General features: G+C 35.9%; 120 protein-coding genes, 3 riboswitches and 1 other annotated feature (2 of these 124 only partly in view). Of the genes, 37 read left to right on the top strand and 83 right to left on the bottom strand.

Annotated features, from left to right (window positions below; translation table 11 throughout):
- The 10 genes from MKZ17_RS02875 to mutY all read right to left on the bottom strand — a co-directional run.
- Positions 1-766, bottom strand: partial view of an ABC transporter permease gene (locus tag MKZ17_RS02875; RefSeq protein ID WP_340722309.1) — the 5' portion only. Its footprint begins 122 nt before the window's first position; only the first 766 of its 888 coding nucleotides appear in the window; it begins with the start codon at positions 764-766; its stop codon lies off the left edge, out of view.
- An 18-nt stretch (positions 767-784) separates the two neighbouring features.
- On the bottom strand, positions 785-1,789 hold the full coding sequence (locus MKZ17_RS02870; RefSeq protein WP_340722308.1) for an ABC transporter permease: 1,005 nt from the start codon (positions 1,787-1,789) through the stop codon (positions 785-787).
- A 77-nt stretch (positions 1,790-1,866) separates the two neighbouring features.
- The gene (locus MKZ17_RS02865) at positions 1,867-3,504 is read right to left on the bottom strand and encodes an ABC transporter substrate-binding protein (protein ID WP_445326894.1); all 1,638 of its coding nucleotides are present in this window, start codon (positions 3,502-3,504) and stop codon (positions 1,867-1,869) included.
- Positions 3,505-3,535: 31 nt separating this feature from the next.
- Positions 3,536-4,516 (bottom strand): ABC transporter ATP-binding protein, encoded by a 981-nt coding sequence (locus MKZ17_RS02860; RefSeq protein WP_340722307.1) that lies wholly within the window; start codon positions 4,514-4,516, stop codon positions 3,536-3,538.
- Positions 4,491-5,507 (bottom strand): ABC transporter ATP-binding protein, encoded by a 1,017-nt coding sequence (locus MKZ17_RS02855; RefSeq protein WP_340722306.1) that lies wholly within the window; start codon positions 5,505-5,507, stop codon positions 4,491-4,493. The genes MKZ17_RS02860 and MKZ17_RS02855 overlap by 26 nt, the downstream gene beginning before the upstream one ends.
- 317 nt (positions 5,508-5,824) lie before the next feature.
- Positions 5,825-7,570, bottom strand: coding sequence for an ABC transporter ATP-binding protein (locus MKZ17_RS02850; protein ID WP_340722305.1), 1,746 nt, complete (start codon positions 7,568-7,570; stop codon positions 5,825-5,827).
- Between the two features lie 149 nt (positions 7,571-7,719).
- The gene (gene ntdP / locus MKZ17_RS02845; protein ID WP_340722304.1) at positions 7,720-8,271 is read right to left on the bottom strand and encodes a nucleoside tri-diphosphate phosphatase; all 552 of its coding nucleotides are present in this window, start codon (positions 8,269-8,271) and stop codon (positions 7,720-7,722) included.
- 181 nt (positions 8,272-8,452) lie between these two features.
- A complete protein-coding gene (locus tag MKZ17_RS02840) occupies positions 8,453-8,653 on the bottom strand; it encodes a hypothetical protein (RefSeq protein ID WP_340722303.1) in 201 nt (66 codons plus the stop codon).
- Positions 8,619-8,741, bottom strand: coding sequence for a hypothetical protein (locus MKZ17_RS02835; RefSeq protein WP_340722302.1), 123 nt, complete (start codon positions 8,739-8,741; stop codon positions 8,619-8,621). Before MKZ17_RS02835 ends, MKZ17_RS02840 begins: the two co-directional genes overlap by 35 nt.
- Positions 8,742-9,800 (bottom strand): A/G-specific adenine glycosylase, encoded by a 1,059-nt coding sequence (mutY, locus tag MKZ17_RS02830; protein ID WP_340722301.1) that lies wholly within the window; start codon positions 9,798-9,800, stop codon positions 8,742-8,744.
- Between the two features lie 116 nt (positions 9,801-9,916).
- On the opposite strand from mutY, the gene MKZ17_RS02825 reads away from it, so the two are divergent.
- Entirely contained in the window at positions 9,917-10,906 is a 990-nt protein-coding gene (locus tag MKZ17_RS02825) for a metal-dependent hydrolase (protein ID WP_340722300.1), read from the top strand.
- A gap of 50 nt (positions 10,907-10,956) precedes the next feature.
- Here the strand turns inward: MKZ17_RS02825 and MKZ17_RS02820 are convergent, their stop codons facing one another.
- Genes MKZ17_RS02820 through recX form a run of 3 tightly spaced genes read right to left on the bottom strand, consistent with a single transcriptional unit; the run spans position 10,957 to position 12,359 of the window.
- On the bottom strand, positions 10,957-11,217 hold the full coding sequence (locus MKZ17_RS02820; RefSeq protein WP_445326935.1) for a YfhJ family protein: 261 nt from the start codon (positions 11,215-11,217) through the stop codon (positions 10,957-10,959).
- Positions 11,218-11,227: 10 nt separating this feature from the next.
- Positions 11,228-11,557: a YfhH family protein gene (locus tag MKZ17_RS02815; protein WP_340722298.1), complete on the bottom strand. Its 330-nt coding sequence runs from the start codon at positions 11,555-11,557 to the stop codon at positions 11,228-11,230.
- Positions 11,550-12,359, bottom strand: a complete 810-nt coding sequence (recX, locus tag MKZ17_RS02810) for a recombination regulator RecX (protein ID WP_340722297.1) — start codon at positions 12,357-12,359, stop codon at positions 11,550-11,552. Before recX ends, MKZ17_RS02815 begins: the two co-directional genes overlap by 8 nt.
- Positions 12,360-12,462: 103 nt before the next feature.
- Here recX and MKZ17_RS02805 point away from each other — a divergent pair, with 103 nt between their 5' ends.
- From MKZ17_RS02805 to MKZ17_RS02785, 5 genes are all read left to right on the top strand, one after another.
- Positions 12,463-13,371, top strand: coding sequence for a TIGR01777 family oxidoreductase (locus tag MKZ17_RS02805; protein WP_340722296.1), 909 nt, complete (start codon positions 12,463-12,465; stop codon positions 13,369-13,371).
- A 47-nt stretch (positions 13,372-13,418) separates the two neighbouring features.
- Entirely contained in the window at positions 13,419-14,207 is a 789-nt protein-coding gene (locus MKZ17_RS02800) for a polysaccharide deacetylase family protein (protein WP_340722295.1), read from the top strand.
- A 148-nt stretch (positions 14,208-14,355) separates the two neighbouring features.
- Entirely contained in the window at positions 14,356-15,714 is a 1,359-nt protein-coding gene (gene rlmD / locus MKZ17_RS02795; protein WP_445326934.1) for a 23S rRNA (uracil(1939)-C(5))-methyltransferase RlmD, read from the top strand.
- 172 nt (positions 15,715-15,886) lie between these two features.
- Entirely contained in the window at positions 15,887-16,612 is a 726-nt protein-coding gene (locus tag MKZ17_RS02790) for a ZIP family metal transporter (protein ID WP_340722293.1), read from the top strand.
- A 127-nt stretch (positions 16,613-16,739) separates the two neighbouring features.
- Positions 16,740-17,027: a hypothetical protein gene (locus MKZ17_RS02785; RefSeq protein WP_340722292.1), complete on the top strand. Its 288-nt coding sequence runs from the start codon at positions 16,740-16,742 to the stop codon at positions 17,025-17,027.
- A gap of 97 nt (positions 17,028-17,124) precedes the next feature.
- Here MKZ17_RS02785 and MKZ17_RS02780 read toward each other — a convergent pair whose 3' ends face one another.
- A complete protein-coding gene (locus tag MKZ17_RS02780; RefSeq protein WP_340722291.1) occupies positions 17,125-18,318 on the bottom strand; it encodes a M14 family metallopeptidase in 1,194 nt (397 codons plus the stop codon).
- 200 nt (positions 18,319-18,518) lie between these two features.
- Here MKZ17_RS02780 and MKZ17_RS02775 point away from each other — a divergent pair, with 200 nt between their 5' ends.
- From MKZ17_RS02775 to MKZ17_RS02765, 3 genes are all read left to right on the top strand, one after another.
- Positions 18,519-18,965, top strand: a complete 447-nt coding sequence (locus MKZ17_RS02775; protein WP_340722290.1) for an AraC family transcriptional regulator — start codon at positions 18,519-18,521, stop codon at positions 18,963-18,965.
- Positions 18,966-19,114: 149 nt separating this feature from the next.
- Positions 19,115-19,654 carry a sigma-70 family RNA polymerase sigma factor gene (locus MKZ17_RS02770; protein ID WP_340722289.1) on the top strand — a complete coding sequence of 180 codons (540 nt, stop codon included), beginning with the start codon at positions 19,115-19,117 and terminating at the stop codon, positions 19,652-19,654.
- A gap of 5 nt (positions 19,655-19,659) precedes the next feature.
- Positions 19,660-20,766 carry a DUF4179 domain-containing protein gene (locus tag MKZ17_RS02765; protein WP_340722288.1) on the top strand — a complete coding sequence of 369 codons (1,107 nt, stop codon included), beginning with the start codon at positions 19,660-19,662 and terminating at the stop codon, positions 20,764-20,766.
- 67 nt (positions 20,767-20,833) lie between these two features.
- On the opposite strand, the gene MKZ17_RS02760 is transcribed toward MKZ17_RS02765, so the two are convergent.
- On the bottom strand, positions 20,834-20,992 hold the full coding sequence (locus tag MKZ17_RS02760; RefSeq protein WP_340722287.1) for a hypothetical protein: 159 nt from the start codon (positions 20,990-20,992) through the stop codon (positions 20,834-20,836).
- Positions 20,993-21,290: 298 nt separating this feature from the next.
- Here MKZ17_RS02760 and MKZ17_RS02755 point away from each other — a divergent pair, with 298 nt between their 5' ends.
- The 3 genes from MKZ17_RS02755 (at position 21,291) to MKZ17_RS02745 (ending at position 24,218) form a co-directional block, all read left to right on the top strand.
- Positions 21,291-22,682, top strand: coding sequence for a hypothetical protein (locus MKZ17_RS02755; RefSeq protein WP_340722286.1), 1,392 nt, complete (start codon positions 21,291-21,293; stop codon positions 22,680-22,682).
- Positions 22,683-22,846: 164 nt separating this feature from the next.
- Positions 22,847-23,899 carry a 2,3-butanediol dehydrogenase gene (locus MKZ17_RS02750; RefSeq protein WP_340722285.1) on the top strand — a complete coding sequence of 351 codons (1,053 nt, stop codon included), beginning with the start codon at positions 22,847-22,849 and terminating at the stop codon, positions 23,897-23,899.
- An 82-nt stretch (positions 23,900-23,981) separates the two neighbouring features.
- A complete protein-coding gene (locus tag MKZ17_RS02745) occupies positions 23,982-24,218 on the top strand; it encodes a carboxypeptidase (protein WP_340722284.1) in 237 nt (78 codons plus the stop codon).
- Between the two features lie 52 nt (positions 24,219-24,270).
- On the opposite strand, the gene MKZ17_RS02740 is transcribed toward MKZ17_RS02745, so the two are convergent.
- Entirely contained in the window at positions 24,271-25,431 is a 1,161-nt protein-coding gene (locus tag MKZ17_RS02740; protein ID WP_340722283.1) for an MFS transporter, read from the bottom strand.
- Positions 25,432-25,954: 523 nt separating this feature from the next.
- Between MKZ17_RS02740 and MKZ17_RS02735 the strand changes: the two genes are divergently transcribed.
- On the top strand, positions 25,955-26,143 hold the full coding sequence (locus MKZ17_RS02735; RefSeq protein ID WP_445326893.1) for an SE1561 family protein: 189 nt from the start codon (positions 25,955-25,957) through the stop codon (positions 26,141-26,143).
- 257 nt (positions 26,144-26,400) lie between these two features.
- On the top strand, positions 26,401-27,942 hold the full coding sequence (locus MKZ17_RS02730; protein WP_340722282.1) for a fumarate hydratase: 1,542 nt from the start codon (positions 26,401-26,403) through the stop codon (positions 27,940-27,942).
- A 479-nt stretch (positions 27,943-28,421) separates the two neighbouring features.
- On the opposite strand, the gene MKZ17_RS02725 is transcribed toward MKZ17_RS02730, so the two are convergent.
- Positions 28,422-29,804 carry an L-cystine transporter gene (locus MKZ17_RS02725; RefSeq protein ID WP_340722281.1) on the bottom strand — a complete coding sequence of 461 codons (1,383 nt, stop codon included), beginning with the start codon at positions 29,802-29,804 and terminating at the stop codon, positions 28,422-28,424.
- A gap of 208 nt (positions 29,805-30,012) precedes the next feature.
- Here MKZ17_RS02725 and MKZ17_RS02720 point away from each other — a divergent pair, with 208 nt between their 5' ends.
- Positions 30,013-31,917 (top strand): heavy metal translocating P-type ATPase, encoded by a 1,905-nt coding sequence (locus MKZ17_RS02720; protein ID WP_340722280.1) that lies wholly within the window; start codon positions 30,013-30,015, stop codon positions 31,915-31,917.
- A 63-nt stretch (positions 31,918-31,980) separates the two neighbouring features.
- On the opposite strand, the gene MKZ17_RS02715 is transcribed toward MKZ17_RS02720, so the two are convergent.
- The gene (locus MKZ17_RS02715; RefSeq protein ID WP_340722279.1) at positions 31,981-33,327 is read right to left on the bottom strand and encodes a GntP family permease; all 1,347 of its coding nucleotides are present in this window, start codon (positions 33,325-33,327) and stop codon (positions 31,981-31,983) included.
- Positions 33,328-33,341: 14 nt separating this feature from the next.
- Complete coding sequence (locus tag MKZ17_RS02710; RefSeq protein ID WP_340722278.1) at positions 33,342-34,466, bottom strand: glycerate kinase; 1,125 nt, start codon at positions 34,464-34,466, stop codon at positions 33,342-33,344.
- A gap of 143 nt (positions 34,467-34,609) precedes the next feature.
- On the opposite strand from MKZ17_RS02710, the gene MKZ17_RS02705 reads away from it, so the two are divergent.
- The gene (locus tag MKZ17_RS02705; RefSeq protein ID WP_340722277.1) at positions 34,610-35,692 is read left to right on the top strand and encodes a CdaR family transcriptional regulator; all 1,083 of its coding nucleotides are present in this window, start codon (positions 34,610-34,612) and stop codon (positions 35,690-35,692) included.
- 94 nt (positions 35,693-35,786) lie between these two features.
- Here the strand turns inward: MKZ17_RS02705 and MKZ17_RS02700 are convergent.
- From MKZ17_RS02700 to MKZ17_RS02690, 3 genes are all read right to left on the bottom strand, one after another.
- Positions 35,787-37,117 (bottom strand): IS3 family transposase gene (locus tag MKZ17_RS02700; protein WP_340722276.1). Its coding sequence is split into 2 segments (ribosomal slippage): positions 35,787-36,742 and positions 36,742-37,117, totalling 1,332 coding nucleotides; the frame shifts between segments, so codons are not numbered across the junction.
- Positions 37,118-37,260: 143 nt separating this feature from the next.
- Complete coding sequence (locus MKZ17_RS02695) at positions 37,261-38,196, bottom strand: YihY/virulence factor BrkB family protein (protein WP_340722275.1); 936 nt, start codon at positions 38,194-38,196, stop codon at positions 37,261-37,263.
- 22 nt (positions 38,197-38,218) lie between these two features.
- A complete protein-coding gene (locus MKZ17_RS02690) occupies positions 38,219-38,548 on the bottom strand; it encodes a YtxH domain-containing protein (RefSeq protein WP_340722274.1) in 330 nt (109 codons plus the stop codon).
- A gap of 182 nt (positions 38,549-38,730) precedes the next feature.
- Here MKZ17_RS02690 and MKZ17_RS02685 point away from each other — a divergent pair, with 182 nt between their 5' ends.
- Complete coding sequence (locus MKZ17_RS02685; protein WP_340722273.1) at positions 38,731-38,952, top strand: DUF1128 domain-containing protein; 222 nt, start codon at positions 38,731-38,733, stop codon at positions 38,950-38,952.
- Between the two features lie 71 nt (positions 38,953-39,023).
- Here MKZ17_RS02685 and MKZ17_RS02680 read toward each other — a convergent pair whose 3' ends face one another.
- The 4 genes from MKZ17_RS02680 to motA all read right to left on the bottom strand — a co-directional run bounded on the left by MKZ17_RS02680 (position 39,024) and on the right by motA (position 42,667).
- Positions 39,024-39,932, bottom strand: a complete 909-nt coding sequence (locus MKZ17_RS02680) for a pseudouridine-5'-phosphate glycosidase (protein WP_340722272.1) — start codon at positions 39,930-39,932, stop codon at positions 39,024-39,026.
- Positions 39,932-41,020, bottom strand: coding sequence for a carbohydrate kinase (locus MKZ17_RS02675; protein ID WP_340722271.1), 1,089 nt, complete (start codon positions 41,018-41,020; stop codon positions 39,932-39,934). Before MKZ17_RS02675 ends, MKZ17_RS02680 begins: the two co-directional genes overlap by 1 nt.
- 98 nt (positions 41,021-41,118) lie before the next feature.
- On the bottom strand, positions 41,119-41,883 hold the full coding sequence (gene motB, locus MKZ17_RS02670) for a flagellar motor protein MotB (protein ID WP_340722269.1): 765 nt from the start codon (positions 41,881-41,883) through the stop codon (positions 41,119-41,121).
- Positions 41,867-42,667 (bottom strand): flagellar motor stator protein MotA, encoded by an 801-nt coding sequence (gene motA / locus MKZ17_RS02665; RefSeq protein WP_340722268.1) that lies wholly within the window; start codon positions 42,665-42,667, stop codon positions 41,867-41,869. The genes motB and motA overlap by 17 nt, the downstream gene beginning before the upstream one ends.
- A 188-nt stretch (positions 42,668-42,855) precedes the next feature.
- Between motA and MKZ17_RS02660 the strand changes: the two genes are divergently transcribed.
- The 3 genes from MKZ17_RS02660 (at position 42,856) to MKZ17_RS02650 (ending at position 45,152) form a co-directional block, all read left to right on the top strand.
- Positions 42,856-44,091 (top strand): aminopeptidase, encoded by a 1,236-nt coding sequence (locus tag MKZ17_RS02660; protein WP_340722267.1) that lies wholly within the window; start codon positions 42,856-42,858, stop codon positions 44,089-44,091.
- A gap of 139 nt (positions 44,092-44,230) precedes the next feature.
- Positions 44,231-44,431, top strand: a complete 201-nt coding sequence (locus tag MKZ17_RS02655) for a hypothetical protein (RefSeq protein WP_340722266.1) — start codon at positions 44,231-44,233, stop codon at positions 44,429-44,431.
- A gap of 160 nt (positions 44,432-44,591) precedes the next feature.
- A complete protein-coding gene (locus tag MKZ17_RS02650) occupies positions 44,592-45,152 on the top strand; it encodes a beta-class carbonic anhydrase (RefSeq protein ID WP_340722265.1) in 561 nt (186 codons plus the stop codon).
- 34 nt (positions 45,153-45,186) lie between these two features.
- Here MKZ17_RS02650 and MKZ17_RS02645 read toward each other — a convergent pair whose 3' ends face one another.
- The 4 genes from MKZ17_RS02645 to thiT form a co-directional block, all read right to left on the bottom strand.
- Positions 45,187-45,750 carry a GNAT family N-acetyltransferase gene (locus MKZ17_RS02645; protein WP_340722264.1) on the bottom strand — a complete coding sequence of 188 codons (564 nt, stop codon included), beginning with the start codon at positions 45,748-45,750 and terminating at the stop codon, positions 45,187-45,189.
- Positions 45,751-45,835: 85 nt separating this feature from the next.
- The gene (locus MKZ17_RS02640; RefSeq protein ID WP_340722263.1) at positions 45,836-46,669 is read right to left on the bottom strand and encodes a polyphosphate kinase 2 family protein; all 834 of its coding nucleotides are present in this window, start codon (positions 46,667-46,669) and stop codon (positions 45,836-45,838) included.
- Between the two features lie 164 nt (positions 46,670-46,833).
- Positions 46,834-47,586, bottom strand: a complete 753-nt coding sequence (gene map, locus MKZ17_RS02635) for a type I methionyl aminopeptidase (protein WP_340722262.1) — start codon at positions 47,584-47,586, stop codon at positions 46,834-46,836.
- 257 nt (positions 47,587-47,843) lie between these two features.
- On the bottom strand, positions 47,844-48,407 hold the full coding sequence (gene thiT, locus MKZ17_RS02630) for an energy-coupled thiamine transporter ThiT (protein WP_340722261.1): 564 nt from the start codon (positions 48,405-48,407) through the stop codon (positions 47,844-47,846).
- A 95-nt stretch (positions 48,408-48,502) separates the two neighbouring features.
- Positions 48,503-48,609, bottom strand: a riboswitch (TPP riboswitch).
- 128 nt (positions 48,610-48,737) lie between these two features.
- Between thiT and MKZ17_RS02625 the strand changes: the two genes are divergently transcribed.
- Complete coding sequence (locus MKZ17_RS02625; protein ID WP_340722260.1) at positions 48,738-49,061, top strand: DUF4870 domain-containing protein; 324 nt, start codon at positions 48,738-48,740, stop codon at positions 49,059-49,061.
- A gap of 66 nt (positions 49,062-49,127) precedes the next feature.
- Positions 49,128-49,256 (top strand): hypothetical protein, encoded by a 129-nt coding sequence (locus MKZ17_RS02620; protein WP_340722259.1) that lies wholly within the window; start codon positions 49,128-49,130, stop codon positions 49,254-49,256.
- Positions 49,257-49,456: 200 nt separating this feature from the next.
- On the opposite strand, the gene MKZ17_RS02615 is transcribed toward MKZ17_RS02620, so the two are convergent.
- The 6 genes from MKZ17_RS02615 to nikC all read right to left on the bottom strand — a co-directional run bounded on the left by MKZ17_RS02615 (position 49,457) and on the right by nikC (position 57,646).
- Positions 49,457-52,510 carry an SMC family ATPase gene (locus MKZ17_RS02615; protein WP_340722258.1) on the bottom strand — a complete coding sequence of 1,018 codons (3,054 nt, stop codon included), beginning with the start codon at positions 52,508-52,510 and terminating at the stop codon, positions 49,457-49,459.
- Positions 52,497-53,675, bottom strand: coding sequence for an exonuclease SbcCD subunit D (locus tag MKZ17_RS02610; protein ID WP_340722257.1), 1,179 nt, complete (start codon positions 53,673-53,675; stop codon positions 52,497-52,499). Before MKZ17_RS02610 ends, MKZ17_RS02615 begins: the two co-directional genes overlap by 14 nt.
- Positions 53,676-53,788: 113 nt before the next feature.
- Positions 53,789-54,802, bottom strand: a complete 1,014-nt coding sequence (locus MKZ17_RS02605) for an ABC transporter ATP-binding protein (protein WP_340722256.1) — start codon at positions 54,800-54,802, stop codon at positions 53,789-53,791.
- Positions 54,774-55,811 (bottom strand): ABC transporter ATP-binding protein, encoded by a 1,038-nt coding sequence (locus MKZ17_RS02600; protein ID WP_340722255.1) that lies wholly within the window; start codon positions 55,809-55,811, stop codon positions 54,774-54,776. The genes MKZ17_RS02605 and MKZ17_RS02600 overlap by 29 nt, the downstream gene beginning before the upstream one ends.
- Positions 55,812-55,836: 25 nt before the next feature.
- A complete protein-coding gene (locus MKZ17_RS02595) occupies positions 55,837-56,793 on the bottom strand; it encodes an ABC transporter permease (protein WP_340722254.1) in 957 nt (318 codons plus the stop codon).
- A gap of 13 nt (positions 56,794-56,806) precedes the next feature.
- Complete coding sequence (gene nikC / locus MKZ17_RS02590; protein WP_340725488.1) at positions 56,807-57,646, bottom strand: nickel transporter permease; 840 nt, start codon at positions 57,644-57,646, stop codon at positions 56,807-56,809.
- A 449-nt stretch (positions 57,647-58,095) separates the two neighbouring features.
- Between nikC and MKZ17_RS02585 the strand changes: the two genes are divergently transcribed.
- A complete protein-coding gene (locus MKZ17_RS02585; protein WP_340722253.1) occupies positions 58,096-59,736 on the top strand; it encodes a glutathione ABC transporter substrate-binding protein in 1,641 nt (546 codons plus the stop codon).
- A 108-nt stretch (positions 59,737-59,844) separates the two neighbouring features.
- Here the strand turns inward: MKZ17_RS02585 and MKZ17_RS02580 are convergent, their stop codons facing one another.
- The 5 genes from MKZ17_RS02580 to MKZ17_RS02560 all read right to left on the bottom strand — a co-directional run bounded on the left by MKZ17_RS02580 (position 59,845) and on the right by MKZ17_RS02560 (position 65,726).
- Entirely contained in the window at positions 59,845-60,720 is an 876-nt protein-coding gene (locus MKZ17_RS02580; protein WP_340722252.1) for an SGNH/GDSL hydrolase family protein, read from the bottom strand.
- A gap of 27 nt (positions 60,721-60,747) precedes the next feature.
- Positions 60,748-61,977 carry an aminopeptidase gene (locus MKZ17_RS02575; RefSeq protein ID WP_340722251.1) on the bottom strand — a complete coding sequence of 410 codons (1,230 nt, stop codon included), beginning with the start codon at positions 61,975-61,977 and terminating at the stop codon, positions 60,748-60,750.
- 1 nt (position 61,978) lies between these two features.
- On the bottom strand, positions 61,979-63,220 hold the full coding sequence (locus MKZ17_RS02570; protein WP_340722250.1) for a DEAD/DEAH box helicase: 1,242 nt from the start codon (positions 63,218-63,220) through the stop codon (positions 61,979-61,981).
- A 154-nt stretch (positions 63,221-63,374) separates the two neighbouring features.
- Positions 63,375-64,556 (bottom strand): acetyl-CoA C-acetyltransferase, encoded by a 1,182-nt coding sequence (locus tag MKZ17_RS02565; RefSeq protein WP_340722249.1) that lies wholly within the window; start codon positions 64,554-64,556, stop codon positions 63,375-63,377.
- A gap of 27 nt (positions 64,557-64,583) precedes the next feature.
- Positions 64,584-65,726, bottom strand: a complete 1,143-nt coding sequence (locus MKZ17_RS02560) for an acyl-CoA dehydrogenase family protein (protein WP_340722248.1) — start codon at positions 65,724-65,726, stop codon at positions 64,584-64,586.
- A 260-nt stretch (positions 65,727-65,986) separates the two neighbouring features.
- Between MKZ17_RS02560 and MKZ17_RS02555 the strand changes: the two genes are divergently transcribed.
- Complete coding sequence (locus MKZ17_RS02555; RefSeq protein WP_340722247.1) at positions 65,987-66,568, top strand: metallophosphoesterase family protein; 582 nt, start codon at positions 65,987-65,989, stop codon at positions 66,566-66,568.
- A gap of 75 nt (positions 66,569-66,643) precedes the next feature.
- On the opposite strand, the gene MKZ17_RS02550 is transcribed toward MKZ17_RS02555, so the two are convergent.
- From MKZ17_RS02550 to MKZ17_RS02525, 6 genes are all read right to left on the bottom strand, one after another.
- Positions 66,644-67,540, bottom strand: coding sequence for a radical SAM/SPASM domain-containing protein (locus tag MKZ17_RS02550; protein ID WP_340722246.1), 897 nt, complete (start codon positions 67,538-67,540; stop codon positions 66,644-66,646).
- Between the two features lie 137 nt (positions 67,541-67,677).
- Complete coding sequence (locus MKZ17_RS02545) at positions 67,678-68,175, bottom strand: YehS family protein (protein WP_340722245.1); 498 nt, start codon at positions 68,173-68,175, stop codon at positions 67,678-67,680.
- A gap of 74 nt (positions 68,176-68,249) precedes the next feature.
- Positions 68,250-69,800: a catalase gene (locus MKZ17_RS02540; RefSeq protein WP_340722244.1), complete on the bottom strand. Its 1,551-nt coding sequence runs from the start codon at positions 69,798-69,800 to the stop codon at positions 68,250-68,252.
- 124 nt (positions 69,801-69,924) lie between these two features.
- The gene (locus MKZ17_RS02535; RefSeq protein WP_340722243.1) at positions 69,925-71,415 is read right to left on the bottom strand and encodes a class I adenylate-forming enzyme family protein; all 1,491 of its coding nucleotides are present in this window, start codon (positions 71,413-71,415) and stop codon (positions 69,925-69,927) included.
- A gap of 614 nt (positions 71,416-72,029) precedes the next feature.
- Complete coding sequence (locus MKZ17_RS02530; protein WP_340722242.1) at positions 72,030-72,182, bottom strand: YpzG family protein; 153 nt, start codon at positions 72,180-72,182, stop codon at positions 72,030-72,032.
- A gap of 89 nt (positions 72,183-72,271) precedes the next feature.
- Entirely contained in the window at positions 72,272-72,538 is a 267-nt protein-coding gene (locus MKZ17_RS02525) for an alpha/beta-type small acid-soluble spore protein (protein WP_340722241.1), read from the bottom strand.
- 182 nt (positions 72,539-72,720) lie between these two features.
- Here MKZ17_RS02525 and MKZ17_RS02520 point away from each other — a divergent pair, with 182 nt between their 5' ends.
- Complete coding sequence (locus MKZ17_RS02520) at positions 72,721-72,873, top strand: hypothetical protein (RefSeq protein ID WP_340722240.1); 153 nt, start codon at positions 72,721-72,723, stop codon at positions 72,871-72,873.
- Between the two features lie 57 nt (positions 72,874-72,930).
- Here the strand turns inward: MKZ17_RS02520 and MKZ17_RS02515 are convergent, their stop codons facing one another.
- Positions 72,931-73,158, bottom strand: a complete 228-nt coding sequence (locus tag MKZ17_RS02515) for a small acid-soluble spore protein Tlp (protein ID WP_340722239.1) — start codon at positions 73,156-73,158, stop codon at positions 72,931-72,933.
- A 201-nt stretch (positions 73,159-73,359) separates the two neighbouring features.
- On the opposite strand from MKZ17_RS02515, the gene MKZ17_RS02510 reads away from it, so the two are divergent.
- Together MKZ17_RS02510 and MKZ17_RS02505 are read left to right on the top strand one after the other, a co-directional pair.
- The gene (locus MKZ17_RS02510) at positions 73,360-73,503 is read left to right on the top strand and encodes a YjcZ family sporulation protein (RefSeq protein WP_340722238.1); all 144 of its coding nucleotides are present in this window, start codon (positions 73,360-73,362) and stop codon (positions 73,501-73,503) included.
- Positions 73,504-73,811: 308 nt separating this feature from the next.
- Entirely contained in the window at positions 73,812-74,051 is a 240-nt protein-coding gene (locus MKZ17_RS02505) for a DUF1540 domain-containing protein (RefSeq protein ID WP_340722237.1), read from the top strand.
- Between the two features lie 118 nt (positions 74,052-74,169).
- On the opposite strand, the gene MKZ17_RS02500 is transcribed toward MKZ17_RS02505, so the two are convergent.
- The 6 genes from MKZ17_RS02500 to MKZ17_RS02475 form a co-directional block, all read right to left on the bottom strand.
- A complete protein-coding gene (locus tag MKZ17_RS02500) occupies positions 74,170-74,805 on the bottom strand; it encodes a DUF6944 family repetitive protein (protein WP_340722236.1) in 636 nt (211 codons plus the stop codon).
- Between the two features lie 185 nt (positions 74,806-74,990).
- Complete coding sequence (locus tag MKZ17_RS02495) at positions 74,991-76,235, bottom strand: MFS transporter (protein WP_340725487.1); 1,245 nt, start codon at positions 76,233-76,235, stop codon at positions 74,991-74,993.
- A gap of 53 nt (positions 76,236-76,288) precedes the next feature.
- Positions 76,289-76,861, bottom strand: coding sequence for a DUF4256 domain-containing protein (locus MKZ17_RS02490; protein WP_340722235.1), 573 nt, complete (start codon positions 76,859-76,861; stop codon positions 76,289-76,291).
- Positions 76,862-77,246: 385 nt separating this feature from the next.
- Entirely contained in the window at positions 77,247-77,486 is a 240-nt protein-coding gene (locus MKZ17_RS02485; RefSeq protein WP_340725590.1) for a hypothetical protein, read from the bottom strand.
- A gap of 299 nt (positions 77,487-77,785) precedes the next feature.
- Complete coding sequence (locus MKZ17_RS02480) at positions 77,786-78,784, bottom strand: HAAS signaling domain-containing protein (protein WP_340722234.1); 999 nt, start codon at positions 78,782-78,784, stop codon at positions 77,786-77,788.
- Positions 78,771-79,118 carry a PadR family transcriptional regulator gene (locus tag MKZ17_RS02475; RefSeq protein ID WP_340722233.1) on the bottom strand — a complete coding sequence of 116 codons (348 nt, stop codon included), beginning with the start codon at positions 79,116-79,118 and terminating at the stop codon, positions 78,771-78,773. The genes MKZ17_RS02480 and MKZ17_RS02475 overlap by 14 nt, the downstream gene beginning before the upstream one ends.
- A 311-nt stretch (positions 79,119-79,429) precedes the next feature.
- Here MKZ17_RS02475 and MKZ17_RS02470 point away from each other — a divergent pair, with 311 nt between their 5' ends.
- Complete coding sequence (locus MKZ17_RS02470) at positions 79,430-80,077, top strand: cupin domain-containing protein (RefSeq protein ID WP_340722232.1); 648 nt, start codon at positions 79,430-79,432, stop codon at positions 80,075-80,077.
- 79 nt (positions 80,078-80,156) lie between these two features.
- On the opposite strand, the gene MKZ17_RS02465 is transcribed toward MKZ17_RS02470, so the two are convergent.
- Genes MKZ17_RS02465 through MKZ17_RS02455 form a run of 3 tightly spaced genes read right to left on the bottom strand, consistent with a single transcriptional unit; the run spans position 80,157 to position 82,386 of the window.
- On the bottom strand, positions 80,157-81,248 hold the full coding sequence (locus tag MKZ17_RS02465; RefSeq protein WP_340722231.1) for a methyl-accepting chemotaxis protein: 1,092 nt from the start codon (positions 81,246-81,248) through the stop codon (positions 80,157-80,159).
- A 42-nt stretch (positions 81,249-81,290) separates the two neighbouring features.
- Positions 81,291-82,001, bottom strand: coding sequence for a hypothetical protein (locus tag MKZ17_RS02460; RefSeq protein ID WP_340722230.1), 711 nt, complete (start codon positions 81,999-82,001; stop codon positions 81,291-81,293).
- A gap of 25 nt (positions 82,002-82,026) precedes the next feature.
- Entirely contained in the window at positions 82,027-82,386 is a 360-nt protein-coding gene (locus MKZ17_RS02455) for a hypothetical protein (RefSeq protein WP_340722229.1), read from the bottom strand.
- A gap of 102 nt (positions 82,387-82,488) precedes the next feature.
- Positions 82,489-82,574: riboswitch (cyclic di-GMP riboswitch) on the bottom strand.
- Positions 82,575-83,094: 520 nt separating this feature from the next.
- Positions 83,095-83,313 (top strand) — a binding site (T-box leader).
- Between the two features lie 42 nt (positions 83,314-83,355).
- Between MKZ17_RS02455 and argS the strand changes: the two genes are divergently transcribed.
- Complete coding sequence (gene argS, locus MKZ17_RS02450; RefSeq protein ID WP_340722228.1) at positions 83,356-85,032, top strand: arginine--tRNA ligase; 1,677 nt, start codon at positions 83,356-83,358, stop codon at positions 85,030-85,032.
- 88 nt (positions 85,033-85,120) lie between these two features.
- Here argS and MKZ17_RS02445 read toward each other — a convergent pair whose 3' ends face one another.
- Genes MKZ17_RS02445 through MKZ17_RS02425 form a run of 5 tightly spaced genes read right to left on the bottom strand, consistent with a single transcriptional unit; the run spans position 85,121 to position 87,606 of the window.
- Positions 85,121-85,573 (bottom strand): GNAT family N-acetyltransferase, encoded by a 453-nt coding sequence (locus tag MKZ17_RS02445; protein WP_340722227.1) that lies wholly within the window; start codon positions 85,571-85,573, stop codon positions 85,121-85,123.
- 24 nt (positions 85,574-85,597) lie between these two features.
- Positions 85,598-86,002 carry an NUDIX hydrolase gene (locus MKZ17_RS02440; RefSeq protein ID WP_340722226.1) on the bottom strand — a complete coding sequence of 135 codons (405 nt, stop codon included), beginning with the start codon at positions 86,000-86,002 and terminating at the stop codon, positions 85,598-85,600.
- Between the two features lie 10 nt (positions 86,003-86,012).
- Positions 86,013-86,459: an NUDIX hydrolase gene (locus MKZ17_RS02435; protein WP_340722225.1), complete on the bottom strand. Its 447-nt coding sequence runs from the start codon at positions 86,457-86,459 to the stop codon at positions 86,013-86,015.
- 28 nt (positions 86,460-86,487) lie between these two features.
- Positions 86,488-87,105: an HAD family hydrolase gene (locus MKZ17_RS02430; protein WP_340722224.1), complete on the bottom strand. Its 618-nt coding sequence runs from the start codon at positions 87,103-87,105 to the stop codon at positions 86,488-86,490.
- Positions 87,106-87,129: 24 nt separating this feature from the next.
- Positions 87,130-87,606 carry a GNAT family N-acetyltransferase gene (locus tag MKZ17_RS02425; RefSeq protein WP_340722223.1) on the bottom strand — a complete coding sequence of 159 codons (477 nt, stop codon included), beginning with the start codon at positions 87,604-87,606 and terminating at the stop codon, positions 87,130-87,132.
- Positions 87,607-87,729: 123 nt separating this feature from the next.
- Here MKZ17_RS02425 and MKZ17_RS02420 point away from each other — a divergent pair, with 123 nt between their 5' ends.
- On the top strand, positions 87,730-88,080 hold the full coding sequence (locus MKZ17_RS02420) for a VOC family protein (RefSeq protein ID WP_340722222.1): 351 nt from the start codon (positions 87,730-87,732) through the stop codon (positions 88,078-88,080).
- An 86-nt stretch (positions 88,081-88,166) separates the two neighbouring features.
- Here MKZ17_RS02420 and MKZ17_RS02415 read toward each other — a convergent pair whose 3' ends face one another.
- From MKZ17_RS02415 to MKZ17_RS02395, 5 genes are all read right to left on the bottom strand, one after another.
- Entirely contained in the window at positions 88,167-89,009 is an 843-nt protein-coding gene (locus MKZ17_RS02415) for a copper amine oxidase N-terminal domain-containing protein (protein ID WP_340722221.1), read from the bottom strand.
- A gap of 44 nt (positions 89,010-89,053) precedes the next feature.
- Positions 89,054-90,682, bottom strand: a complete 1,629-nt coding sequence (locus MKZ17_RS02410) for a hypothetical protein (protein ID WP_340722220.1) — start codon at positions 90,680-90,682, stop codon at positions 89,054-89,056.
- Positions 90,682-91,464: an ABC transporter ATP-binding protein gene (locus MKZ17_RS02405; protein WP_340722219.1), complete on the bottom strand. Its 783-nt coding sequence runs from the start codon at positions 91,462-91,464 to the stop codon at positions 90,682-90,684. The genes MKZ17_RS02410 and MKZ17_RS02405 overlap by 1 nt, the downstream gene beginning before the upstream one ends.
- Positions 91,465-91,681: 217 nt before the next feature.
- Positions 91,682-91,897, bottom strand: coding sequence for a hypothetical protein (locus MKZ17_RS02400; protein ID WP_340722218.1), 216 nt, complete (start codon positions 91,895-91,897; stop codon positions 91,682-91,684).
- Between the two features lie 17 nt (positions 91,898-91,914).
- Positions 91,915-92,091, bottom strand: coding sequence for a DUF2642 domain-containing protein (locus MKZ17_RS02395; RefSeq protein WP_340722217.1), 177 nt, complete (start codon positions 92,089-92,091; stop codon positions 91,915-91,917).
- 155 nt (positions 92,092-92,246) lie between these two features.
- Here MKZ17_RS02395 and MKZ17_RS02390 point away from each other — a divergent pair, with 155 nt between their 5' ends.
- Genes MKZ17_RS02390 through MKZ17_RS02380 form a run of 3 tightly spaced genes read left to right on the top strand, consistent with a single transcriptional unit; the run spans position 92,247 to position 95,144 of the window.
- Entirely contained in the window at positions 92,247-92,951 is a 705-nt protein-coding gene (locus MKZ17_RS02390) for a glycosyltransferase family 2 protein (RefSeq protein WP_340722216.1), read from the top strand.
- Entirely contained in the window at positions 92,944-94,089 is a 1,146-nt protein-coding gene (locus MKZ17_RS02385) for a glycosyltransferase (protein WP_340722215.1), read from the top strand. The genes MKZ17_RS02390 and MKZ17_RS02385 overlap by 8 nt, the downstream gene beginning before the upstream one ends.
- Positions 94,086-95,144 carry a polysaccharide pyruvyl transferase family protein gene (locus MKZ17_RS02380; RefSeq protein WP_340722214.1) on the top strand — a complete coding sequence of 353 codons (1,059 nt, stop codon included), beginning with the start codon at positions 94,086-94,088 and terminating at the stop codon, positions 95,142-95,144. Before MKZ17_RS02385 ends, MKZ17_RS02380 begins: the two co-directional genes overlap by 4 nt.
- A 125-nt stretch (positions 95,145-95,269) precedes the next feature.
- Here MKZ17_RS02380 and MKZ17_RS02375 read toward each other — a convergent pair whose 3' ends face one another.
- Positions 95,270-97,222: an LTA synthase family protein gene (locus tag MKZ17_RS02375; RefSeq protein WP_340722213.1), complete on the bottom strand. Its 1,953-nt coding sequence runs from the start codon at positions 97,220-97,222 to the stop codon at positions 95,270-95,272.
- Between the two features lie 311 nt (positions 97,223-97,533).
- Complete coding sequence (locus MKZ17_RS02370; protein ID WP_340722212.1) at positions 97,534-99,099, bottom strand: alkaline phosphatase family protein; 1,566 nt, start codon at positions 99,097-99,099, stop codon at positions 97,534-97,536.
- 139 nt (positions 99,100-99,238) lie between these two features.
- Here MKZ17_RS02370 and MKZ17_RS02365 point away from each other — a divergent pair, with 139 nt between their 5' ends.
- On the top strand, positions 99,239-99,835 hold the full coding sequence (locus MKZ17_RS02365) for a YitT family protein (protein ID WP_340722211.1): 597 nt from the start codon (positions 99,239-99,241) through the stop codon (positions 99,833-99,835).
- A 430-nt stretch (positions 99,836-100,265) separates the two neighbouring features.
- Positions 100,266-101,255, top strand: a complete 990-nt coding sequence (locus tag MKZ17_RS02360) for a hypothetical protein (RefSeq protein WP_340722210.1) — start codon at positions 100,266-100,268, stop codon at positions 101,253-101,255.
- Between the two features lie 56 nt (positions 101,256-101,311).
- Here MKZ17_RS02360 and MKZ17_RS02355 read toward each other — a convergent pair whose 3' ends face one another.
- The 6 genes from MKZ17_RS02355 to MKZ17_RS02330 all read right to left on the bottom strand — a co-directional run bounded on the left by MKZ17_RS02355 (position 101,312) and on the right by MKZ17_RS02330 (position 106,606).
- Positions 101,312-101,455 (bottom strand): hypothetical protein, encoded by a 144-nt coding sequence (locus MKZ17_RS02355; protein ID WP_340722209.1) that lies wholly within the window; start codon positions 101,453-101,455, stop codon positions 101,312-101,314.
- 757 nt (positions 101,456-102,212) lie between these two features.
- A complete protein-coding gene (locus tag MKZ17_RS02350; RefSeq protein ID WP_340722208.1) occupies positions 102,213-102,371 on the bottom strand; it encodes a hypothetical protein in 159 nt (52 codons plus the stop codon).
- 43 nt (positions 102,372-102,414) lie between these two features.
- A complete protein-coding gene (locus tag MKZ17_RS02345) occupies positions 102,415-103,386 on the bottom strand; it encodes a tRNA dihydrouridine synthase (RefSeq protein WP_340722207.1) in 972 nt (323 codons plus the stop codon).
- 292 nt (positions 103,387-103,678) lie between these two features.
- Entirely contained in the window at positions 103,679-104,524 is an 846-nt protein-coding gene (locus tag MKZ17_RS02340; RefSeq protein ID WP_340722206.1) for a methyl-accepting chemotaxis protein, read from the bottom strand.
- Positions 104,525-104,546: 22 nt separating this feature from the next.
- Entirely contained in the window at positions 104,547-106,001 is a 1,455-nt protein-coding gene (locus tag MKZ17_RS02335) for an aldehyde dehydrogenase family protein (protein WP_340722205.1), read from the bottom strand.
- 278 nt (positions 106,002-106,279) lie between these two features.
- On the bottom strand, positions 106,280-106,606 hold the full coding sequence (locus tag MKZ17_RS02330; RefSeq protein WP_340722204.1) for an antibiotic biosynthesis monooxygenase family protein: 327 nt from the start codon (positions 106,604-106,606) through the stop codon (positions 106,280-106,282).
- 253 nt (positions 106,607-106,859) lie between these two features.
- Here MKZ17_RS02330 and splB point away from each other — a divergent pair, with 253 nt between their 5' ends.
- Entirely contained in the window at positions 106,860-107,888 is a 1,029-nt protein-coding gene (gene splB / locus MKZ17_RS02325; RefSeq protein ID WP_340722203.1) for a spore photoproduct lyase, read from the top strand.
- Between the two features lie 115 nt (positions 107,889-108,003).
- Here the strand turns inward: splB and MKZ17_RS02320 are convergent, their stop codons facing one another.
- The 4 genes from MKZ17_RS02320 to MKZ17_RS02305 all read right to left on the bottom strand — a co-directional run bounded on the left by MKZ17_RS02320 (position 108,004) and on the right by MKZ17_RS02305 (position 111,756).
- Entirely contained in the window at positions 108,004-108,855 is an 852-nt protein-coding gene (locus MKZ17_RS02320) for a malate synthase (protein ID WP_340722202.1), read from the bottom strand.
- Between the two features lie 405 nt (positions 108,856-109,260).
- Entirely contained in the window at positions 109,261-109,776 is a 516-nt protein-coding gene (locus MKZ17_RS02315; RefSeq protein ID WP_340722201.1) for a GNAT family N-acetyltransferase, read from the bottom strand.
- 144 nt (positions 109,777-109,920) lie between these two features.
- Positions 109,921-110,772 (bottom strand): DegV family protein, encoded by an 852-nt coding sequence (locus tag MKZ17_RS02310; protein WP_340722200.1) that lies wholly within the window; start codon positions 110,770-110,772, stop codon positions 109,921-109,923.
- A gap of 129 nt (positions 110,773-110,901) precedes the next feature.
- Entirely contained in the window at positions 110,902-111,756 is an 855-nt protein-coding gene (locus tag MKZ17_RS02305; RefSeq protein WP_340722199.1) for a dimethylarginine dimethylaminohydrolase family protein, read from the bottom strand.
- 162 nt (positions 111,757-111,918) lie between these two features.
- Between MKZ17_RS02305 and MKZ17_RS02300 the strand changes: the two genes are divergently transcribed.
- Positions 111,919-112,653: a YqcI/YcgG family protein gene (locus tag MKZ17_RS02300; RefSeq protein ID WP_340722198.1), complete on the top strand. Its 735-nt coding sequence runs from the start codon at positions 111,919-111,921 to the stop codon at positions 112,651-112,653.
- Between the two features lie 163 nt (positions 112,654-112,816).
- Here MKZ17_RS02300 and MKZ17_RS02295 read toward each other — a convergent pair whose 3' ends face one another.
- The 4 genes from MKZ17_RS02295 to MKZ17_RS02280 form a co-directional block, all read right to left on the bottom strand.
- Entirely contained in the window at positions 112,817-113,521 is a 705-nt protein-coding gene (locus tag MKZ17_RS02295; RefSeq protein ID WP_340722197.1) for a thiamine phosphate synthase, read from the bottom strand.
- A 1-nt stretch (position 113,522) separates the two neighbouring features.
- A complete protein-coding gene (locus MKZ17_RS02290; RefSeq protein WP_340722196.1) occupies positions 113,523-113,822 on the bottom strand; it encodes an MTH1187 family thiamine-binding protein in 300 nt (99 codons plus the stop codon).
- Between the two features lie 3 nt (positions 113,823-113,825).
- Entirely contained in the window at positions 113,826-114,662 is an 837-nt protein-coding gene (thiM, locus tag MKZ17_RS02285) for a hydroxyethylthiazole kinase (RefSeq protein WP_340722195.1), read from the bottom strand.
- A gap of 154 nt (positions 114,663-114,816) precedes the next feature.
- A riboswitch (TPP riboswitch) is annotated at positions 114,817-114,916 on the bottom strand.
- Positions 114,917-115,193: 277 nt separating this feature from the next.
- Positions 115,194-115,343 carry the 3' end of an SDR family oxidoreductase gene (locus MKZ17_RS02280; RefSeq protein WP_340722194.1) on the bottom strand. It continues 633 nt past the right edge of the window, so the window shows 150 of its 783 coding nt (coding positions 634-783); the start codon falls outside the window, past its right edge — the gene reads right to left on this strand; its stop codon occupies positions 115,194-115,196.

The raw sequence follows: 115,343 nt of genomic DNA, 5'->3' as shown, positions 1-115,343 counted from the left end.
ACATACGTGCATCAGCTAACATTTTGCCCCATTCTGGCTGAGGTGCTTCAGCGCCTAAACCTAAGAAACCTAGTGCTGCTGCCTCAATAATCGCCGTTGCAATAGAAAGCGTACCTTGTACTATTACCGGTGTCATCGAATTTGGTAATATATGCTTCCATAAAATTCGCGTATTTTTCATACCAATCGCTCTCGCTGCATGAATGTATTCTTCTTCTTTTATACTTAATACCCGAGAACGAATAAGTCGGCCGAAACTAGGAATATTGATAATGGCAATAGCAATTAATGCATTTTGTAAAGATGGGCCTAAAATCGATACAACCGCAATCGCTAGTAATATACTAGGGAAAGCTAACATAATATCGAAAATCCTCGATATTATTGTATCCACTAATCGTCCGTAATACCCTGCAATTATCCCTAAAAAACTACCGACTACCGCAGAAATTAAAACCGCAGATAAGCCAACCGTCAAAGAAAGTCGTGCCCCATGTAAAATTCTCGAAAGTACATCGCGACCTAGATCATCTGTTCCAAACCAAAATTCAGCGGACGGAGGCTGTAAGCGAAGGGTTAAATTTTGATCATTTATGCCTTGCGGAGCAATAGATGGACCGATAATTGCTAGTAGAACAAAAAATAAAACAATTCCACTTCCAACTAAGGCTGACTTATTCTTTTTAAAGCTTGACCATGCTTCTAGCCATGGTCCTCTCACCTTTTCCTCTTGTATTACTAGTTTTTCCGTTACAATTTCAGTCATTCTTAGGGCGCCTCCTTCCTAATTGTATTTAATGCGGGAATCAATTACTGTATAAAGAATGTCGACGACCAAATTAATCATGACAAATAAAAATGCTACAATTAAAATTCCTGACTGAATTACTGGATAATCACGGAAGCCAATTGCTTCATATATATAGCGTCCGACGCCTGGCCAGCTAAAAATCGTTTCAGTTAATATTGCACCGCCAAGCAACATGCCTGTTTGTAAACCAATCACAGTTAATACTGGAATTAACGCATTTTTTAGTGCGTGTTTATAGATTACGATAAACATTCTTTGTCCTTTTGCACGTGCTGTACGTACAAAATCCGAGCGCATAACCTCAAGCATCGATGCACGGGTAATGCGAGCGATAATTGCTGTAGGAATTGTAGCAAGTGCCAAACCTGGTAAAATTAAATGCTTTAACACGACAATAAATTGATCAAAGCGACCTTGTAGTAAAGTATCTATTAAATAAAAATTCGTAATAGCCATAACGGGATCTCGCACTTCTTCGCGCCCTGAAGTTGGAAGCCATCCTAGCTGTATACCAAAAGCCCACTGCTCCATTAAGCCCAACCAGAAGATTGGCATTGATACTCCAATTAGTGCAATTACCATTGCCAAATAATCAAACCAGGAATTTTGGAACCAAGCAGAAATGATACCCGCATTGACACCGATAAAGATTGCTAATAGCATTGCGAAAAATGCAAGCTCAAATGTAGCTGCTAAATAAGGCCATACTTCTGCAGAGATTGGTTGCCTCGTTCTAAGTGATTCACCTAAATCACCTGTAAAAATCCCCTTTAGGTATTCTATATATTGTACATACCAAGGATTATCAAGCCCTAGTTTTTGTCGAAGAGCAGCAATCGCTTCAGCTGTAGCTTGCTGGCCTAAAATAACTTGCGCTGGATCCCCTGGAATTGCACGAATAATTAAAAAAACGATAAATGACATTCCCAGCAATACAGGTATTAAATGTAATAAACGTTTGCCAATGTAGTGAAGCATTATCTTCACCCCTTTTACGATTGAATGTGTAAGTAATAAGAAAAGGGAGAGGCGTGTTACCTCCCCCTTCTTTTTTATTATTCTATTGAAACATTATCTAATTTGTCAGAGCCAGTTGGGTGTGGTAAGAATCCTTTCACACCAGCTTTTGCAGCAAGTAGTGGTGTTGAGTGTGCAAGTGGTACCCAAGGCGCATCCTCATGAATGATTTCTTGAGCTTTTTTGTATAAATCATTACGTACATTCTCATCCGTCTCAGATTGTGCCTTAATTAATAAGTCATGCACCTCATCATTTGAGTAATACGCATAGTTATTACTTCCAATATTGTCCTTATCTAATAATGTGTAGATGAAGTTATCTGCATCTCCATTATCACCAGTCCATCCAAGCATGAATGCATCTGCTTCACCGTCTTTTGCCTTATCTAAATACGTCGCCCATTCAAATGTTACAATTTTAGATGGGATTCCAACATCCTCTAGGTTTTTCTGAATAACTTCAGCAACCTTTGCTCCGTCTGGCATATATGGACGAGGAACTGGCATTGCCCATAGTTCAATTTCTTTTCCATCATAACCAGCTTCCGCTAATAAAGCTTTCGCTTTTTCTGGATCATATGGGTATGGAGAAATTGCATCGTTATAGCCACTAATTGATGGTGGCATCGGGTTTGCTGCTACTTCCGCACGTCCCTCAAAAAATGCATCTACAATTGCCTGTTTATTAATTGCATAATTGACAGCTTGTCGAACTAATTTATTATCAAATGGTGCACGCGTGTTTGTTAAACCTAAATAACCAATATTCATAGATGGACGCTCAATTAACTGTAATTCTGAATTTCCTTCAACTGTTTTACCGTCAGATGGGTTAACCCCGTCTGCCAAGTCGATATGACCAGCTATTAATTCATTTAATCGAGCTGAGTTATCTGGAATTGAACGGAAGATTACTTTATCTAATTTCGGTAACCCTTCTTCCCAGTAATCTTCAAACTTTTCAATTGTAATTGAATCATTACGTTTCCATTCAGTAAATTTGAATGGTCCTGTTCCTACAGGATTATCACCAAATTTATCCCCAGCAGCTTCAAATGCTGTTGGCGATCCGATACCGAATGGACTCATCGCCAAGTTTTTAAGGAATGGTGCTTGTGGACGAGATAATTTGAAGATTACTGTGTAATCCCCTTCTGAGGTAACCTCTGAAATAATATCTTCACCCTCTGCTTTAAACATCGAATTGAAGTAATAGAAGTCTTCCTCTTTACCACCTTTCCAACGATCTACATTCTTAATAACTGCTTCCGCATTAAAGTCCGTGCCATCGTGGAATTTAACACCCTCTTGTAATTGGAATGTATACGTTAGACCATCATCCGATACAGTCCATTCCTTCGCTAAGCCTGGATGTATTGTTGTATCCTGCTCTCCGAAATTTAATAGTGTTTCAAAGAGGTTTTGTGTAACTTTAAAAGATTCTCCATCCGTAACGATACCTGGATCAAGTGATACTGAATCTGCACCACGTCCAAATACTAAAACTTGAGGTGTTGAAGAACTTGAATCGTCTGTATTTTCAGTTGTTGGTGTGCCTGTATCTGTTTCTGTCTCTCCAGATGAATTGGCATCGTCAGATCCACATGCAGCTAAAAATAGCGCCATTGTTAAAAGCATAACTAGACTTAATAATTTCAAATACCCTTTCTTCAATAAAATACCCCCTAGAAATGATGTTCTATTATCATTGTTGCGTTCCACTATATAAATGACACGCAACAGAATGACCAATTTTAACTTCCCTTAATACCGGAACGTCTTGTTTACAACGCTCCATTGCAAGAGGACAACGCGTATGGAATGCACAGCCTAGTGGTGGATTTGATGGGCTTGGAATATCCCCCTTCAAAATTATTTGCTCACGTTCAAATTGTGGGTCCGGAATTGGTACGGCGGACAATAAAGCTTGTGTATATGGATGTAGCGGTTCATTATAAAGCGATTCACTTTCAGAAAGCTCTACTAATCTACCTAAATACATCACACCAACCCGATCACTAATATGGCGAACAACACCTAAATCATGAGCAATAAAGATATAAGTAAGCTTTAAATCTTCCTGCAATTTTTGCATTAAATTTAACACTTGTGCTTGAATTGATACATCCAGTGCTGATACAGGTTCATCTGCAATAATTAGCTTTGGATTTGTCATGAGTGCTCGCGCAATACCAATCCTTTGACGCTGACCGCCGCTAAATTGGTGTGGATATCGCTTTGCATGATAAGCATTTAATCCTACAATTTCCAGATATTCATGTACTTTCTGTTTGCGCTCTGCTGCATTCCCAATCCCATGAACGATAAGGGGTTCTTCAAGTATTTTCCCAACGGTGTGTCTTGGGTTTAACGAAGCATACGGATCTTGAAATACCATTTGAATATCACGCCGTGCTTTACGCATTTCTTCTGAATTTAACTTCGTCAACTCGACTCCATTAAAAATCACTGTTCCTTCAGTTGGCTCATGAAGTCGCATGATCGCACGACCTGTAGTTGATTTACCACAGCCTGATTCGCCTACTATCCCCAGTGTTTCCCCCTCATACAATTCAAAGGAAACGTCATCAACCGCCTTTACATCGCCGACATGACGAGCAAACATACCATGCCGGATTGGAAAGAACTTTTTTAAATTTTCAACTTTCAATAACACTTTCGACATTCGGAACCCCTCCTTCTACATCAAGTAGGAAACATCTAGCTTTATGAGTTTCGGATGTTCCGTAAAGTGATGGGTTTTCCATCATGCAACGTTCATGAGCAAATTCACAACGCGGCGCAAATCGACATCCACTTGCGATCGATCCTGGTTTTGGAACATTTCCAGGGATCGAATACAATGAATCCTTTTTATGGCGCATATCAGGTACGGATTGTATTAAACCTTTCGTATACGGGTGTTGTGGGTTTTTAAAAATTTCGTTTACCGGTGCTTCTTCCACAATCTGACCTGCGTACATTACAATTACTCGTTCGCATGTTTCAGCGACTACGCCAAGGTCATGGGTAATGAGAAGTACAGCTGTATGAAGTCGTTCGTTTAAATCACGCATTAATTTAAGAATTTGCGCTTGAATCGTTACATCTAGCGCAGTTGTGGGCTCATCCGCTATGAGCAGTTTAGGATCGCATACTAATGCCATTGCAATCATGACACGTTGTCGCATTCCTCCTGATAATTGATGGGGGTATTCTTTAATAAGCTCCTCTGCTCGTGGCAGTCCAACTAACTTCATCATTTCAATCGCTTTCTTTGTTGCCTGCTTTTTAGACCACTTCGGATTATGGATTAAAATTGCTTCAATTAGTTGATTTCCAATCGTAAATAGGGGATTAAGGGATGTCATAGGTTCTTGAAAAATCATTGCGATTTCTTTCCCACGAATTTTTCGCATTTGCTTCTCTTTATACTTTGAGATATCTTGCCCTTTTAATAATATTTCGCCATTTGTAATCTTTCCAGGTGGACTCGGAACTAGCCCCATAATCGATAATGATGTCACACTTTTTCCACAGCCCGATTCCCCTACAATCGCAAGTACCTCGCCCTCATAAACCGAGAAGCTAATACGGTCTACAGCTGCTATGTTTCCGCCATCCGTAAAAAAAGTCGTTTCAAGATTCTTCACTTCTAGAATTGCTTGCCGGTTCACACGACCACCTCAATTATCTGAAAATTAAAAGTATTTTAACATATGATATTACAACGAATATTAATTTACAACATTATTCTATTATATGTATTCAATTTGTATTTTAAGTCTACTTTTTCTACATTATTCGACTCTACCATTTATAAGTTTACTAATAAAAAAGAGGCTGCATGAAAAGTTTATAACTTCTCACACAGCCTTTTGTATACTAGATATTTGTATCAATACATTTATTCTTTTGTTGACTAAAATAAGAAATTTAACAGTCTCAATATATAGACACTGTATGGAAACCGACTTTCCTAATAATCTTTACTTTAATCAAGCTTTTGTACTTGGAATAAATTATAGTAGACCGCTTTATTTTGCATTAACTGCTCATGATTTCCACTCTCAACAACCTCACCATGTTCAATAACAAAAATTTTATCTGCATGTGTGATTGTGGATAAACGGTGTGCAATGACAATTGTCGTACGATTATGGGCTAATCGATCGAGTGACTCTTGAATTAACGCTTCGCTTTCTAAATCGAGTGCTGATGTCGCTTCATCTAGCACTAAAATCGGTGGATTTTTTAAAAATACTCGAGCAATTGCAACCCGTTGCTTTTGTCCACCTGAAAGTTTGACACCGCGCTCCCCTACCTTCGTATTGTAGCCATCTGGTAAGTTCATAATAAAGTCATGGGCATTTGCTGCCTTTGCAGCCGCAATAATTTCTTCATCCGTCGCATTCGGGTTCCCCATTATAATATTTTGCTTCACGGAATCACTAAATAAAATATTATCTTGTAGCACAATCCCTATTTGTGATCGTAGAGATTGAATAGTGACATCCTTAACATTAACGTCATCAATTTTCACTGCACCACTTGTTACATCATAAAAACGAGGAATTAAGCTGACAATTGTCGATTTACCCCCACCACTCATACCGACAAAGGCCACTGTTTGTCCAGGCTCAATCGTAAAGTCAACATTATTTAAAATCGCTTTGCCCTCTGCATCGTATTTGAATATTACATGCTCAAATTGAAGCTTCCCTTGTGCAGTAGGCAATTCAAGTGCAGCTACCTTATTTTGCACGTCATATTTCTCATCCATGAGCTCAAACATACGGTCCATCGATGCAATGGATTGCGTTAACATTGTTGATGAGCTTACTAATCGGCGAAGTGGTCCGTATAATCGTTCAATATACGCATAAAACGCTACCATCACCCCGATTGTTAAGTCATCATTTAAAAATTGATGCCCTGCAAAACCTATGACAATAAGCGGGGCCATATCTGTTATCGTATTGACGACTGCAAAAGATTTTGCATTCCAACGTGAATGTGCTAAAGCTTTATTTAAAAACTCGCCATTCGTTTCATCGAAAATTTGCTGTTCATGTTTTTCTAATGTGAAACTTTTAATAATACTCATTCCAGCTACTCGCTCATGCAAGTAACTTTGTACACCTGCTAGTGCTTGTGAACGATCTTTCGTTAGGCTACGTAGCTTGCCAAAGAAAAATTTCACACTAATCGCATAGAACGGCAGGGCAAAAAGCGAAACAATTGTTAGCTTTACATCCATCGAGAACATAATCCCTATTACAATCAAAATTGTTACAAGGTCTAACCATAAGTTCATGAGACCTGTCATAACAAAGTTTTTCGTTTGCTCTACATCATTAATAACTCGCGAAATAACCTCTCCAGCGCGGGTATTCGCATAATACTTTAAACTTAATTTTTGTAAGTGCCCGTACAATTCTTTACGTATATCAAATAGAATATTATTACTTAAATTTTGCGCAAAATATTGGCGATAATATTCAATTGGCGGACGAATTATAAAGAATAAAACGAGTGCAATACCAATCCAAGTAAAGAGCTGATTCATCTTTTCATCTTTTGTCAGATCATTATTTAATAACACATCATCTAAAACAACTTGTAATAGCCACGGTAAAAATAGCGGAATCGCAAATTTTACTATCCCAATAATAATGGTTAAAAATAATAAAAATTTATATGGTTTAACGAAACGCATATAACGTTTAATACTGTCCAATGCAAAAACACTTCCCCTATAGTTAATTTTGCAACAGCAACAATGATATCATAAATTGTCATTATTTGAGGAACGGTTTGCTTGAGAGCAAGAAATACTCTAAAACAAAAAACACAGGCAAACGCATTCTTTACGTTTGCCTGTGCTTATCATTCTTCTTTATTCGCTTGAATTTCACTGAGTAGCTCATAACGGTTTGTCCATGATTGAATAAAGTCGGGTGCAAATGGACCGCGTCGTTGCTCGATCCAGCTAACTAATGTTTTCACATTACGTTTTAAAATTTTATCAATCACTTCTGGATAATTCATCTCTAACCTGTGCTGCTCATATTCATCTTCATCTAATAACGCGTGACTCATATCCGGGAATACTTTAACATCCAAATCATAATCAATGTACTTTAAGCAGTTATTGTCAAATACAAAGGGAGAGCTGATGTTGCAATAATAGTAAACGCCGTCTTCTCTCAACATACAAATAATGTTAAACCAATGTTCTGCATGGAAATAACAAATTGATGGCTCCCGTGTCAACCAAGTTCGCCCATCTGACTCTGTAACAAGTGTTTTTTCATTTGCACCAATAATTATATTTTTGGTTGCTTTTAAAACCATTGTTTCTTGCCAGACACGGTGGATACTACCATTATGCTTGTAACTATGTATTTGTATCGTTTCTCCTTCAATCGGTAATGCCATTTGAAGCCCCACCTTTTCGTCATAGCTAATAATTCTAGCGGTCTTTATTGTATTATAACAATGCTTTGACAAAACTTGTAGTTCCAATACTATAATTTTCAAATTTATGCGTAAAATAACCGCAACTTATTGATGACAAGAAAAAAGCACATTCAGTGAATGTACTTTTAACTATTTTTGATTAAAATTTGTTGTTACGTTTTGCAAATTGCATATTGTTTTGCTCTTGCTCACGTTTTTGTTTTTGTTTTTGTTGTTCTACTTGATTGAAGTTTTGTTCTTGTCCGAACTCTTCAAGGTTGTTTTGCTTCTGGTTGTTTTGGAATTGGTTATTTTGGTTATTTTGATTATTTTGTTTTTGATTGTTGTTTTGACGTTTCATCAATATCACCTCCACGTTCATTATTGTGGTCGGTTATCGATGAAGTATGCATTGAAAATGAATCAATAATTTCTAAAGTCTCTTTCAATTATACTAATTTTCTCCAAATTTTCAACATCGGAACGGGCATCGGTATTTCAGCAATTTGTTCTTTTGTGTAAAAGGCTACGTCATTGCATAATGTTTCTGGCATAGTCTCTACATCGACTAAATGACTTTCAATCTGCCACGTTAAATGGGTGAAAATATGCTTAAAATTAATAATCGGAACCGCTAATGCTTGATTTAACTTCATACCGTATTGTTGCTCTACTTGGTCAAGGCTATTTTCATCTTCTTTTCGTTCAACCATTACAAATTGCCACATATTTGCTAGCAATCCTTCTGATGGTCTTTTTTCCATTAAGTATCGGCCTTCCTTGTCTCGGACAACAAACACATCTAGGTCTATTTTTTTTGTTTTCACTTTTTTGGATTTCACTGGTAAGCTCGCTGGATCACCCTCATGGAAGGCTGTACAATAATCACGGACAGGGCAAAGTAAACATTTTGGCGAGGTTGGCGTACAAATCAAGGCACCAAGCTCCATTAAACCCTGATTAAAGGCAGATGTATTATTTGGATCTATTAGTTCTGTAACAGCATGCTCAAAAATTTTCTTTGTTTTTGGTAAAGCAATATCCGCATCAATATTTAATACACGACTAAGTACACGCATTACATTACCATCCACAGCATGCTCAGGTTTCCCATATGCGATGCTTAAAATTGCACCTGCTGTATATGGACCAACACCTTTAAGCTTGGAAATATCGACACGATTGTCTGGTACTTTTCCTCCATACACTTCAACGACTTCGCGCACACCTGCTTGTAAATTACGTGCTCGTGAATAATAGCCAAGACCTTCCCACATTTTTAATAATTCTTCTTCATTTGCATATGCTAAGCTTTCGGAAGTCGGATATTTTTCAATAAAGCGATTATAATACGGAATAACCGTATCAACTCTTGTTTGTTGCAGCATTACTTCAGATACCCAAATTTTATAGGGCTCTTTAGTATGACGCCACGGGAGATCTCTTTGCTCCTCTATAAACCAATTCACTAAAGATTGGCGAAATTGTTTCGTAAATTGATAATTCACAATGTCCTCCAAATAGTCGATTTTATTTCCTTAAAAAAGGGTATATTATAATGGTAACAATCATTGTTAAATATTTCCGTTGTTTAACGGTTCCACTAACGAGGGGATGATTTTAGATGGACTCAGGCACACATTTCGTTATGGGAATTGCTTTAGGAGGATTAGCTCTTGCTGATCCTGTCGTAGCAAGTCATCCAGTCACCTTTACTGCTGTCATAGCAGGTACAATCATTGGATCACAAGCACCCGATGTCGATACTATTTTAAAACTTCGTAATAATGCTATATATATTCGCCACCATCGTGGGATTACTCATTCTATTCCCGCCGTCATTTTGTGGCCATTATTAATAGTTGGTTTTTTATCATTCATCTTACCTAATGCAAACTTATTCCACGTTTGGCTGTGGACTCAGCTTGCAGTATTTATACATGTCTTTGTCGACATTTTTAACGCATACGGAACACAAGCATTGCGCCCTTTCTCGAAAAAATGGGTTGCACTTGGTGTCATCAATACCTTTGATCCGCTTATTTTTGGTATGCACTGCATAGGGATTTTATTTTGGGCATTCGGCGCTAATCCAGTGCTTATCTTTAGCATCATGTATATTGTTATTTTCTTTTATTATCTTTTACGATTTGCGTTACAAAAGGCGATCAAATCAGCTGTCCATAATGAATTACAAGATGAAGAATTTGTCATTGTCGCACCAACGATGCGTTTCTTTCACTGGAAAATTGCCGCTAAGTCAAAAACTCACTTTTATGTTGGCCGTGCCTATAGAAGAACGGTCAACATATATGACAAATTTGAAATAGAGCCAATCCCAAAAACAGAATTTGTTGAGAAGGCAATGAAGGACCCAAATCTTGATGCATTTTTATCATTTTCCCCACTTCATCGTTGGGAAATTTCTGAACTTGAAAATGGCTTAACAGAGCTACGCTTAATCGATTTGCGCTATCGAAGTAATGATCGCTATCCATTCGTTGCGGTCGCGCATTTAAACGATGAATTAGAAATCGTTAATTCGTATACAGGCTGGATATTTACTGAAGAAAAGCTACAAAAAAAGCTACAAATTGGAGCTGGCAATGAATAAACATAAGGAGCTGTTCTATAGGTTTCAGCCTATGGAACAGCTCTTTTTCCTTAATTCATAGTATCTTCACTATCATTTAATAAATGTGCATATTTCGGGTTTTTAGCTGCAAATAAATGTAGCTGGTTGCCATAACTCTCAATTAGTTGGCCAACTAACTTTCCTGTGTACTCTGAACCACGGTAATCAGCGCCGGCCTTTGCTGAAGTTGCCTCAAAATCACTGCAAAGCAATTCAACCCATACACGTGCACGGTTTGCTGACATTTCAGGATTTTTTTCTAATAGCTGCTGCGTGAGCTTTTCATACATTTGCTCCACTTTACTTCCCTTCCTTCATTGGACGTAAAATTGATACTGGTAATGCTTCTTCAAAACGTTCACTGCCTAAACGATGTCCCCAAGCAAAGCGTCCCTTCAAATAATCTACCTGAAAAAACTCACCTGGCGAACCTGTAATACGATACATTTCACCTGGAATAATTGTATCTAAATCTACTAAATAAGCTTCTGCCATTAATGCTTTACGTTCATACACAGCGTATTCATTAACGATGCCTAGCTGCTCTGCTTTTCTTGCTTTTTCACGTAAGTTGGCGATTTCTTGACGTAGCTCCTGCTCTGTCATTTGGTTATAAGTCATTTCATTCATATTGTTCTTGCTCCTTTTGCTCAATAAATTCATTAATTATTTCTATCGGAAAGCCCTTTTGATAAAGTGCTTGCTTTACTTTTTGATGAAGTTCAAAGCCGGTAAATTTCGAGGAATATTTCCGCCAAATTTTTTCACCTTGCTGGTCGATTAAAGCTGTCCATTCATCTTCCTCACGCTTGAGCTCGATCTGCTCTAATATTTCTGTAACTACTGTATAAGTATATCCTTTACGTAGTAGTATCTCTTGGATTTTTTGCTTTACTTGTACAGGCGTTTTATTTTGGTTAGAGCGTATTGCTTTTTCTGCTAATTCTAACGCAAGTTTCAACTGTTCTTCATGGCTAAACGTTGAGAGTACCTGATTCTGTATTCCTTTATCAATACCTTTTTGTATTAAATCTTGACGGATTGCAGCTGGACCTTTTTTAACAGTACGCTTTCTCGTTTCGAGCAATGCTTTTGAAAAGCTTTCATCATTTAAAAAGCTTAGCTTTGTTAACTTATGAATCGCCTCTTGCACAACTGCTTCCCCATGCCCTGCCTGTAGTAATTTTCTTCTCACTTCATGCTCACTACGCATTTGGAAACTTAAAAAATTCAATCCTTTATTAAATGCTTTTGCAATTTCATCTTCATATTGTATTTCATCTATTTCAAACTGCTCAAGTACTTTGCCTTTTTGTAAACCAAATTTAATGAGCGTACTTTCATCTACCGCAAAGGCGTACTTTTCATTTAGGAAAATATTGTAGCGTTCCGCGTTATTTTTTTGACGTGTAATTTTTGTAACAACTTGCATAAGTACACCTCACTTTTAATTATGTACTTTTTAGTATACATCTTTTTACTTCGACTTTCATTGAACGGTATACTAGTATTAAAGGCAGAAATGGGGTGTTTTTATGAAAATTGCCATTGCTGGTGGAACTGGTATGGTTGGACATAAATTTAGCAAGCTTTTATTAGCAAATAATCATGAAGTCATTGTATTAACTCGTGGCGCTAGTCGTCAGGAAAACAATATTCACTATGTTCAGTGGCTAACAAAAGACGCGAAGCCAGAGCTTCACTTAGAAAATATTGATGCTTTTGTTAACTTAGCCGGCGTTTCCCTAAATGATGGACGTTGGACTAAAAATCAAAAAAACAATATTTACTCAAGTCGAATGGAATCAACTGCAGAAGTTTTGCGCATTTTATCTGTATTACCGAAAAAGCCTCATGTATTAATTAATGCTAGTGCAGTGGGTATTTATCCGATTTCTGAGACTACTATTTATACGGAACAGTCATCTGAAATAGCAGATGATTTTTTAGGCACTGTTGTAAAGCATTGGGAAGAACTCGCGTCACAAGCTGAACAACTTGGTATTCGCACATGTATTGCTCGCTTTGGTGTTATATTAGCAAAAGATGAAGGTGCATTACCGCTTATGGCACTCCCTTATCAGCTAGGGGTTGGAGGAACTGTTGGTTCTGGTCGTCAATGGCTGAGTTGGGTTCATATTGATGATGTTGTCCGCGCATTACTTTTTTTGATCGAGCATTCTGATTTATCAGGGCCTATTAACATCACGACACCTAATGTGAAACGAATGAAGGATTTTGGTAAAGCAATTGGCGCTGCTTTAAATCGGCCACATTGGTTGCCTGTTCCGAGCATTGCTTTAAAACTTGCTCTCGGTGAAAAAAGTGTGCTCGTTTTAGAAGGTCAGCATGTAGTCCCCGAAAAATTATTAAATGCTCATTTTGAATTTCAATTTGTTTCCGTGCAAGATGCCGTTGAGCACTTATATCGGAAAAGCGAATAAAAAACTTTAACTAACGCAACCTAACGAAAAAGGAGGTTGCTTTTTTTATGTACAAACAGCATGTATTTGGAATTTTCATTATTATAATGGCAACTTTTGTTTCGTTTATGACTGTTGCCCGTGCAGAAGAATTTCATTGGGGCTTTAAACCAAGTCGTGGTGGAGAACCTGTCGAAATTGGAGAACCTTTAGAAAGCTTACTGGACAAGTACGGTGCCATTTATAAAGGAAATGCAGATCAAAAAATCGTCTATTTAACCTTCGACAATGGATATGAAAATGGCTTTACCGAGAGTATTTTAAATACATTACGGGAGGAAAAAGCGCCAGCAACTTTTTTCTTAACAGGGCATTATTTAACTAGTGCAACGGATTTAGTTAAGACGATGATTAAAGATGGGCATATTATTGGCAATCACTCGTACGGTCACCCTAATATGGCCAAACTATCCGAACAGGAAATGGTTAAAGAATGGCAGCAGTTCGATTCGAAGCTTAAAGAACTAACCGGTGTAGAACGTACTTACTACGCTCGGCCCCCAGAAGGAACCTTCAATGAACAAGTTTTAAAGGTCGGAAACGACAATGGCTATCGCCACCTTTTTTGGTCAATAGCTTTCAAAGATTGGTTAAAGGATGAGCGAAGAGGTTATGAGTATGCATACAATGCTCTAATGAATCAACTACATCCAGGAGCAATAATCTTAATGCATACTGTCGCTCAGGATAATGCAGAGGCATTACCTAAATTTATTCAAGAAGCTAAAAAACAAGGCTATACTTTCGGCTCAATTGATGATTTAGTTTTAGAATATGAAGGCGTACCCTTTCGTTAATTACTAACTCCAAAATCCGTATTCTTTCATTTCCTTCTATTGTCCGTTATAATTAAGGGATGAAGAAAAATTGTTCAACTCGCACTAGCTATTATTAGTGCGAGTTGATGTATTTAAAGGACGTGTAAATTTGAGCGAAGTAGTAAAAATGGAAGTTGGGCAAAAGTTCCCACTAACGATAAAACGGCTTGGAATTAACGGTGAGGGTGTTGGCTTTTATAAACGCAATGTCGTATTCGTAAAAGGCGCCATTCCTGGAGAAGAAGTAACAGTAAAATTAACTAAGGTTGACCGTAAATTTGCCGAAGCAGAAATTTTAAATATAAGAAAAGAAAGCGAATACCGCCAAGTAGCACCTTGCCCAGTATATGATGAATGTGGTGGCTGCCAATTACAGCACATGAGTTATGAAGCACAGCTTCTGCATAAGCGAGATATTGTAGTACAAGCATTAGAAAAATATGCAAAAGATATTGCCGCAACAACTGAGATTCGCCCGATGCTCGGTATGGATAACCCTTGGCATTATCGCAACAAATCACAGTTCCAAGTACGTAAAGATGGCAAGCGTGTTTATGCCGGCCTATTTGCAGAGGGTACCAACAAGCTATTAAATATTAATGAATGTTTAGTGCAGCATCCTGTAACATCGAAAATTACAGTTGCTACACGAAAAGCATTACAAAAATTAAATATCACTATTTATGATGGCAAAAACTTAAATGGTTTAGTACGTACAATTGTTGTACGTACGGGAATGCGTTCAGGTGAAACGCAAGTGTGCCTTGTCACAACACGCCATGAGTTACCTCATAAAGAAGAATTGATCGAACGTATAAAAAAAATCGACCCGTCTATCGTATCGATTACACAAAATATTAATCGCGAAAAAACATCCCTAATTTTCGGTGAAGAAACTATCATATTAGATGGTAAAGAAGCGATTCATGAACAATTAGGTGAGTTTGCTTTTGATTTATCAACTCGTGCATTCTTCCAATTAAACCCGGAGCAAACCGTTCATTTATATGATGAAATTAAAAAGGCTGCCGCGCTTACTGGCAAGGAAAATGTTGTCGATGCTTATTGTGGAGTTGGAACAATTGGTATGTGGCTAGCAGAAGGAGCTCGTGAAGTGCGCGGGATGGACAATGTAGATGAGGCAATTGCCGATGCAAAATATAATGCTCGTACAAATGAAGGCTTACAGCATGTTCGCTTCTTCCCTGGTTCGGCTGATAAATGGCTATTCCGTTGGGCAAAGGAAGGCTATCGACCTGACGTTATTTCTGTAGATCCACCACGTACTGGTTTAGAGCCTGGCTTCATTAAGACGGTTCTTAAAATCAAGCCAAAGCGCCTAGTTTATACTTCTTGTAACCCGTCCACTTTAGCACGCGATTTACAAGAGCTATCAAAAGCATACAAGGTTACGTATATTCAACCTGTTGATATGTTCCCACAAACATCCCATGTTGAGTGTGTCGCACAACTTCTATTAAAATAAGGTAAATAATAGTTAGAAAGAAGGCAACATTCCATTTGATTGTTGTCTTCTCTTTCGTTTGAAACGGATTGGTTTTCGCAATTACCGCTCCATTCCCCTCTTCTAGTTTATAACGGTGCATGTTACTAGAATTTTCACATAACATGTATTAACACTATTCTGGAGGACTCAAATGCAGTATTTACCTATTATCCTTTCTTCTCTTTGTACAGGCTTAGGAGCAATACCTGTTTTGTTAATTAAAAATGTTTCTCATAAAAGAAAGGATACATTGCTTGCTTATACAGCAGGCATTATGGTTGCAGCTTCAGCATATGGTTTAATTCCATCTGCTCTAAAGCTATCTAATATGACTGTGTTAGTTATTGGGATACTGTTTGGTACATTTGTCCTTACGATATTAGAAAGTCTCATTCCACATGTTGATTTAGATCACTCACGTAAACCAGCGACTAATTCTAATGTAATCATTTTGTTTTTGTTAGCCATGTCTTTACATAACTTACCTGAAGGCTTGTCTGTCGGAATTAGTAATGCGAGCAATGAACAGGAGTTAGGAGCGCTTGTTTCCTTTGCTATCGGACTTCAAAATGTACCTGATGGATTTTTGGTAGCCTTATTTTTAGTAACACAAAATGTAAGTCGTGGTAAAGCCATTTTCTGGGCTACCTTTACTGGAATTATAGAATTGTGTGCTGGACTAATCGGAATGTTATTTGGAGAATCGTTTAATTATATTATCCCTTATGGACTTGCTTTTGCTGCTGGTTCAATGCTCTTTGTTGTTTATAAAGAATTAATTCCAGAGAGTCATGGAGATGGCAATGAAAGAGTAGCGACTTTAGCCTTCATTTTTGGCTTTCTTACAATGGTTATTCTAACGGATTGGTTTCGATAATATATCTAAAACAACAAAACTTCCTTCTTGTAGCGGCTCGAATGCTCAATGAAATGCATAGATTTTTTTACATCTAACAATACTAACATTGAATATCAAGTCTGCTACGAAAGAAGGGAAATGAATATTGGCTAAAAAGAGGTCAGGTACACCAAGTTGGAAACAGAATCATCCTAGCACATTATTATCCAATTCTGTTGGAAGGTCAGAGCGAGCTGTAAAACAAGTTATGTCTCATCCAGAAGAAATCGCAGTCGAGCATGCATTTAATTCTATTGAGCATACCGAAAATGCACTTCTCAATGCAGAAGAGCGTCAGGAGCACTTAGATATTGTGGAGCAAAATAAAACAAAACTATCTGAACTAAAAGATCAATTAGAAGAAGTACAAGATACTTTAAGAGATCCAAACTAAATCGTAATAACCCCGTAAAGTGAAAGTTAGGTGAAAAACCTAATTTTGTACAATGATCGGGGTTATTTTTTATTGATGTGAAAAACTGCCAGGTCAATTAACTCCAATATAGTGCAACTAAAAAAATTCCGAGCGCTTCTTCGTATATTTCATCAAATTGAGAAATTGGCAAGGGGTTGGTTCCGAGCCCTAGCTCTACAGTAAAACCAGGTCTTCGCCAATCTTGAATAAACCAATCCTTATATCCTGCATAACTATCTATTGTTTGAATAGGCTCATATCCGCTCACCCGTGCAAACTCGTTTACTAACGGCTCTGATTCTGGTGGTTCTAATCCTTGAAACCCCCAATAAATGACTTCACCTTGTGTATGGAATGCTAATACTCGAGCAAAGTCCCCTTCTCTTGTGAGGTCGGCCATTGCTATAGATTCCGGTTGCGATAATGGACTTTCTCCCCCATAATCACGTGGCCCTGGAGATTTTGGATTGCGTTCTCTTTCTATTTCCCACCCTGCTGGAAACTGGTCATTTAAGTCTACGCCATTAATATTTGCTTTCCAACCTGAAAAATCGTTGCTGCCATTATTCCACTCAATTAAATTTGCACGCACCGTTTCATCTGCTGGAGGACCATTTAGTACTAAATCTACCCCATCTGGATTAACCATGGGGACGACGCTTAAATACGTTTGCAGATATAATGGCAATGTATAAATTCCTCTTATCGAGCCATTATTCGTAAGCGATAATAAATAATCATTTAAAAATGTCATCACAACTGGTGTTGTAATCCACTCATTCGCATGAAATGAAGCATTAAAATGTACATGCTTTTGTCCGTTACCAATAAAAAGTCCTGGAATTTCATTACCCAATACAGAATTTCCGATCGACTCCTTCAACATAAACGGATAAATCATTCCCAAGTTGTTAATGTCCCTAATCATTGTGCTATAATCGTAATCTTGTTTTCCGTTAACTATTCTCCAAGTTACACGGATAGGTAGCAAGATTACTTGCCCAATTTGTAGCCTGTTTGGATTTAAAGTTGGATTCAGTAGAAAAATTGCATCTGGGATCATATTATTTCTTTGTGCAATCGCCCAAATAGAATCTCCAGATTGAATTGTATATTGGCTTGTTACGTACCCAGGAATTTTGATTATTTGATTAAGCGTAAGTGCTTGTGCGTTTATATTTGGATTGGAATCAATAATTAATTGAAGAGGAAGATTAAAAACTTGGCTGTAATACCAAATAGAATCCCCTACTCTAACGAAAACGTCCATATAGTTCCTCCCTTAATATTTCATCAATATAAAAGTATATGAAGCGAATAATTTCTTAAAACATCAAGTGCTTTGGAAAACAATCGTTTTTTTCCTCATCCATAAAAAACTCACTTTTCACTTCCAAGCAGGAAATTACATTCTTTTACTGAATAATTAAAATAAAAATATTTGGAACTCTAAAAAAAGGAGTAACTAACATGTCGTTTATGAAGGTAAATAAGAAATTTAAGGTGGTTGGATTAAAAGGAAATGGAGAGTATGTTAACTTTGAACATGAAGTCCCCCTGCTTGCGAAACAACTATTAAGCCGCTCAAAAGAAATTCATAATAAAACAGAGACGGAAATTGCAATCTTTGAACCTAAAAAGGATGAGCATCATAGCAGAGGTCATTATTATGTAGGATTAATTGTTACTGGAAAATTAATGAATGCACCAACAGGCATGGATTATTTAGAGGTAAACAATAGCTATATAACTATTAGGGGAAATATATCTAATTTGGAAGAACTACATTTGGATTTATTAAGTTGGGGAAATGAACAAGGCTATCAAAGAGACCTAGATTCTTATATTATCGAAACGTATCATCCTATTAGCGATGGTGTTGAAGAAGTACAAATATACTTGCCAATAGTTGAATAGTGAAGAAAACGAATTCCTTCTTGCGGGAATTCGTTTTTTGCTTAAAAAATACGAGTCATCTTAAATGTTTTTTAAATAGTTGATAGGTTTTTTACATAGAAAGCGTATTAATAGACAGGTACCGAATCGTAAATGAAGGAGGGATTGAATTGAAAATATCTGATGAAAATGTTGTACAACAAATAAAACTCAGAAACGAAAAAACCATTAGCTATCTTGTAAAAACTTATGGTGGGCTACTAAATGGAATTATTCGTAGGTATTTGAATGGGAAAGAACAGGATATAGAGGAATGCTTTGCAGATGTGTTAGTTTCGATTTGGTTCCATATTGATTCCTTTGATTCATCAAAAAATGAGTTTAAGCAATGGATTGCAGCAATTGCCAAGTATCGCGCCATTGACTATATAAGAAAATCTGAAAAAACAAAGCAGCACGTTAGTAGTAACTTTATTTTTGATGAGCGTAGTTTGAATTCACAAAATGAAAATATAAATGAATTAGATTTATCTAGTTTACTGAGTAAATTGAACGATACTGAACGTGCAATATTTGAAAAGTATTATGTACAAGGTGTACCAACTGAAGAGATTGCAACTGAATTTCAAGTTAAGCAATCTTGGGTCTACAATAAGCTTTCGAGAGGAAGAAAAAAATTAAAAAGCATATTATTGAAAGGCGAGGTGTAATGATGATGTCCATCTTTAAAGAATTAAATGAAGTAAAATTAGACGTAAATGAATTGGAAGAAATACCGATGTCACAGATTCAACAAAGACGTATTTTAAAGAATGTACACCAAAAAATTCAATCACAAAAACGAATGAAACGTAAAAAGAAGAGACATTTTTTAGCGATGACTGCTACTTTTTTAGTTACTTCAATTATTACATTAAATGTTGCTTTTCCAACCTTTGCAGAAAAACTAACTTCCATTAAAAACATATTTGAAATATTCGTGAATAATGACCGCTATATATTTGAGAATTTTGAAGAGTTTTCAACTGATATTGGGGTAACAAAAGAAAGTAACGGGGTTAGTATTACTGTAACTAACGCGGTTTATGATAAAGAATATATTACAATTGCTTATACGATAAAAAGTGAAAAAGATTTAGGTTTAAGACCTGTATTACGGGGAGATTTGGTTGTTGATGAATATGGAGACCCTTATAAAAATGGTCACAGCCAAAGCTTTATAGTTGAAAAAATAAATAACAATGAATATGCCGTCTTATCTATAAATGAAGTATTAGGTTCTAAACCAGATTCAATTCAATTTACATGGCAAGGAAAAGATATTATCGATTTAAGCAGTGTTAATCACGTATCTGGCGAGTGGTCTTTTGCATTTTCTTTAAATGCACTCGAAAGCAAGGTAACTAAATTGGATTCCAATAATGTAAAAACAACCGATACTGGTGTAGAAATAAATGGTGTAAAAATGACTGAATCACCAATTTCCACAACTATTTACCTTTCAGAAAAAGTTGATGAACGTCTCATATCAAAAGAAGAAAAAGAATTGAGAGTTGCCCTTATTGAATATTTAGTGTCCGATAATCTTGGAAACAAACATAAGTTTATTCATTATAGAGATATTGGACATAGTACGGATTTCCATGTAAATACGAGAAGCAATCCTAGAATTACGATAAGTGAGATTGATGAGGAAGCTGAATACCTCGAAATCACTCCGATTATTAACGTTTATAAAACAACGAATCCTAGTGGAGGTGCTCTTGAACCTATAATGAAGCCTTATAGCATTGAACCTATTCAAATTCCCTTAATAAAATAGGACATACTATCCTTAGTCATATATAAGAAAATGCGATTCTTTAATAAAGGAATCGCATTTTTATTACCTATTGTTCTTGTATAAACACCACTTGATCATATCCACATTCATGACAAACCATCAAATGAGGACAAATTTGATCTTTTGCTGTATTCGGATAACCATCGCCCATTTTGACAGTTTCCTCATCGTTATAATGGCCATAAACATCTAAATAGTCGGACACCTTTCCCCCATCCTTTAATCGAACTCTACATTTTGGGCATTCTCTTTCTATTTCTTCTAAAGCATTACATATTGGACAAATAGCCATGAGCACGCTCCTACTTTTTAATTTACTATCCATCTTGTACAATAAATTTTTCTAATATGCCCCTTTGTTCTAATAGCACACACATTTTTCTAATACAATAATGACCAAACTAGGCCAATTACTCGAATTCATGAAAAATATTTATTGTAATAGGCGTTCACCATCTATCTTTTCTCTCCATATCGTATACAAAAAGGAAAAGAGGTAGAGTATGGGAATCGAATTAACCGCGCTCCATTGGATATATGTTGCATTTATCGTACTCATTATTATCTTTATGGTAAGGCGTCTCGATACAACAATAATTAGTATTTTGGGGATTTTCGTCCTTTCTTTTGTTGCAACAGGAAACCTTACTGCTTCGATTAGTGGCGTCTTTAATAGCTTTATTTATGCTATTACCGAACTTTTATCTACCATTTTAATCATTTCCATTATCGTTGCGATGAGCCGTGTACTAACTAAAACGGGTATTAATGAAGTAATGATTGCACCTTTTACTAAAATTATTAAAAATCCTTCACTCGGTTTTTGGACCATTGGGCTATTAATGATGGTCATTTCTTGGTTTTTCTGGCCATCACCAGCTGTTGCACTACTAGGAGCAGTTTTATTACCAGTTGCAATACGCGCTGGACTACCCGCGCTTGGGGTGGCGATGGCAATGAACTTATTTGGTCATGGAATTGCTTTATCAAGTGATTTTGTTATTCAAGGGGCACCGAAACTGACAGCAGATGCTGCAGGAATTCCGGTAAGTGATGTAGTAACAGCTAGCATACCGCTTGTCATTACAATGGGCGTTGTAACAACAATTGTCGCCTTTTTCTTCTTAAAACGAGATATGAAGCAAGGTAAATTAGCGTTGGTCGGAACGTATGATAATGGCATTGATCAAGAAGAGACAGAAAATTTATTGTCAACGGGACAGAAAAAAATCTTTGCCCTGTTAATTCCAGTTGCCTTCTTATTAGACGTCGTGGCAATGACACTCTTCGACCTTCAAGGTGGAGACGCAACAGCTTTAATAGGTGGAACATCGGTATTTATTTTACTTCTGCTTTGCATTGTTGCCTATAAAAAGAAGGGCCTTGAACAATCAACTAACTATTTTATTAAAGGCTTCCAGTTTGGTTTTAAAGTGTTCGGACCCGTAATACCAATTGCAGCATTTTTCTATTTAGGCGATTCAGGCTTCCTCACAATTATAGGTAACCACCTACCTGATACTTCTCACGGAATCGTCAATGACCTTGGCGTTGCACTCGCTGCCTTAGTACCATTAACTACAGAAATTGCCGTTTTGACACTAACAGGTGTTGGCGCTATTACAGGGCTCGATGGCTCTGGTTTTTCAGGTATTTCATTAGTCGGCTCAATCGGTAATTTATTTGGTTCAGCTATTGGAGAAGGCACAGCAACATTAACTGCACTTGGTCAAATTGCTGCCATCTGGGTTGGTGGAGGTACACTTATTCCATGGGCACTCATTCCAGCAGCTGCTATTTGTAATGTTAGTCCATTCGAACTTGCTCGTAGAAATCTTGTCCCCGTTGTTATTGGATTAATTGTTACGACAATTGTCGCGATGATTATTATATAAATATGTTGGAAGCGTATACTGTTAAAAAATGCAATATTTATTGAAATAGTTCATAAAATCGTTAATGTTTATTTTACATTATCTTCAATAAATAATTCATTTAAATAAGATAGAATAAAAGTAACTACTACACTGTAGTTACTAACTTATTTGGAGTGATACAAATGAAAGCAGCTCGTTGGTATAAGGCAAAAGACATTCGTGTAGAACAAATTAAAGAACCACAAGTAACAGCTGGTCGCGTAAAAATCGAGGTCGCATGGACAGGGATTTGTGGTAGTGACCTTCATGAATATATTGCTGGACCAATATTTGTTCCAGTCCATGCACCACACCCAGTAAGTAAAGATGTTGCTCCTATCGTAATGGGACACGAGTTTTCAGGTACAGTTGTAGAAATTGGTGAAGGTGTTACATCCGTGCACATTGGAGATAAAGTTGTTGTCGAACCAATTCTTGCATGTGGTGAATGTAGAGCATGCAAAAAAGGAAAATATAATATTTGTAAGCATTTAGGCTTCCATGGACTATCGGGAGGTGGTGGTGGCTTCTCAGAATTTACAGTAGTTGATGAGCGCTGGGTACATAAAATGCCAGAAGGTCTAACATTAGAGCAAGGTGCTCTAGTAGAGCCAGCAGCAGTAGCCTTGCACTCTGTACGCTTAAGTAAATTAAAGGCTGGTGACAAAGCTGTTGTATTCGGGGTTGGTCCGATTGGTTTATTAGTTATCGAAGCGTTAAAAGTAGCGGGTGCCTCTGAAATTTATGCTGTAGAGCTATCTAAAGAGCGTGGGGCAAAAGCGTTAGAACTCGGGGCCACTGCAGTAATCAATCCCGCTGAAGAAGATGTTGTCGCTCGTATCCAACAGTTAACAAATGGAGGCGCAGATGTAGCCTTTGAAGTAACAGGTGTGCCTATTGTATTAAAACAAGCAATTGATTCAACTTCGTTTGAAGGCGAAACAATCATTGTTTCTATCTGGGAAAATGAAGCATCGATTCAGCCTAACAACATTGTCTTATCAGAGCGTAGCGTAAAAGGTATTATCGCATATCGTGATATTTTCCCAGCTGTTATGCACTTAATGACACAAGGCTACTTCCCTGCTGACAAACTTGTAACTAAACGTATCACACTTGATGAAGTTGTTACAGAGGGCTTCGAAACATTAGTAAACGATAAGGATCAAATTAAAATTTTGGTCTCTTCAAAATAAAAAATTTAAGTGACGAATCGTCCTATTCGGTTCGTCACTTTTTCCATTTTCGTGTAATATAGAACTGTAGGAGGTATTAATCATGAAAAATTTTCTATTAATCGCTGTAACATTCATACTTTCTTACTTAGGAATCCAATGGCTTTCTGGGCTGATTTTTACAAGTAGTTCAAGCGATGTGACTACTTCCGCAAGCTCTTTACAAGCCGCAGTTACCTTTGGTGGCGTAAACTACTTAAATGTATTTATTTACATAATTTTAGCGATGATTCTTACAGCTATCATTTTCTTCACGGTAAAAAGCAGACGTTCCATTTAAGAGAACATCTGCTTTTTGCTATTCCGAATTTACTTAAGTGGTCTTTCTTACTTTATACTGTCACTTTTGCTCTTTTTCCAAACAGCACTACAATTCCCCCAACAGCCAGTAACATGCTTGATACTAAAATCAAAAAACCATCCTGCGGGAACTTTTGTAAATAAAGCCCCCCTAAAAATGGACCACTCAAACTTCCTAAACTAAAGAAAATCCCACATAATAAATTGCCTGTTGGTAGCAATTCTTTTGGAGTTAAATCAGTCATATATGTAATCCCTAACGAAAACATTGAACCAACACTCATCCCTGCAATTAAGAAAATCAATGCGACAAGGATTTGTGAAGACTCTACCAAATTTCCAATGAAAAATAAAATACTGCCTCCAACTAAACCTGCAATTATAACTTTCCTGCGCCCGATTTTATCTCCTAATGCGCCGAGAGGAAATTGCATTGTTATCGCTCCAATCGAAAAGGCTGCTAAAATAATTGAAACAAATTCTAAATCAAACTCTTTTCGTAGAGCATACACCGGGAAAAGTGCATTTAATGACGATTCTAAAAAGCCATAAACAAATGGAGGTAAAAATGCAACCCATCCATATTTTATTGCAAGATTATAACGTGTAAATCCTGTTTCGTTTGCATCACCGACTAGCGCTTCCGGTTTTTCATTTTTCACAAAGAAAACAAGTGACCATGCTACTAGACATAATACAGAAGATACGATAAACGGTAAGCTTTCAGAAATTTTTACAAGTGGAACAAATAACGGACCAGCCGCGAAACCTAAGCCGAATGACATTCCATAAATCGACATACTTCTCCCTAATTTATGAGTTGGCGTTGTTGAAGTAATCCACGTTTGCGTAGAAAAATGTAAGGCATGATCACCAATTCCAATTAACATACGTAATACAAACCAAAACATAACACTCTTCCAAAATGGGAATAAAAATAACGAAAGGAATACGATAGCCCCACCAACAACAATAATTGGTTTGTAACCATATTTACGAAGGGGCTGCTCAATAAATGGCGAAATCAGTAAAGTTCCTATATAAAGACCTGTAGCGTTTAAGCCATTCAACGTAGAAGATACACCGTCCCCTTCAAAAATGACCGAAATTAGTGGTAATAACATTCCTTGTGAAAAACCTGAAATAGATACGATAATAACTAATATAAGGAATCTGCGTTGATTGTAACTCATAAATAATCTCCTTTTTAATTTCCGTACCATATCGTATCATAGCCCACTTTATCTTTGGTGAATTTTTTGCAAATACAAAAACCCTAGCTAACTTTATTTATAAAAGTTAACTAGGGTATCAAATTTCGCTTAATTCCATTTCGATTTGAATAAACTACTATCTCGGCAAATTCGCCGAAAACGTTTAAACTTCCTCCTTTCTTTCGTTTGCCAATCCATTGTTTTTCCGACCATCCCCCTTACTTGTTATTGAGTATTACTTTACCATACGGCTTCAATAATGTAAATATTAAAAATATACAGAATTTTAAAATAATTAATAGGCGCTAATTATTCTTTAAAATTGGAAAAGCGACAAAATACTTACCTATTTGACAACATTCCGCATGACGATTGCCCAATAATTGAAGTTACACTCATCCAACAAGTTCGCCATTAACTTTTTCCTGAAATCATAGTATAATGAAGGCATGTAAACCACAAAGGAGGGACATCCATTTTTTAGCCCGAAAAATGGCATATTATGAATCTAATTACAGACAAAGAACAACAAGTAATGTATTTAAAAGAACGTTTAGAAATCTTCCTTGAGGTATTAGACGCAATCGATCCAGAAACGACAGAATTAGAAGATATCGATAACTTAATTAAAATGATGGACGATTTAGAGCAAAAATTGGAACAATTCCAATCACGTGAAGAAATTGAATAAATTACAAAAGCAATGTTTTATTGAACATTGCTTTTTTCATTCTTTTTACAGCTTTTTCTATAAAAAGTCTTTATTTTATGTATTTCGATTCGGATTGATGTAAGCGCTCTTTTTTTTCTAAATTAAAAGAGTTATAATGTAAGATGGATTTTAGAAAGACACAACGCTTACTTAGTTGAGTAGTTGAAGTTCTTACTTATGTCGATTACACCTTATCGACGAAAAAAACACAGTATTTTTCTGGGGGGAAAAATAGAATGGCATACTTAGAAACTTTAGAAAAAAGTCTTTATTCTTTAGTAACTGAAACTTCTACGAACTTACCAAAAGACGTTCGTCGCGCAATTAAAGCTGCTAAAGAAGCAGAAAATGCTGGTACACGTGCAGCAATGTCACTAGACACTATTACTACAAATATCGTAATGGCTGAAGACAACGTATCTCCAATTTGTCAAGATACTGGTCTACCTACATTCAAAGTATATACTCCAGTTGGCGTTAACCAAATTGAAATTAAAAAAGCAATCCAATCAGCTATTGCAGCTGCAACTGGTGACGCAAAATTACGACCAAACTCTGTTGATTCATTAACTGGTAAAAACTCTGGTACAAACATCGGCGCTGGTCTTCCAGTTGTAAAGTTTGAACAGTGGGAAAACGACTATATCACAGTTAAGTTAATTCTTAAAGGTGGCGGCTGTGAAAATAAGAACATCCAATATTCTTTACCAACAGAATTAGAAGGTTTAGGCCGTGCTGGTCGTGACTTAGACGGTATCCGTAAATGTATTTTACATTCTGTATGGCAAGCACAAGGTCAAGGCTGTTCAGCTGGTTTCATCGGTGTCGGTATCGGTGGTGACCGCTCTGCTGGTTATGATCTTGCAAAAGAACAATTATTCCGTCATGTTGATGATGTGAATCCAATTGAAGACTTAGCAAAATTAGAACAATACATCGTTGAAAAATCAAATACATTCGGTGTAGGTACAATGGGCTTCGGTGGTGAAGCAACATTACTAGGCTGTAAAATTGGGGTAATGGACCGTTTACCAGCGTCATTCTTCGTATCTGTAGCGTACAACTGCTGGGCATACCGTCGTATGGCAATTGATATTAATCCAGAAACTGGTGAGATTATCAACTGGCATTATCAAGAAGGTGAAAAAATCACGTTCAAAGATGAAGAAAAAACAGCTTCTAACGATGACAACAAAGTAGTAGAGCTTGTTGCTCCAATTACAGAAGAAAAAATTCGTTCATTAAAAGTTGGGGACGTAGTAAAAATCTCTGGTCGTATGTACACTGGTCGTGACGCAATCCACCATCATTTAATCGGTGAAGGTGTAGAAGCTCCAGTAGATTTAGATGGACAAATCATCTATCACTGTGGTCCAGTAATGGCAAAAGACGAAGCTGGCAACTGGGTAGTAAAAGCTGCTGGTCCAACAACTTCAATTCGTGAGGAGCCATACCAAGGTGATATCATGAAAAAATTCGGTATTCGCGCGGTCATGGGTAAAGGCGGCATGGGTCCAAAAACATTAAAAGCATTAAACGAACACGGTGGTGTTTACTTAAACGCAATCGGTGGTGCTGCTCAGTACTACGCAGACTGTATCAAGTCAGTTGACGGCGTAGACTTAATGGAATTCGGTATTCCTGAAGCAATGTGGCACTTATCTGTTAAAGACTTCACAGCAGTTGTAACAATGGACTCTCATGGGAACTCATTACACGCTGATGTTGAGAAATCTTCTTTAGAAAAATTAGCATTGCACGCAGAGCGCGTATTCTAATATTTCTCATAACATAAAACGAGTAAAGCGACTCTCTCATATTTTTTGAGAAGAGTCGCTTTTTATAATCTATCATGTGCCCACTCCGCCCTTTTCAGCTGTATAGCTGTAGCACATTGAAATAATTTCCATTTTATTACTCAAATGATATAATTCATTATAAACTTTTTTAGTTACACTTTTTATAGGGGGATATTAATGTTACTTTTTTATTTAAAAATTTTTACCGGTGCAATATTCATTTTCTTTTCCCTACTCTTTAGCATTAAGTATCAGTATAAGCGTAGCTTTACCGTTGCAAGTATTTATACACTATACACCATTTTCATGGCACCTTATGCAACACTATATTACTTTTATATATTTATAGGCATAATGCTATGGCTCCTTGGTCTAGCGTCTTACTTTCAGCGTAGTAAATATGAATATAATCAATAAAATAAGCTGTTGGAACTAAAACTATTCCAACAGCTTATTTTTTATTGTACTAACGGAGCCTTATCCGCAGGTTCATTGTAAATCTCTGTATCTAGCTCATTTGTTGCGCGACTTGCAACAACACCTGAAACCATAGATCCACTTACATTCAATGCTGTGCGTCCCATATCGATTAATGGCTCAACCGATATTAATATACCTGCAAGGGCAATTGGTAAATCCAATGCAGATAATACGATGATGGCTGCGAACGTTGCACCACCACCAACACCAGCTACCCCAAATGAACTAATGGCAACAATTAAAATTAACGTAGCAATAAATCCTGGTGATAGTGGGTTAATCCCTACTGTTGGAGCAATCATAACAGCTAGCATCGCTGGATAAACTCCGGCACATCCGTTTTGACCAATTGATAAACCAAATGATCCAGCAAAGTTAGCGATACCATCTGGTACACCTAAACGCTTTGTTTGTGTTTGAATATTTAATGGTAAAGTACCCGCACTAGAGCGTGATGTGAAAGCGAATAATAGTGCCTCTGCTGTTTTTTTCACATATGTGACAGGGCTTAAACCAGTTAAAGCAACAATCACTAAATGTAATAAGAACATCGAGATTAATGCAACATATGAAGCTAATACGAATTTACCTAAATCCATAATTGCACCAAAATCACTTGTTGCCACTGTACGTGCCATAATTGCAAGTACCCCATATGGCGTTAAACGTAAAACGATACGCACAACTCCCATAATAAGACCGTAAAGTGCGTCTACACCTTTTTTCACATTCGTTGCAGTTTCTTCCTCTTTACGACGAAGCGTTAAATAACTAAAACCTAAAAATGCGGCAAATATTACAACACCAATTGTTGATGTTGCACGGGAACCTGTAAGGTCAGCAAATGGATTTGCCGGGAACATCGATAAAATTTGATCTGGTAAAGTGGTTACTTCTGCTGATCGTTCAACCATTGATTCTCCTCGGGCTACTTCTGCATCCCCTTGCATAATTTGTGATGCATCTAAATCAAATGCTACAGTAGCAGCAATCCCCAATCCTGCCGCAACCGCCGTAGTACCGATTAAGACTGATAAAATAATAGCAGCAGATTTACCAAATTTTTTACCAATTGTTACTTTCGTAAAGGCAGCCAATATCGAAATAAATACTAAAGGCATTGCAATCATTTGCAATAACTTCACATAACCCGTTCCGATAATGTTATACCACGGCACTGTTTCCGTAATTGTCTCTGAGCCTACCCCATATGAAAATTGTAGCCCTATCCCAAGTAAAATTCCTAAACCTAAAGCGATGAAAACACGATTAGAAAATTTTACTTGCTTTGTATTTAAAAAGTATAAAAAAGCAATTAAGCCCAGTAATACTAAAACATTGAATAAAACAAGCCAACTCATTCAAATTCCTCCTAAGTAAATTGTACATTAATATTACCTCATAATTCCTATTAGTCAAGTAGGCATTATAGACTTTATTATTATTTCCTTAATATTTACAAATCGAAACATTTAGATTATAATCATTATAAATAAAAAATAATTATAATCTAATTGAAACTAATTATCAGTTGATTCGACAATGATATTCATTATCAAGGAGGTACTTATGACAAATTCTAATCGAGAAAATTTATCATTAAATGAGAAAATAAGTGAACACAAAGAATTAATTGCAGCGCTTGTGGCGGGCTTTATTATCCTATTAGCTTGGCGAATCGAATCTTCAGGTCAAATAACTGCCGCTACTATAGCTTACTTAACAGCTTTTGTTATTGGTGGTTATGCTAAAGCAAAAGAAGGTATCCTTGACACAATTGAAAACAAATCATTAAACGTAGAAATTTTAATGATTTTAGCTGCAATAGGTTCTGCTATTATAGGATATTGGACTGAAGGTGCTATTCTTATCTTTATATTTGCACTCAGTGGAGCACTTGAAACATATGCAATGAATAAAAGCCATCGTGAAATTTCTTCTTTAATGGAGTTACAGCCTGAGGAAGCTTGGTTAGTACGTGGTGGATTTGAACCAATCAAGGTTGCCGTTAGTGAACTAAAAGTTAATGATCATATTTTAGTTAAGCCTGGTGAACTTATTCCAGCAGATGGAACGATTTTTAACGGGGTTTCAACAGTTGATGAGGCCGCTATTACCGGGGAATCAATGCCGATTACTAAAAATAGTGGAGATGAAGTGTTTGCCGGTACGGTAAATTTAAATGGCGTATTAACAATAAACGTCACAAAGCCTAACTCTGAAACACTTTTCCAAAAAATTATTACACTCGTACAATCAGCTCAAAGTGAAAAGTCACCATCTCAACAATTTATTGAGCGTTTTGAAGGAGTTTATGTGAAGGTAGTTTTAATTGTTGTTGCTCTTATGATGTTCCTTCCTCACTATTTACTAGGTTGGGACTGGACTACTACTTTTTATCGTGCAATGGTACTTCTAGTTGTTGCATCCCCATGTGCACTTGTTGCAGCAATTATGCCAGCTACTCTTTCAGCTATTTCAAATGGTGCGAAAAACGGGATTTTAGTTAAAGGTGGCGTTCATTTAGAACATTTAAGTGTGCTACGAGTACTTGCAGTTGATAAAACTGGGACATTGACACAAGGTACACCTGTTGTTACAGATTTCATCGTTCGAGAAGACTTAAAAAAAGAAGAAACATTAGCACTTATTGCTGCGATTGAAGGTCAATCGAATCACCCACTTGCACAAGCAATTTCAAAGTATGCAAAAGAGCAAAATGCAATAAAACCTTTAGTCGTTACAATTGAAGATGTTCCCGGATATGGCATGAAGGCTGAAATGGCTGGTAATCATTATTCAATTGGGAAGCCAGATTTTGTAGGAAAGGACGAGGCACTTTCGTTTGCTAATGGTGCACTTCAACAACTAGCTACTGAAGGAAAAACGGTCGTCTTTTTAAAAGATGAAAAAGGCATCGCTGCACTTGTTGCAATGAAGGATGTCGTTCGAGAAGAAGCAAAAAAAGCAGTAGCACTTTTAAAAGAGCTTGGTATTGATGTAATGATGCTTACAGGTGATAATGAAACTACTGCAAGAGCTATTGCTAAAGAAGCTGGTGTAACAAACTATGTAGCAGAATGTTTGCCTGAAACGAAAGTAACGCACATTAAAAACTATAAAGCAACGTATGAACATGTCGGAATGGTTGGCGATGGTATTAATGATGCGCCTGCGTTAGCAACTGCTTCTGTCGGTATTGCAATGGGTGGTGGTACAGATGTTGCCCTCGAAACAGCCGATGTCGTTTTAATAAAAAATGATCTTTCTAAAATTGCTTATGCAGTGAAGCTTTCACGTAAAATGCAAAGAATCGTTAAACAAAATGTTATTTTCTCTTTATCTGTTATTGCACTACTTATTATTTCAAACTTCTTCCAAGCGATTAGTTTACCACTTGGCGTAATCGGCCATGAGGGAAGCACTATTTTAGTAATAGTAAACGGCTTACGTATGTTAAGTAAAAATGTATAAAGTAACACCCCGAAATATTTAAATTTTCGGGGTGTTTTTTGAAATTTATAAAATATAAAAATATTAAACTAAAATGAACCATAAAATCATTGTTACTAGAATTGTTGTTACACCCATTAGTAATGTCGCCATTGTTTGTGCTTTATACGCATCGGTTACCTTCATACCACTGTATTGAGTAATGACCCAGAAGAAGCTATCATTGACATGACTTACTGTCATTGCACCTGCACCAATAGCCATTACAACTAATGCTAACGGTACCGCCCCTTCAATACCTAGTGTTGGTAACATTGGAGCAATTAATGATGACGTTATTACTAATGCTGCTGTTGATGAGCCTTGTGCTGTTTTAAGCGCGGCACCAATTAAGAACGGTATTAATAAGAAGAAAGCTCCCGTTGCTAATGCCCCTAAATCCATTTGCTGTAATTGATCACCAACGCCGGTATTTTTAATTACTGTACCAAATGCCCCACCAGCACCCGTAATTAATAAAATCGGTGCTGCTTCTTTTAATGCTTCCCCAATCCAATTAGATAATGTTTCTTCTGTCATTTCAGGTAATAGGAAAAACGCTGAGAATACCCCAAGTAATAGCGCCACAGTTGGTGAACCTAAAAAGCGGAAAAACACATTTAATGCTGCTTCTGGATCACCTACTAAAGCTGCTACCGACCCTAACCCAATTAATATGATAGGTAAAACGATTGGTAAAAACGCTTTAAAAGTTGAAGGCATTTTACCAAAGGACTTAATAATCTCATCATAATCTAATGTTGGTTCATCATCTGCAGGTACACGAATTTTAGATGCTACTTTTGTAGCCCATATATACCCAACAATAGTCGCTGGAATCGCAACAATTAAACCAATTAAAATAATCGTACCTAAGTAATCTGCCGCACCAATATTCCCCGCAGCTGCAATTGGGCCTGGCGTTGGAGGCACTAGTACATGAGTGGCATAAAGCCCCGTAGCTAATGCTACTGCCATCGATGCAATTGTTACTTTCGCTCGTTTTGCAAGCGCTTTCTTTAAACTTGTCAATATAATATAGCCTGAGTCACAAAATACAGGAATTGAAACAATATAACCGATTATTGACATAGCAAGCTGTGGACGCTTTGGACCGATAAAACGTAATACAACCTCCGCCATACGATAGGCAGCACCTGACTTCTCTAATATAACTCCTATAATCGTCCCCGCAACAATGACAATTCCGATACTCGTCATTAATCCGCCAAAGCCGGTATTAATACTTTCTACTACTGTTAATAATGGCATTCCTGCCGCAATTCCTACAAAGAACGAACTAATGAGTAATGCTAAAAAAGGATGAAGCTTTAACTTCGCAGTCGCAAAAACGATAAATAATACCCCTAACAAAATAATGAAAAATAACATTTCCCCCAACCCCTTTATATAAATTTATTAACTAATTGTTCCACTTTTTTTTCTAAGTAATATGCTGGCCGTGTTATTGATTTCTCCAAAGAAACGTCTTTATTTACAATACTTTCAACATGAATAAAAAATTCTTTTAATAATGGCACACTGCTCATTTCAACAGATCCAGAAAGTAAAATTGTCGGTACTCCCCCTTCTTTCGCTAAAGTTGCTACCCCAATAGGTGCTTTCCCAGAAAGTGTTTGCATATCCGATCTTCCTTCACCAGTTATAACAAAGTCAGCATGTTGAATATGTTTCGTAAATTCCACAGCATCTAATACGACATCAATCCCCCGTTTGAACTGACTTGGGAAAAAGGCCATAAATGCAGCACCGATTCCTCCCGCAGCTCCGGCCCCTGCACAATTCTGCAATGCCATTTGTGTATGTTCTTCAATTTTTAAACCATACATTTTTAAGCTATCGTCAAATAATTGAATTTCCTCTTGTTTAACCCCCTTTTGTGGACCAAATATAGTAGTTGCACCATTGGGTCCAACTAACGGATTATTCACATCGCATGCAACAATAAATGTACTTTGTTCAATCCGTTCATCAAAATTCTTAGTCTCAATTTGCTTAAGTGAATTTAATTGCCATACATCACTTGTAATTTCGCTTCCGTCATGACTATAAAATTTCATGCCTAGAGCTCTTAATAAACCTAATCCGCCATCATTTGTAGCGCTCCCACCAATACCTATAATAAACTTTCGATATCCTAAATTTAAGGCTCTTGTAATAAGTTGACCTGTTCCATAGGTAGTAGCAAATCGAGGGTTTTTCTCATCTTCATTAATAAGTGTCAAACCAGATGCTTTTGCCATTTCAATAAGGCAAGTTTCCCCATCACCTAGTATTCCGAACGTTGCTTCAACATTTTTTCCTAATGGATTTTGAACAACTGTCGTTAAATATTCCCCATCTGTTGCTTGAATTAATGCATCTAACGTTCCTTCTCCCCCATCTGCTATCGGCAAACAAATGGTTTCAATTGAATCATTTATTTTTTTAATAGTTCGACTAATGATTGTTGCGACTTCATATGAAGTTAGTGATCCTTTAAAAGAATCTGGACTAATTACGATTTTCATTAAATCCCCTCTTTACAAAAAATCATTACGCTTTGTTATTAAAGCGCTTACAAAGATTATAGTGTCAAAATTCTGAATTTACATTATACTCAATGTATATATTTCAATTTTTTTTAAATTTATAATTATACGGAGTGTATAAAATGATTACTTATAAACTTGCAAATGAAATTGTTGAGCAAACAATGCTACGACTTCATCGCAATGTAAACGTTATAAATATCGATGGCATAATTTTGGCGTCTGGCGATAAAGAACGTATTGAAAAGGTTCATGAAGGAGCCAAAGCTGTAGTATCTACTAAACAACCGCTCATTATTACGACCGAGAATATTAAAGAATATCCCCAAACAAAGCCGGGTATAAATTTACCGATATTATTTCAAGATGAGATTGTTTGTATCATTGGAATAACGGGTGAGGTAGATGATGAGTTAATAAATATATCCTCTCTTGTCCAATTAACAGTAGAAGTTATGGTGCACCAGGCGTTAATTGAATCTAAAAGTGAATGGCTAAGAAAAATGAGCGTCCATATTTTTGAGGAATTAATTAGTGGCACTCCTGTTCAAGGTTTATTAAAGGAACAAATGAAAAAATTAGGGATTCCTTTTGAAGCTCCTTACTGTGTACTCTTATTAAAGGCACAGCAAAAATCTGGCTCACATCGTACACTTATTCAGTATTTAGAAGATTTCTTTTACAATCAGCCAGTCCTCTATGGTCATTTTCAATTGAATGAGTATTATGTATTAGCGACGGAAATTAGTGATTATTCTTTATTGAAAATGATGGATGCTTTTAGTACTTTTATATTCAATAAATTTGATATTGAAATTGGTGTTGGGAAAATTGTTAATCAGCTAGATGAGCTACCAGAATCATATAGAACTGCTCAATTGGCAATGCACCACTGTCACAAAAATTGTAAAATAACTTATTTTAAAGACATCGAAATTTATTCACTATTTCAAACAAAGCCCGCTAATGACTATAGTTTGAAATTATTAAATTTGCTCGAGCCGAAACTAATTGAAACGTTACAGATTTTTTTACATAATAACTTAACTCTCATTTCAACTGCTGAACAACTCCATATCCATCGGCATACATTGACGTATCGACTTTCTCAAATAAAACAAAAAACGGGTTTAAATCCACATAACTTTCAAGATGCGATTAAATTTCAAATTGCACTTTGGAATCGTTCAATTAATAATTCTTAGAATTAAATTAGAATTAAAAAAGGAGATACTCTGTAAAATGTGAACTGAACCCTATTTTGTAGACAGTTTAATAAAAAACAAGATAGCCATTTAATTAGGCTGCGATTAGATGACTTCGGTAACTCGCCGGAGTCATCTTTTTTAATGTCCATTGCTTTCTTGTGTGGTTGTAATGCGTGATATAGTCAATGACTTGTGTATGTAGCTCCGTGAAACTTTCAGCTTCATGATAATCGACTTCATCTTTAAAATGACCAAAGAACGATTCCATTGGCGCATTATCTAGACAGTTTCCTCGACGTGACATAGATTGTTTTAACCCCATGTCTTTCACAAGCTTCTGAAATCCTGGATGCGTATAATGAAACCCCTGATCCGAATGAATCATTGCTTCCGGATGAAGATTCCCATCCAAATGATGTTTTAATTGTTCAAGTGTTTCATAAACAATCGACAATTTAAGAGTAGTAGCTAGTTTATACGCAACGATTTCTCTTGTTGCGACATCTTTTACACATGATAAATAAGCCGTACGGCCACCCTTATATTGGAGATAGGTAATGTCTGTTAAGAAGACTTTTCCTGGCTCGTCTTGTTTGAATGCCCGATTTAAGTAATTTGGAATTTGACGATGTGCTTCATTCGCTTTTTCTATAAGTCGATAAGGATTGGCACGACGAACCTTCGCATACAAATTAAATTTACGCATCAATCGAAGAATTTTTTTATGGTTCATCGGTTTCCCTAATTGGTCCACCAGTTCCATATAAAACCCTCGATAACCAATTTTGCCTTTTGCTTCATCATAGATTACTTTTAGTAAAAGATAATCTTGATAATCAGCTTCTTCACGTAATGAATGTTTCTCCATATTTTGTCGCCATTTATAGTAACCACTCGAGCTGACATTTGCTACTTCACAAAGATACCGTGTCATATTTTTGAGTTGAAATAATCGAATCGTTTCACTGATTGCTTGATATTTTTCTTTGGGTGTTAAAAACGATTCTTCTTCGCCTGCCTTTCCATTTCGTCGAGCTTTTTTAAGAGCGCTAGCTCTGCTTCCAATAGACGAATACGAGCTTCTGCTTTCTCTAACTTTTTATCAGCTGATAATTTTTCGGCACGTGGGCGACCTGTACTGCCTTTTCCACGACGCTCTTGTGTAAAACCATCCTCACCGTATGTTTGATAAATTTTCTTCCACCTATGAACAGCACTTTGAACTTTTTTAATCCCGATGATTTCTAAATCAAAGCCTGCAGCTTTGAAGATTTCGGTAGGCCCTTTGCCTTTTAGATTTTCTTGAACAGCTTTTAATTTGAAAGCTACTGTATATTGAATAGATCGATCGGTTATCAAAACGACATTTGGATTCTGTTCAATTTGTCGACGTTGATGTTCGTTAAAAATTATTTTACTCATGATGTTCTCCCGTTCTTAAATCGTATGGTCAGTATAACGGGGATTTCTAGGAATGAAAATAGAAAAAACCCCGAATAGGTCACTTTTTTCTAAAGTGTCTACTATTCGGGGTTCAGTTCAATGACTTACAGAGTATCTCTTTTTTAAAATACAGGTGTTTTTCGAGATTCCTTACTTATTTTCGCTAGTTGTCTTCGTTGGAAAGTCGCATTGAGCAATCCACCAAATATTAAAATCATGCCGGTAAAATACAACCATAGCATCAGGATAATTACCCCACCTATACTACCGTATGTCGAACTAAAATTACCGAAATTATTAATATAAAAAGAGAACCCATATGTTAAGGCTAGCCATCCACTCGTAGCTAAAACTGTACCGGGAAATACACTAATAATGGTTAAGCGTGGATTAGTGTTTGGTACAATCCAATACATTGCCGTTAACACGATAAAAATAAGTAATGGTGGGGTAAGCCATCTAATGAAGTTCCACACACTTTCCAATGATCCGTTCACACCTAAATAATCAAATACTACGTTGCCTAGTAGTTGACCGAATATAGGGAGTACAAGAGCAGTTAAAATAATGGCAACTAAAGCAATCGTGAAAAATAAAGACCACATACGGTTTAAGATTCCTGCTCTTCCCTCCACATCATACGCACGATTTAACGATTTTATTAAGGCGTCTACACCTCTTGAAGCCGACCAAATGGTACCTAAAATACCGATTGAAAGTAAGCCGCTATTATGATTATTTAAAACATCAATTAATGTACCTTCAATTAATCTATAAACTTCCTCAGGCATAATATCACTTAAAAAATAAAATATTTGCCCTTGCTCTAAGTTTAAAAATGGTAATAGCGTAACCATAAAAATAAGCATTGGGAAAAAGGATAATAAAAAGAAGTACGCAAGCTGTGCACCCATTCCCGTCATATCGACTTCTTTCGTGCGAAAAATTAAATCCTGAATAAATCCTTTTGGCGTTAAAATATCAATTGACGAAGGATCCGGAGCTACATAAGCTTTTATTAGTGTCAGCTTTTCATTTATAAATTTCTTTTGAATCATTTAGCCACCACCTTTTAGGTTATTAGCTGATGTTGTTATCCTTTTTTGTAAATGCTTCAACTGTTTCTGATACCATACTTTGAATTGTTGATGGTAATGTTTTTAAATCATTGCCATTTTGCATAAGTGATTGAACATTTTCATTTACTGAGCTATATACTGTCTGTGCTTGCTCTAGTTTGGTTTCAATCAATGACACTAATTCATCTCGATTTTCTGCATAGTATGTTACGGTTTCTTTTACTTTTTTCGTTGTCTCTACAGTGTGATCACGTGTATTTTTATCTAGCATACTAATTGCAGCCCCAACAACTGCTCCTATTGCAATAAACGGTAGTAATTTACTTTTCACTATATTCTCTCCTCCAGTACAATATTTTATATTCCCATTATAAATTTTTATAAAACTCTATATATTATCATTTTAGCCAAACTCACACCTTTTTGAAAGTATATGACTTATTAATGTATTGACAATGTGTAGCCGACATGAAATGATATTTCCGTATACTTTGAAAGGTAGGGCACAATATTATGGACTTATCCAACCCAACTCAAGAAAATGTCATTTATATGATTGAGCAAATTAAAGAAAAGCTTCGTATGGTAAATGTAGATGCAATGCAATCTGATGCCTTTGATGCAGAGAAATACGAAGATCTACAATATTTATTTGAAATGGTTATGAAACGTGATTCCTTCAGTCCTAGTGAAATGAATGCTATTGTCGATGAGTTACGTTCACTTCGCAAATAACTATATGTATAAAAAGGAGCTATCCACAATTGGACAGCTCCCTTTTTTCGACTAAATTTCCTAGGAAATAATTATTTTTGCAGTTCGACAGCGATTTTCGCGCCTACTCGAGCATTGTTTTTCACAAGCGCAATATTTGCTTCTAATGATTTGCCTTCTGTTAATTCTTTTACTTTACCTAATAGGAATGGTGTTACGTTTTTACCTGCAATTCCTTGTTCTTCTGCTTCTTTTAATGCATTTTCAATGATGCCATTAATGAAGCTCGCTTCCATTGAATCTTCTTGTGGAATTGGGTTTGCTACTAATGCACCACCTCGTAATCCTAAATCCCATTTTGCACGTAAAATTGCAGCCATTTCTTCTGCTGAATCTGCACGGAAATTAACTGAAAAATCACTCTCACGTGTATAGAATGCTGGTAAAGAATCTGTTTGGTAGCCAATTACCGGCACACCTTTTGTTTCTAAATATTCTAGTGTAAGTCCGATGTCTAAAATTGATTTTGCTCCTGCACAAACTACTGCAACATTTGTCATGGCTAGTTCTTCTAGGTCAGCTGAAATATCCATTGTTGTTTCAGCTCCACGGTGAACACCGCCAATACCGCCTGTTACGAATAATTCGATATCTGCTAGTTCAGCACAAATCATTGTTGCTGCTACAGTTGTTGCACCAATCTTTTTCGTCGCAAGTAAATAACCAATATCTCGACGAGAAGCTTTTGCTACCCCTTGTGCATTACCGAACATTTCTAATTCCTCATCTGACAATCCGATTTTGATTTTACCATCGATAATTGCAATTGTCGCTGGTACGGCACCCCCATCACGAATAATTTGTTCTACTTCACGAGCCGTTTTCACGTTTTGTGGGTAAGGCATACCGTGTGAAATAATTGTTGATTCTAGAGCAATAATTGGTAAGCCTTTCTCTTTTGCCTCTAATACTTCTTGTGAATATGATAAATATTTTTCCATTATAAGTTCCTCCACTCAGATAAGTTTTGTTTTGTTAAATCCATACGAACCGTTTTATCAGATTGCAACGTTTTCGATGCACTTATTAAACCAAGTTTTACTGCCTCTTCAATAGATTCGTTGTTTAAAACCCCATGTAAAAATGCACTAACAAAAGCATCGCCCGCTCCTGTTACATCAACGATTTGGGAAGTTCTCATCGCTTTATAATGTGTAATCTTCTCTTCATGACCAACCATGACACCATTTTCTCCGAGAGTTAAAAGAACTGATTTTGCACCTTTCAAATGCAATTGTTGGATCGCCTTTTCATATTGACTAAAAGAAGTGAGCTCCATATTTAAGTACGTTTCAGCCTCATCACGATTACAAATAAAATAGCTTACACCATTTAAATCTGTTGGCATGTGTACCATTTTTGGTGATGATACTGGCACGATTACAAATGGGATATTGCGTTGACTCGCAAAGTCCTTTGCATATTGTACAGTTTCAGCTGGACAATTTAAATCAATGACAATACAGCTTGCCTTTTGCAAAATAACTTCGTGTTTTTTTAATAGCTCTGGTGATAATTGATTATAAATAGACATGTTCGCCATCGCGATAACAAGCTCACCATGCTGGTCAAGAATCGCTGTATAAGAACCTGTTTTTTCATCTTTGAGCTTGTCTACTAGCTCAAAGTTCATATAGGCTTTGCTATGTTGCTCGATCAATACACCATCATGATCATCACCTATTGTTGTTAATAACGATATACGATTCCCTAAACGCCCTAAGTTTTCGGCAATATTTCGTGCAACACCACCGACACTTTCAGAAACCTTTGCCGGATTTGATGTACCTAATTGTACATTTCCAACAATCGAAAATTTGCGGTCAACATTTGCACCACCAATTGCAATAATTTGATTCTTTTCTGGAAGCACATAAGCACGACCAATAATTTCGCCACGTTTTATTAATGTTGAAATCATATTCGCCAAAGCTGACCTCGACATACCAAGCTGCTCAGCCATTTCTTGTTGTGACAAATATGGATTTTCCTGAATCAATTGAAAAACTAGTTTTTCCTTTTCATTCAATAGACTCACCTCGATTCGAACATTTGTTTATAACTATAAACTTTTGTTTGATTAATGTCAAAAGAAATCTCGCAAGCAAATTTGCTCACGAGATATTATTAATCGACAATTACTTCTCCATCTTCTGTAACACGCGGCTGAACAAGAACTTCTACACGGCGATTTTTCGCTCGACCCTCTTCTGTGTCATTTGTTGCGATTGGATGAAATTCTCCATAGCCTTTAACACTGAAATATTTTGAATCCAGCTCTTCATTCCCTGCTACAACTTCTTTCATAAAGTTAACTGCACGCATGACAGATAGATCCCAGTTCGAATCAAATTCATTCGTACTAATTGGAACATTATCTGTATGTCCTGTAATTACGATGTTGCGCGGTGGATTAAACATTAGTAATTGTGATAATTCATCAGCAATTGATTCATATTCACTTTTTACATCTGCTTTCCCCATATCAAATAGCACACTATCACGAATCGTAATAAGTAGCCCTTCTTCTGTCATTTGCGTTTCGAATTGCTTCTCTAATTCATTAACCGCAATAAATTCATCAACACGATCCTGAGTTTCTTTTAAACGCTCTTGGTCTTCAATATATTGTGATGCGCCTTTTTGAATCTCAGTAGTAGTGCTATCAGGCGTTTGAATAATAGCTGGGTTGTCCATTACGCCTGTCCCACCTGAAAATACCTCATTGAATACAGCAGACATCTCTTCTAATTTCTGTTGATCTACTGAACTCGAAGCAAAAAGTACGATAAATAACGCTAATAATAAAGTTAAAATATCTGCATAAGGAACTAACCAAGACTCATCCACATGTTCCTCATGTTTTTTATGTCGCTTATGCTTCTTTGCCAAGGCCACCCGCCCCGCTTTCCGTAATTTGCTTACGCTCTTCCATTGTTAAGTAAGAAGCTAATTTTTGCTCAATTACGCGTGGTGCTTCACCTTCTAATACAGATAAAATACCTTCAATCATCATGCGCTTTTGCTTTACTTCAACAGCAGATTTACGTTTTAACTTGTTTGCAAATGGGTGCCATAATACATAACCTGTAAATATCCCAAGTAACGTTGCAACGAATGCTGCTGATATCGCGACACCTAATTTTGCAATATCTGTCATATCCTTTAATGCGGCAATAAGACCAACTACTGCCCCTAGTACCCCAAGTGTTGGAGCATATGTACCAGCCTGAGTAAAGATCCCTGCTCCACTCGTATGACGATCTTCCATAGCTTCTACCTCTTCCGTTAGTACGTCACGGATATAGTCAGCATTTTGACCGTCAATTGCTAATGTAAGACCGTTCTTTAAGAATGGATCTTCAATTTCAGCTGCTTTGCTTTCTAAAGCTAATAAACCTTCACGACGTGCTAAATCAGCCCATTGTGAGAACATTTTAATTAGCTCAATATCACTTGCAAGTTTTGTTTCTGTAAATAAAATTTTAAAAAGCTTAGGAACTCGTTTTAATTCCTTCATAGGGAAGGCAATTGTTACTGCAGCAATCGTACCAAAAATGATAATTAATATTGCCGCTGGGTTTAATAATGCATCAGGAGTTACACCTTTCAAAAACATCCCTACTAATAGGGCTACGAAGGCAATAATTATCCCGACAACTGATGAAATATCCATATGTAATACCTCCAAATACTCTGTCTTTTCTTATTTCGGTCTATTTAACTTTTTATTAACTTCCTATACACTAGTATATAGACAAAAATTTAAATTTTCGATGCGTTATTGGAGGTTTTTACTATTTTTGATTATAATGTATCAAAAATTACAAAATTTTTAATTTATTTATTGGAGGAATGATTCAAATGAACCTAAATTTTGATGAAAATTTAAAGAAGTATGCTGAATTGGCAGTGAAAATCGGTGTAAATATTCAACCAAATCAATATTTATATATTGCTGCATCTATTGAATCAGCACCATTTGTTCAAGTTGTTACAAAAATTGCATATGAAAATGGTGCAAAAAATGTATTCGTAGATTATTCGGATGATCAAGTAACTCGTACTCGCTACGAGTTGGCTCCAGAAGATTCATTTGACTTCTTCCCACAATGGAAAATCCAAGAGCGTGAATGGTTAGCTGAGCAAGGTGCTGCATTTATGAGCATCGTTTCACAAAGCCCTGATTTACTATCAGGTATCGATTCGAACCGGATAGCTACATTTCAAAAGGCTGCTGGTATCGCACTTAATAAATACCGACAATATGTACAATCAGATAAAATTAGTTGGACAGTTATTGCAACGCCTTCTAAACAATGGGCAAGTAAGGTATTTCCTAACTTACCAGAAGATCAGCAAGTAGATGCGCTTTGGGATGCAATTTTCAAAGCAACACGTTCTGACTTAAATAACCCTATCGAAGCATGGGCAAAGCACAATGATAATCTTCACGAAAAAGTAGATTACTTAAATGAAAAGAAATATGCAAAATTACACTATACAGCACCTGGTACAGATTTAACGATCGAATTACCAAAAGGTCACTTATGGTGTGGTGCTGGTAGCGTTAATGAAAAAGGCGACGAATTTATGGCGAACATGCCGACTGAAGAAGTATTTACGGTGCCTCATAAAGACGGTGTAAATGGGTATGTTTCAAGTACAAAGCCGTTAAGCTATGGTGGTAATATCATTGATAAGTTTAAACTGACATTTGAAAATGGACGTATTATTAATGTTGAAGCGGAACAAGGCGAGGAAGTATTAAAAAATCTTGTTGCCACAGATGAAGGGTCTCACTATTTAGGGGAGGTTGCTTTAGTTCCTTTCCAATCACCAATTTCACAATCGAACATTTTATTCTATAACACATTATTCGATGAAAATGCTTCAAACCACTTAGCAATTGGAAGTGCTTATGCCTTCTGCTTAGAGGGTGGCAAAACAATGTCACGGGAAGAGCTTTTTGAAAACGGACTAAACCAAAGTATTACACATGTAGATTTCATGATTGGTTCAGAGCAAATGAATATCGACGGAATTACAGCAGACGGAAAAAGTGAAGCGGTATTCCGTAACGGAAACTGGGCATTTTAATTAACTGCCGATTTTCAATATGTCGACATAATTTCCATTTATTCTAAATTAATTACACAAATTCCCCTACAATGTTCCAATTACTTAGGTTATAATTTGGGTAATGATTCTTATTATTTAATAGAGAGGAGTTATTACGATGTTTGATCACCGTTATCCATTTTTATCTGACTACTATACGTTAGTACTCGGATTCTCAGTTGTAATTCTTGTATGCTTAATTTTATTCATCCAATTTTTACGTATGGGCTTAAAATCTCATGATGCTGTTGTCGTTGATTCAAAAGCAAATGCATTTGCACCAAACGAAAAATCCCTTGATGGTCACCATCATCATTAATTTTTTCACAACCGCTTAATAAGGCGGTTGTTTTTTTATCCTTATTTTACGTACTACTTCTTCCGAGTTAGACAACAATTCTTCTCATTAGTACCTATTTATTTGAATTATCTAAATTATATTTTAAAATAAATAATGTAACGAAAGGGGTTATGAATAAATGTCTTCATTAGAGGGAATTTTAGAGTATAATGAAAAATTCGTTGCTGAAAAGCAATACGAGGAATATTCAACAACAAAATATCCAAACAAAAAGATTGTAGTCTTATCATGTATGGATACTCGCTTAGTGGAATTACTTCCAAAAGCTATGAACTTACGTAATGGCGACGTCAAAATTGTCAAAAGTGCTGGGGCTATTGTTAATCATCCCTTTGGTGGTATTATGCGTAGTTTATTAGTTGCTGTTTATGAATTACAAGCAGATGAAGTATATGTAATTGGTCACTACGACTGTGGTATGAGCGCAGTTGATCCAAACTTAATGATTGAGCATATGCTTGAACGAGGCATTAAACAAGAAACAATTGATATTATTAATTATTCAGGCATGAATTTAAAGGAATGGCTACGCGGTTTTGGAGATGTAAAAACGAGTGTACAAAAAAGTGTAGATTTAGTTAAAGGTCACCCACTTATGCCATCAGGGGTTCCTGTTCATGGATTAGTGATTGATCCTTCAACAGGTAAATTAGATTTAATTACAAACGGTAACGAATAGTTTTTAGTATAAGTAAAGCAGAAGCGTAGCTATTTCATACGCTTCTGCTTTTTTTATACTCACTTTGTAACATGGCATACATATAATGATCCACCCATACACCATTAATAAATAAAAGTTCTCGCAATAATCCCTCTTGTTTAAACCCTGACTTTTCTAATACGCGCACAGATGCAATATTTTGTGGCGCAACATACGCTTCTACTCGGTGAAGATTCAACGTATAAAATGCAAATTGTAAAACAAGATTTACTGCCTCAGTTGCAATCCCACGCCCGACAAATTCTTTATCTAATGAATACCCAACAAAGCCACTTGAATACGGTAAACGTTTAATAGAGTATAGAGAGATATGTCCGATTAATTGCTCAGAATTCACATCATAGATTCCAAATGAAAACTCTCGATTTGATTGAAGAAGCTGTATACTTTCTAGTATTTTTCTATACTGGGCCTCTTCTGTATAAAAATCATCACGATGCAAAGGCTCATGAGTCGACCAAAAATATTTATTATCTAAAAGCAATTTTGCAAGCGCTTTTGCATCCGATGGTGTAAACGTACATAATGAACACTGTTGTCCAATAAGTCGAACCATTGGATCCCCCTTTTTTTGTAGTAGCTTAAATAACCCTTTCACTTTAATTCACCTACAATAAGTCAAGCAATTCATAGTGACTTGTTTATTTTGTCTTTTTCTTCCTAGCTTTTTTTGTTGTAACAGGTAGTTCTTGTTGTTCCGACGTTGCGGCTGCTTCTTCTAAGTGTTGATTTTCATAGACATTAGTTAATTGTAAGCCGCGACGTGCAACTTCCTTTTCAACATGTGCAATTACTTCCTTCAATACTTGCACGCGTGCATATAGCTTGTCGTTTCCAGGAATTAGGTTCCAAGGTGCATTTTCTCTATCTGTTTTAGCAAACATTTCATCTGCTGCTTCACAATACAAATCAAATTTATCACGGTTACGCCAATCTTCGTCTGTCAACTTCCATGATTTATATGGATCAGCCGCGCGTTCATTGAAACGTTTCAATTGTTCCTCTGAATCAATATGAATCCAAAATTTAATTATTATATAGTCTTCGTCTACGAGCTGCTTTTCAAACTCATTAATTTCTTCATAGGCACGCTTCCATTGATCATCTGATGCAAACCCTTCAATACGCTCAACTAGTACGCGTCCATACCAGGAGCGGTCGAAAATGGCAATTTGACCATGTTGCGGAAGCTTTCTCCAAAAACGATGCATATAATGATAACGCTTCTCATGTGGTTGAGGCGCTGAAATCGGATGAACAATTAATCCACGTGGATCAATACGTTCTGATAAACGTTTAATGGCTCCACCTTTACCTGCTGCGTCCATTCCTTCAAATGCTAAAATTAATCCAATTTTATTGTTGAATAAAAATTGCTGTGCATTCAGCATTTCATATTGTAAAACTTTTAATTTTTTCTTATACATTTTCTTATCTAATGTCACTGATAAATCTAGGTCTTTTAATTTCTTCATCCAGATCCCCCTCCTCAATCTAGTTATTATTATTTTACTTGAAAGTCCCTTGAAATGGTAATTGTAGTTAACTTTTTATTGTAGGTCTTTTGTTAGCATATGCTTTCGCTATACTTTGTAGTAAAAAAAATCGCGAAGACTTTTATAGTCCCGCGATTTTTTCATTAGTCTTCTAAAGTTGTTAAAATAATTGGTTTATCTTTTGTTACGATAATGGAATGCTCAATTTGAGCCACTAAAGATTTATCAGGTGTTATAAATGTCCAACCGTCACCTGCTTCAACGATATGCTCTGCTTTTGCTGAAATAAATGGTTCAACAGCTAAAACCATTCCTTCTTTCATGATTGTCGTATCCCAAGCATCATAATAATTTAAAACGTGATCTGGTGCTTCATGCAATGATTTACCTAAACCATGACCCGTTAAATTCATAATCACTGTTAAGCCATGATCACGTGCTTCACGCTCTACTGCTTTTCCGATTTGATTTAACTTCGAGCCTGCTTTTACTTTTGTCATTGCTCGTTCAAATGCTGATTTCGCGACTGCACAAAGCTTTTCTTTATCTTCATAGCCTTCGCCAACTACGAATGAAATACCCGTATCTGCAAAATACCCATCTAACGAACCTGAAACATCAATATTCACGATATCTCCTTCTTCAATAACACGATTACCTGGAATCCCATGGGCTACCTCGTGATTCACTGAAATACAAGTATATCCTGGGAAGTCATACTCACCTTTTGGACCTGAAATAGCACCCGCTTCTGCAAACATGCGCCCCGCAATTTCATCTAATTGTTTCGTCGTAACACCTGGAACCGTAGCTGCTTTCATTGCTTCACGGATTTCAGCACAAATACGACCGATTTTTTTAAATGCTTGGATTTCTTCTTGAGTTGTAACAATCATGTTAAACTTCCTTCCTCTTAAACAATATCTACCCTTAACTATAACACACTTAAAAATCGTTGTAAGGACTCAAAGCTTTTTTCAATTATTCGATTTCTCAGGGATTCAAGGGCGTTTAACTGAATTTAAAACAGTATAAAAAGGTCTACTATTTTTAATTTACGGAGGTGCTGCAGTTTTTGCTACCTTAGTTTTTATTATGTTGTATTAAAATTAAAAAAAGTGCCCAATAGAAGGCACTTTTTGCATATTTCAAGTTAATTTTTCGCTGTTTGTAATAAGCGAGGAGCAGATGTAAATAATAGTACTGCTACAATCGCTGTAATAATCGTTGCTGGTAACATGTACGACCCATTATAAATAATCGAGAATATCCAAACATTCTTTTCTCCTGCAGAATCACCAAAGAATACAACACCTGCAAGTAAATGTGCAATAAAGCGTAATGTTCCGCCAAGTAATGTGCCCATTATAATATAGAAGATCATTTTTCCCTTATCAAGCGTTTTTGTTGCCTCAAGTAATGGTTTTCGAACAATCGCAGCTAAGCCTACTACCGTAAAGGCAATTCCATAATCTAAAATCGCTTGCATCCAGTGTAAAATATACGCACCGAACATCATTTGTAATACGCCAATTAATAACCCTGTAGTTAAACCAGCAGTAATGCCCCAGCGAATCGCCATTATGATAATAGGTAGCATAACAAAGCTAATTGAACCACCTTGTGCCCACATTTTAAATGAAAACTGATCCAGTACGAGTCCGATAGCAGCAAATATCGCAATTTCTACCATCATTAATAATCTTGTTTTGTTCATAACAATCCCCTTTCTTTTTTCCGATGTAGGAGTTTAAAGAAGGAATAGAAACAAAAAACGATAATCAGGACAAAAGCCTGACTATCGTTTGAACAGTCGGTTTCTATCCACATCCCTACGCAAGTGTTAACTTACAGGTTCAAAGAGTCAGCGCAATCGTGCGCAATCTCAGCCGACTAACTCGGCCCCCCTTGTGGTACATCTAATTTTTATTGTTTGAACAAGCTCATTGTACCGAATAGTACCACAATTTACAAGACCATAAATTAATATTCTATTTTTGAAACCAATTAATACGTTTTTCGTATAAAAGGAAAAGGAGTGATTACAATGGATCAATCAAAAGGGTTAAGCGCATTAGGCTATTTAAGCTTCTTCTTTGCACCATTTATTGTGCCAATTGTATTGTTTTTTGTCAGTAAAGAAGACCTTGTAAGACACCATGCTAAGCGTGCATTAATATCTCATATTATCCCAATCATTTTAGGTATTATTTTCGTTATTGTGTTCTTTACTTCTGCATTTATGGTTTCATTTGATTCTACTGGGGATTCATTTTTCTATGTTTTTATTATTGCATTTATCCTCTATTCGATTTTTACATTTATACTAGCAATTTGGAACTTAGTCCAGGCGATAAAAGTATTACGCTAATGTTTATGTTTGTTCATTTATTGGGTATATTGCTACTAATATCGGACAAATGAAGGAGTGCTCGCATTGAAAATCAAAAAAATTATTCAAACAGCGATAAAATACGGACCTATTCTTTATCCAATTATTAAAAAGGTTATTGATAAAAAATCAGTAGCAAAATCACCAAGTACTCCACGTATGCCACGACGTTAAACATGTTAAGGTGAGAAATAACAAAAACGTCCAAGCGCACCGAAAAAAGAGGCTGGGACAAAACCAAAACATCATTTTTCTCGAGTGAGAAAAATGATGTTTTTTTGTAATTGATTTCCTTCGCGGGAACGCTTTCCGATGGCGTGACCTCTTTCGCTTATGAACGAATTAATTAATGTTTCGATTATCTCAAGCAAGCTTTACTTAACAATAATCTCAGTTCGACTATGTCCTTCTTTTAGTTTTTGAACTTGTAAAATGGCAGGCATTGCAGCTTTTAATTCGGCTACGTGAGAGATTACACCAATTAATCTACCTGTTTGCTGTAAATCGATGAGAATGTCAATGGCGCGTCTTAATGCCTCTTCATCTAATGTCCCAAAACCTTCATCAATAAACATCGTATCAATATGGACACTGCCTTGTACACTTTGAATGACGTCTGCCATCCCTAATGCTAATGCTAATGAGGCGTTAAACTTTTCACCACCCGATAAGGTTTTCACGTCACGTGTTTGACCTGTATTACTATCGAATACATCTATACTTAACCCGCTTTGCGCATTTCCTTCTTTCCTTCCTGTAGACTTCAAGAAGTATTGCCCGTTTGATAAAATACGGAGACGCTCATTCGCAGCATGCGTAACCATTTCTAAATAGCCAATTTGGGCAAAACGTTCAAAAGAGATTTTTGCTTCATTTTGACCACGTATTAAATCATAGACATGTTCTACCTGCATAAGCTTAGACTTATACTCTTCAATTTGCTCCGCCACTTGCATTAATTTTTCCTGCGTTGCTTGGCATTGTTCAACGTAAAACTGTGCTAATTTGAAATCTGCATAGAACTTTTCTACTTTCTCGGTTAGCTCACTAATTTGTTGTTCCCAATCCGTTAAATCAACTAATGCTTTCTCTTCAAGATACGGCTTGTCTTCAGCTAATTGCACTGTTAACGTATGCAGATTTTGTTTAAATTGTTCAATTGCTAGTCGTATTTGTTGCTGTGTATCCACTGATAAGAGCGCATTACGGTAGCTTTCTTCATCAAAATGCTCGCATTGAAGTGCTTCGTTAAATCGGTTATAAGTTAACAACTCCTCTTGCTCAAATTCTACATTACGGTTCTTTGCATGTTGTAAATTAACAGCATTTGTTTTTTCATCTAATTGAGCCTGTTGAAGTTGTAATGTAGTTTGTTCGATTCGTCGTTTTAAGGAGTCGTATTTTTCCTGTTCTTGTGACAACGCTAACATAACCTGCTTTACTGATTCGAATTGTGGAAGAAGGGATTTTTCACTTTGCTCTAATTTCCCTTGTTCCTGTGCTAATTGGGTTGTTAATTGGGCCACAATCGAACGGCCTTTTTCTAACCGTATGTGTAAAGTTTCCGCCTGCTTTTCAAACTGTTCGAGCTTTTGCTTCTGTTCCTGCAATTGTTGCTGTCTATGTTTAATTTGCTGTAATTGCTCTTTATATACATTGCGCTGCTGCTCGTATTGTATTAATGCGTCGGTCGACAAGTTTATATCGGTAAGTTGTTGCATTTTCACTTGTAATGCTTTTTGCTCTACTTCTAATTTGGAGTTGACTTGATAATATATTTGTAAGGCAATTTGAGAACGCTTTTGAAGTTCCTCCATCCCATTCTGTTCAACCTCTGTCGCTGATCCTTGATGAATAACTGGATGCTCTAAGCTACCACAAACTGGACAAGCTTCCCCTTCCTGTAACATAGAGGCTAACAAAGCAGCATGATTGGCACGAACTTGTAATTCTAGCTCGTTCACTTCATGTTGAAGTTGTTCTGTAATCATTTTTTTTTCGGCTGCTTCCTTTTGTAAGTTTTGTACCGATTGTTGTAATTGTTGAGCTTCTTGAACAAGCTCTACCTTACGTACGATATCAGCATGCAGCTCATAAATACTTTGATAATCTGCTACAGATTCCTCCAATTCCTTTACTGTCTGTTGCTGGTTGCGATGTATTTCTTTCACATTTTGTTCTTCTGAAGTCAGCTTTTCAAATAATCGAGTTGCATTTTGCTGTTCCTTTAAAAGCTTCTCCACATTTTCACGCAAATTATTAATTGACTGGTAGATCGGTACAATTTGTTCTAGCTGCGAAATATTTTTTGTATACTTCGCTAACAGTGGTTCATATTGACGCTGCTCGTCATAATTTTGCTGTGCTAGATGAAGCTGCTTTTGTGCATTCTCATGCTCCGATAAAGCTGTGCTCCATTTTGACGTAGCCTGTTTATGCTGTTCTTTTGCCTTTTTATAATCACGTTCAAGTGGCTCAATTTGGTTCGCTTTTATTGCAAGCTCAATTCGTTTTGCCTGCTCTTTGTAATAGCTTTCCTGTTGCTCCAATTGAATTAATTGTTGCTTTCGCTGTTGGTACTTTTCAATTCGCTCATTCAAAAGTTTTTGCTCACTAAATGCTTCATTTATTTTTTTTAGTTGCTGCTTCAAAAGCTCATACTGTTCCTTTAGCTCAGTTGCCTGTAATTCATAAAATAATTGCTCTTGCTGTAACGCTTGCTCTACTTGGTACATATTAATATGTTCATTGTTTATAAGTAAAAAAAGGTCCGATTGTCTTTCAGGTAGTCTTGACTGTATTTCATAAATCGTATGCTCTTGCTGCATCTTCGCCTGTTCAAATGTTTTTTCTGCAAGACGCTTTTTGTCTCTTAATAATTCCACCATCTTTGTAAAGCGCTCTGTTTTGAAGATTTTTCTAAAAATCTCTTCTTTTTGTTTCGATTCTGAAGTAAGGAGTTTTTGAAATTCACCTTGTGGTAGCATGACAATTTGATTGAACTGGGACTGAGTTAAGCCAATTAATTCTTCTACCTTTGATTGTACAAGTTTTACTTGAAACTTTTCGACTACCGGTTCATTTTGACCACCTGTGATATCATAAAATTCACGTTTCGCCCCAGTACCATCATGTCCAAATTTACGCCAAATACGATAAATACGATTTCTTACTTCAAAAACTAATTCCACTTCGGTATCTACAGAAGCATCAGCAAAATCACTACGCAAAAACAAAGATTTTTCACGATCTTCCCCACTTCCTGCATCATAAAGGGCAAAAGTAATTGCATCAAAAATCGTTGTTTTTCCTGCACCCGTTGAACCAGAAATGACGAAAATGCCATGCTCATGTAGCTTAGTAAAATCAATTACTTCTCTTTCCTTATAAGGTCCAAACGCTGTCATCATTAATTTAATCGGCTTCATGTACTAGCACCTCCTGCTTTTCGCGTTCACTATCAGCCAGTTGCTGTAATACATCCGTATAAATGGCCTTTATTTCACTGCTTAATTCATTCCCTGTCATTTCTGTATAAAATAATTCAAACAGCTCTGAATCATCCATTTGTACACGGTTCATTGTTGATGTTTGTTGTTCAATTTGGCGATATACGGAAGTTCTTTCTATATGCAACGCATTCGGATAAACGGTACGTATTAACTCAACTGCACCCTTCACATAACTATCATCAGTTAACTTCACAAATACATAATCCTCATCGCGAGGATGCTGTAAAATTTCATCTAACTCACCTGTTACAATTCGCATTTCTCGTTTTGGCTTTAGTAGTTTTTTTTCAACTGTCACTTGTCCATCTTTATCTATATCCACAATTAAAAAACCTTTTTTGTGCGTTACTTCTGATTCAGAATATTTTAATGGTGACCCAGCATATTGAATTGTCTCATTCGCAACAAAATGCGCCTGGTGTAAATGGCCAAGTGCTGTATAACAAAACGGCGCGAACAAGGAAGAATTAATACATTCCGTACCACCTATTGTTAGTTTTCGTTCTGAATCGCTCGTATTCGGTTCCGGCATACCATCTTTTGTAACAAAGGCATGAGCAACAATAATATTACGCTTTGTTTCATCTAAATTTTCGTTTATTTGTCCAATAATTTTTGTCATGGCAGCTTCGTGAGTTGTGATGCTGTCGTCCTCAAAAATAGTACGTACAGTTGATGGCTCCGCGAATGGAACTAAATAAAAATGAACTTCCCCGTATTCATCATGCAAAATGACAGGCTCTATAAATTTCTCTAAATGCCCAATCATATGAAGGCCACTTGCCTTCATTAAATCACTACCAAAATTCAAACGAGTGGCGCTATCATGGTTTCCAGCGATTGCAACAATAGGTGTTTTTTCATCGATTAAAATTTGCTTGAACGTTTTATTTAACAATTGAATCGCATCGGTTGGCGGTACCGAGCGATCATATAAATCGCCTGCAATAATAATTACATCTGGTTTTTCAATTTGAATTTCCTCGATAAATTGCTGCAATATAAACTGTTGATCTGTCGTCATTGAAACACCCTGTACAAGCTTTCCTAAATGCCAATCTGCTGTATGAAATATTTTCATGATTACGCCTCCTATCTCAATTACTCCTAGTTTACATGACATAATACAAAAAAACCACATTACACGAACAGACATTCGCATAATATGGTTTTACGGGAAAATTCCCCCACGTTTTATTGTTTTACTGCCATTTGTCCAGAAGAGATTTCTTCCATGTGGTGACATGCAGCCTCATGTGTATCTTTCATTAATCTTGTAGTACGAAGTTCCGGTTCTTCTTTACGACATCTATCCGTCGCAAATGGACAACGAGTATGGAAACGGCAGCCTGTTGGCGGATCAATTGGTGAAGGTACATCACCTTTTAATACGATCCGATTTTTCACCGCATCTGGGTCGGGCACAGGTATCGCTGATAAGAGCGCTTTTGTATACGGATGTTGTGGGTTTTCAAACAAGCTATGCTTATCTGCAATTTCCACAATTTTACCTAAATACATTACAATAATACGGTCAGAAATATGGCGTACTACCCCTAAGTCATGAGAGATAAATAAGTAAGTTAATCCATATTCATCCTGTAGTTCTTCTAATAAATTTAATACTTGTGCTTGAATGGACACATCTAGTGCTGATACCGCTTCGTCACAAATAATTAATTTTGGATCTACCGATAAGGCACGTGCAATCCCGATACGCTGACGCTGACCACCTGAGAATTCGTGTGGATAACGGTCTGCTTGATATGGACGTAATCCTACTGTTTCGAGCAATTGTTCAATACGTGCTCGACGTTGATCCGGTGGTAATACATTTTGAATGTGCATTGCTTCATTTAAAACACTTGCAACAGTTTGCCTCGGGTTAATAGAAGCATACGGATCTTGGAAAATGATTTGTAAATCCTTACGATACTTACGCATTTCCCCCTTTGATATTTTCGTAATGTCAGTACCTTGAAAGGTTACGGATCCATCTGTCGGTTCTTCAAGACGTAAAATCGCACGACCTGTTGTCGATTTACCACATCCTGATTCACCTACGATACTTACTGTTTCCCCTTCATATACGGTAAAGGAAATATCATCGACCGCTTTAACGTGATTCACTGTACGCCCTAAAAAACCACCTTTAATAGGGAAGTATTGCTTTAACCCCTCAACTTTTAACAGTTCTTTTTTCGCCATATAGCGTCACCTCCGATTCTCCATCCCATTCTTCTGAGTACATCCAGCAACGAATTTGCTCTGAACGACCTTCTTCTGTATTAAGTAATTTTGGCTCTTGATTATGGCAAAGCCCTGTTGCAGCAGGACAGCGTGGTGCAAATCGGCAACCAACTGGCATTTCATGTGGACTTGGCACCATCCCTTTAATCGGGATTAAGCGTTCTTGATCGACATCATGACGTGGCAATGAATTTAATAGCCCTAGTGTGTATGGATGTTTTGGATTTTTGAATAGCGAACGCACATCTGAATATTCTACAACTTGGCCAGCATACATTACCGCCACAAAATCACATGTCTCTGCTACTACCCCAAGATCGTGGGTAATCATAATAACAGACATGCCTAAACGATTTTGTAGATCTTTAATTAGCTCTAAAATTTGTGCTTGAATCGTTACATCAAGTGCTGTTGTAGGCTCATCAGCAATTAAAATTTCTGGGTCACATGCCAGTGCCATAGCGATCATAACACGCTGACGCATCCCTCCTGAAAGCTCATGTGGATATTGCTTTACACGTTTTTCAGGTGATGGAATTCCTACAAGTTTTAGCATTTCGATTGATTGCTGTATAGCTTCTTTTTTTCCAAGCTTTTTATGGATTTTTAGTGTTTCACTAATTTGTTGCCCGACTGTGTATACTGGGTTTAAAGACGTCATAGGTTCCTGGAAAATCATCGAAATTTGGTTACCTCGAATCTCTCTCATCGCTTTGTCAGAAAGCTTCAACAAATCTTTCCCTTTAAAAAGTATCTCTCCACCCTTTGATTTACCATTTGAAGCTAATAATCTTAATATCGATAATGACGTAATACTTTTTCCTGAACCGGATTCACCAACAATTCCTATTGTTTTTCCTTTCGGGACTGTAAAACTAACACCATCTACAGCACGTACTTCTCCAGCATCTGTACTAAATGATGTTTGTAAATTATTGACGACTAAAATATTTTCCATTTCATTCATTGGTCACACCTCTTTTCTTTTTTAATTAATTTAAGTCAATTCTTTTATTTAAGAATTTATAAGAAATATCTACGAACAAGTTTACAAGTACAAACAGGAGAGAAATGACGAGTACCGTACCTTGTACTACCGGGAAGTCACGCTGACGTATCGCATCGATCGTTAATCGGCCCATTCCATTTATAGCAAAGATTGATTCTGTTAGTACTGCTCCTCCTAAGAAGCCCCCGAACTCTAAACCGATGACAGTTACTACAGGAATAAGTGCATTTTTCAGTGCATGGCGGTAAATAACAATACGCTCCGATACCCCTTTCGCACGTGCTGTACGGATGTAATCTTGACCAATTACCTCTAGCATAGAAGAGCGTGTCATTCGTGCGATAATTGCGGCCCCTCCTGTACCGAGAGTAATAACAGGTAAAATAATCTGTCGCCACGAATCGCCCCAACCAGACGGTCGCATTTTTAAAAAGTCAGGTAAACTAATAATATCAAATGGTAAATTACCTAATGCAAACCATTGAATTAATAATAAGCCTAACCAGAAGTTCGGCATCGATAGACCAAATAAAGCAATAATCATAATCGAAACGTCCGTTAACGTATAATGACGAACAGCGGAAATGATTCCTGCGATTAAACCTAAAAATACCGCTAAAATGGTTGCATAAACAGCAACTTCAACTGTCACCCAAAATCGCGCTTGAATTTCATCCATTACAGGGCGTCCGCTCCGTACGGAATTTCCTAAATCACCTTGCAATGCATTACTTAAATAACGACCATATTGAACATAAGCAGGGTCATTCAACCCTAGCTTTTCTCGTAAATTTTCTACCGTTTGCTTAGATGCACCTTCTCCAGCCATTACTTGTGCCGGGTCACCAGGAATAAGGAACATCAATGAAAATACTAAAATGGATACCCCAAGTAAGACGGGAATCGTTTGCAATAATCGGCGAATAATATACTTAGTCATGGACAATTCCCTCCTATTGTTTCATTTTTGGATCAAGTGCATCTCGTAATCCATCACCGAAAATATTAAATGCTAGAACGACAATAACAATCATTACACCAGGGAATATGACCATATGCCCTGCATTGTGCATGTAAGCACGCCCATCACTTAACATTGCTCCCCACTCTGCTGCAGGTGGCTGAGCACCTAAACCTAAATATGCCAGACCAGATGCTGTTAAAATTGCTGTCGCAATACGCATTGTTGCCTGAACAATAATCGGGGACAGAATATTCGGTAAAATATGCTTGAAAATAATTCGCAGGTCCGAAGCACCAAGCGCTCGAACAGCATCTATATATTCGAGCTTCTTCACCTGCAATGTTGATCCTCGAACGATTCGAGCAAATGCAGGTACCGAGAAAATCCCGACTGCTATAATTACATTAATTAAGCTACCACCTAAAACCGAAACGATTGCTAGTGCTAGTAAAATACCAGGGAAAGCTAGTAAAATATCCATAATACGCATCGTAATCGTATCGATCATGCCTCCGTAGTAACCTGAAACAATTCCTAAAACAACTCCGATTACACCACCAATTAAAACCGATAAGAAACCAACTGTTAATGTAAGCTTTGTACCATAAATAATTCGAGTAAAAATATCTCGACCAAAATTATCTGTTCCAAACCAGTGATCCTTTGATGGTGCTTGTAATTTGTTCAACACGTTTACAGCGTTTGGATCAGTTTTCAAAATAAATGGACCAAAAATACCAATTAAAATGACTAATAGAATAATTACCCCACCGACAACTGCAGCTTTGTTTTTCATTAACCGCTTCATAAATGTTCTAAAAGCTTCCATTCGGGGATTACTTTTTTTCACGGCAGAAGGATTTTTTTCTGTTTGTACAACCAATATGCCCACCCTTTCATTTGTAATAAAACGTAAAAAATATAAAATTTGTATAATTTATAGTATATAGAGGAAAAAGTATACATTTCAATACAATATTTTTTAATAAATTTAGATATTTTTTATTATTTTTATATTTTTTAAATATTTAGACTATATTGAAATAATGTAAATTTTATAGATATTAATCACGATTCCCTTGTAAACGCTCAAATTAGTACAATTTTCTGAATACAAAAAAATTATTTCAATATACTTACTATCGCACTTTTCTTCTCCTTTATCTTTTTTTTCTCTTTTTTCAATATTGATGGTTAGTAATTACTTATGCTATTCTTATTACAGAATTTACATTTATGTAATATTCTAGAATAATTTTATACAGGGGGACTTCCATTATGTCATTTTCTAAAAAATCACTATGGATGATGTTTCTTACGTTCACACTTGCGCTAGTATTAGCAGCGTGCAGTGGGGATAGTGACGAAGGTTCATCTACTGATTCTGGCGATGCCGGAACTGAAACAAATACGGACTCTGGTACAACTGAGGAAACTACAGCAGGTGGGGACTTAATCATTGCAGAATTATCTGATGCAAGTTCTTTAGACCCACATGGTTCTAACGATGTACCTTCATCAAACGTGCAATCAAACCTTTATGAAACATTAGTAAACCGTGATGCTAACGGCGAATTAGTTGCTGGTTTAGCAGAATCTTGGACTCAAGTAGATGACTTAACTTGGGAATTCAAATTAAAACAAGGTGTTACTTTCCATGATGGTGAAGCATTCAACGCTGAAGCAGTTAAAACTTCATTCGATCGTTTATTAGATCCAGACGTTGCCTCTCCACGTGCATTTTTATTTGAAATGGTGACGGAAGTAAAAGTAATTGATGACTACACAGTTCAATTCATTACGGAATATCCATTCTCTCCATTACTTGCGCACTTAACGCATAATGGTGGTGGTATTATCTCACCTAAATCAATCGCAGCTGATTATGAAGCAATTAAGGCTGACTCTTCATTAAAAGCTGGTACAGTAATCGGTACAAATCCAGTAGGTACTGGTCCATTTAAATTTACTTCTTGGACTCCTGGTACTGAAATTAAATTAGAAAAATTTGCTGACTATGCTGGTACGCCAGCTAACGTTGATACAGTAACATTCAAAGTAGTTCCTGAAGGCGCTACACGTGTTGCTGAATTACAATCTGGTTTCGCTCACATTATCGGTACGGTTGAGCCTGGTCAAGTAGAAAACGTAAACTCTACGGATGGAGCTTCAGTATTAGAGACGCCATCATCTTCATTAACATACCTTGGCTTCAATACTGAAAAAGCGCCATTTGATAACGTAAAAGTGCGACAAGCAATCTCTAAAGCAATCGACCGTAAAACATTAATCGATGGTATTTATGAAGGCTTCGGTATTCCAGCGATTTCTCCACTATCTCCTGGTATTTTCGGATACACAGAAGATGTGACGTCTATGGAATACAATATGGATGAAGCAAAAGCTTTACTTGAAGAAGCAGGCTTTGCGGATGGCTTCACTACAACAATTTGGACAAACGACAACCCAGTTCGTCAACAAGTAGCAATCGTTTTACAAGAAGCATTGAAGCAATTAAACATTACTGCTGAAATCGAAGTTATGGAATTTGGTTCATACTTAGAAAAGACTGCTGCTGGTGAACACGATATGTTCATCTTAGGTTGGTCTAACTCTACAGGTGATGCTGACTACGGTTTATATGCATTATTCCACTCTTCTCAACATGGTGACCCAGGTAACCGTTCATTCTACTCAAGTGCAAAAGTAGATGAATTATTAGATAAAGGTCGTCGTGAAGCAGATCAAACTGCTCGTGAAGCAATTTACAAAGAAGCGATTCAAATTATCTCTGACGAATCACCAATGGCATTCGTATTGCACCCATCTAATTTAACAGGTGTATCTGATAAAGTTACTGGCTTTAACGTAGGCTCTGACAGTATTTATCAATTACGTGATGTTAAACTTAGCGAATAATTGAAGCACAAATACAAATTTAAAAGCATTCCGACAAGTACTCTACTTGTTCGGAATGCTTTTTCTTGAAAAAACAAGCTTACATTTCAAATGAGCTCGTTGTAGTTATTATGACATTAATGGCCTAGCTGATTGATTGGCAGTAAAATACGACGCTACATAGACCCCTCGTAATGCCACTTCATCAGAAGCTTGGCGCTCTACTAAAATCTCTTCAAATGATTTAGGACTTGGCTCGGGCATGTTTTTTTCCGCGAGCTGTAAAGAACGGTTACCAATGAATTTTGCCAGCATTTCATTTGCCATTACACGATAGCCTAATTGATTTGGATGTACATCAGATACGTTTGGCAAGTATTTTACTGACCGTTCACCAAATTCCTTATAAATATCAACAAATACCGCATCTGCTGCCTTCGCTTCCTGCTGTAAAATATCATTTAATAAAGCTAATGCTTTCGTTGCTCCTATCATTTGTTTCTCATGAACACTTGTATAAGGGAAATAATAGCCCATTACATAGATCGTTGCATAAGGTGCCTTCTCTTGAACTTGCTGTAACAGCTCTTTCAGTTGCAGACGTACTTCATTTAATGCAAAATTTACTGAAAGCTGAGAAAAGGCTAGTGATCCATTATTAGCATTATGAGAAATCAGCGGCAATAAATTATTTGCACCAGCCGAAATCGTTACGATAGTAGCATTTTTTAGAAGCTGCTGTGCTGGCTCTGTTTGAATACTATCGATAACATTTTGAACACGATAGCCTGGAAAAGATAATTCTTTTGAAAAATGAGCTAGCTTTTGATGCCGCATTAACTGTAATGCAATGAAATCCGTATAGCCAGCGTCTATTTGAGAGTATGGAGTTTGCCCTGCTGCCAATGAATCGCCAAGCGCTACATACACTTCCCCTCGATTGGCATAAGTGTGCTGTGGAATGCACAACAATATGAAGAGCATTCCTAAAACAAGCTTACGCATAACTCCACCTCCCTATTATAATTCAGATTAAAATGCCCAGTTTCCTTTACGGAAAATTGGCTCCACCTTACCGTCCGCTAAAACACCATCAATGTCCATTTCCGCGCTACCAATCATGAAATCTTCATGTGTAATTGAACGATTAATACCTAGCGCTTCAAGCTGACCTTCCTCTAGCTCTTTCCCACCTTCATAGCAAGTTGGATACGCTTCGCCAATGGCTAAATGGTTCGATGCATTTTCATCGAACAATGTGTTGTAATATAAAATGTTTGATTGAGAAATTGGTGATTCATGAGGGACTAATGCTACCTCACCTAAATAGGAAGCACCTTCGTCAGAAAGAATTAACTGTTGTAATAAATCATTTCCAACTTCTGCTTCTGCCTTCACAATTTTTCCGTCTTCAAATGTTAATTTGAAATGATCTATAATATTCCCTTTATACGCTAAAGGCTTTGTATTTGAAACATAGCCGTTTACACCAAACTTCGCAGGTAATGTGAATACTTCTTCAGTTGGCATATTTGCAATAAATACTGTACCTTCTGGCGTTTTGCTGCTTCCACTTTTCCACAAATGCTTTTCTGGAAGCTCAATCGTTAAATCCGTCCCTGGTGCTTTATAGTGTAATTCTTTGAAATGTTTTTCATTTAAAAGGTCAGCACGGTTGTGTAACTGATCAATATGTGCCTGCCATTTTTCGACCGCATCGCCCTCGCCAATTCGAACCGTTTTAAAAATCGCATCCCACAAAGCCGATACTTGCTCGGCTTCTGGTACTTGTGGGAATACTTTTGCCGCCCATTTTGGTGATGGTACCGCAATAATTGACCAAGCAATTTGATCGTTCATTACTGCTTTACGATAGTTTACTAATGCTGTACCCGCTGCTTTTTGCTGGGCTCCTATTTTTTCTACATCGATACCTACTAGTAAATCTGGATTTTCTGCATCAATCCATAAAAGCGCACCTTTACGCTCGATTAATTCATCACGTTGTGCGACAACCCACTTTGGATAATTAGCTGTTTCTTCAACTGTTACATGTTCATAATAAGAACGTTCGAAACCTGGATCTGTTAAGTTGACATGTACACGTCCTGCACCTGCTTCGTATGCTTTTTTTACAACGATTCGCGTAAATTCTAATGCCTCTGTTGAAGTATTAATTAATAAATATTGACCCTTTTGAATGTTTACACCAATACGCACAGCTAGCTCTGCATATTGCTCTAATTTTTCTTGGAATGTCATGTTATTTTTTCTCCTTTTTCGCTTTACTGAATGTTACGCCCTTTTTACCTGTTTTGGATTGGTAAGTTTTTTTCATCTTTTCAGTTGCTTTTTTAGGCTCTCCCTTAGAAGCAGAAACAGTTTTAGAATTTCCTTCAATAAATTTGCCTTGGTGCCAAATTTTTTGAACTGGTTTTTGTGAAATGTCACGTACCCATTTTTTGTACGTTTTTTCGTCTTTATATGAAAGCAGTGTTAATACTTCACCATCTGCTCCCGCACGTCCTGTACGTCCAGAACGATGTGTATATTGTTCAATCGTACGTGGTACATCTACGTGAATAACATGTGTCAAACCTGAAATATCTAAACCACGTGCTGCAATGTCCGTTGCAATTAAAATACGCGCATCGCCATTGCGGAATGCATCTAATGCCTTTTTACGCTCTTCTTTTTTCATATCTGAATGAAGTGCTACAATTGGTGCATCTTTATAGGCTAACTTATTTTGTTTCATTAATACTTGGTCGATATTGTTAACGAACGCTAGACCACGAACACCTTCAGTATTCGCCAAGCGACGTAGGAAATCTGTTTTGTCACGCTCTTCTACTTTAATGAATGAATGTATCACTTTACCTGCCTTTGCAATATCTTCAGGCTTAATTGTAATTTGGATTGGCTCAAACATTAAACGTTCTGCTACTAATTTAATTTCTTCCGTAATCGTTGCTGATACAACAACTACTTGACGCCCATAGGCTGCACCTTCAATAAATGACTTTACAACAACGCGGTATTCACGGCTTAATAATTGATCACACTCATCTAATACAACCGTTTCAACTTCTTTAAGCTTTAGCTTCCCTTGACGTATTAATTCATTTAAACGACCTGGTGTCCCAACAACAATCGTTGGCTTTTTCTTTAATTTTTCGATTTGACGTGCTGAGTTTGCACCGCCAATTAATTGCTGAACTGTAATGTCTGTGCCAACTGTCCAATCGCGAATTACTTCCACAATTTGCATAGCCAGTTCTTGTGAAGGTGCAACGATTAGAGCTTGTGTTTGCTTTTTCTTTCCGTCTACCTTATTCAAAATCGGTAGTGTATAAGCAAGTGTTTTCCCTGAACCTGTTGGTGATTCTGCAACGATATCTTTGCCATCTATCATTGCTGGAATCATTTCATCTTGAATTTTCATTGTCGTTTCAAACGACCATTTATTTTGTAACGTTTCATTTAGTAAGTTAATTACTGACATGTTTTGACCACCTTTACTTCATTGGCTTAAGTGTACCATACTCCAACGTTTATTTACGTCAAAATCGTTTTGAAATCGTTACTTTGACTTGCTAATTTTAAACGAAAAAAGGAATCTGAAAATGTCTCTATTTCAGATTCCCTATATCAATTATTTACACACGTTCAATAACTAATGCAATACCTTGCCCTCCACCGATACATAAACTTGCTACAGCATATTGACCTTTGCGACGTTCAAGCTCATAAGCTGCAGATAATAGAATCCGTGTGCCACTCGCTCCAACTGGATGCCCTAACGCAATAGCACCACCATTGACATTTGTTTTCTCACGATCTAATCCAAGTTCCTTTTCTACCGCAATATATTGTGCAGCAAAGGCCTCATTTATTTCGACTAAATCCATATCCGTTATTGTTAAGTTTGCCCGTTGTAATGCTTGCCGAATAGCTGGAGCAGGACCAATTCCCATAATGCTAGGATCTACTCCTGCGATTCCCCAAGACACAATGCGTGCAAGAGGCGATAATCCTTGCTGCTCTACAAACTGTTCACTAGCAATAATGACCGACGCCGCACCATCATTAATTCCAGAGGCATTTGCGGCTGTGACCGAGCCATCCTTTTTAAATGCAGGTTTTAGCTTAGCTAGGCTTTCAAGTGAATTTCCTTCTTTAATATGCTCATCCGTATCAATAATAACGTCGCCTTTTCTTGTCGGAATAACGACTGGTACAATTTCCTTCGCAAATTTCCCTTCTTCACGTGCTTTGGCAGCTCGTTCGTTCGAAAGAATGGCAAAAGCATCTTGCTCTTCTCTCGAAATCATATATTGATCGGCTAGTTTCTCTGCCGTTAACCCCATCCCTGAGCCTGTATACTGATCCGTTAAAGTAGCCTGAAGCATATCGATAAATTGTAGATTACCCATTTTAGAACCGTTAAAGCGTTGGTCAAAATTTGAATATGGCGATTGTGACATATTTTCTGCCCCGCCAGCAAGTACAACATCCGCTTCTCCAAGCTGAATCATTTGTGCTGCTGAAACTACAGATTGCATGCCTGAGCCACATAAACGATTTAATGTGAGCGCTGGCACCTCTTTCGGAACACCTGCATAAAGACCAATATGACGTGCTAAATAGGCTGAATTTGCTCCTGTCGTAATCACACCACCATAGATTACATGCTCCACCTGTTCTGGCTTTACACCTGCCCGTTTTAATGCTTCAACTGCTGTTTTAGTACCAAGCTGAACCGCGTCCACATTCGCAAAAGAACCCCCAAATGCTGTGAAGGCTGTACGTGCTCCATCTACAATATATACATTTGTCATTTTTTTATCCCCTTTGTTTGTTGTGAGCTATTTTAATATTTGCTTTGCAATTATGCCTTTCATAATTTCTGTAGTTCCTGCGTAAATCGCAGCTACCGGGATATCCCGATAACGTCTAGCAATCTCATACTCTTCCATATATCCGTAGCCACCGTGTAGCTGTAGACAATCTGCAACAACACGTTTAGCCATTTCACTAATCCACCATTTTGCCATTGATACTTCTTTAACAATTGCCTCACCAGCAATGTGCTTTTCAACTAATGAATTTACGTATGTTCTGCCTAGCTCAATTTCTGTTGCTATTTCTGCTAGCTTGAATTGAGTATTTTGAAAGTCTGCAATACGACTCCCAAAGGCTTTACGCTCTTTAACATAATTGATTGTTAAATCAAGGCTACATTCAGCTTCTATTTGTGTTTCGAGCGCTACGACTAAACGCTCCTGCTGTAGCTTTTCCATTAAATAATAGAACCCACGATTTTCTTCACCAAGTAAATTTGCAACTGGGACACGAGCATCCTCAAAAATCAATTCCCCTGTATCCGCACTATGCATCCCGATTTTGTCGAGCTTCTTACCTCGTTTAAAGCCTGGCGTACCAGACTCTACAATAATTAAACTAATTCCTTTATATGCTGGTATAGCTTGCGGATCCGTTTTACAAACAACGATTACATAATTTGCGTGTATACCATTTGTAATGAAGGTTTTTTCACCATTTACAATAAAGAAATCCCCCTCACGCTTCGCAACCGTTTGAATACCTGCCAAATCTGAACCTGCCCCTGGCTCTGTCATAGCTATGGCAGAAATATATTCTCCAGTAACGCTTTTAGGGAGCCACTTTTCTTTTTGTTCAGACGTACCGTATGTTTCTATGTAAGGTGTGACGATATCAGAGTGTAATGCGATACCGCTTGCTAATCCAGCACCTACTCGTTCTAATTCTTCTGTTAATATCGCAGAATAGCCAAAATCTAAACCTAAGCCACCATATTGTTCACTAATCATCGGACATAAAAAACCGTGCTCTCCTAACTTCAGCCAAAATTCACGTGGGATGTCACGTTTTTGTTCCCACTGATCGAAATACGGGTATGCCTCTTTATCAAGCATTTTTCGTAATGCTTTTCTAAACATTTGATGTTCTTCTGTGTAAAATTTCAAATCCCCACCCCTTAGTTTTCTGAAAATTAATACATTTTAATTGTAACAGTGAAAAAATATGGAAACAACGATTTTCCGATAATATTATTGCGATATATAGAATTTATTTGATTTTTTATTATTTTTTTGAATTACTTCCATATTAAAAACCTAAACTATTTTTAACTTTGTTCATGAAATTAATTAGGCAAAAGCAAAATTGATTGTTCAACATTTTTTTATCTCTTGGTATAATACAAAATGATTTTCGTTAGATGGTGGTGAATTATTTGCAATATGCAATTTTAAGTGACTTACATTCACATTACAAAAATACAAAAAAGGTGTTAAAGCATATTCGAGAGGTTGCTCCAAATGCCGAAATTATCGGCTTAGGTGATTTATTTGAATGCACAATCGGCAAGAAAAAGGCAAAAACTACTCGCAATGCGAAGCTAAAAGATGCTGCAATTATTGAAGATAAATTTTTAAACTTATTAACCTTTCCATCCATTATTGGAAACCAAGAAGAACGCATTGCTCTTGTAACAGGTGATCAACGTTTTTTGCAATACGAACCTGTACGTATTATTGAACATGCGACACTTATTCACGGACATCAAATTGAATTAGACGAGGATTTTAACCCGACATTTCCAGATTTTCAAACACCACTTTTATTTTTTGGGCACAGTCATGAAGCGGCGATTTATATTAATGGACTGCGTCAACATGTGCCGTATAATATACCACTTTCCATTGATCAAAAATGTTATCAAATCAATGTTGGTGCTGTTGTCGATAAAAAAGAATGGTGTCTTTATGACAGCGACAAGATGACTGTTACATTTATGCAGGCATAATCGAAAAAGGCCCTTTTATAAGCATACACTTATAAAAGAGCCCTTCTTTTGTCATCTTAAAATATGACATTTCTATTAAACGTCAGGTAATTCAGAATCCATGCCAAATTTTTGACGGAATCCACACTTTTTACATAATTCTTCGACAGCTTCACGACGAGAAAACCCATCTACTAAATTTTGGGCACGTTCACTTTCGATTATGTCCCCAAATTTTTGCTCATGAACATTCCCTAGGTTAATTACGCCTTCCCCATCTAAACAGCAAGGTACTACCGAACCATCAACTAAAATTGCAGCATGTGTACGTAAAGCATGACAGAAACCTTTTCCTTCATCTGCTTTTTCAAGTAGACTTGGCCAACGGAATTCATGATCTTGATTTAGATAAATATTTCTCGCAATTTTTACACCCTTACCCATTTCTACACGCTCTTGAATTTCATAATCCAAATCGTACTCTTTTTCAAGAATTTCAAGCGTTTCGCGATTTCTACGGTTGGCGATTTCTGATATATTGTTTCGCTGTAGGTTCCATAAGCGATACGAAATAATGACATTATGGTCCCTTACTTCACGGACAAATTCTAAAATATCGCCTAAATACTTCTCACGATTTTCTGATCCTTCATGGCCATCAAAGCTATGCAATGAAAAATTAATTTGACGAAGCGCAGGCTTCCCTAATAGCTTTTCGCGATTCTTTTTAATTAATGTACCATTTGTTGTAATGTTAACCTTAAAGCCCTTTTCATGAGCGATATCTAAAAGTTGGCCAATTCGAGGATGAAGTAGGGGCTCCCCCTTTACATGTAAATAAATATATTTTGTATAGCCACTAATTTCATCTAAAATGTTGGCGAATTGTTCAACTTTTATTAATCCTTTTGCGCGCTCAGTTGGCGGACAAAAGCTACACGCTAAATTGCAAACGCTCGTAATCTCAATATAAACTTTTTTAAATGTTTTCAACGTTCGTTCACCGTTCCTTCTTCTATTTAAACAATACTGTTCATTGTATCAAATTTCCGAACGAAAAAGGAATAGAGTGACTTTTGTTCTTACAAGTTAAATAAAAATAAGAGTGCCTATTTAGACACTCTCATTCATTAACCTCGGTAGCGTACGGATAGACCTTTTAAAAATTTTCGTGCGAAATTATCGCCGCATTCCTTGTAGTTGCGATGACCTGGCTTACGCATAATTGCGCCTAGTTCACCTTTGGATACAGCAATACCACCATCATCTAACACATCTAGCATATCTTCTGTCGTTAGCTGGCATGCCACTTTTAATTTTTTTAATACCATATTGTTTACATGGTCTGGCTTCTCTTGTACCGGAGCTACATGGCCTTCTTTTTTTGGCATTGGTCCACGCTTATACGTAATTAGACCATTGAAAAACGCCTCTAAGTTTTTATTATTCACTTTAAGCTGATCGTAATCAGCAGGAGCTTCCTCATCCTTCTCAAGTGATTTTGTTAATAACTTTGGCATGTCTTCTGGTGTAACTTCGAAACCACCAAGCTTAAAAATTTCGACCATTTCTCTATTTTTCAAATCAAGTGCATAACGCACACGGATTAAAATATCATTATTATCCATAACAACCTCCACAATCATATGCTAGCACATATTATAACAGAGGTTTTGCTTTAAATGTTACTGTAGCATTCGAATTACAGTGGTCCTGTTTCTTTGCTTTCATCAATCGCTTGCTGAACCGCTTCATCATTCACAGCATTTCCAAGTGGACCAGAGTCATCAGTTGCTGCTTTTAAATTTTCGCGTAAACGTCTGCCGTATTCTTCATCTGCAGCCTCTGCATATTGGATAATTTTTTCCTGAATAACCGGTGCACATTTTGCTAAATCTGTCGTCAAATTTAAAATTAGATCATCTTGTTCCCACTTTTCAAATTTCCGGTACGATTCACCGGCTTGCTTCGTATCATTTGTACGGTCAATGGATTGTCGTACAAGATTCCCTTCAACAAAAGGTGTATGCTCTTTTCCATCTTGCTTTGCTTCTTTTAAGCCGCCTAATAAAGATGGCTCATAATTTATATGTGGATTTTCGTGCGTATCCACTTTATATTGCATTTGACCACCACGTTGATTTGTTGCAACATGTTTTTTTGGTGCATTAATTGGTAACTGTAAATAGTTTGACCCAACACGATAGCGCTGTGTATCCGAATAGCTAAATGTTCGCCCTTGTAGCATCTTATCATCTGAGAAATCTAACCCATCAACAAGAACCCCTGTTCCAAACGCAACTTGCTCTACCTCAGTAAAGTAATCTTCTGGATTTTTATTTAGCGTCATTTTACCGACAGCCATCCAAGGGAATAAATCCTCTGGCCATAGCTTTGTATCATCAAGAGGATCAAAATCAAGCTCCTCATGCGGGCCATCTTCCATAATTTGAACAAATAGTTCCCATTCAGGGTAATCCCCTTCTTCAATCGCATCAAATAAATCTTGTGTCGCGTGATTGAAGTTTTTCCCTTGAATATCTTGTGCCTGCTGTTGTGTCAAATTACGAATTCCTTGTTTTGGCTCCCAATGATATTTAACGAGCACTGCCTTCCCTTCTGCGTTCACCCATTTATACGTATTTACACCCGACCCTTGCATCATACGATAATTAGCGGGAATTCCCCACGGTGAATAAATTAACGTCACCATATGGAAACTTTCAGGTGATGCTGCACAGAAATCAAAAAAGCGCTCTGCATCCTGTCTATTCGTTACTGGATCTGGCTTAAATGCATGAATCATATCAGGGAATTTCATGGCATCACGAATAAAGAAGATTTTTAAATTATTGCCGACTAAATCCCAGTTTCCGTCTTCCGTATAAAATTTCACCGCAAAGCCACGGGGATCGCGTAATGTTTCAGGGGAATGCCCCCCATGAATTACTGTTGAAAAGCGGACAAAAACAGGTGTTTTCTTCCCCTTCTCCTGAAATAATTTCGCGCGTGTATACTTTGAAATCGGCTCATCTCCAACTGTTCCATATGCTTCAAAAACACCGTGGGCTCCAGCACCACGTGCATGAACAACACGCTCCGGTACACGTTCTCGATCAAAGTGACTTATCTTTTCGATAAAGTCATAATTTTCTAAGGTTGCAGGCCCTCGATTGCTTACTGTTCTAATTGATTGGTTATTTGTAATGGGATGCCCTTGGCGATTCGTTAAAATTTTATTTTTATCATCCATATTACCTCACTCCTTTAGTGTGAGGTTTGGCAATTCAATGGAATTTTATTCAACTGCCTATTACAAAAAAATAAAGAAAGCACCAGCAGTAATTGACATGCCGGTGCAATGGTGTGGATACTCTTTAAGTTGTTTGCTTTGGTCGTAATGTATGTTTTAACACTTTTCCTGAGGCATTTCTCGGTAACTCGCCTAAAAAGTCCACTTCATAAGGTATCTTATACTTTGCAAGTTGCGACATACAGTAATCAAAAACTGCTTGTTCTGATAGCTGTTCACCATCTTTTACAACTACAAATGCTTTTGGAACCTCCCCATAAACTTCATGGGGCATGCCAACAACAGCCGCTTCTAGCACTTGTGGCATTTGATATAATACTTCTTCGATCTCAATTGGGTAAATATTTTCACCACCGCGAATAATCATGTCCTTTTTGCGGTCGACAATAAATAAGTAGCCTTCTTCATCGAACCGACCTAGATCGCCAGAATGAAGCCAGCCATTACGGATTGTATTTGCTATTTCTTCCGGTGCATGTAAATAGCCCTTCATCACTTGAGGACCTTTCACACAAATTTCTCCAACTTCACCTACTGGCACAACTTCACCATTTGAGTCGAGTAGTTGAACTTCTGTCCGCGCTAGTGGTTTTCCCACAGAACCAATTTTAATTAGAGCCACATCGTCTAATAATGAGCTCGTCGCCGGGGTATTTTCAGTTTGACCATATAAATTTTGTACCTTCACATTAGGGAAAGCATCTTTTAAGCGCTTTACAAGCTCGTAAGGCATTGGTGCAGCTCCATAGCAGAATAAGCGCAGCTGATCAAAGCTGTAATTGGATAGCTCTGACTTATTCAATAAAATCGTATACATTGCAGGCACCCCAAAGAATATCGTTGCCTCTGTTTTCAGTAGTTGCTTCAATGTGTTTTCTGGCGAAAACGCTTCTTCTATAATAACTGTGCCACCCTTTAAAATAGTTGGCACAGCAAAGACGTGACTCCCCGCACAATGGAATAATGGTGTACAAATATACATTCGATCACTAGTGTTCATTTCCATTGAATCAGACCAAATTTCCGCTGTTTCATGGATATTTCGATGACTGAGCATGACACCTTTTGGCTTGCCTGTTGTCCCTGACGTATACATAACAACAGCTGTATCCTCCATGTCCAGATTTGATCCTTCAAAATTACTGCTTATATCAGATGCCACTATTTCTTTAATTTTGTTTAAAGTAAGCACCTCTTGAAATTCTGTTGTTGTCGCTTGAATTGTCGATAATAACTGTTCGTCATAAATTAAAACTTTCGCTTCAGAATGCATAAAAATATAGTCAACTTCAGGTGGTGCAAGCTTCGTATTAACTGGCATAATCGTTAAGCCTGCAAGCTGTACACCATAATATATCGCCATGAACAAATTCGAGTTTAAAGTAAATTGGGCTACAATATCTCCCCTTTTGTAACCTTGCTGCATTAAGTAAAACGCGATTTTTTCGGCGCTATGATAAAGCTCTTCATACGTCCACTGTTCATCATTAAAAATAATCGCCACTTCATTTGGTATTTGCTGTGATTGCTCATATAACCTCTTTGTAATAAACATCAAAACCCCCCTTTTTAAATAAATTTTCTGAATATTATTACAATAGAATTATAGCAGTGTTTTGTTTTTTATGGCAATTAGATTTCTAAACCCGGTAGTTCAATTTCCTGTATTAGTCATGAACTTAAAAATACCCATTACATAATATAGCTATAAACGATATAAAGGATGATATGTAAAATGTCATTGTTGAAATTATGACTATTCCAGTAACTAAAGTTACCCCCATTCCTAATGGTGGGGAAATTCACGGTGGTCGGGACGAGGAAGGATACGACATTGAACGTTGGGAAAATGATGGCGGAAGTAGCATTAATAACGACAGGGTCATGATTTAAAAATAGTGCCCCTAAATAATAACAAATAGAAATTCATGAGGGAGCACTATGCTCCCTTTAAAAATGCACTTTATGTAGAATCAAAGAAAAATACTTAGCTTCCCTTAACGACATGTAAATAAAAAAATCCCAGAAGCTTGATCAATTTTAAAATCAATTCGGGATACGGTAGTGCTATTAATTGATTGTGACTCGCCATACTTTTAGGAAATAAGTAGAAGTAGCCTTCATAAAAGTTAATACTTCTATGAAGGCTTGATACACTTACTATAAACCTTAAAACTGTTTAGCCTTCGCAGCACTTCTCAGCAATTGGTTATGGAGAGTTATCTCTGTTTGACCGTTTACTTGAGATTTTTGATGCTTAACTCTAGTCCAGTTTTGGTGGATTTTCTGAGATTTTGGATCCAAGTTGACCTTCTTACCCATTTGTCCCACCTCCTAAGTTTAAAAGTGATATCGTGTCTATTATGTGTGGATTGTAATTTTTCATTCGATTCTGATGCTACCATTAACAATTAGTTACTCTGGTTATTTTTTAAACTTTCTTGGGCCATTTTCACTAGCTCTTTAACCATATTCCCACCTATTTTTCCGCCTACTTTGCCTACTTCTGCAGAGGTAAGTCCCCCGTTGTATCCTTTTTTCAACGGAATACCTAATTCGTTTGCAACTTCTATTTTTGCATCCTCAGGATTGTTTGTACCCATTACTTTTGCCTTTAATTCATCAAGCTCTTGCCTTGCTTCTGGAACAAGAATTTTATTTCGATTGTTTCTTCCCATCAAATCCCTCCTTCGCTATTAGCGTAACCAATAAAAAAATAAAAATGTTTTGTAGATATTGTAAAAAATAAAATTCAGATTTTTCTAAAAAATGATGAGAAAGCAGTGACTTGATACCTTATTCTGTTATATAATAGTTTCAAATAAATTTTATTGTTATATATTGAAAAGGGGGATTTAAAATGATTTCAGAAAACGAGCGTAAAAATATGGTTCATTTTTTAATTATGTATTGTGGTTCTAATCCTAATCAATTACAGACTCTTAATGATTATTTATTAGAACGCACATACGACTTCGCATACAGTAGAACAATAATGGAATGTGACTTCTAAAAATTAAAAAGCAGACGGTGTAGAAGATTTTTTGTCCTTCTATACCATCTGCTATTCTTATGCTTTCCCTTTTTTACTTTTTCCAATTTCTTCTTTTATTTCTTCTTTAAGTTCTTCGATTGTTTCTTTTCTTCGCTCATTTTTTTCACTCAACATTTCACGTAGAATAGGGTCTGCAAATTCCTTGCCTATTTCCGCTTCTGTAAGATTCCCTTCTGTGTTCCTAACAATTTCACGAATTCGATCAACCTTACTCGAATTGTCCTTTTTCTTTGAATTAGACATGTTACCCTCCATGTGTATACGACTTTTTTTTAGTGTGGATTTTTTACCTGATTCTATGTAGATTTTTTTTTGCTTTTACTTCCACCATTTAAAAAACACATTAAAAATTGCAAAAAACGATAATTATCTATTACAATAATCCAAGCTTTTTTCTTTATTTGTCATATTCTGTACTTAGTATAAACAAAGGTGGTGGAAAATATGGGCTCAGCAGGCTATCAAAATAATGGCGGCGGCGGATATGGAGGTTATGGATCTGGCTTTGGTTTCGCATTTTTAGTTGTTCTCTTTATCCTTCTTATTATTGTAGGTGCAGCTTTCTTTGGAGGAGGAGGCTATTATTAATTTAACTTTCATTAATTAAAAAACGTAACAATATTTACTACACCAGCTTTAAATTCCTACCACAATACTACACTCGATTAAAAATGAAAAATTAACTCACATAAAAATTTCACAAAAAGAGTAGTCAATTGTTATTGCTACTCTTTTTGTATTTATTTCAACTAATACATTGTGTTAAAAATAGGGAATTTTACTCCTTTGAAAATAAAAATCCTCCAAATTGGACAAGATAATATATGAAGAATACAAAGTAGAGCTTTAACCTTTTGTATTGTTCACGTTTAATCAAATCAAAGAGGAGGAGAGCTATGCCAGCTTTAGAGGTGAAGTGTACAGTTTCAAATTGCTTTTTCCATGCGAAAGGAAATTTATGTGGGGCTGATAAAATCGAAATCGATATGGATCATCTAAAAAACAACAAAGAAAAGACAGAGTTTGCTTCTGATTTTGATTCACGACATGAAACAGCAGAAGCAATGAATTCTACAGACACGTGCTGTAGGACATTTATATCCAAAAAAGATAAACGCCAACAATCTACAAAGTAAAAACCGTTTCCATCCAAAACAAAAAATTTGATTTGCGTTATTCACAGAAGTGAGGCTTATTCACTTCTGTGAATCAAATTTTCTCAATTGACCCTTTATACCTTATATTTGTTTACTTCTATTCAGTTGCCAAAGCCGTAATAACGGCTCCGACTGCTTGTATCCATGCTCCAACTGCATTCGTTACAATCCCCTCTGTTGAATTAGTATTTGCAAAAACTTGAATTACATTCCCAATTAATTGAATGATATTGCCTGTATTCGCTATTGTTTGTAAAAGCGTTAATTGACCTGAGGTTTGAATGGTCATTCCTAATCCAACTACTTGTAAAAGGTCCCCTTGCTTTTGTAATAATTCACTTGATTGCTCATTGCTATTTAATATCCCTGCAACAACTGCTATATTCCCTATTGCTTGGAGCTGATCTCCCACTACATCTAATAATTCACTCCCTGCCTCTGCAGCAATGGCAGTTCCTCCAGCCTCTAATATATTCCCTATTAAATTAAAGTCTGTTAGCGTTTGCTCGGTAAAAATACGAGATGGTGTACTCCCGATTGCAGCAATTATTGTTCCGACTGCTTCAATCCAGTTTCCTGCAATGGCCGCAATGTTTGAATTACTCGTTTCATTTTGACTGTTTGAAGATTGCTGGTCTCTACGTATATTACGGGGCATCATACTATTCCATTTATGAATTGTTCCATCTTGTTTTTTCGAGTTATTACGGTTATTCGGGTTATAAAAGTTCATCATATTTTCACCTACTAATTTAAAAATAATCCTGCCACATTATATGATTATTAAATTAGTTCCGTTAGACAGATTAATTGAAGTACTTTATTATTTTATTTTCATCCCATACAGGCATACTAAAATTTAATACATAAAAAAAAGAGTAGCATTCGCTACCCTTCTTTTCTTTAAATCCTTCCTTTTTAAATCGAATTTTCCTTGTAAATCATTGCGCCAATTAAGCCAATTGTAGAAAAGAGTACTGGTGCAGTAAAACCATAGTAATATCCATCGCCTAAATTTCCAGAAGTTGATTGAAAATAATCTAAAATATAGCCAAAAATGATAGGTAGTAAAACCGCGCTGAGAAAGCCACCCGTATTAGCAAATCCTGAAACGATGCCTGATTCTTTTATAGGGAAAGATTGGCGAACAGCTGCAAAGGTTAATGCACTTGCCCCGTATCCATAGCCAATGATAAAGAATAGTAACATGAGGATAAACAAGGATGGATGCCCTTTAAATAAAAGAAAAGAACACCAACAAAATAAAACAATAAGATGGACGACAATATATGGTCTTTTTATTGATTCTAAACGACTTGAAATCCAGCTTGTTAAAGGGGCTCCAATAAGTGCCCCGATAAGACCAATCATAATCATCTGGCTAGCATCTGAGCGTGTCATTTCATACATATTCATGCCATATGGGACTGCCCAAGAACTGATAAACCCTACATATCCCCCAACTACTCCAAAGTGACAAAAGAATAGCGCCCATGCTTGCCGATTTGATAATATTCTTCGTAGTATTACGCTTGTTTTTTCACGTTGTACAAATTCCGTTAAAACTTCCTGTTCTTCTATAAAGATTTTTTTTGCTTTCTTTATAAGTACAAAATAAAGAAGCAGTCCACATAGGCAAAGCAGTAATCCTGCGGAGAAAAATGCTAATCTCCACCCGAGTAAATGTATCCAAGCAGAGAATGGTACTGTTGCCAATAGGAAGCCTAAACTACCTGTCATACCGGCAAAACCAATTAATCGAACAAATTCCTTTTTATGAAACCACTGACTTAAAATAAGTACCATATTGACCCATATAGTCGCATCCCCTATGCCCGTAAGCATTCTAGAAAAGAATAAAACAAACTCATGTGTACCAAGACTATAAAGAATTGTACCTACTCCAGTAAGTGTCGCACCGATAATTAGAAAGAAATTCGGACCAAAACGATCAGCTAAAATCCCCATAGGAATTTGCAAGCTCGTATATACAAAAAATTGGATGCTAGCTAATAACCCAATCGTCGTTGCTGTTACTTTAAAATCCGTCATCAACTGGTCTGTTATGAGACCTGGAGCAGTTCGTTGACTTGCCATTAATAAATACGTAAACAATACAGAAACAAATACAACCCATCTGTAACTGCTATTTTGTTTGCCCAGTAATTTCGACCCCTATTAGCTTTTACATTATATATATGAAATCACATTAATAATTAAACCTTAAGTAAGCCCCGGAAGCCTCTTGCTGCATAATAAGATTCCGCGCCATTGTGATACATAAAGATCGTGTCATAACGACGGTCACAAAAAATTGCGCCACCAAGTTTTCGAATATTTTCAGGTGTTTTCACCCAGCTTGACGATTTCAAATCAAAACTCCCTAGTTTCTGCAATTCTCGGTATTGTTCTTCCGTTAAGATTTCAATCCCAATTTGAGCCGCCATATCAATAGCATTGTTTTGTGGTTTGTGCTGTTTTCTAGATTCAAGCGCTTCTCTGTCGTAACAAACACTTCTGCGACCTTTTGGGCTTTCTGCTGAGCAATCACAAAAAATGAATTCGTCCGTCTCTTCATTATAGGCAATAACGTCTGGTTCACCACCTGTGATTTCCATTTCATTGAGTGACCAAAGTTTAGCTTTAACAGCATTTGCTTCTAGCTTTGCTTGTACTTCAGACCATTTGAGACCTTCATGGCGATTCATATTTTTCTCAAAGCGAACCTTCAATATGTGAAGTAATTCATGCTGTTGTTCAGATGACAATTTCATTTCTTCATTTTTCATATTAATCCCCCTCGGATAATAATGTGTTCTTCATTTATTTTACCGATTTATCGTTCGTTTCCAACCCTACGTTTGAATAATACGTATAAATTATCGAAACATTTTGAATGAATAGACCTATGTATACATTTATACAATTATTTTGTCAATTAATTAAAAACATGAAGTAAATTTTGGCCTATAGTCCAATAATAAGTTAGGCTTAATAAAATGTCTCAAACAAATTGAATTAAGTGATTTTAAATAAAAATGAGGCACATATTAAAAATAATACTTTTTCTTCGAAAACGAAAAATGATGGAATAGTTAACGCTATATTTCATGAAGATATCCTCTTCACTCCTTTTTTTTACACAGTAAGGAGTGAAGGGATATGTTCAATTTTTTATCGTGGACCGTTACGATCTAAATGAATCATGCCTGGAATTTTATTTAGCTTATATGCGCTACTATCCACTTCTAAGTTTTCTCTTAGCGGTTGGAGTGGAATTGGATCCACTGTTTGTACTTCAGATGCTTGTGCAAGTAAAGCTTTAGAATCGTTATAAGAAAGACCAAATGCTGCATTTAACAGCTTCACTTCATCAATATCTGTCCCAGCAACTGTATACTTTTTCTTTCCCATTCAAACACCTCCTCTTTCTATAGGATGTGCGAGGCACTTCGGTTTATGTAAACATAAAAGGGAGAATGTAATTCCACCTCAAATAGAACACTCGTTATTTTTATCTAAAAGTAAAGAGGCTGGGATAGAAGTGAAAATTTCTCTATTTACGGTAAAGTACAGTATTAAAAAAAGGATACTTCCACGTCCCCAGAAAGCGTCCCCGCAACGGAAACCAATTACAAAAAAACATCATTCTTCTCACTCAAGAAAAATGATGTTTTAGTTTAATACAGCCTCTTTAATGATTATTTATTCTGCTATCTAATTCTAGCCTTACTATGACCATCATAGGCAGTGATTACAGCACCGATTATAAAGATAAAGATTCCACCACCAACAAGCCACATGAAAAACTGATCCTTAGTAATAGTAAATAAATTTGTCATATATGATATGAACGCTTCGTTTAATAAATTTGGATTCACTAAAATAACAATAAAAGTAATCGTTACAGTGATTTGGAGAACAGTATTATAGATGGCAATTCTTTTTGTCCATTGTTCCTTCAATAATTTATATAGAGCCAATGCTATTTCTAAGCCGATTATAATCACAATGATTGGCCAATACTGTAGTAATACTTCCTGATTAAAAACTGGCATTACAAATTCTAAACGTCCGCCATTCCCTTCATATACCCCAACAAGCTGATTGGCATAAAAATAAAGAGTTGCCCAAATAGCAGTCCACATTAAACTTCCAAAGACTTCTAACTTTGAAATCGCTTTTTTCTTAGGAATATACGCAATATTTTTCAAATCATCGGAAGTCCATTTTTCAAGGCTAAATGATAAAGGTTCCGGATCTTTTTCCTTATCGAATCTTTCTATAATAGCAAAAGTAATTGTCAACCAGAAAAAGACTTGCATTCCCACCTCGATGATTGTCCATATTCCTTCCCCGATAATTAGAAAAACAATATTTATAATTGCTTCTTCGGCATTGTAGCCAGTAAAGTATTTTGTAATTATCGTGATGAACGCAATGACTGTCGCAATTGGTAAAATCATTTTCAATAACGAGACATAAACATCAAAATAACGCGGACCTATAAGATGCATTGGTTGATCTTTGTAACCGTTCGCTAATACTGTTGGATTCCCCAATTGATCCAGTATCCCTTTAACGTCTTCCTCACTGTAATTTTGCGGGAGCATATCCTCAATGGTTGACCGTAATTCTAATGCAATATCTGTTCGCATTTTTTCAGGTAGCCTACGAGTGACCTCTTGAATATAAATCTCAATCATCTTCATCTTTCTCATCCCCTCTTAATAGAGCATAAAGTTCCTTCGAATTATTAATCCATTCCTGTTTTAATTGCAAAAATATTTCCAAACCAAATTCACTTAATACATAGTACTTACGTGGCCTACTTTCGGATGTATCCCAACTACTTGTTACAAGCTCCTGCTTTTCTAATCGACGAAGTAATGGATATAAGGTACTTTGATCAATGGCAATGCCTGACCCCTCCAATAACTGAACTAGTGAATATCCGTACTGGGGAGTTCTTAATTGACTTAAAACCGCTAATGTCAGTGTTCCTCTCCTAAGCTCTGTCGTTAATGAATTCAATAAATTACTCAATTCACACACCTCAAGTTCAATTACTATATGTCATACAGTATTCATTTTATACTATGCATCATACACTATTGTTGTTACAATAACAATCATAATTAGTCAATTCAAAAAATTCTTTTTAACCATTAGGGATTTATCAAATCGTTGTTCAATAATTGGATAATTTTTTTCGGTATCAATTTTATGTTGTGAGGCAATTAATTTTGGGTAAATGACGAAGAGGTTATAGTTGAACTATGTACACCAATCAAACTGTTGGTGCATAACATACCTCGAAGGTTTGTTTTACAGCAATTTTAAAGAGGTGAGAAACGATGGCTTCGTATAAGGATTACACTTCGCCATCAACTCAGTTCACCTTTGACGTAAATAAAAGTCCTCTGTTCAAAAAGGATACTAACAATTTTATTAACGTCCTAGGTGTACAACAGTTGAATACATTGGAAAATATATCTCTCCTAGATATCTTTCTAAGTGCTAATAATGTTATAGAACCCCACTATCACCAAAATGCTGCCGAGTTAGTTTATTGCATTTCTGGCGCTGCTACAATTTCGATACTGAACCCATTTACAAAACAATTTCTCAATTATTCAATTACACCAGGTCAAGTGGCAAACATTCCACAAGGCTGGTGGCATTATGAAGTAGCTACTGTTGATAACACACATCTCTTGGCAATTTTTGATGCGCCAACTCCAGAAGTTATTTTAGGTTCTGACCTATTAAAATTTACTCCTGCCACTATTATGTCTCATACTTATTGCATGGATGAAAATCAATGGAAACAAGTAGTTGCACCCGTTAAACCTAGTACATATATAGGTCCTTACACGGATTGTAGCAAAGTAATATCGGATACAGAATATACATCCGACCAAAATAGTAATCTACAATATCATTGGCCGCAATATATAACACAACATCAACAAATAACATATATACCTCATTATTGGCAATAAATTGAGGAAAGCTCAAAAAACATCAAATTCAGCAAGAGTAAATAACCTCTATCTGAATTTGATGTTTTTAATTTTGCAATTAAACTCTATTCACTACCTCGGTTTCAACCTCTTCATTCAGAGAAAAAAGGCTTTCATCCTTATTTAGCTCTAACAGTTTCTTTGCTTCTTCAACTAAGCTTTGCATTGTATTTAATTCGTCATCACTAATTTCAATTAATTCTTCAAACATTTCCACTGACTCTCGAGAAATGAAAGAAATCTCTTTCATCGCGGCCATAATTTGTTGAGAGCTTGAAGATAATTCCTCTGTACTTGCAGATGAATTCGCGTTATTATCAGCAATAATTTTTGTCGTATCAACTATCTTTTCAAACATCGTACCAATTTCTAAAATTGTTGTATTTGTTTGTGCAAACTCTTCTGTTCCTTGCTTCATTGATATGACAACTCGATCTGTTTCTTCTTGAATATTTTTTACAATATTCGCCACTTCTGAAGATGACTGACGCGATTGTTCAGCTAGTTTACGAACCTCATCAGCTACAACAGCAAATCCCTTACCGTGTTCACCAGCACGAGCTGCCTCAATAGCTGCATTTAATGCTAATAAATTGATTTGTTCAGAAATCCCTGTAATTACTTTAACAATTTTACCTATTTCATGAGACTTTTCTCCGAGGATTGTAATTGCACCAAATGTTGTATTAATTGTTTGATTAAATTGCTCCATTTTAACCATCGAATCTTTTATCTTTTCGTTACCATCCTGTGTCAATTCTAATGTAGTATTTGATTGTTCGGAAATCTGATTCGACCTTATCGATAGCTCTTCGATAGCCTCTGTCATATCTTCGATTGAAGTTGAACTCTCTTCCGTAGCTACTAATTGTTTTTTTAATCCGTTACCTACCTCATCGATTGCAGCTCGTACAATATCGGCCTTCTCAGCTGCGTATTCCCCGTGTTCGGTAAGGTTTCTACCTTTTTCATTAACATTTTTGGCAAACATATAGAAATTCTCTCGTACTTGATTTGCTGATATTTCCTTTTCTCCATTTGCTACCTCATTATTTATTTGAGCGTGGCGTTTAACAGAAAAATATCGGTAAGCAAAATACACAGATGTACATAATAAAACGACAATAATTCCTAGCATGACTACTTCCATGAAAAAATCTCCTATTCTACTAACTTTTTAATAATAAATTTTTTAAAACTCTCTTATAATGATATATGTTCCATCTGCTACTTCCTCTGGAATAATGTTTAATCTACTATTATCCTTATATTTATGAACAATATAGTTTCCTTCTAGATCCACATATTTCTTCAAACCATGATATTTTTCCATTACGCGGATTGATTTAGGGTTTGTTGCTTCTGCTAAAACAGCTTTTAAGCCTTGCTCAGATGCTCTCGTTATTAGTTTGTTTCCTAATTCAACAATAACTTCGTGACGTTCCTGTTCAGCAGTTACACCTAATAAAAATAAATGTAATAACTCCCCATCTTCTATATCTTTTCCGTATCGTTTTTTATAATCTTCAATAAAACGTTGATCTACATCTTCTAATGCATGTAAAATCACATTCATATCATAAAAAGATCCTTCAAAAACATCTTCTCCAATAATTTCAGGTGCATTTGTATCACCCGCAAGTACACCAACAACATTTTGATGATGATCTAGCGCAACTGCGCAATATCCTTGTTCCACAGTAGATTCTAAGTAATCCTTTGTGAAATGATAGAAATCTTCATATTCTAAATGTAAGCATCCAACCATTGGCTCTTGAATTAATCTTCCAGCAACCTCAATACCTACGAATGAGCGTGCTAAACAATCAGCTGCCTTATATACTAAATCTGTTTGGTCTTTTGTAATAATTTCATATGTATATAACTTCTGTGCTGTCTGCATATAATTTCTCCATTTCTCTATTAGACTAACGTGTACTTTCAATGAAAGTACCGACAAATTCAATTCGTTCTAAAACATTTCTTATTTGAACTTGGGCAATTTTAGATGAAGGCTTAATTATAAGTAAATTTTTAAAGCCTAATGAAGAATAAAATTTCATTGTTTCTTCAAGCTGAGGTACAACCTTAGCTGGAACTGGCGTTTGGTAAGTAGCATCAATAACAAAAGTATAATTTTGTCTCGAAACTTTATTAATTGTTTCTTGCAAGTCTACTAAATATTGCTCTGCATCATTCTCTTTTATTAATCCATGCACCTGTACGCGTAATTCTTTCTTTGTTTCATCAATTTCCATTTTATATTTCTTCTTATCTACAACTATCATCTCAAATCTCCTTCTCTATAATTTGACTCCTACATTCATCGTGTTTATGCAAAAGAAAAAGCTACTCCAATTAAAAAAGAATAGCCCAACAAACACGTTTATGTTGGCAACCCGACTATCATGACCCAATGGATTTTAGACTCGTAGCTTTGCGTCCCTACCTTTCGATAAGTTTGCCTTTTTCACTTTTTAAAAATAATACCAATTTCACTTATTTATATTACCATAATATTATAAATGACCTGTATATTTTTTTCTACACTAGTACTTTTCTCTAATGAATATTTGATGCATTCGATGATTTTTTGGTAATACCTAGAAGGAAGTTAACATGAACGTGTAAATTTATTATTCACGAGAAAAGAAGTTAATACGTAAAATTTAATATGTAAATTATTACCTATAACCTTAAATAGTAGTGTTATTAACTTTTTTGACTGTTCCTAATTAGTCCCTTCATTTATTTATTGTTATATAATGGAATTAATTTAATATTTAGGATTAAAGGATGAAGTGGGATAAGAGATTGGCCAAATTAGGGAATTAGTTACAGAATAATATTTACAAAATTTGTATATGTTGTAGCCAATGCCTACCCAGGGATGATAGCCAATACATCTCAGGAAAAGAGATTAAAGGAATGTTATCTCAACAATATTTGGATAACATTGACAACAATTAGGCTATCCAGTAATATTGTGTGAATACTTAAATTCTTAGAAAAAGAGAGTAGTTTATCGAAAAAGTTCAGCGAATTAGGGTTGGTGTGAGCCTAATCAATTTGAGGTAAGTGAAACGCACTTTGGAGAAGCATTCTGAATAAAGAAGGAATTGCCGGGGAGTCACCTCGTTAACAATTGAAAGGGGTCACTTACTATTTGTGGCAACTAGAGTGGTACCACGGGAATTATAGCTCTCGTCTCTATTATTTAGAGACGGGGGCTTATTTTTTTTAAGGAGAGATGCAAAATGAATAAATATTTAGCCCAGAAAATTGCGGAAGAGACAAACTATTTATTTCAGGCAGAAGCCATTGAAAAAATGTTAGAAAAACCAAAACATGATGAGCTCGGTGATATTGCTTTCCCATGTTTTCAATTAGCAAAATTTTTACGTAAAGCCCCTCCTATTATTGCTGCAGAGCTTGCTGAACAGCTTATAAATCCAGCATTTGAAAAAATCAACGTTGTAGGGGGATATATCAATTTCTTTTTAAATAAATCACAGGTTATGAACGAGATTATTCCTGTTATTCTAAAACAGCAACAAAATTATGGGCAAAAAGAACAATCATTTGAAAATGTTGTGATTGATTTTTCTTCCCCTAATATCGCCAAGCCATTTTCAATGGGACATTTACGCTCAACGGTAATTGGGAATGCACTAGCAAATATTTCCGAAAAGAACGGTTATGATGCAGTTCGAGTTAATCATCTAGGCGATTGGGGAACACAATTTGGGAAACTTATTGTTGCCTATCGTCTGTGGGGAGAAAAAGGAGCAATAGAAAAGGCTCCGATTAAGGAATTACTGAAGCTTTACGGAAAATTTCATGAGGAAGCCGAAAATAATGATGCCTTAAATAATGATGCACGTGCAGCCTTTAAAGCCTTAGAAAATGGTGATTTGGAAGAGAATTCTCTATGGAAATGGTTTAAAGACGCTTCTTTAGATGAATTCCAGTCTATTTATGAACTCCTGAATATCCATTTTGACACGTTTGAAGGTGAAGCATTTTATAACGATAAAATGGCCGACATCATTACACAGCTAAAGGAAAAGGAATTACTAAAACTATCCGATGGTGCCAATGTAGTAGAGCTTGATAATATGCCCCCTTGTTTAATTACAAAGCAAGATGGTGCTTCTTTATATGCAACCCGTGATTTAGCAGCTGCTTTTTATCGTCAAAAAACTTATAGTCCAAAAAAGGTACTTTATGTCGTAGGAAATGAACAATCTTTACACTTTCAACAGCTATTCCATGTATTAAAGAAAATGGATGCAAATTGGGCAGAGCATTTATCACATGTTGGTTTCGGTATGATTCTCAAGGATGGCAAAAAAATGTCTACTAGAAAAGGCCATGTCATTTTATTAAAGGATGTATTAGAAGAAGCAATAAACACTGCAAAGGGTAATATTACTGAAAAAAATCCTACCCTTCTAAATAAGGATGATGTCGCAAAAAAAGTTGGTGTAGGTGCTGTCATCTTTAATGATTTAAAAAATTATCGTTCGAATGATATCGAATTTTCGCTTGAGCAAATGTTACATTTTAAAGGCGAAACAGGTCCATACGTACAATACACGTTTGCACGAATATGCTCAATGCTAGAAAAAGCATCGTTGCAATATCATGATGACGTTATAAAAATAACACTTACCGATAACGCCTGGCCGACTGTTGTACTATTAGCAAACTATCCTAACATTATTTCAGAAGCATTTGAACAAATGGATCCATCTCTTATCGCAAAATTTGCCTTACAGTTGGCCAAGGCATTCAATAAATTTTATGCAACAACCAAAATATTAGCGCCGGATGACTCTATAAATAGTCGATTGGCATTGTGTAAGTCGACAAGCATCGTTTTACAAGATTGTTTAAACCTTTTAGGAATCGAAGCCCCTGAAAAAATGTAAGTCCCCGTACTATAGAAACGCACTTCAATTATTAGTACAGACTACAATTGAAGTGCGTTTGCTAATTATATTTGAATTGATACATTTTTTACTTTAATAAATATTCCATTATTACTTCATCTTCATCTACTACACCCGTATGTTGAAACCCTAAACTCTCATACAATTTTTTAGCAATAGAATCTTCTTCTTTGTAACAGAGTGTTATTGAATTGTATTTACTTTCTTTCTTAATTAGCGCAATCCATTGTTGCATCGCTTTTTTCCCATAGCCTTTTCCTTGAAACTGCTCAGTAATCATAAATTGGTCTAACACACAACATGTCTTTTCATTTTCTATATAATCCCTTTGCAAAAGTAACCCAACTGGTGTATTTGAATTATAGATTGCATATACGATGCTATTGTAATCACGGTAAACATAGGCTCTTGCTAAAATTGTAACGTTTGAAGCCACCCAATTTTTTTGCTCTTTTTTTACATTTAGAACATTGAAAAATCTCCAATTTTCAGGATTAATTAATTCAAATTGTAACTCCATTAAACTAACCTCATTTCATTAAATTTAGCAGCCCACTGTCATCAATAACTCTTCAATAATTTTTAAATCCTCTGGGTAAACATGAATTAATTTTGAAATTTCATACTTGTTCTTCCATGAAATTTCTACAATCGTTTCATCAGGATCATGATATTGAATTTTTCCACCCGTAATCTCGCATAAGAAATATTTTGTTGTTACCTTATAATCTTTTATAATTGCCTTTTTAGTATGTAATTCTTTTATTATATTCGCTTCATATCCCGTTTCTTCCCAAATTTCACGTATACAAGCTTCTTTTGCTGTTTCTCCAGCTTCGATCTCCCCTGAAGGAACACCCCAGCTATTTGTATTTTTCCCACGTACCATTAATACTTGATTATCTTTAATAACAATTGCAGATGCCCCATTCCAAATTTTATACTCCATAAGTTTACTCCTACTTGTTTAATACAACTGCTGATTTTATTAATGAAGACAATCCAACCGGATAAAGTACTATTCGTTCATCAAGGATGTCATCAACTGAAATCCATTTGGCTACAGTAACCTTTTTTCCTTCTGTTACAGTAATAGCGTCAAACTTATAAAATTCTTCATCTTTAAACTTTACTGTATACATCAATGTTATTTCATGACCGATTTTATCAGCAATTTTATAAATATTTTCTATACAATCTATGTACTGAATTATTTCAATATCTGCGCCTATTTCCTCTTTATATTCTCTCACTAAAGCATCTTTAGACCGTTCGCCTAATTCAATTGTGCCTCCGATTGGTCTGTAATAAACACCGAAACCTTGAGAATGCTTTCCTACTTGTTCTTCTAACAATATAGTGTTCCCTTTCAAAATTAACCCTAACGTATTGGCTCTTGGACGCATAACCCATCTCCTTATGATTTGATAACATTTATAAAATTGTTATCAAATCATCAAATTTTTCAATCACATAATCATAATCTGCGACTTTTCCAAATCCATACTTTGCAAATACAAAGGGTATTCCAGCAAACCTTGCAGCATTCAAGTCCCCTTCTGTATCCCCAACATAAACCGGCTTACATAGGTGGTTTCGCTTGATTATTAAGTTAATATTTTCACCTTTCGAAAGTCCGGTTCTCCCCGGGTTTTCATAATCTAAAAAAAAATTATCTAGTTTATGAAAGTCATAAAAAGACTCTATGTATCCATCCTGACAGTTACTAACGATAAAGAGTTTGTACTTCTTCGATAATGTGCTTAATACTTCCTCTACATTTGGATAAAGGGTACCCCCTTCGTTTTTTAAGTACTCTTTTTCAGCATGACAACACTCTGAAATCACTTGGTTACGGAGCTCCTCTCTTAAATAAGGAAAGAGCTTTTTACTAATATCTTGCATTTGTAGTCCCATGGTTCCCTCGAAATCTGCCCGTGTTAATTCCCTCTTAATGTGACTATAATTCTTAATGCAACTATTCCAAGCATTTAGAACTGTATCAATCGAATCCCAAATGGTTCCATCCAAATCGAAAATTATACTATCCATTAATCCAACCACCACCCTTTTTTATTAGTTATTTTTTCTAACCATTGTAATAAATTCAGAAGAAACCGTACTAAATTCATTTTCCATAACAAAACCAAGCTTTTCATATAAATGAATTGCTCGTTTATTAAATTTTGCTACCGTTAATCGTGTTGGTGTAGCTTTAAATCTTTCTTCAATAAATTTAATAATAAATGAACAAAAATTATAGCCTTTCCCTTGACCTACAAGGTTCGGATTCATTCCAAGGCCCATATCAACAAAGTCATCTCGATAAACGCCGAATTGGTTTCCTATTGGGACTTTTGCATTTTCTCCCATACAAAAAAAACCAACTAATTCATTAAACTCTCCTAAAATTGCGTAGTATGTACCATCGAGCATTTCCTTTATCGCTGATTCCAATAGTTCATTATTGTAAAAATCATATGGCTTTTCGTATGTCCAATTAAGGATTTCAATCGCCATTTTTTCATTCATCTTTTCTATTACAAGTGTCATTACATTAACCTCCTCATAATAACCAATTCTTTAATTAAATGGATAATCCTTCTTAAATAAAGGGAATAGGCTTCCTTTTGTTGAATTTATTTTCAAGGAATACATTATGAAAGGAGCAGAATAATGAAAGGTTTAGTAAAGAGAATTGATACAGTATTTGTAGAGGTGAGCGATTTAGACTACTCGATTAAATGGTATTCAGAAATATTAGGATTAACATTGAGGTGGAATCGTAATGGTTATGCTGCTTTTAGTGTAGGAGAAACTGCATTAACCCTTGTGCAATCTACAGATGTTAGTCCCGCCAAACACTCCCCTTTTAACTTTTTTACAACGAATATAGATGAAGTACATCAATTTCTTATAGAAAACAAGGTGGACACGGAAGACATTGCGGATTACCCGGATATTCGTACCTTTGATTTTAAAGATCCAGATGGACACGTTCTAGGCTTCTGTCAATTTGATGAATAGGATGAACCCCGTTCTTTTTACGAAAAAAAATGAGCAGACGGGTAATTAGAAGCACAAATTAACTTCTAAACCGCCTGCTTTATACATTAAACAATCGTATTACTAATAATTTTAAAGACGCCCTTGTCAAGTAATTGATTAACGGATTGCCTAGCCGTTTCATTAAATAAATACCACTGATTTTCCGTAGCGTCATAAATTAATATTTCCGGGTATCCTTCTAAAGTTTCTTCTGGAAAAGCTTTAATTAAAGTGTAAAGATCAAAACGCTTTATGCTTTTCTCATCGGTATCCAAAAAGTCATACTGGGCTTCTTTATAATACGATCCAGGTGTATCCATAGTATACATCCATGAATAGTTTGCAGGAGCTTCAACTTTACTTCCTAAGTTATCGATAAAAATATTATAAAATGCTTCATTATAAGCGTTTCCACTACTTCGCTGTACTACACCGCCCATAGTCATATGATACTCATGTTGCAATGCTTTTACTTTTACACCACCTATACGCAATGCCCCACAATCAACAGTAACTTCTGAATTTCTGTAATTGACCATGCAGCCAAATGTTTCCGATAGTAAACGAAGTGGAACCATAGTACGGTTGTTATTTATATATGATTTTACGTCAAGTAAAGTCGATTTACCGTTTTTAAGTACGGTATTGTTGTATAGGTCTAACATTACATGCATATCTTTTTTTGTTAAGGTAACTTTAGATTTCGACCAATCTACTTTTGCTCCTAAATTTTCACTAATAACACGTAAAGGCACCATTGTACGACCATTTTTAATTTCAGGCCCTATCTCGGATGGAATTACAGCACCATCAACTTTAAGTTGAATGCTACTTGCAGCTGTATAAGTAGGGATTGAAATTATAACTAATACAATAAAAAATAAAATCCCCGAAATTTTCCGGTTCATCTTTTACACTCCTCTATTAAAAATTTCAAATTTACAGTTCGTTATTATTTAGTACGTTGAAATACAACCTTCCAAATAGCTAGATTTATAATAATCAATACGAATAAGTATATATATGTGCCATAAGCAATAAAAGATGCCATGAAATAATGTATACCCGCTATTATAACTATTGGAATCATTAATACAATACTTTTCCAGCTTTCACCGTCATTCATTTCAGTATATGGCTTAGTGAAGGGAATTTTATTTCCATAGCCAATGTAACAAATTACAGTAAACACACAACTTGCTACTAAAACAGCTAAGAGATCTGGTATGATTCTTGTTCCATAAATGAAGCAAAATACTATACTTAAAACAACATATAGTGGAATATATAGCTTTATCAAAAATGCTTTTAAGCTTCCTTTTTTTAATTCAGTATAGTCTTTAATTGGGAAAATTTTATATATCCAGGCCGCTTTATGCTTACTTGAATAGCCAAGCATAAATACAGCAGTTGGAACAATTAGCATGCTGAAATAAATATTTAAATAACTTAGACTCTTTGAATAATCAACATTTCCTGTTCCTGTAAAGTTAAAAATAAAAATAAGTGGGATGACAAAAGCAAAGCCTAAAGATGGATATACTTTCAACTTAAACTCTCGCTCTTGCTTCATCATCAGGGAAGCAAAACGGTAGAAAGCTCTTTCTTCGCTTGTTGTGCAAATATGCATTAATAAAAAATTCCTCAGACGGTTTTTCTTTTCCTTTTTCGATTTACTTGTGCTTAACAGTTTTTGTAGGTTTCGTTCAAAGGTCGGAATTAACTTTATGTAAAGCAGTATTGATAAGATAGGCATAACAATGGCTAATACACTGAATCCAATTGATAATGGAGATTGATTGCCATTCAGTAGTAATTCATACGGCGCGGCAAACCACATTGGAATAAGAAAAAAACTCCACCAATGAAACTCCATGACCATATTTAAATTAACGAGTTCAAAAGAACGTACGAGGAACTGATAACCTATCATCAAGACTAATGACATACCAATTTGTACGTAGTTTATAAGGTCCTTCAGTCTTTCCCCATCAAAAAAGTGCAAAATTACCATATATAAAATAGCAGTAAAAACAACAATAAAAATATTGATTAAAACGAATTCAAATATCGTTAAAAGAAAGAACAAAATCCCTTGCTTCACTAAGGCAACTAGAAGCGGTATCGAGGTTAAGGCAATCGTCAAATAAGTTAAATAGATAAGTATATGCATGAATTTAGCAGCATTCACTGTTTTTGCAGTGATTGGCTTAGTTGATAGAATACTTCTGTCCCGAACATCCAATAGGACGGAAGAGAAATCAGAAATCATTGTTGTCGTAATCGTAAAAATAAGTATTGCATACGTAATACTCATCTGAAATAGGTAGTTCTCACCGAAGCCCATAAATGGAATGAGTATAAGTCCTATTAAAGCATAAATCCATAAGGACTTAACGTAACCAAACTTTTGCTCTTCGTTCTTTTTAGTTGCGGACTGGTTGAAAAAAGTAGGAACCCTTCGTTCATCCATCGTTAGCTTAATTTGGAGAATGTTCCTCATGACTACATAATCGATACCCATTTTAATATATACAAATCGAATTTTATCAAGCAGTTTTAGTATTTTAAAATCCTTCATTACTTCACCTCTTGTACAATAGAAACGAATTGCTCACCAATTTCCTTGTAATTATGGAAGCCTGTCAGTTCATTAAAAATTGCCTCCAAAGTTCCCGTAGCATTATCTTCTTGTAATTGTGCAAATGTGCCATCTGCAGCAACTTTCCCTTCGTTTAACAGGATTATACGACTACTAATCTTTTCAACCACATCCATGAGATGAGAAGAATAAAAAATGGTCTTTCCTTGGGCAGCTAATTGAGCCAATATTTCTTTGAAAATCATTACACTATTCGCATCCAAGCCATTAATAGGCTCATCTAAAAACAATACATCAGGATTATGTAGTAGACTGGATATGATTAAAAGCTTTTGTCGCATTCCTTTTGAATATGAAGAAATCCTTGCATGATATGCTTCACCAACCCCGAATAACTCCATTAATATTTTTGATTTGTTTGCAGCTGCTTCTAGTTCTAGCCCATACAGTTGGCCGATGAAGGTCAAATACTCATAACCTGTTAAGTTATCATAAACATCTGCTATTTCCGGTACATAACCAATTTTTCGTTTATATTCAATGTCATTTTGCCGAATATCCTCTCCGAAAAGTTTAATACTTCCCCCATAATCACCTTCCATTCCAAGAATGATTTTTATGGTTGTACTTTTTCCAGCTCCATTCGGTCCGATATAGCCAATAATTTCTCCTCTTGAGACATGTAAGTTAATCCCTTTTAATATTTCCTTCTTGCCATAGCTCTTGGTCAAATTCGCAATTGTCAAAATTTCCCGCTGCATCTGTATCCCCCTTTTCTTTCTATGTTTATTATATACGGTTAGTAAAATGAATAGTTCCATTTTTAACATAAATAACCAATACAACTTCAAAAATGAAAAAGACATCAAATAATATGATGTCTTTTCTACACTCCGTAAAATTGTTACTAATGTCTGTTATTCGTAAAAAATTACGTATTCTAATATTTCTTATGTTCATTTACTAAAGTTCTATAACTTACGCAGTCTCTGCTACTTGTACATAACTTAATTCGGATAATACGATAATTCTTGTTGTAGTTTCTCTTTCATATGTGTCTGTTGATTCAATTAAAGTTAAGAATTCTAAATTTACCGATAATAGTGTTCCAGTAATTAATTCTTCACCAACTGCAACTGTTACTTCCCTATCCACATACTGCTGAAGCTGCGCAAATAATATTTCTTCGAACAATTTAATCACCTCCTATGTTAGTAAGCTAAGCTTTTAATACTCCCCAATGGAATAAATAGTAAATTAGAATTCACTCTAAGAACTATATAATCAAATTTAGCAACATGCAAAGTTCCAGTAACCTTTGAATACTCCGTTGTAACTTCCAGCGTTAAACCTTCTATAGTATTAAGCCTTTCTCGTAATTGCCACATAGTTATCCCCCTTCTTAATTGGTATGTTAAATTATATGTTTGCTATAAAAAAAGCGCTTGGGTATATACTCTATTTTTTATAATGTCAAAAAATTTGAGTATTACGCACAGCCTCTGTGAAATAGACTTCATATTATATTTGAGAGGTGATAACTATGAAGGATAGAGACGAAGGCTTAGTAAGTATTGTTATTCCGTGTTATAATGCCGCTCAATATATAGAAGACTGTTTAAACGGACTATTATCTCAAACCTATAAAAACATAGAAGTAATACTCGTTAATGATGCCTCGATTGATAACACTCAAGCAATAGTAGAGCAGTGGATTGAAAACTCTAATCCTCCTTTTCCTACTATTTTGTGTAATCTTCCTGTAAATTCGGGGTTTGCAGGGGCTCTAACAATTGGCTATTTTATGAGTTCCGGAGAATATATTGCGGTTAATGATGCGGATGATATTTCACACCCTTTACGTCTTGAAAAACAAGTAGATTTTTTATTAAAAAATCCAGATTACGATTTAGTTGGAACAAATTATAGAGTGTTTAATGATGGACAGGAAAAAGACAGTGGTAAATTAGCTGATTGGTTAGGATATGGCGAGGCTATACGGAAAATTTATGCAAACGGAAAGCACTGCGTCTCACATGGAACAATCTTATTTCGCGGAAAGGTTTTTGACCTACTAGGGGGCCCTACTCGCAGAATACATGGTGCAGAGGACTATGAATTTATCGTTAAATTTTTAAATGCTAACTTAAAAATAGAAAATTTAAAAGAAGTGTTATATTACTATCGAAACCATGATCAACAACGTTCTAAAACCTTTTATGGTGGAGGTGGAGGGAAAAGTGAGTAAGGAAGAAAGAATTTTACTTGTGGTAGATGCTTTATATATCGGAGGTACCGAAACCCATGTACTCGCTTTAGCAAAAGAGCTAATAAAAAATGATATTTTTATTGCTATTGTTGCCAAGAAAGAAGGAAGTCTAATCAATTCCTTTGAAGCGTTGGGATGCCCTATTTATCATATCGATTTCCCGAAAACTATGAAGCTTCCAGCAAACCAGGAATTGGAGCTCGTTGTTGAAATAGAGAAGATAATTGAAAACGAAAAAATTTCTCATGTTCATATTCATCAAACTCCTTCCGGATACTTAGCAGGGAAAGCAGCAGAAAATAAAAGAATTGCTACTGTATTAACTATACACGGAACCTATTATCCAAATGAAGAAATTCAGGAACTTCTTAAATTAACTGATGCAGTTATTTGTGTAAGTCCCCCACTATGTAACTATGTAAAGGCGTTTGGTATTGAAAATCCCTACTTAGTCCCTAATGGGATTAATTTAGAGGAATATCCGTTGAAGCCTCCCTCTGAAGAAATAAGAAATGAATTGAACATACCTGAAAATGCGGAAGTTTTACTTTATGCTAGTAGAATTACCTGGGCAAAGGCAAAAGTTTGTTCTATTTTTTTAAGAGCATGTAAAGACTTAAAGTTAACTACCTTACCAAACCTTCACGTCATCATTGTTGGAGGTGGAGACAAGCTAGGCGACATACAATTCTTATCCGATATGATTAAAAAAATGTGTAATGATCATTTCATCCATCTTGTCGGGGAACAAAAAAATATGCATGATTATTATTCGACAGCAGATTGCGTTGTTGGTACCGGACGTGTCGCTTTGGAGGCAATGGCTTCTGAAAGACAAATTGTTGCTGTTGGTAACCATGGCTATTTTGGAATTGTAAGTCATGACAACTTTGATGAAGCTTGGAACCATTATTTTGGAGATCATGGCTCTAAAGTCGCTTGTAGCAGACACGGATTACGGGATGACTTAAAAAAGATATTACTAGATAAGGAACAACTTAGGCTTAACGGAATGAAATGTAGAGAAATCGTGGAAGAGCGTTTTAATATTCACACCGTAACTAACCAGATTTTAAAAGTCTACTCTGAAACAAAAAAAGGTGGCGGCAAAAAGTGAAAAAACTATTATATATCGGATGGATTGGTTTTGAAAACTTAGGTGACGAATTATTGTGGCATATTTTTAGAGATACATGTACGAAATATTTAGATGAAAATCAAATAACGGTTACTCCATCATTACCTGGAATTGATTTAAAAAACCTCGAACAATTTGATACGATCGTGTTAGGTGGTGGTTCTCTATTATTACCTGGCTACCTTCAAATTCTTCAAAATGCTTTGCATAAAGGGAAATCGGTTGTCATTTGGGGATCTGGACTAGATTGGATTGAAAAGCCAAATTTAGATTTGCTTATTAATGACCAATTAACTAATTTAGAGCGAAATTTCAAACAAAAGGATATTGAGGTTTTAGATGAAGTAATAGAAAACGCCTTGTTTGTCGGTGTTAGGGGTCCCTTAACTAAAAAAGCGCTAGCAATTATGCTTGGCAATGAAAAAGTGAAAAAGGTAAAGATTATTGGTGATCCGGCCTTATTATTACAAGCATCCAACTTAAATCGTCCTCAAGAAAAAATAATTGGAATCAACTGGGGTACTACATTTAATCGTTTATATGGGGCAAATGAACAATTAGTTGAAACACAATTAGTAGACGCAGCAAAGATCTTAATTGATAAAGGATATAAAATAATGATTTATACTGTTTGGACAGATGATATTTCGCATTGTGAAAGGTTGTACAATAAAATTAATCAGCCTGAGCATGTCATATTAGATAAGAATCTTTATACAGAACATCAGTTAATTGAAAAATTATCGAGCTGTAAAGCTACAATTAACTTTAAACTCCATGCCAACTTACTTTCTTTAACTGCCAATGTACCCGCTATTGCATTGGGTTACCGGTTTAAAGTGTTTGACACTGTAGCCTTATTAGGACTCCAAAATTTCGTTATTTCTACAGATTCTAAACAACTAACAGAAGAAATAGTAAAGCGCGTTGAAATCATTGAAAATACAAATTTTCAAATTATGCAGCAATATCACTCAATCAAGCAAACTTACACACCTCTTTTAGAATCACTATTTACAGAAAATTATTTGTAACAGTATTGGATGTTATCGAGTAATAGATAAATAGACGAAGAAACTTAAGAAATTGATTAGAACGATAATAAAAAGTAAAGAGGCTTCCCATACAAATGAGAAGCCTCTTTTTAGTTCGTTCAAGATTAGTTAGATTCTTCATACGTATTTTCTGTGTAATTGTACTTAGAAGGATCCACTCGAGTAAATCCTGTAGGTGTATAGAATCTCAATAAATCACCATTCACAACTTTATCAGATAAATGTAATTTATAATCTACTTCGTTTTTAATAGCATTTGCTTTCTCCAATTGACTATCATCTAGAAGCAAACCTGTTTTATTATCATAAAATTTTTCGTCAATCGAGTATATTTCAGGGCTGGCAAAATCTCCATTTCTAAATGATACAATTTCATTATGCTGTTCAGATAATAAATCTGTACCAAATTGAACAAAGTTTTGAGAATTAATCCCTAGTAAGTGTAATACAGTCGGAAGAAGGTCTATTTGGCCACCGTAAGTATGATTAATTTCACCTTGTATTCCCGGAGAATGGATAAATAATGGCACGCGTTGTAAATTAGTACTTTCATATGGCGATATTTCTTTTCCAATGACTTGTTCCATCGCTTCATTATGATTTTCAGAAATACCATAATGGTCTCCATAAAGGATAATAATACTATTATCATATAAACCCGATTCTTTTAATTGATTAAAGAATTGTTGAATCGCTTCATCCGCATAACGTGCCGTTTGGAAATAATTATCGACACTAGCATCACCCGTATTACCTTTATCAATTGTTGCTAAGTCTTGATTAAGTTTATATGGATAATGATTCCCTACCGTAATAACCTTCGTATAGAAAGGTTGCGGTAAAGTATTTAAAAGAGCAGAAGATTGTTCAAAGAATGGCTTATCCAACAATCCATACTCAGCCATATCGTCTTCGAAACTCGTGTCATAGTAATTAGCATCAAAGAAATGATCGTAACCGAATTTTTTATAAATTACATTACGATTCCAAAAGCTTCCTTCATTCCCATGAAATACAGCAGAAGTATAGCCATAATCTTTTAATATACCTGGAGCAGCTTGATACTCATTTTGCCCTTTTGTTATATAGGCAGATCCTTGTGGTAAACCAAATAGGGAATTTTCAAGCATAAATTCTGCATCGGAAGTCTTCCCTTGAGCTGTTTGATGGAAGAAATTATCAAAGTACAATGTATTTGAGTCTTTTGCTAATGAATTTAAAAATGGTGTAACCTCTTCACCGTTTAATTGATAGTTAATAATAAAGCTTTGGAATGATTCTAAATGTAAATAGATCACGTTCTTCCCTTCTGCTACACCAAAATAGGCAGCATTAGGTTTTGCATAGCTAGAATTCGTATAGTTAATCACTTCTGTAATATCACTGCTATCCGCCAAAGCTCTCTTTGAAGATGCCTTTATCGTTTCAACCGAATCATATATCGTATAGTTATACATGCCTAAATATTTCACGATATAGTTTCGATCAAACCCTCGCGTCAGTAATTGCGGGCGACTAATTTCAGCTAGTTGTAAATTAATAATAGATACTACTAATGCAAGAGTTATAACTACTGTTGCTTTTTTGTATCCAACTGTACTCGTATCTTTTTTTATTCTCTTTGAAAAGCATACATATAAAACTACAAATACGTCCACAAAGAATAATAGATCATAAGGTTTTAACAAAGAAAGAACACTGCCGCCTAAATCTCCAAAATTCTGCGTTTGAAAAATTGTAGGTAATGTAATAAAATCACTAAAAAATCGGTAATAAACAACATTTGCATATAAAAGAATAGACATAAGAGTATATATTACAGCTAGTGTTGAATATTTTCTCTTTCCTTTAAATAAAAATGAAAACCCTAGAAATAACATTGCTGAACCTAATGGATTAAGAAATAATAGAAATTGTTGAAGACCACCTTCTACTCCTAAATCAAACTGTGTCGTTTGCGTGATATAAGTTTTTGTCCACATCATCAAAACAACTAAAATATATATTCCTAAAAAATGATTTAATAGGTTCCCTTTTTTATTTACTAAATTTTTCATTTTGCACCTGCCTTTTACTTATATAAATTAAAGATTCATAAAATTATATTTTAAAAACCAAGTTAGAAATTGTTATTCCAAAATAACATCATCTTCTTAACTAATACATACTATTCCTAATCTAACCTTCTGTCAATCCAGTAAATATTGGTAGTAATTTTAGTACTTCATTTATATGGATTTTTGTCATTAAACTAAGTTGGACACAAAAAAACAGCATTTTTCTAAAGTGAAAAACACTGTTTTTTCGCTACAATATGAGTTGATTTGCATTCCTGATATGCTTTAAAAAATGGGTGAACTCATATTTATTAATCTCCCAGTAATTGCAAAATCATTTGCTTCACATCAACAAGTCGATTATAGGCAGGAAAATCATCCGTACCAGTAACAATCATTGGAACAATAGAATCTATTTTATGAAGAGAGCCATGCGCTCCACCTCCTGCATGGTCATGACTTTCCTCTACAATGAATTCATAAGAAGGCTTCGCATCCACAATAATGACACGCCCTTCCTGTGAATGAAGGGCACCATGTAATCTTGCTAAGGCATCTGGATAATCTTGATACTGAATAAGTCCGGCATTCGTAACAATCAAATCCAAAATCGAAGCTTCCCCAGTAATTTCCCATGATTGATTATACTCATCAACATACGTACCTTCTGGTGAAAATTTTAATACCTCATTACTTAACGGACTTACAACATTGTTTACTTGTCCATCTTTCCATGCGATAAACCCAATACGCTCATCAGCTTTTAAAATATCCACGATTTCCACTAATTCAACTTGTTGTTCGTTTACATAAATGTATGCCATACGCTCATTAATTGCGATAGCAAGTTCGGCCTTCTTTTTTCGATCTTCCCAAATCGTGTAATTCTTTAGTGATTGATTCAAATTAATTAATGCTTTTTCTTTATCTGCATTAACGTTCGATTGACCGCTATCCCCAAGCACTATCCATGTAACCTTTTGAACTGCCTCTTCCCATGACGTGAAACTATTTAAAATATCTTGTAGTGCACGATCTGCTTTTACAATTCCCTTTAAATCTTTCGGGCCATGTTTGTGAATTGATGCATCTGCATCTGGTAAATATGTCAGTGTAAAGTCTGGTAATTTCTTTTTTTCGATTAAGTATTTCAGCTCGTTTGTTGTGAAGGTATTATTCACTCCCATACGATTCCATACAAATTTACGCCAATTATTCTTTGGATTGTATTGAGATAATGCACCTAATGAAAATAATTTTGGTCCATTTATTTCAATTTCCTTTGGTAAAACATTGACCATTGAAACAAGGTTCGGGACGTTTAATTGATGTTCAAAACTTCCACGATATAAAAGGCCATTAATCGAAGCAGATGAAAGCTTTTGGATATCTAACTCTTCATGAATTGTTTGAACTTCTTTACTTAAGTGACTATTATTAAGATGAACAATACTATCCATTGCTACATTTCTTATGCCATTATTCCATATTTCACGAATTCCACTTCCATAACTAATTATTCGATTTTCATCTTCCTTAAACCAAATCAACCCGGGTACTTTATGTTCATTTGGATAAGTCCCAGTTAATAACGTACTATCAATGGTGACAGACATTGTAGGATACGAGCTAACCATCTCCTGTTTAAAATGTCCATTGTGAATTAAAAACTCAAATGCCGGTGCTTTTCCTTCTTTAATTGCTTTTTGTAAAGGTTCACTCATTAATGAATCAACAGCTACTAAAATTATGGGTTTCTTTGTTGTATTGATTGAGCTTTCATCCAGCTCTTTTATTGGAGTTAGAGAAATTACTACTACAAAACCCGAACAGATGATGATTAATAAAATAAAAGCGATTACTATTTTTCGTTTCATGGTCTCACCTTCAAATCAATTATTTATTTTAGAATACGCATCATCTTCTACTCTTACTCATAGGTATGTTAGGGGAATAGCTATACACCATTTGACTACTTCCTTCACTCCAACATCCATGTATAAAGGGAGAGCTTACATGAAAAACAAACCATATAAGTTTTATTTTTTGGAGCTCATCTTTAAGGCCCCTTGGATTATCATCGGTGCAATAATGACCGCTATTAGTCTCGAAGCAATACTGATTCCAAATGGTTTAATTGATGGCGGAATTACAGGTATTTCAATGATACTATCTAAAACATATGGGCTTTCACTTAGTATGGTTTTATTCATATTGAATATTCCATTTGTCTTAATAGGTTATAAACATTTAGGAAAGCGATTTGCTTTTTTAGCTACACTGGGGATTGTTTCATTAACGATTTCAACTGCGATTATTGAAAGGTCTTCAACATTTGTTGAAGGAAATTTCATTTTACTTATAATCATCGGTGGCTTACTACTCGGAATGGGGATTGGTATTGTCCTACGCAATGGTGGAGCTTTAGATGGCACAGATATATTGGCATTACTTATCTCCAATAAAACACGTTTTTCTGTTGGGGAAGCGATTCTTGTAATCAATATTTTAATTTTTTTAGGTGCATTAATTTTATTTGGGTGGAAGGGTGCTCTAATATCAATCATTACTTATTATATTGCAACGACAATTATCGATATTGTGCGAACATAATTCCTTTTTTAGAGGAATATGCCCTTTTCCACTTTCCTTCCACCTCTCGCTATTTCTTCATTATCTTTCTATGATGATAAGCGGAGACATTAGCTACTTATTATTACTCCGTTTTTTTAATTTACCTTTTACCTTAATTCTTCACTAAATGAGAGTTAAAAGTAATTAAATAAATTTATTTTTACACCTCTATCGATTTTTGATTATATTTTTCTCTTAGAAAACTATTAATAAGCCGAAAATTTATTAGGCGAATCCAAAAATACATGTCATATGACATGTGTTTTTTTGTTATTTAAAATACAAATATATATATTAGGGAATTTTACACTTAAAAAATGAATATTTTGGAAAAACCAAGAATATAATAATTATATTGTACTACTAAATATAATCGTAGTATAAATTTAACACTAATGGGGGATTATAAATGGGTTATTTTTCAGGAAAAGCACTAATTTTGGCAGGTTCTTTATTAACAACAGCATCAGTGGGAGTTGTAGCTTATGATGGCTCCGACACATTGAATGCTATCAAAAGCAAAATCACATTTCAAACTGGACAAGTAGTTCAATACGACAAAAATCAAGAATCACTAATTAACAAAGTTTATCAATTACAAAGCGAAGCTAATGAAAAAATTGGAAAGGCAAATGCATTTATTAATCAGCAAAAAAATACTATTACTCTTCTTAAAGGCGATGTTTTAAAATTAAACACTCAAATCACTGAATTAAATGCCTTAATTATTGAGAAGGATAGGAAAATTGCAGGACTAACTAAGAGCCTAGAGGAAGTAGGTAATAATTTCAAGGCTTTAGAGGAAAAATACTATGATTTAGAAAAGTCTAATACAGCTACTAAAGAAGAATTAGTAGCTACAAAGCTTGAACTTAGTGCAGCTACTACACTTATAGAGGAGTTAAAAGCTCAAATTGCTAAACTAGAAGCTGAATTGGAAACTGCCAACAGTTCATTAAAAGAAACTACGGAAAAGCTTAAAGAAACAGAAGGTCAACTTGAAGAGCAAACTGCTAAGTACAATGAGGCTATAGCGGAGAGAGACAAGCTCCAATTAGAATTAGATGAAGCTATAGCTAAAGCTGAGAAAGATGCATCAGAAATTCAAAACTTGCTTAATTCTGTTGATGCGTTAAAGACTGAAGGTGATGAAGAGATTGAAAAGGCTAATTTCGAAATAGATAAAGCTGAGAATGAAATTCAAACTGCTAACAACGAATTAAACAAAGCCAATCAAGCCCAAGAAGATGCGAATACAGAAATAAACAAAGCTAATGCAGATATAGATAAATTCGGTAAAGAGGTAGAAGAGATCTTAGGTGAAGCTAATGGCTTACAAGCTAAAGATATCACTAATGTCTTGAATGTTAAACTAGATGACGTAAATACTGGTAAGTAAAAGATTATATAAAAACGCGTATAAATACAACCAGTTGCCTAAGCAACTGGTTGTATTTATGTCCCTCTATGCTTTGTAACTTCTTGTGGTGGGTTATTGTGAATCACTTGGTTAAATTCTTTTGAATATTCTTCACGACGGTTAGTATCTTTATTTTCCTTTTTATCCTTCTTGAAGCTAGTTTTATTTTTCTTTGCCATCCAATTCACCTCCTAAAAAGTCCGAAAAGTCTAATCTAATTTGTGCAAATTTATTGAGATTATTCTTCATTCAAATCAACCTCCAATAATAAATAAATCTTTAGTGTATAAAAAAAAGAAACTGACCTATACTATTAAAGATTTCACTTCTAATCCAAATGACTAGGAGGGTTAACCCGATGAGTGCGAATGACCGTTTCTCTGAAGGACCATCAAAACTGAATAAAGCTAAAACAGCGTTTTCTTAGGTAAATCTTAAGATACAATGTGAAAGCGAGGCAGTGTGTCATGGAGGAGTATAAGTAAGTGCTAATCAAGCCCGGAATTTAAAAAATTCCGGGTTATTTGTTTTTTACAGTAATTAGTCTAATTATATTGACCAAATTATTAGTTTCATTTGTACAAAAGTAGTAAAAAAAATGATTATTGCTACGTATAAAAACCCTCAATTGTTCTATACTATTAAAGATTTCACTTCAACCAATGTGACTGGAGGGTTAACCCGATGAGTGCGAATGATCGTTTACTCTGAATAACCATCAACTTCAATGCTAAAGCACGGTTGTCTTAGGTTATTCTTAAGATTCAATGCTATGAGCATGACAGTGTGTCATGGAGGAAAAAGCAAGTGTTATCATGCCCGGAATTAATTTTCCGGGTTTTTTATATTAACTCAACAACTCATTTTAATGATCTAAAACATAGGAAAACCCCAATACACCATAAGTGCGTTGGGGTTAGCTAGCTCAAAAAATTCTTAACATTTTTTTGGATTTTGATTTTGATTTTGATTAAATTCTACTTCTTGAGCGAACTCTTCTCTGTTTTTGTTTTTACGCTCTCTGTTCGCATTTTGATTTTGATTTTGCTGTTTTTTATTATCCTGCGTTTTATTGTTTTTATGTTTATTACTCATGCTACACTCACCTCCACAATTAGTGTGAGTGAAAAATGTTTTTTTATCCGTTAACGTTATTTTCCTCGAAATGATCGAGCAGTGCACGAACTTCATCTGTTGATTTTGTATTCATTAATTGATTTCTTAACTCACTAGCGCCACGGAACCCTTTAACATAAATTTTAAAGAAGCGATGTAGACCCGTTACTGAACGTGGTAATTCTTCAATATATTGATCATGCAAATCGAGCTGCATTCTTAAAAGATCAAGGTATTCCTTACTACTATGCTCCTTTGGCTCTTTTTCAAAGGCAAATGGATTTTTAAAAATACCGCGCCCTATCATCACACCATCAACACCGTATTTTTCTACAAGCTCTAAGCCCATTTGACGATCAAGAATATCACCATTAATTGTTAATAGCGTATTTGGTGCCACTTCATCACGTAGTTTTTTAATTTCAGGAATTAGCTCCCAATGCGCATCGGCTTGGCTCATTTCCTTTCGCGTACGTAGATGAATCGAAAGGTTCGCAATATCTTGTTTTAAAATATGCGTTAGCCATTCCTTCCACTCATCTACTTCTTTATAGCCAAGACGTGTTTTTACACTGACAGGCAGACCGCCCGCTTTTGCAGCTTGAATAAGTTCTGCCGCAACATCTGGACGAAGAATAAGCCCGCTTCCCTTTCCTCTTTGTGCAACGTTTGGAACAGGACAGCCCATATTTAGATCAATTCCTTTGAAGCCCATCTCTGCCATGCCCATACTCATTTTGCGGAAATTTTCGGGATTGTCTCCCCAAATATGTGCAACCATTGGCTGTTCATCTTCAGTAAACAGTAAACGACCACGTACGCTTTTTTGTCCATCTGGGTGACAATAGCTCTCAGAATTTGTGAACTCAGTAAAAAACACATCCGGTCTTCCCGCCTTCGCTATAACGTGACGAAACACGACATCCGTCACATCTTCCATCGGTGCAAGTACAAAAAATGGCTTCGGTAAATCCTGCCAGAAATTTTCTTTCATAATAATTACAATCCTCTCATAAGGGGAAATGCTTTTTAACATTCATCCCAAAACTAATAATTAAAATGCCTACGTCTTTAATACTTAAGCCACCTCTCCTTATTTAATGTTGCAATATGTGGCAATTCATTAAAGATATACGCGTAAAAGTCATTATTATAGTATAACCTAGCCTTTTTCATTTTTCTTCAAAATAGGCTCCTTTGTTCAATAAATTTTTGTTGCTTACTATATAAAAAACTGAAGACAAACTTGAGTTTCGAGTTTGTCTTCAGTCTTTAATAGTTCTATATTATTGATTTTCTTTATCGTATAGCAGATCTTCAGCAAATTGTGCTAACTGTTGCGCTTTCGTGCTAATTTCCTGAATTGTACCTGAAAATTCATGGATTGAGCTCGACTGTGTATCTGTTAAAGAATTAATCTCCGAGAATGACTGGTTTAATGCTTTTAAAAGCTGTTGGATATTTTTTGTTATATGATTAATTTGGTCTGCATTTTCTTTTGAATTAGTTGCAAGCTTACGCACTTCGTCTGCCACGACCGCAAATCCTTTGCCGTGTTCCCCCGCACGTGCAGCCTCAATAGCAGCATTTAACCCTAATAAATTACTTTGATCTGAAATTCCCTTAACAACAGATGATATTTGGCCAATTTCTTCTGCACTTGAACTTACATCTGTCATTGAAACGGTCATATTTTTCACTCGACCTGATAAATTTCCAACAGAATCACTGATTTCTTCAATCGAAGCTGCTGTTTGCTCCACTATTGCCGAGAAACTTTCAGCCATCTCAAATAATTTATGTGCCTTCTCTAAGCTTGTCCCTACCCCAACGCCACCAATTACTTGGCCGTTGCTATCATGAAGTGGAATTGCCCTTGCAACAAGCGGGAATCCAAACAGCTCTTTCGGTACAATGGCAGAAAGCGATTTATTTTGTTTAATCGCATTTGTTATCACATCGCCCTCAACTAGTAGGTCACCGGGTGTAACATTTAATGAGAATGTTTTTGCTGGAATATTGATTATTAGCTTTTCTGTATCGTATATACCTACCGTAATATCATCCTGAATCAGTTCATTTAACACTGGTGCTACTTTAACAAATGCACTAATTAAATCTGTCTCTTGCATACGCTCCACACTCTTTTCCTAATTAATAAGGTAAAATTCGTTTGTCATAATTAACAGAAATCCATTTTAATGTTGTAAATTCTTCAAGACTCCATTCACCATTTAATCGACCGATACCAGATTGTTTTTCACCACCAAATGCAACAATTGGCTCATCGTTTATCGTTAAATCATTAACATGAATCATTCCTGTATGAACTTTTTTCGCCATTTCAACCCCACGCTCAAGATTAGATGTATGAATCGCACCGCTTAATCCAAAACGCGTATCATTTGCAATTTGAATTGCTTCTTCCTCAGTTTCAAATGGAATTACACAGACAACTGGTCCAAATAATTCTTCTTGCGCAACACTCATTTCCGTTGTTACATCGCCTAAAATTGTAGGTTCTACCATTCTTCCATTAACTTCGCCTTTAACAATTGCTTTAGCACCTTCTGCAATGCCCTTTTCAATCATCGCTTTTAAGTTGTTCGCTTGACGGTCATTAATAACAGGTCCAATGATTGTTTCAGGATTTCTTGGGTCTCCTACTTTAAGTGAAGAAACTTTTGTAGCATATTTTTCAAGGAATTCATTGTAGATTGATTTTTGTACTAAGATTCGGTTAGCAGACATGCAAATTTGCCCTTGGTGCGTGAATCGACTGAATGTCGCTGCATTTACCGCGTACTCAAGATCTGCATCCTCTAACACGATAAAGGCACTGTTGCCACCTAGTTCTAACAATGGTTTTTTGAAATTTTTAATAGCTACTTGCCCAATGTAACTTCCTACTTGAGTAGAACCTGTGAAAGAAATAATCCTTGGAATTGGATGTTCTACAAATGCATCTCCAATTTCCTTAATATCTGTTACTACAACATTCATTAATCCTTTCGGTACGCCAGCTTCCTCAAATATCTTACCTATTAATGTTCCCCCTGTAATCGGCGTATCTTCATGCGGTTTTAATACTACACCGTTACCTGCGCCTAAAGCAGGAGCTACCGACTTCATTGATAAAAAGAACGGGAAGTTAAAAGGACTGATTACACCGACAACACCAGCAGGGATACGATATAGTCTATTTTCTACATTATCAATTGTTGAAGGTAAAATTTTTCCTTCCATACGTAATGGGAATGTTGCAGCTTCTTTAATAATATTTTTAACTAGGCCAATTTCAAAGGCAGCTTTTAATCTTGTACCACCTAATTCATCCATAATAATTGAAGTGATTGCTTCTTCATTTGCTTCAATATATTTCACTGCATTTTCAAGAATGTCTCGCTTTTTATATGGATTTACTTTATCCCATTGTTGCTTCGCTTGATGTGCTGCTTGATATGCATGATCAATATCAGAAACATTTGCTAATTTAAATTCTGTAATTATCTCGCCATTATAAGGATTAATATTTTGTAAAAGACTTTTGCTTTGTCCGTCTTTCCAAACGCCACCAATAAATTGTTTTCCTAAAGCTTTGATATCCATGTTACATCCTCCAAATTATGTATTTTTCACTTTATTACAATCTATTTATCGGTAAAATTTTAAAATATTTTAAAAAAAGAGGCAAAATATTTAGCCTTTTTTTCTAATTCTGTTATTTATCGTAGTTATTATTTCCTAAAAACCAAAAATTGCATTATGTATAAAAGTAACAATTTCATACGCAAGGGTGTTTAAATTATTGATGGGTGGCTTAGAATGTGATTTACTTAATCACTTCTAGGCCACCCACTTCTTATTTTCAATATTAAATTAAAAGACTAAACTTCAAAAAAATAATCACGTTCTACTTTACATACACGTAATCCAAATCGACTATACCACTCTTTTTTCCCACGTTCTTGAGCGATCTGATGTACTGCATTTTCTTTCCAAGCAGTAATATCGTCAAGTGTCTTCCAATACGAAATCGTAATACCTAATTGTGTATCCCTCGCACTTTCGACACCTAAAAAGCCTTTTTGTTTACTTGCTAATTCAACCATTTTAGCTGCCATTATACCGTAACCTTTTTCCCCTTCTGTCCGTTCTGAAGCAAAGATCACTGCATAATAAGGTAATTCATATGTATTCGTAAAAATGCCCATCCTCATTCCCCTTCCTCTTAAAGATATACATGATAAATATTTGTATATTTAGTTCTTAGGTCTAAGTTCAACAAGGGCTTGCAACAATCCTTCTACAAAAGAGTACTGCAATTATTCCCACATCATAATTTCCGCTACTTTAGACAAGCTAATGTTAAATATAAAAAAGAAGGTGATGATGTGTTTAGCGACAACAGGAGATATTATTTTTATTTTATTCTAAACCCACATATCGGAAACATTGGAGATAATTATGAATAAACCTTTTATGCCCCAGCTTGTTTATTTTGAACCAAAAGCTTTAGAGTATCCACTAGGTATAGAACTGAAAGAGAAATTCGAAGGGCTAGGTATCGAAATTCGATATACGACTTCGCATAATCAGATACGAGATCTCCCAGGAGACAATGACTTACAAAAGTATCGTATTGCAAAGTCTACTCTCGTCGTCGGTATTCGCAAAACATTGAAGTTTGACACGTCTAAACCATCTGCAGAATATGCCCTTCCTCTTGCAACAGGGTGTATGGGTCATTGTCATTATTGTTATTTACAAACAACGATGGGGAGTAAACCTTATCTTCGTACTTATGTGAATGTTGACGAAATTTTAGAAGTTGCAGATCACTATATAGAAGAGCGTGCCCCTGAGGTTACCCGATTTGAAGCAGCTTGTACATCTGATATTGTAGGGATTGACCACTTAACACACTCATTAAAAAGGGCAATTGAGCATTTTGGCCAGACGGAATTAGGAAGATTAAGGTTTGTAACAAAATTTCATCATGTCGATCACTTACTTGATGCTAAGCATAACGGGCACACAAGATTTCGTTTTAGTATTAATGCAGATTATGTCATTAAACATTTTGAGCCTGGTACTTCACCTCTAGCAATGCGTGTTGAAGCAGCTGGAAAAGTCTCAAGAGCAGGTTATCCACTTGGTTTTATCGTAGCACCCATTTACCTTCACGACGGATGGAAGGAAGGGTATTATCATATGTTTGAACGTCTTGATGCGGAGTTACCAAAAGATGCACGAGAAGATATTACGTTTGAATTTATACAGCACCGATTTACAAAGGCTGCAAAAAATGTTATAGAGAAAAACTATCCAAAGACTAAATTACAATTAGATGAATCAGCAAGACGTATTAAGTGGGGAAAGTATGGCAGGAGTAAATACATTTATCAAAAAGAAGAAGAGGATGAAATGAAAGAACAATTATACAGCTATATGGAAAAATTCTTCCCCAATGCGAAACTTGAATATTTTACGTAGGCTACTCATGATAAAAAAGTTAAAGCAGACAGCAAATTAGAGGTGCACTACCTGCACTTCTAAACCATCTGCTTATCATGTTTCACCGAATAATATACTACCTTTAATAATTTTATTAACGCATTAATGCGCCATTAGGTTTTGGCAACTCTTGAACAGTTATCTGATTCATTTTACAAAAATGCTTTAAAAATTGTTGTGCCAGCTCTCGTTCCTGTGAGTCTGTTTTCAACGATACTATATCAAGCAAAATTTGAGCCATCCATAAATTACTAAAATAACGGTATTTACCTGTATTCCATGACATTTTGTTCGGTAATTTTTCATTTACATAGTACTTCCAGAAAAGGAGCTGTTCCGACTCTTTTTCAGTCAGTTCAAGTTTATATTTTGAATGTGCAGGAATATGTCCATCATCACAAAGCTTACCTATAAAATCTTCGTTTACCATATAGACACCTAAAATGCGTCTATCTTTTTCAGTCATGCTACCATCTTTTGCAGTTAATAAAACAGCACTATTTTGGTGTAAGCGGCTAGGTTTGTTTGGCTCCCCTTTTTTACTACCGCTCTTTGTGACGCCCGAAAAAACCTTCCATTCCGACAAAGATTTAGTTTGTTCTTCTTTATCACACCAAAAAACCATTTGTGATTCTGGATGAAGTTTATGATATTTCATAAGTTTTTCGTGTTCTAAGCGAACTTCCTGGTGTTTTCGTTGTAGCTTAATTTCCTCTTCCTTTTTCCATTCTTCCTCCTTACGTTCTATTTCCTTTTTTCGTATTATTTCTTCAAGTGAGTTAGCAATACTTTTATCATGTAGTTTTAAGTGCTTTCCAAAAACATCAGGGAAAACAAACATTTTATTTTCCGATGCGAAATTTATTTCAATACTAGAATCATTATGTTTAACTATACTCCCTATCCCGAAACGCTTGTGTGTAACTTTCTTATTTATTAGATTCATTATTCTAGTCCTCCTTGTGGAATTCATTTAAAGCTCACACAACTGTTTAATTTTTTCGGTTAAAAATAGATAAAAAAAAACGTATCCAAATTCTATCTGCAAAAAAAGTACAGCCGAATCCGAAATACGAAATACGAAATACGAAAAAAACAATTGTAAGTCTATTATAACATTTTTTAAAGAATTTACAAATTTATTATTGACAAAGTATTTTGGATAGAGGTAAAATGTAAATTTATTCTCTTCAGATTCCTTTTTTTACTATGAACTATAGTCCTCAAAAAAATACTCAAACTCCTTGTAAGCCCTTATAAATCCAATTAATTACCGCTAATAAAAACTTCACTCTTTGAAATCAATAATGAACTCGCTTGGCTGAGTTAAAAACAGATGACAATACACAATTTAAGATTTCCATTCTTCCTGTAAGATTGCGTAATAATATTCATCCCACCATTCGTTTCCATGTGGTATACATTTTTTGAAAAAACCTTCTCTCCTCATACCTATTTTTTCCATAATGCGATATGATGGAATGTTCTCAGGCTGACAAGTCGCTATAATTCTATGTAATTTCATCGTCTCAAACCCATATTTTAATATAGAATATGCTGCTTCAGATGCATACCCTCTATTATAATATTTTGGATTGAATACCCAACCAATCTCATACGTATGTTCACCAAAATACTTATGGAACACAATATGACCAATCAATGTATGATCTTTCTTTAATAGCACAGGGAAATACTTAGCATCTTGACTGCTATTTTCCTTTACAAATTTCTTCGCATCTTCACTCGTTAAAACACCCTCTGGTATATACTTCATAACATTCGTGTCCGATGTATATGAATGCACATCTAGCCAATCGTCATATGTAAAATTACGTATTATTAATCTGTCCGTTGTTATGTTCATTTAAGATTCCCCCTGAAATATTCACAAGTACTTTTTTATTTTTCTATTAAGCCTATCTAAAGAAAACTTCAACAAAAAAATATTATTGCTTTTCCAGAAAAAAGAACGAAGCCCACTCTGGATCTTCGTTCATTATGACAAATTCTATTTTTCTATTCCTGCGATTCCAAAGCCTCCAGGTCCAGCATGGGTAGAAATCATTGCCCCAGCTTGCATCCATGTAACATTTTCGAAGCCTGTTTCCTTTGCAATTATCTCTACTTGCCTCTTAATACTTTCTCCCAGTCCAATAGAGTAGATTAAGTACAGTTGTTTTCTATTAATATCGTATTCATTTAAGTAATCTCGCATAAGTTTCTCCGCAACGATGCTCATATGCCCACGATATTTTCTAGTTGAAACAAGTTTTCCTTCTTTTAGTTCGATACAGGGCTTTATTTTTAACAACGCCCCTCCAATATAAGCAATGTTACTTACACGTCCACCCGCTCTTAAAAAGTCTAAACTACCTGGAATGAAGGCTAATCTTGTTTTAGGAACGACCGATTCTATTTTTTCTATTAGTTGAACATGGTCAATGGAAGGATCTTCCTCAAGTAGAGTGACCGCATACATCACGATGGCGGCTAATCCACCTGTTACATTTAACGTATCAATTAAAAAGAGGTTTTCAAAATCTTCTGCTGCAATTAATGCACTTTGAAAAGAAGCAGATGCTTTTGACGTATAACCAATGTGAATAACAATACTATCAGGAAAATTCATTCTAATTTTCGTAAATAATTCATGATACTCATGTACATTCGTTGCTGCTGTTGAAGGTATTTTTTTGGTGCGGCTATGATAATCAAAAACTTCCTCTACGGATAGCTCACCATCTAAATAGTCTTTCCCTTCCATGACAACGTGCATCGGTACTACTTGAATTTGATATTTTTCAACCAGGTCTTTCGGCAAATCCGCGCCACTTTCTGTCGATAAAATAATCCTTCTCATTGTCCGTTCCTTTCAACTAACGCAACCATTTCTGCGTGTTTATTAATTTACTTTAAATATACACTAAAATAGGTCATTCTCCATGTAATATTAGGAAAAATTTTCCCATAAAATGCTCTGTACTATTTTTTAGTGTCGCACAATTGGCAATGAACAACATCTGAATGAACCACCTGATTTAATTATTTCTGAAAAATCCACTTCCAACACTTCATATCCATATTGTCTCATCTTCCTATTAACATCTCGGTTTATTGGCAAGCTTAACACTCGTTTATGACCAATCGACAATACATTCGTCCCCATTGAGAACTGTTCACTTTCACTCACTTCGATTAAATGATACAGGCTCGACAATAGATCCAAGTTATTTTGATCGAACGCATCAGGATAAATTAACGCATCTTTTGATGAAAGAATATTAAACACACAGTCTAAATGTAAATACTTCGGATTAAAAGCAATAGGTATAATCTCAAAATCAGGTAATTCTTTTTGCAAAGCATGAATAGCTTTCTTACATGTACGATGGCTAATTCCAATAAATACACGATTGCCGTCTACAATTACATCGCCACCTTCAATGGAATGTGTTGAAAGCTTCTTATAGGATATGCCATGTTTATTCATCCAATGAGCTAATACTTTCTCTTCACCTTGACGAATTGGATTCGCCATCTCGGAAATAAATAAGTGACTTCCTAAAGAAAAACCAATATCTCTTGTAAAAACTTGTTCAGGGTGGTCTTTACTTGGTCGTAGTTTAATGACTTCTACTCCCGCATTTAGTAAAGTTTGCTCAAATATTTGGTGTTGCGAAACGGCTAATGTACGGTCGATATTATCATTTATATATTTTTTTTGAACATCATTAATTACTTCTTTAATTTCCATGTATTGTGGTTCACATAAGACCACTTTTTTTAGTGTTCCATATTCACTTTGACATTGTATTTGGGATTGCTTTGAAATTGTATTAACCATAAGTTATCCTCCATTTTCTTAATACATCCCTTTTCTTTCCCTTAACATTTCATTTAATAAACAATTAGTGGTGTTATTTTCATATTCTCATCGTTGTTTTAAGAAATTTTGGATAGGGTAATGACTATCAAATACGTAAATAAAGATAACGGAGGCGATTGTATGCTTACGAAGAGGCAAGCTTTATTAACAAAAGCAGATTTTCAAACAAGAACAGACTTACCGAGTTGGCTTTATAAAGAATACGAAACTTTTCATAACACGGTAACAGATAAGACATTTCCCTGTTTTTTTGGAATGAGTGGCGAGCTGAAAGGTGAGCTCCGCTATGCTTACATCAATCAAAACGATTGGAGTAATCTACCTTCTGCATTAGAGGGTTTTCTAGATTTATTTAAATTACCAAACTACAAGAGACATGGTTTATTTGTATTTGTAGAGCCTTTTGAGCAAGAGGGTTCACTTGAAGATTACAGAAAGCAATTTTGGGAGATACTTCAATACTTACATAAAGTAGATAAGGTTGAATGGCCTGAAGACAGCCCTCGAGACCCCGAGCATTATTTATGGGATTTTCATTTCGCTGGAGAGCCAATTTTTGTGTTTGGAAATGCTCCTGCATATAAGAAGAGAAAAACACGCGATCTAGGAAATGCAATGGTTCTTGGATTTCAGCCTCGCAAAATATTTGAAGGGTTAGAAGGAACTGAAATAGGTGGTATTATGTCACGAGATAAAGTTCGTAAACGTGTAGAAGTTTGGGATCAGCTTCCTAAGCATCCCGATATCGGTCATTTTGGTGATCCGACGCATAATGAGTGGAAGCAATTTTTTATTGGTGATGATATTGAGCCAATTCAAGGGAAATGTCCATTCCGTCATAAATCTCATATATAAACGTTACTACTTAAACAAGGTGATTTATTGTCTTGTAAGACAATTTAAGGCGATTCAAAGTATTTAGTACAATTAGCTGGGTTAAGCCTGGTAAAATACCGAACTCAACCCAGTCAATCATTTTACGAGTGTAAGCATTAAAAGTCCAATTTACTAAATACTTTTATCTAGCTTTATGAAGGTTCCAGGCATTTACTAAATTTGTTGCCTCCAGCATTGGATTGTCTGCCTCAGCCACAGCTGATACAACAAAGAATCCATCTACTCCTGTTTGTGCAAGAGGATGTATATCAGCGAGCTTTACACCACCTCCAACAACAACTGGTATCGAACTAAGCTCAGAAATTTTAGCAATTTCATCAAAATTTCTCGTTATGATTTTACCATCTTTCCCAAGTCCACAATCGGGTTTTGTTTGAGTTTCACGCAACGGTCCCACGCCAAAATAATCAATTTGAGAAACATCCTCTGTTTTTATATATTCTAGCAATTCATCTGCTCGGGCAGATAAACCTATAATGAGATCTTCCCCTAGATAATCTCGACAAACATCCACAGGTATATCCGTTTGACCTATATGAATACCATCCACTTTAATCCCTAGTTTTCTCGCAGCTAAAACCACATCAAGTCGGTCATTTACAAGTAGTGTAACCTCTTGGGATTTTCCAACCTCTTCAATGACCTCTGCCGCTTGACGCGTTAGCTGAATTAACTCTCTAGCAGAGGCAACTTTCGAACGAATTTGTATACAAGTAAAACCTGCATTTACTGCATCTTTAATAATTGCCGAAACTGAACGCCCTTTTGTATTTTCAGGCCCTACAACTAAGTATGCTGAAATATCGAGTTTTTTTACAATACTCATATTATCCTCCTAAAATATAATTTACTTTTTCGATTTTCGTATTGATCGTATTTGTATATCCTGGGCGAATATCGGCTTTTAAGACCACTTCTGTTCGAATACCTTTTTCAGCAAGGATAAATGTTGCTTTTTTTACTACTTCCATTACTTCATCCCATTCACCCTCAATCTCAGTAAACATAGATGTCGTTCGATTTGGTAATCCCGACTCTCGAATAACTTTTATAACTTCAGCTACCTCCTGTGCTAATTCATTACCCACACCAAGAGGCGCAATAGCAACCGCTACTAATGTATTCACAAATTAAACCTCCTCTATATCAAATGGATTGTTTGCAATGTCTTTAGCCGTAGCTTTATACAATTCATCCAGAAACTGAACTTGGAAACTCCCTGGACCATCCACCTTTAGTTCAGCCCGTTTACCAGCCATATTGTACACCGCAGAAGCAGTAAGTGCCGCAATAAATGGCGAAGTTGCTGTTGCATAAACAGCCACGACTCCACCTAACGAGCAACCTGCACCCGTAATTTTCTCCATGAAATGTGATCCTCCATAAGAAACAGCCATAATAGAGCCATCTGTTATTAAATCCGTTTCACCGGAGACAGCAACAGCTCCACCTGTCCACTTAGCAAGAGCAATAGCTGCTGTTTTAGCTGCATTTACTGAATCCGTAGAATCAACACCTCGAACATTCGACTCATTTGTCCCTCCATCTAATCCCCATAAACCAGCTAATGCAATAATTTCAGAAGCATTCCCTCTAATAATTGTTGGTTTATATACCTTAAATTGCTCTAAAAGCTCCGTTCTAAGTGAACCAATACCCACAGCAACCGGGTCCAATACCCATGGCTTTCCTGTTTCGTACAACACCTTTGCTACATAAGGTAATGTCTCTTCGTAAATTGGTAACAGCGTTCCCACATTGACATACGTAGCTCCGCCAGCTTTTGCTAAAAACTCAGCTTCATCTGGCAAGTACACCATAGCAGCCGATCCACCAACAGCAAGCTGTGCATTTGCTACAAGATTAATTGTGACAGAGTTCGTAATGGAACCTGCCATCGGATTCGTCCTTTTTACCGTTTCAACCGCCTGAATAATTTTACTTTGAGTCTCCTGTTTAACAGCCATTTTCCAATCACCCTTCTATTTACATTCTTAATACGAACGAATAGATCCACAAAACAGGGGCTAACAAATATGAGAATTCACTAAAGCTTTATAAAACAAAAAAGTGCTCTCCTATTTAAATAAAAATAGGAAAGCACAATTCAACTATTGCTTATAAAACTAATGAATCGCTTCCCTACGCCAGTGTTAACTGACAGGTTCAAAGAGTCAGGTTTTAACCTTCTCAACTCCTAAGAGTCCCCCCGCAATATATGCTATTCAGTTTTTCTTTCATACTATCAACTGAGATGTTGTATGTCAAATTGACAGAATTAGTTCGATAATCTGAGCATTGCAATCCTCTCACAATATGCTTTAATTTCAAGTTTTAAACTAATACTATATTCCCTACTGAAACAAAGATAGTTAGTCTTGCTTCATTTAGAACGAAAAAAAGAACAAATCCTCAAATAAGGATTCGTTCTTCATAATTTTAAAACTAACTTAACTCACGTCACAAGTAATAAATGTGATGAATTCATATGAAAAAAATTAATATTTATACGATTGACCGCCATCGATTGGTACAACGACACCATTAATGAAGTCTGCTTGGTTTGAAAGTAGGAAGGCAACTAAGTAACCAACTTCTTCTGGTTTCCCGAAGCGGCGCATTGGGTTTGGTTTTACGAATTCTTTACC

The sequence above is a fragment of the Solibacillus sp. FSL R7-0682 genome, from assembly GCF_038005985.1.
GTDB lineage: Bacteria > Bacillota > Bacilli > Bacillales_A > Planococcaceae > Solibacillus.
The sequence above is the reverse complement of the archived record's forward strand: the minus strand, read 5'-3'. Positions and strand labels throughout refer to the sequence as shown.

Coding starts and splice junctions, on each gene's coding strand:
- MKZ17_RS02870 (WP_340722308.1), bottom strand. CDS start 1,789: ATGCTTCACTACATTGGCAAACGTTTATTACATTTAATACCTGTATTG.
- MKZ17_RS02860 (WP_340722307.1), bottom strand. CDS start 4,516: ATGTCGAAAGTGTTATTGAAAGTTGAAAATTTAAAAAAGTTCTTTCCA.
- ntdP (WP_340722304.1), bottom strand. CDS start 8,271: ATGGCATTACCGATTGAAGGAGAAACGATACAAATACATAGTTACAAG.
- MKZ17_RS02840 (WP_340722303.1), bottom strand. CDS start 8,653: ATGAAACGTCAAAACAACAATCAAAAACAAAATAATCAAAATAACCAA.
- MKZ17_RS02825 (WP_340722300.1), top strand. CDS start 9,917: ATGGACTCAGGCACACATTTCGTTATGGGAATTGCTTTAGGAGGATTA.
- MKZ17_RS02820 (WP_445326935.1), bottom strand. CDS start 11,217: ATGTATGAAAAGCTCACGCAGCAGCTATTAGAAAAAAATCCTGAAATG.
- MKZ17_RS02815 (WP_340722298.1), bottom strand. CDS start 11,557: ATGAATGAAATGACTTATAACCAAATGACAGAGCAGGAGCTACGTCAA.
- recX (WP_340722297.1), bottom strand. CDS start 12,359: ATGCAAGTTGTTACAAAAATTACACGTCAAAAAAATAACGCGGAACGC.
- MKZ17_RS02805 (WP_340722296.1), top strand. CDS start 12,463: ATGAAAATTGCCATTGCTGGTGGAACTGGTATGGTTGGACATAAATTT.
- MKZ17_RS02800 (WP_340722295.1), top strand. CDS start 13,419: ATGTACAAACAGCATGTATTTGGAATTTTCATTATTATAATGGCAACT.
- rlmD (WP_445326934.1), top strand. CDS start 14,356: ATGGAAGTTGGGCAAAAGTTCCCACTAACGATAAAACGGCTTGGAATT.
- MKZ17_RS02790 (WP_340722293.1), top strand. CDS start 15,887: ATGCAGTATTTACCTATTATCCTTTCTTCTCTTTGTACAGGCTTAGGA.
- MKZ17_RS02780 (WP_340722291.1), bottom strand. CDS start 18,318: ATGGACGTTTTCGTTAGAGTAGGGGATTCTATTTGGTATTACAGCCAA.
- MKZ17_RS02775 (WP_340722290.1), top strand. CDS start 18,519: ATGTCGTTTATGAAGGTAAATAAGAAATTTAAGGTGGTTGGATTAAAA.
- MKZ17_RS02765 (WP_340722288.1), top strand. CDS start 19,660: ATGTCCATCTTTAAAGAATTAAATGAAGTAAAATTAGACGTAAATGAA.
- MKZ17_RS02755 (WP_340722286.1), top strand. CDS start 21,291: ATGGGAATCGAATTAACCGCGCTCCATTGGATATATGTTGCATTTATC.
- MKZ17_RS02750 (WP_340722285.1), top strand. CDS start 22,847: ATGAAAGCAGCTCGTTGGTATAAGGCAAAAGACATTCGTGTAGAACAA.
- MKZ17_RS02745 (WP_340722284.1), top strand. CDS start 23,982: ATGAAAAATTTTCTATTAATCGCTGTAACATTCATACTTTCTTACTTA.
- MKZ17_RS02740 (WP_340722283.1), bottom strand. CDS start 25,431: ATGAGTTACAATCAACGCAGATTCCTTATATTAGTTATTATCGTATCT.
- MKZ17_RS02735 (WP_445326893.1), top strand. CDS start 25,955: ATGAATCTAATTACAGACAAAGAACAACAAGTAATGTATTTAAAAGAA.
- MKZ17_RS02730 (WP_340722282.1), top strand. CDS start 26,401: ATGGCATACTTAGAAACTTTAGAAAAAAGTCTTTATTCTTTAGTAACT.
- MKZ17_RS02725 (WP_340722281.1), bottom strand. CDS start 29,804: ATGAGTTGGCTTGTTTTATTCAATGTTTTAGTATTACTGGGCTTAATT.
- MKZ17_RS02720 (WP_340722280.1), top strand. CDS start 30,013: ATGACAAATTCTAATCGAGAAAATTTATCATTAAATGAGAAAATAAGT.
- MKZ17_RS02715 (WP_340722279.1), bottom strand. CDS start 33,327: ATGTTATTTTTCATTATTTTGTTAGGGGTATTATTTATCGTTTTTGCG.
- MKZ17_RS02710 (WP_340722278.1), bottom strand. CDS start 34,466: ATGAAAATCGTAATTAGTCCAGATTCTTTTAAAGGATCACTAACTTCA.
- MKZ17_RS02705 (WP_340722277.1), top strand. CDS start 34,610: ATGATTACTTATAAACTTGCAAATGAAATTGTTGAGCAAACAATGCTA.
- MKZ17_RS02695 (WP_340722275.1), bottom strand. CDS start 38,196: ATGATTCAAAAGAAATTTATAAATGAAAAGCTGACACTAATAAAAGCT.
- MKZ17_RS02685 (WP_340722273.1), top strand. CDS start 38,731: ATGGACTTATCCAACCCAACTCAAGAAAATGTCATTTATATGATTGAG.
- MKZ17_RS02680 (WP_340722272.1), bottom strand. CDS start 39,932: ATGGAAAAATATTTATCATATTCACAAGAAGTATTAGAGGCAAAAGAG.
- motA (WP_340722268.1), bottom strand. CDS start 42,667: ATGGATATTTCATCAGTTGTCGGGATAATTATTGCCTTCGTAGCCCTA.
- MKZ17_RS02660 (WP_340722267.1), top strand. CDS start 42,856: ATGAACCTAAATTTTGATGAAAATTTAAAGAAGTATGCTGAATTGGCA.
- MKZ17_RS02655 (WP_340722266.1), top strand. CDS start 44,231: ATGTTTGATCACCGTTATCCATTTTTATCTGACTACTATACGTTAGTA.
- MKZ17_RS02650 (WP_340722265.1), top strand. CDS start 44,592: ATGTCTTCATTAGAGGGAATTTTAGAGTATAATGAAAAATTCGTTGCT.
- MKZ17_RS02645 (WP_340722264.1), bottom strand. CDS start 45,750: ATGGTTCGACTTATTGGACAACAGTGTTCATTATGTACGTTTACACCA.
- MKZ17_RS02640 (WP_340722263.1), bottom strand. CDS start 46,669: ATGAAGAAATTAAAAGACCTAGATTTATCAGTGACATTAGATAAGAAA.
- map (WP_340722262.1), bottom strand. CDS start 47,586: ATGATTGTTACAACTCAAGAAGAAATCCAAGCATTTAAAAAAATCGGT.
- thiT (WP_340722261.1), bottom strand. CDS start 48,407: ATGAACAAAACAAGATTATTAATGATGGTAGAAATTGCGATATTTGCT.
- MKZ17_RS02625 (WP_340722260.1), top strand. CDS start 48,738: ATGGATCAATCAAAAGGGTTAAGCGCATTAGGCTATTTAAGCTTCTTC.
- MKZ17_RS02615 (WP_340722258.1), bottom strand. CDS start 52,510: ATGAAGCCGATTAAATTAATGATGACAGCGTTTGGACCTTATAAGGAA.
- MKZ17_RS02610 (WP_340722257.1), bottom strand. CDS start 53,675: ATGAAAATATTTCATACAGCAGATTGGCATTTAGGAAAGCTTGTACAG.
- MKZ17_RS02605 (WP_340722256.1), bottom strand. CDS start 54,802: ATGGCGAAAAAAGAACTGTTAAAAGTTGAGGGGTTAAAGCAATACTTC.
- MKZ17_RS02600 (WP_340722255.1), bottom strand. CDS start 55,811: ATGAATGAAATGGAAAATATTTTAGTCGTCAATAATTTACAAACATCA.
- MKZ17_RS02595 (WP_340722254.1), bottom strand. CDS start 56,793: ATGACTAAGTATATTATTCGCCGATTATTGCAAACGATTCCCGTCTTA.
- nikC (WP_340725488.1), bottom strand. CDS start 57,646: ATGGAAGCTTTTAGAACATTTATGAAGCGGTTAATGAAAAACAAAGCT.
- MKZ17_RS02585 (WP_340722253.1), top strand. CDS start 58,096: ATGTCATTTTCTAAAAAATCACTATGGATGATGTTTCTTACGTTCACA.
- MKZ17_RS02580 (WP_340722252.1), bottom strand. CDS start 60,720: ATGCGTAAGCTTGTTTTAGGAATGCTCTTCATATTGTTGTGCATTCCA.
- MKZ17_RS02575 (WP_340722251.1), bottom strand. CDS start 61,977: ATGACATTCCAAGAAAAATTAGAGCAATATGCAGAGCTAGCTGTGCGT.
- MKZ17_RS02570 (WP_340722250.1), bottom strand. CDS start 63,220: ATGTCAGTAATTAACTTACTAAATGAAACGTTACAAAATAAATGGTCG.
- MKZ17_RS02565 (WP_340722249.1), bottom strand. CDS start 64,556: ATGACAAATGTATATATTGTAGATGGAGCACGTACAGCCTTCACAGCA.
- MKZ17_RS02545 (WP_340722245.1), bottom strand. CDS start 68,175: ATGGATAATAATGATATTTTAATCCGTGTGCGTTATGCACTTGATTTG.
- MKZ17_RS02540 (WP_340722244.1), bottom strand. CDS start 69,800: ATGGATGATAAAAATAAAATTTTAACGAATCGCCAAGGGCATCCCATT.
- MKZ17_RS02535 (WP_340722243.1), bottom strand. CDS start 71,415: ATGTTTATTACAAAGAGGTTATATGAGCAATCACAGCAAATACCAAAT.
- MKZ17_RS02530 (WP_340722242.1), bottom strand. CDS start 72,182: ATGGGTAAGAAGGTCAACTTGGATCCAAAATCTCAGAAAATCCACCAA.
- MKZ17_RS02525 (WP_340722241.1), bottom strand. CDS start 72,538: ATGGGAAGAAACAATCGAAATAAAATTCTTGTTCCAGAAGCAAGGCAA.
- MKZ17_RS02520 (WP_340722240.1), top strand. CDS start 72,721: ATGATTTCAGAAAACGAGCGTAAAAATATGGTTCATTTTTTAATTATG.
- MKZ17_RS02515 (WP_340722239.1), bottom strand. CDS start 73,158: ATGTCTAATTCAAAGAAAAAGGACAATTCGAGTAAGGTTGATCGAATT.
- MKZ17_RS02510 (WP_340722238.1), top strand. CDS start 73,360: ATGGGCTCAGCAGGCTATCAAAATAATGGCGGCGGCGGATATGGAGGT.
- MKZ17_RS02505 (WP_340722237.1), top strand. CDS start 73,812: ATGCCAGCTTTAGAGGTGAAGTGTACAGTTTCAAATTGCTTTTTCCAT.
- MKZ17_RS02500 (WP_340722236.1), bottom strand. CDS start 74,805: ATGAACTTTTATAACCCGAATAACCGTAATAACTCGAAAAAACAAGAT.
- MKZ17_RS02490 (WP_340722235.1), bottom strand. CDS start 76,861: ATGAAAAATGAAGAAATGAAATTGTCATCTGAACAACAGCATGAATTA.
- MKZ17_RS02485 (WP_340725590.1), bottom strand. CDS start 77,486: ATGGGAAAGAAAAAGTATACAGTTGCTGGGACAGATATTGATGAAGTG.
- MKZ17_RS02480 (WP_340722234.1), bottom strand. CDS start 78,784: ATGAAGATGATTGAGATTTATATTCAAGAGGTCACTCGTAGGCTACCT.
- MKZ17_RS02470 (WP_340722232.1), top strand. CDS start 79,430: ATGGCTTCGTATAAGGATTACACTTCGCCATCAACTCAGTTCACCTTT.
- MKZ17_RS02465 (WP_340722231.1), bottom strand. CDS start 81,248: ATGGAAGTAGTCATGCTAGGAATTATTGTCGTTTTATTATGTACATCT.
- MKZ17_RS02460 (WP_340722230.1), bottom strand. CDS start 82,001: ATGCAGACAGCACAGAAGTTATATACATATGAAATTATTACAAAAGAC.
- MKZ17_RS02455 (WP_340722229.1), bottom strand. CDS start 82,386: ATGATAGTTGTAGATAAGAAGAAATATAAAATGGAAATTGATGAAACA.
- argS (WP_340722228.1), top strand. CDS start 83,356: ATGAATAAATATTTAGCCCAGAAAATTGCGGAAGAGACAAACTATTTA.
- MKZ17_RS02445 (WP_340722227.1), bottom strand. CDS start 85,573: ATGGAGTTACAATTTGAATTAATTAATCCTGAAAATTGGAGATTTTTC.
- MKZ17_RS02440 (WP_340722226.1), bottom strand. CDS start 86,002: ATGGAGTATAAAATTTGGAATGGGGCATCTGCAATTGTTATTAAAGAT.
- MKZ17_RS02435 (WP_340722225.1), bottom strand. CDS start 86,459: ATGCGTCCAAGAGCCAATACGTTAGGGTTAATTTTGAAAGGGAACACT.
- MKZ17_RS02430 (WP_340722224.1), bottom strand. CDS start 87,105: ATGGATAGTATAATTTTCGATTTGGATGGAACCATTTGGGATTCGATT.
- MKZ17_RS02425 (WP_340722223.1), bottom strand. CDS start 87,606: ATGACACTTGTAATAGAAAAGATGAATGAAAAAATGGCGATTGAAATC.
- MKZ17_RS02420 (WP_340722222.1), top strand. CDS start 87,730: ATGAAAGGTTTAGTAAAGAGAATTGATACAGTATTTGTAGAGGTGAGC.
- MKZ17_RS02415 (WP_340722221.1), bottom strand. CDS start 89,009: ATGAACCGGAAAATTTCGGGGATTTTATTTTTTATTGTATTAGTTATA.
- MKZ17_RS02410 (WP_340722220.1), bottom strand. CDS start 90,682: ATGAAGGATTTTAAAATACTAAAACTGCTTGATAAAATTCGATTTGTA.
- MKZ17_RS02405 (WP_340722219.1), bottom strand. CDS start 91,464: ATGCAGCGGGAAATTTTGACAATTGCGAATTTGACCAAGAGCTATGGC.
- MKZ17_RS02395 (WP_340722217.1), bottom strand. CDS start 92,091: ATGTGGCAATTACGAGAAAGGCTTAATACTATAGAAGGTTTAACGCTG.
- MKZ17_RS02390 (WP_340722216.1), top strand. CDS start 92,247: ATGAAGGATAGAGACGAAGGCTTAGTAAGTATTGTTATTCCGTGTTAT.
- MKZ17_RS02375 (WP_340722213.1), bottom strand. CDS start 97,222: ATGAAAAATTTAGTAAATAAAAAAGGGAACCTATTAAATCATTTTTTA.
- MKZ17_RS02370 (WP_340722212.1), bottom strand. CDS start 99,099: ATGAAACGAAAAATAGTAATCGCTTTTATTTTATTAATCATCATCTGT.
- MKZ17_RS02365 (WP_340722211.1), top strand. CDS start 99,239: ATGAAAAACAAACCATATAAGTTTTATTTTTTGGAGCTCATCTTTAAG.
- MKZ17_RS02360 (WP_340722210.1), top strand. CDS start 100,266: ATGGGTTATTTTTCAGGAAAAGCACTAATTTTGGCAGGTTCTTTATTA.
- MKZ17_RS02355 (WP_340722209.1), bottom strand. CDS start 101,455: ATGGCAAAGAAAAATAAAACTAGCTTCAAGAAGGATAAAAAGGAAAAT.
- MKZ17_RS02350 (WP_340722208.1), bottom strand. CDS start 102,371: ATGAGTAATAAACATAAAAACAATAAAACGCAGGATAATAAAAAACAG.
- MKZ17_RS02345 (WP_340722207.1), bottom strand. CDS start 103,386: ATGAAAGAAAATTTCTGGCAGGATTTACCGAAGCCATTTTTTGTACTT.
- MKZ17_RS02340 (WP_340722206.1), bottom strand. CDS start 104,524: ATGCAAGAGACAGATTTAATTAGTGCATTTGTTAAAGTAGCACCAGTG.
- MKZ17_RS02335 (WP_340722205.1), bottom strand. CDS start 106,001: ATGGATATCAAAGCTTTAGGAAAACAATTTATTGGTGGCGTTTGGAAA.
- MKZ17_RS02330 (WP_340722204.1), bottom strand. CDS start 106,606: ATGGGCATTTTTACGAATACATATGAATTACCTTATTATGCAGTGATC.
- splB (WP_340722203.1), top strand. CDS start 106,860: ATGAATAAACCTTTTATGCCCCAGCTTGTTTATTTTGAACCAAAAGCT.
- MKZ17_RS02320 (WP_340722202.1), bottom strand. CDS start 108,855: ATGAATCTAATAAATAAGAAAGTTACACACAAGCGTTTCGGGATAGGG.
- MKZ17_RS02315 (WP_340722201.1), bottom strand. CDS start 109,776: ATGAACATAACAACGGACAGATTAATAATACGTAATTTTACATATGAC.
- MKZ17_RS02310 (WP_340722200.1), bottom strand. CDS start 110,772: ATGAGAAGGATTATTTTATCGACAGAAAGTGGCGCGGATTTGCCGAAA.
- MKZ17_RS02305 (WP_340722199.1), bottom strand. CDS start 111,756: ATGGTTAATACAATTTCAAAGCAATCCCAAATACAATGTCAAAGTGAA.
- MKZ17_RS02300 (WP_340722198.1), top strand. CDS start 111,919: ATGCTTACGAAGAGGCAAGCTTTATTAACAAAAGCAGATTTTCAAACA.
- MKZ17_RS02295 (WP_340722197.1), bottom strand. CDS start 113,521: ATGAGTATTGTAAAAAAACTCGATATTTCAGCATACTTAGTTGTAGGG.
- thiM (WP_340722195.1), bottom strand. CDS start 114,662: ATGGCTGTTAAACAGGAGACTCAAAGTAAAATTATTCAGGCGGTTGAA.